This is a genomic window from Streptomyces sp. NPDC050508, from assembly GCF_040655155.1.
GTDB lineage: Bacteria > Actinomycetota > Actinomycetes > Streptomycetales > Streptomycetaceae > Streptomyces.
The window spans coordinates 1-82,697 of sequence record NZ_JBFAJJ010000031.1 but is presented as its reverse complement, the minus strand read 5'-3'; the positions used below and the strand labels follow the sequence as shown (position 1 = coordinate 82,697).

Genomic DNA, 82,697 nt, shown 5'->3' with positions numbered 1-82,697 from the left:
GGGTGTCCGCCCGCAGCGGTTGGCGCGTCAACACCGCCACATTCTTGAGTGACCGATTCCGCGCCGTTCCGAGGACGGACACCCCCCGGCGCGGCCCCGACCCACAACGAATCATCCGGCGAACCACCCACCGACCCGCACCCGCCGAACGACCGACACATGGCAGGATCGGGTGGCCATGACTGCGCCCACGAAGCCCCCACACAGCACCCCCTCCGACGCCCCCTCCACCTCTACCTCCGCCCCAGCCGGAGCCCACCTCCACACCCCGGTCATCGACTGGTTCGAGGACAACGCCCGCGACCTCCCCTGGCGCCGCCCCGACGCCGGCCCCTGGGGCGTGATGGTCAGCGAGTTCATGCTCCAGCAGACCCCGGTCAACCGAGTCCTCCCCGTATACGAACAGTGGCTCGCCCGCTGGCCCCGCCCCGCAGACCTCGCCGCGGACGCCCCCGGCGAGGCCGTCCGCGCCTGGGGCCGCCTCGGCTACCCCCGCCGCGCCCTGCGCCTGCACGGCGCCGCCACCGCCATAACGGAACGGCACGGCGGCGACGTCCCCACCGACCACGCCCAGCTTCTCGCGCTCCCCGGCATCGGCGAGTACACGGCCGCCGCGGTCGCCTCCTTCGCCTACGGCCAGCGCCACGCCGTACTGGACACCAACGTCCGCCGCGTGTTCGCGCGCGCGGTCACCGGCGTCCAGTACCCCCCGAACGCCACCACCGCCGCCGAACGCAAGCTGGCCCGCGCCCTGCTCCCCCAGGACGAGCACACCGCCGCCCGCTGGGCAGCGGCCTCCATGGAACTGGGCGCACTCGTCTGCACGGCGAAGAACGAGACGTGCCACCGCTGCCCGATCAGCGCCCAGTGCGCCTGGAACCTGGCCGGCAAGCCGGACCACGAGGGCCCGGCCCGCCGCGCCCAGACGTACGCCGGCACGGACCGCCAGGTACGCGGCAAGCTGCTCGCCGTACTCCGCGAAGCGGCAGCGGACACCCCCGTCCCCCAGTCCGCACTCGACCGGGTGTGGCACGAGCCGGTGCAGCGGGCCAGGGCATTGGACGGCCTCGTCTCCGACGGCCTCGTGGAACCACTGCCGGACGGCCTGTACCGACTGCCCTCAGCCCGCACCTGACACCCAGTCATTTCACAGCCAAGCGACCGTCACACAGCCAACTCCCCGCTCCCGCAACACTCCCGCACAGCCCAAACCGCCCCATACCCACCCCAACAACCCCGCCCCCTTACCCCCGACCTACTTCCGTTACACAACCGACGGACAGCCGAGCGCTCTCCGCAGGCTGCTCCGCACAGTGCCGTGACAACCCCTCCGTAGCTTCGTTCCTGTACCGCAGACCGGCGGGACGCAGCAGAGGAAAACCGGCAGCAGGCGGGTCGGAAACGGGGATGGAGGCGGTTGATCATGGCGCAGGGCGAGGTGCTCGAATTCGAGGAGTACGTCCGCACCCGACAGGACGCGCTGCTGCGCAGCGCCCGCCGGCTGGTGCCGGACCCGGTCGACGCCCAGGACCTGCTCCAGACGGCGCTGGTACGGACGTACGGCCGCTGGGAGACCATCGAGGACAAGCGCCTCGCGGACGCGTACCTGCGCCGCGTCATGATCAACACCCGGACCGAGTGGTGGCGGGCCCGCAAGCTCGAAGAGGTCCCCACCGAGCAGCTCCCGGACGCGAGCGTGGACGACGCGACCGAGCAGCACGCGGACAGGGCGCTTCTTATGGACATCATGAAAGTTCTCGCTCCGAAACAGCGCAGTGTTGTCGTCCTGCGACACTGGGAGCAGATGTCCACCGAAGAGACGGCCGCGGCCCTGGGCATGTCGGCCGGTACGGTCAAGAGCACGCTGCACCGGGCGCTCGCCCGGCTCCGGGAGGAGCTGGAGGCCCGCGACCTGGACGCACGCGCGCTGGAGCGTGAGGAGCGGGAGCGTTGCGCGGCCTGAGCGACGACACCCCTGGGCCCGGGCTGAGCAACTCCCCCGGGCCCAGCAGGGTGCGCGGAAGCCTGGAGGCGGCGTTCACGGCGGTGGCCGTGCTCGCCGCCCTCGCCCTTTTGGTGTCCGGCTGCGCCACCGGCGGCACCGGCGCCCGTGACGAGGGCCCGGCACACTCCGACTCGGTGGCGGGCGTCGCGGAGGCCAAGTCCCCCGCGCCCTCCGCGACCGTCGACGACCATGTGGACGCGGTCAAACTCGTCATGGACGACCCGAAGGTCTCCTCGGCGGTCAAGCACGAGCTGAAGCCGTGTGTCGCCGACGAGTACGCGGTCGACGTGTCCTACGGCGAGCTGACCGGAGGCACCGTCAACGACGTCGTCGTCAACGTGATGACCTGCGGCGACGCGGTCGGGATCGGCTCGTACGTGTATCGCGCGACGGGCGGGACGTACGAGAATGTGTTCAAGGCCGAGGAACCCCCGGTCTACGCGGAGATCGACCGCGGCGATCTGGTCGTCACCAAGCAGGTGTACGAGAAGGGCGACCCGGTGTCGAGCCCCTCCGGTGAGAACGTGATCACGTACCGCTGGACCGCGAACCGTTTCGTCCAGGAGTACAGCACCCACAACGAGTACAGCAACGCCGTCGGGGGCGACGCCTCGCCCGCCCCGAGCGGAAACTGACCGGAACCGACCGAACCGATCGGGCGAGGACAGAACCGATCGGGTGGCCCGAACCGATCCTTCAGTGAACGCGGACGCCGCTTCGGGCGTCCCATGCTTGAGAACGATCCACACGAGGACTGAGAGCAGAGGACTGAGAGCACCGGGATGGCAGACCAGACCCACGTCCTGTTCGTCGAGGACGACGACGTCATCCGCGAGGCCACCCAACTCGCCCTGGAGCGGGACGGCTTCGTGGTCACCGCCATGCCCGACGGGCTGTCGGGCCTGGAGGCGTTCCGGGCGGACCGCCCCGACATCGCGCTGCTGGACGTGATGGTCCCCGGCCTGGACGGGGTGAGCCTGTGCCGCCGGATCCGGGACGAGTCGACGGTCCCGGTGATCATGCTGTCGGCGCGCGCGGACTCGATCGACGTCGTACTCGGCCTGGAGGCGGGCGCCGACGACTACGTCACGAAGCCCTTCGACGGCGCCGTCCTGGTGGCCCGCATCCGCGCGGTACTGCGCCGCTTCGGACACGCGAGCGGCAGCGACCGTACGGCGGACTCGGAGGCGGCCCCGGTCGGCGGCGGGGTGCTGACCTTCGGCGATCTGGAGATCGACACCGAGGGCATGGAGGTGCTCCGGGCCGGACAGCCGGTGGCGCTGACGCCGACCGAGATGCGGCTGCTCCTGGAGTTCTCCTCGGCGCCGGGCACGGTCCTGTCCCGCGACAAGCTCCTGGAGCGGGTGTGGGACTACGGCTGGGGCGGTGACACCCGGGTCGTGGACGTCCATGTGCAGCGGCTGCGCACGAAGATTGGCCAGGACCGGATCGAGACGGTCCGCGGCTTCGGCTACAAGTTGAAGGCCTGAGCAGGGGTATGCGGGGGAAATCACGGCGCAGGGTCCCGTCGTTCATGGACCGGGCGGGCATTCGTACCGGCCTGAGATGGAAGCTCAGCGCGGCCATCGCGCTGGTCGGCACGCTGGTCGCCATAGCGCTCAGCCTGGTCGTGCACAACGCGGCCCGGGTCTCGATGCTGGACAACGCGCGCGACCTCGCGGACGAGCGCGTCCAGATCGCGCAGCGCAACTACGAGTTGTCGGGGCGGCCGAACTTCCCGAGCATCAAGATCGACGACCCGAGTCTGCCGTCGGCGCTGCGCGAGAAGGTCGCGGAGGGCCGCCGGGCGACGTACGTCACCGACCGGCCGCACGGCGTGCCGGACATCTGGGCGGCCGTACCCCTCAAGGACGGCCATGTCATGTCCCTGCACACGGGGTTCACCGACCGCAGCACGGACATCCTCAAGGACCTCGACCAGGCCCTGGTGATCGGCTCGATCGCGGCCGTGCTCGGCGGCAGTGCGCTCGGTGTCCTGATCGGCGGCCAGCTCTCGCGCCGGCTGCGCAAGGCGGCGGCTGCTGCGAACCAGGTCGCCAAGGGCGAGACGGACGTACGGGTGCGGGACGCGATCGGCGGGGTCGTACGGGACGAGACCGACGACCTCGCGCGCGCGGTGGACGCGATGACGGACGCGCTGCAACAGCGGCTTGAGGCCGAACGCCGAGTCACCGCGGACATCGCACACGAGCTGCGCACCCCGGTGACAGGCCTGCTGACCGCAGCCGAACTGCTCCCCCCGGGCCGCCCGACCGAGCTGGTCCTGGACCGCGCGAAGGCGATGCGCACGCTCGTCGAGGACGTCCTGGAGGTCGCCCGGCTCGACGGGGCCTCGGAGCGGGCCGAGTTGCAGGACATCCTGCTGGGCGACTTCGTGACCCGCCGGGTGGTCGCGAAGGACCCGGACGCGGTGGTGCACGTGGTGCACGAGTCGGAGGTCACCACCGACCCGCGCCGCCTGGAACGCGTCCTGTTCAACCTCCTCGCCAACGCGGCCCGCCACGGCAAACCGCCGATCGAGGTCTCCGTCGAGGGCCGGGTCATCCGGGTCCGCGACCATGGCCCCGGCTTCCCCGAGGAACTCCTCGCGGAGGGCCCGAGCCGCTTCCGCACCGGCAGCAAGGACCGCGCGGGCCACGGCCACGGCCTCGGCCTGACCATCGCGGCCGGCCAGGCCCGCGTCCTCGGCGCCCGCCTGACCTTCCGCAACGTACGCCCGGCGGGCGCGGCGGAGTACATCCCGGCGGAGGGCGCGGTCGCCGTGCTCTGGCTGCCGGAACACGCCCCGACGAGCACGGGCAGCTATCCGCTGCTGCCGTAACCCGTTCTACGGCAGCAGCGAGTCGGTCAGCCGCTTCGCGGTACGGGCGTCCAGCGAGCCGTGCCCGAGCAGGAAGCGGTACCAGAACACGCCGTAGACCTGGTCGACCATGAGGTCGAGGTCCTGCTTTTCGGACAACTCGCCGCGCCCGCAGCCCCGTTCGAGGATTTGCCGCAGTGCACTACGGCGGCGAGGCGGGGCAGTCCAACCGCCCCACGCCTCACCCCCACACCTGACACCCCATCCCCCACCCTTCACGCCTCACGTACTCGCCACCATCACCTCCTCCCCCCGAGACGGCTCCACCCCGTCTCCCCTGTCGGCGAAGTACCGCTCCGCAAGCTCCGCCGCCGACACGTGCCGCACCTCGCGGAACCCGCACTCGCGACCCAGCGCGAGCATCTGCTCCGGGGTGAAGAAGCTCAGGAACGGTGTGCCCGAGGCACGAGCCCCGCGCTGCGCCACCTGCAACTGCGCACGCTGCTCCGGCTCCACGTCGTCCGGGGGCCGTAGGAACGTGGTGACCAGGGTGGAGCCCGGGGCGAGTCCGGCGACCAGGCGGAACATGGTGGTGATCGCGTCCCGGGTGAGATACATGGTCACGCCGGTCGCGGCCACCACGGCGGGCCGCCCGGTGTCGAGACCGGCGACGGCCAGCTGCCCCCACCAGTCGCCCTCGAAGTCCACCGGCACGAACCGCAGCCAGTCCGGCAGGTCGTACCCCAGCTCGGTCAGCCGCCGTCGCTTCCAGGCCTGTGTGCCGGGCTGCTCGACCTCGAACACCGTTAGTCTCGCGCCCAGTTCGGGCCGCCGCTGGGCGAAGGTGTCCAGGCCGGCGCCGAGGACGACGTACTGGTCCACGCCCCGCCCGGCCTGCTCCGCCACCACGTCCTCGACGAAGCGGGCCCGCGCCACGATCGACGCACGCATCCGGCGCGTGGCCTCGACGTCCATGTCGGGACGCTCCCGCCAGTCGTCCCCGGGGTCCGCGAGCAGCAGCCCGATCTCGTCCTCGATGACATGCGGCGGCGGATCGGCCCGGACGTGCAGGGCCCGCCACAGGGCGACCCGCACCGCCGTGTGGTCCGGCTCGGTCTCCGCCACCGCCTCCCCGCTCATCCGAAGTCCTTGGAGAAGTCCAGTTCCTCGCTGCGCTCGGTCAGCGAGTACCAGTTGCCGCTGTCGTCGCGGAAGATCGCCTCGATGCCGTACGGCCGCTCCTTCGGCTCCTGCAGGAACTCGACCCCGCGGGCCTTGAAGGTCGCGTAGTCACCGCGGCAGTCGTCCGTACTGAACGCCCCGGCACCCAGCACTCCCTTACTGACCAGCTTCTTCAGCGCCTCGGCGGACTCGGGGTCCAGGCCCGGGCCGTCCGGGCTCATCAGCGTGAGCGCGACGCCCGGCTGGTTCTTGGCGCCCACGGTGACCCACTTCATGTCGCCCATCGAGATGTCGTCCCGGACCTCGAAGTCCAGTTTCTCGGTGAAGAAGGCCTTGGTGCGCTGTTGGTCGAAGGTCCACACGGTGGTGATGCCCAGCCCTTGGATCATGTCTCCGCGCTCCTGTCGGACGAGGTCGAGATCGAGGTGGCTTCCTGCTCATCACCGTAGGCAGGGCGGGCAGCGCGACGCTTCTCCAAAGTTGCGGTGGGAAAACCGCCGGCCCAGAGCATCGCGTAGCACCCGGGGATGAGAGCGGCCCCGCGCCCCACGTGCTTGGTCCGGTACTCGCTGGGCGTCAGCCCGGTCCGCGCCTTGAACCGGGCCGAGAAAGTACCGAGGCTGCTGAAGCCGACCAGATGGCAGATCTCCGTCACCGAGAGATCGGCGCTACGGAGCATCTCCTCGGCCCGCTCGATGCGGCGGTGCGTCAGATACTGACCGGGCGTCTCGCCGTACGCCTCCTTGAAGGCCCGGATGAAGTGGTACCGCGAATATCCGGCATGCGCGGCCACCACGCCCAGATCGAGCTCCGGCTCGGCCCAGTCGCGGTCCATGGCGTCCTTGGCGAGGCGCAACTGCCGCATTTTGTCCATGCGATCGATAGTGGCACGCCCCACTGACATCGCGACCGACCCGACCGCTCGGCTGCTCGACCGCTCCGGCGCTTGCCGACACCGGCCGTTCAATCCAATCCGTCCGGCGCTTGCCGACATCGGCCGTTCAAATCCTGCCCGTCGGACGCCTGTCGACCTCGGCCGCTGAATGTAGCCCTTCCGGCGCTCGTCAACACCGGCCCGACTAATCCGGCCGCTCCGACACCTGTCGACACCGGCCCGTTCCCTTCACCCTGTCCGGCGCCTGCCGACACCAGCCCGACCGCCGCTCGCCGACGCCAGCCCAACCAACCCGGCCACTCCGGCGCTCGCCGACACCAGCCCGGCCACTCCAGCCACTCCGGCGCCTATCGACTCGACCCCGGCCCGTTCATTTCAGCCCGTTGGGGGTCCCCCCTCTGGGGGAGTTTGAGGACGAGGCCCTTCGGGCCGATACGGGGGCCCGGGGGCGGAGCCCCCGGCAACGCACCCGCAGCCGAACACGCAGAGAAGGCCCCCCGGGGCGGACACCAACCGGGGGACCTTCAGCTCACTGTCAGCAGATCAGACGGCCTCGACCACAGACGCCGGCGCCACTGCTTCCGCTTCCGCATCCCCGCCAGGCTCAGGCGCAGCCGACCCCGCCCCCTTCAGCGGAACCTCCTTCACGAACACCGCCGCCACCAGCGCGACCACCGCCACCACAGCCCCCAGCAGGAACGCGGAGTGCGTACCGGCCGACACCGCGTGCTGGTACGCCTCACGGGCCACCGCCGGCAGCTTCGCCAGGCTCTTCGCGTCCAGCTGGGCGGACTGCTCGGTCACCTTGGAGCCCAGCGCGCCGGCCCGCTGGGCCATGACGTCCTGGACCCGGTGGTTGAACAGCGCGCCCATGATGGCGACCCCGAAGGAGGAGCCGAGGGTACGGGACAGGGTGCTCGTGGACGACGCGACGCCCATGTCCTTCATCTCGACGCTGTTCTGCGCGACCAGCATGGTGATCTGCATCAGGCAGCCCATGCCGAGACCGACGACGGCCATGAACACACCGGACATGAAGCGCGAGGTCCCGGTGTCCATGGTCGACAGCAGGTACAGCCCGGCGCCCATCAGGACGCTGCCGACGACCGGGAACACCTTGTACTTACCGGTGTTGGTGGTCACCCGCCCCGCGACCATCGAGGTCACGAGCATCGCGCCGAGCATCGGCAGGAGCAACAGCCCCGAGTTGGTCGCGGACGCGCCCTGCACGGACTGCTGGTACAGCGGCAGGAACAGGGTCGCGCCGAACATCACGAAGCCGGTGATGAAGCCGATGATCGCCATCAGGGTGAAGTTGCGGCTGCGGAAGATGTGCAACGGTACGACCGGCTCGACGGCCTTGGTCTGCCAGAACACGAACCCGACGAGCGCGGCCACACCGAGCCCGATCAGCTCCATGATCCGCACGGAGGTCCAGGCGTACTGCGAACCGCCCCACGTGGTGACGAGCACGATCGAGGTGATGCCGACGGTCAGCAGTCCGGCACCCAGGTAGTCGATCCGCGCCTGCGAGCGCTTCTTCGGCAGGTGCAGTACGGCACTGATCGCGGCGAGCGCGACGACGCCGAGCGGCAGGTTGATGTAGAAGGACCAGCGCCAGCCCCAGTTGTCGGTGATGGTGCCGCCGACCAGCGGTCCGCCGATCATCGCGAGCGCCATGACGCCGGCCATCATGCCCTGGTACTTGCCCCGCTCACGCGGCGGGATGAGGTCGCCGATGATCGCCATGACGCCGACCATCAGACCACCGGCACCGAGACCCTGGATGGCCCGGAAACCGATCAACTGCCCCATGTTCTGCGCCATACCGCTCAGCGCGGAACCGGCCAGGAAGATCACGATCGAGGTCATGAAGGCGCCCTTGCGCCCGTACAGGTCCCCGAGCTTGCCCCACAGGGGCGTGGAGCTGGCCGTAGCGAGCGTGTACGCGGTGACGACCCACGACAGGTGCTCCAGCCCGCCCAGCTCACCGACGATCGTCGGCATCGCCGTACCCACGATCATGTTGTCGAGCATTGCGAGCATCATGGTGATCATCAGCGCGAGCAGGACGACCCGCACGCTCTTCGGCTGTTTCTCGGTTTCCCCCGGCCCGGTCTCGACCGTCTGTGTGTCCGCCATCTGTCCCACTCCCCTTGATACCGCTCATACCGCCACCGTCCGGCTACTTACTTGCCGCCCGGCTAGTTGACTACACTCAGGGAAAGTAGACCCGTAACTAGCCGGGCGTCAAGTAAGTTTGCTGGAGCATGAAACGGATGGGCGGCACCATGGACGGCACCAAGCGGCAACGTCGCGGAGACACCCGCCAGCGCATCCAGGACGTGGCGCTCGAACTCTTCGCCGAGCAGGGCTACGAGAAGACCTCGCTGCGCGAGATCGCCGAGCACCTGGACGTCACGAAGGCGGCGCTCTACTACCACTTCAAGACCAAGGAAGAGATCCTCGTCAGCATCTTCGAGGACCTGACGAAGCCGATCGAGGACCTCATCGAGTGGGGCCGCGACCAGCCGCACACCCTGGCGACCAAGCAGGAGATCGTACGGCGCTACGCCGTCGCGCTCGACGGCGCGACCCCGCTGTTCCGCTTCATGCAGGAGAACCAGGCGACGGTACGGGACCTGCGCATCGGCGAGCGTTTCAAGGAGCGCATGCGCGGCCTGCGGGAGATCATGATCGACCCCGAGACGAGCCTGGTCGACCAGGTCCGCTCGCTCAGCGCGATCTTCACACTGCACGCCGGGATGTTCGCCGTACAGGACCTCGAAGGCGACCCCGAGGACAAGCGCAAGGCCGTCCTGGAGGTCGCCACCGACATGATCACGCAGGCCCACGCGGGCTCGAAGCCCGTTCAGGACGAGGCTTAGACAGACACACCCTTGCCGCGCAGGAACGCGACCGGGTCTATCGCCGAGCCGTAGTTGGCGGTCGTACGGATCTCGAAGTGCAGGTGGGGACCGCTGGAGTTGCCGGTGCTGCCGGAGAGCGCGATGTGCTGACCGGTGCTGACGACCTGCCCGACCTTCACGTCGATGCGCGAGAGGTGGGCGTACTGCGAGTACGTCCCGTTGCCGTGCTTGATGACGATGGCGTTGCCGTACGCGGCACCGTCACCGGCACCGTTGCCACCGGCCTTGACGACGGTCCCGCCGTGCGCGGCCACGACCTCGGTGCCACTGGCCACGGCGAAGTCCTGCCCACTGTGGGTGGACTGCCACATGCTGCCGGCCTGGGCGAAGCTCGCGGACAGCGTGTACTTCTTCACCGGGTCGACCCACGAGGCGGCGGTCGTCGCACTGACGGCCTTGGGCGCGACGCTCACGGTAGCGGTGGCAGCGCTCGCGACCCCGGTGCCCAGCACGGCGCCGGCTCCCAGCCCGACGACCAGGACGGCCACCCGGGTGCGGAGCGAAGACGTACGGGAAGAGCGGGACGTGGCGCGCCGGAACATCGAAACCTCACGGGGGACGGGGACAGAAAAGCCACCCGGCACACATACGGCCGCCGGATGGCACGTTCATTGGTAACCCCGGACCCCACAGACCCCCAAACCACCCTTCTACGACGGAACCTAGTACTTCAGCACAAAACTTCCGTCTTCTTGACAGAGCACCCACACGGCATAAATCGCCCCCGGACGGCAGAATCGGCCATCCGGTTCCACCAACCCCAAGAAAAAAGTCCCTTTTGCCCCGATCGGTGCGAACCACTATCTACCCTAGTAGAGCCCGAATCGCCTGTGCGGCTTGTCACCGCCCCAGACGATCACCGGTAGGGAGAATGTGACCGGGACTACCCGGGACGGGCCGTATCGGCAGACAGGAGCCGAGCCCACCGCCGCGGAACAAATACGAGGCGGGGAACTCCGTGATCACACGCCTGGCTTTCCTGAAGGACTATCGCCGCCCTCGCACCCTTTACCTCGACAACTGCCCAGAAATTTCATCCCTCGCCTCGCCGATATGCCCCCCTTGAAAACCTGCCGCGCTCTCAACGCAGACAAGTCCCCGACACAATCCAGCTCGTGTGACGCACACCTCTATACACCTACCGTCCAGTAACCTTACGGTTCCCCTCACGCCACTCTCGCCCACGAACATGCCTTCTGCACCGGCAGCGCACATCCGTGAGAGGAACCCCCACCCCCATGACGAGACGACGCCCCTGGGCTCGCCGTACCGCCATCGTCGCCGTGTCCGCGGCGGCCCTCGCCACGCTGACCGTCCCCGCCGAAGCCGCGACGACGACCAGCTCCGCCGCGGCCACCGCGACCGTCGACTACGCCACCTGGCAGCAGGACTGCCAGACGGTGATGAACCAGGCCCTGCCCTACCTGAAGCAGCGGATCGCGGCCACGAAGCCCGGTGAGAAGCAGGCGATCGTGTTCGACATCGACAACACCACCCTGGAGACCGACTTCGGCTTCAGCTGGCCGCAGCCGGCCAACAAGCCGGTGCTCGCGGTCGCCAAGTACGCCCAGGAGCACGGCGTTTCGCTGTTCTTCGTCACAGCTCGCCCGGGGATCATCTACCTGCCGACCGAGTACAACCTCGAACACGACGGCTACGACGTCGACGGCCTCTACGTCCGCGGCCTCTTCGACCTCTTCAAGGACGTCGCCGACTACAAGACGGCCCAGCGCACCGCGATCGAGAACAAGGGCTACACGATCATCGCGAACATCGGCAACAGCGCCACCGACCTGTCGGGCGGCCACGCCGAGAAGACGTTCAAACTGCCGGACTACGACGGCCAGTTGTCCTAGCCACCGGTATGGAGGTCGGGGGGCGCGGCAGCCTCGCCGACCCCCTGCCCGTCCATGCCGAAGGGGCCGCACCAGAACCGAAGTCCTGGCGCGGCCCCTTGGCCAAACGCAACCCTTACCGGGTCACGCCTCCTTGCTCAGATTGGGCCCAGCCCCACCGGCCGCCTGCTCGATCGGCGGAACGTCCGGCAGCGCCGACTTCTCCTCACCCCGGAAGGTGAAGGTCTTGGCCTCGCCCTCGCCCTCCACGTCGACGACCACGATGTGACCGGGACGCAGCTCGCCGAAGAGGATCTTCTCCGACAGCGTGTCCTCGATCTCGCGCTGGATCGTGCGACGCAGCGGACGCGCGCCCAGCACCGGGTCGTAACCCTTCTTGGAGAGGAGCTCCTTCGCGGCCGAGGAGAGCTCGATGCCCATGTCCCGGTCCTTGAGGCGCTCGTCGACCTTGCCGACCATCAGGTCGACGATCTTGAGGATGTCCTCCTGCGTGAGCTGCGGGAAGACGACCACGTCGTCGACGCGGTTGAGGAACTCGGGCCGGAAGTGCTGCTTGAGCTCGTCCGAGACCTTGTTCTTCATGCGCTCGTAGTTGGACTTCGTGTCACCCGTGGCCGCGAAGCCCAGGTTGAAGCCCTTGGAGATGTCACGGGTTCCAAGGTTGGTCGTCATGATGATGACCGTGTTCTTGAAGTCCACGACCCGGCCCTGGGAGTCGGTCAGGCGACCGTCCTCCAGGATCTGGAGAAGGCTGTTGAAGATGTCCGGGTGGGCCTTCTCGACCTCGTCGAAGAGGACCACCGAGAACGGCTTGCGCCGCACCTTCTCCGTCAGCTGGCCGCCCTCTTCGTAGCCCACGTATCCGGGGGGCGAACCGAAGAGCCGCGACACCGTGTGCTTCTCGCTGAACTCCGACATGTCGAGGGAGATCAGCGCGTCCTCGTCACCGAAGAGGAACTCCGCCAGGGCCTTCGACAGCTCGGTCTTACCGACGCCGGACGGGCCGGCGAAGATGAACGAACCACCGGGACGCTTCGGGTCCTTGAGGCCCGCACGCGTACGACGGATCGCCTTCGAGAGCGCCTTGACGGCGTCCTTCTGGCCGATGACCCGCTTGTGGAGCTCGTCCTCCATGCGGAGGAGTCGGGAGGACTCCTCCTCGGTGAGCTTGAAGACGGGAATGCCGGTGGCGGTCGCGAGGACCTCGGCGATCAGCTCGCCGTCGACCTCGGCGACGACGTCCATGTCGCCGGCCTTCCACTCCTTCTCCCGCTTGGCCTTGGCGGCCAGGAGCTGCTTCTCCTTGTCGCGGAGGGAGGCGGCCTTCTCGAAGTCCTGCGAGTCGATCGCGGACTCCTTGTCGCGGCGGACGCCGGCGATCTTCTCGTCGAACTCGCGGAGGTCCGGCGGCGCGGTCATCCGGCGGATGCGCATCCGGGAGCCGGCCTCGTCGATCAGGTCGATCGCCTTGTCCGGCAGGAAGCGGTCCGAGATGTACCGGTCGGCCAGCGTGGCGGCCTGCACCAGCGCCTCGTCCGTGATGGAGACACGGTGGTGCGCCTCGTACCGGTCGCGCAGACCCTTGAGGATCTCGATGGTGTGCGGCAGGGACGGCTCCGCGACCTGGATGGGCTGGAAGCGGCGCTCAAGAGCGGCGTCCTTCTCCAGGTGCTTGCGGTACTCGTCCAGCGTCGTCGCACCGATGGTCTGCAGCTCACCGCGGGCCAGCATCGGCTTCAGGATCGAAGCGGCGTCGATGGCGCCCTCGGCGGCACCCGCACCGACCAGCGTGTGCAGCTCGTCGATGAACAGGATGATGTCGCCGCGGGTGCGGATCTCCTTGAGGACCTTCTTCAGGCGCTCCTCGAAGTCACCGCGGTAGCGGGAGCCCGCGACCAGCGCGCCGAGGTCCAGGGTGTAGAGGTGCTTGTCCTTGAGGGTCTCGGGCACCTCGCCCTTGACGATGGCCTGGGCGAGGCCCTCGACGACGGCGGTCTTGCCGACGCCGGGCTCACCGATCAGAACCGGGTTGTTCTTCGTACGGCGGGACAGCACCTGCATGACCCGCTCGATCTCCTTCTCGCGCCCGATGACCGGGTCGAGCTTGGACTCACGAGCGGCCTGGGTGAGGTTCCGGCCGAACTGGTCGAGGACCAGGGACGTCGAGGGGGTGCCCTCCGCAGGGCCGCCGGCGGTGGCGGTCTCCTTGCCCTGGTAACCGGAGAGCAGCTGGATCACCTGCTGCCGCACACGGTTGAGATCAGCGCCCAGCTTGACCAGGACCTGGGCGGCGACGCCCTCGCCCTCACGGATCAGGCCGAGCAGGATGTGCTCCGTGCCGATGTAGTTGTGGCCCAGCTGAAGGGCCTCGCGGAGCGACAGCTCCAGGACCTTCTTGGCACGGGGAGTGAAGGGGATGTGACCGGACGGTGCCTGCTGGCCCTGTCCGATGATCTCCTCAACCTGCTGGCGGACCGCCTCAAGCGAAATGCCGAGGCTCTCCAGGGCCTTTGCGGCGACACCCTCACCCTCGTGGATGAGACCCAGGAGGATGTGCTCGGTGCCGATGTAGTTGTGGTTGAGCATCCGGGCTTCTTCCTGAGCCAGGACGACAACCCGCCGCGCGCGGTCGGTGAACCTCTCGAACATCGTTAATCGCTCCTCAGAGCGGTCAGGCAGTAAGGGGACGCTCCCCTCCCTGTCCTTCCGCAGCTTAGTCCCGCAAGCGGGGACCGCTCATTCCAACTGCCGACACCGGACCGAGAACCAACACTGCCTCCTGAACCCGAACGCCGACATCTGCTCCAACCTGATGGTGCGAGACGATGTTCCCGCAGGCCAGGCAGTTACCCTCACCATGAGTACGCCGATGGCGAACGTGAGACGCCCTTTTCTGCGTGTCGCCCCCTCCCACTAGGGATGTCTTACCCGTTCGCACTGACACTCCATGCCGAGCGCACCCGTTCCCTCCGCTACGGGCGAACAACCTTGCGCCGCTCCCCACCCCCGAACGCCCCCCTTTCCGGCACTCAAAGCAATCACCGGACCACCCAGCGTAACTCTCGGGCCGCTTCGGCGGTTGCTCTTGGCATGGTTGGCACAGTCCCCCCTCTCACCACGGTCCCGCTCCCCCGTCGCCCGCTCGATCCGGACGACCGGCAGCGGCTCTGGTACGAGAACGAACTGGGGTGGCGCACGGTGCCCGGAGAGCCGCTACGGCTCGTCACGGGCCTGCGTTTCGACGTCCTGGACGTGCCGGTCGAGGCCGGAATCGCGGCGCTGTGGCGGCTGGGGCCGCACTCTCCGGTGGCCGTACGGGGCGACCGGATGCGGCTGCTGGTGGCCGCGGGCAGCGCGGAGGAGTTGCCGGGGCTGCTGGACTGGCTGGAATGGGGCGCGCTGGCGCCGACGCTGGATCTGGTGGCGCTCGGCGCGGACGAGCACATGGAGGCGCCGTCGGTCCCTGCGGCGGGGCCTACGAAGGGGCAGCCGCTTCCCGCGGGCCGCTCGGGTCCCTTGCAGGGGGCCGCCGTATGGCTGCGACCCCCCGAGCCGGGGTGCGAGGTCGAGGCCTCGCTGCCGACAATGCCGGCCGTGGGGGGCGTTGGGGACGCCCCTGATCTCGTACGACTTGTGGACACGGTGGCCACGCAGTGCCACCGGGTACGGCTGCGGCGCTCGTGCGCTCAGCCGTTGGCCTTCTCGTAGGCCTCGCGAATGGACGCCGGAACACGGCCGCGGTCGTTGACCTCGTAGCCGTTCTCCTTGGCCCACGCGCGGATCTGCGCGGTGTCCTGGCTGCCACCGGTAGCGGCGCGTGCCTTTCCGCGACCGCCAGAAGCACGGCCACCGGTACGGCGTCCGCCCTTCACGTAAGCCTCAAGAAGACCACGGAGCTTGTCCGCATTCGCGGTGGTGAGATCGATCTCGTACGTCTTGCCGTCCAGCGCGAACGTCACCGTCTCGTCCGCCTCGCCGCCGTCGAGGTCGTCGACAAGAAGGACCTGAACCTTCTGTGCCACCGGATTTCCTTTCATCGATAACTTGCGGGCCTGGGGTCTGCGGCGTCCGCCGTTTCGCCGTCCCCTGTTATATGCAGTACTGCAGTACGTCGGAAAGCAAACCGCTTTTGCTGGAAAAACACAAACCCCCGGGAGAGACCGAGTGACCTCACCCGTCCAGAAAGATGCGCGTTTCGGACATAGGGAACCTGGGCAGGGCGTCCGGGCAGAATTGAGCGCAGCGATCACAGATGCAGAAGCATCCGACTGTTGCCCAAGGTGTTCGGTTTCACTCGTTCGAGACCGAGGAACTCCGCCACGCCCTCGTCATAGGAACGCAACAGCTCCGCGTAGACATCGGTGTCAACAGGTGTCTCGCCGATCTCCACGAAGCCGTGCTTCGAGAAGAAGTCCACTTCGAAGGTGAGACAGAAAACGCGACGAACGCCTAGCCAGCGAGCCGTGTGCAGCAACTTCTCCAGCAACTGATGACCCACACCGGCACCCTTCAAGCCCGGCTTCACCGCGAGAGTACGGACTTCCGCGAGGTCTTCCCACATGACGTGCAGTGCCCCGCAGCCGACGACCTCGGCGTTGTCGTCCCGTTCGGCGACCCAGAACTCCTGGATGTCCTCGTAAAGAGTCACCGTCGCTTTGTCGAGCAGGATGCGACCGCGGACGTAGGCGTCAAGGAGTCGGCGCACCGCCTCGACATCGCCTGTCCGGGCCCGCCGGACGGTGATGGCTTTCGCGGTGACTTCGGGGTGCTCTGCTGACATGAGCGGACGCTATCGCCCACCGCCCGAGGGCGCGGAGCCGGGGTTCTCGACGCCATCCGCGGGTTCGGGTGTTTCCGGTCCCTGGACGATCCGTACGGCGCTGCGCAGGGCCTCACGCTGTTCGTCACTCATCATGCCGAAGAAGGCGACGAGAGCGGCTGCGGGGTTGTCGCTCTGGGACCAGGCGTCGTTCATCAGGGCTGCCGAGTAGGCGGCGCGTGTGGAGACCGCCTCATATCGATAGGCCCGGCCTTCCGCCTCACGACGCACCCAGCCCTTCTGATGGAGATTGTCCAAAACGGTCATCACCGTGGTGTACGCGATGGACCGTTCCTGCTGAAGGTCTTCCAGGACTTCTCGAACAGTCACCGGGCGGTTCCACTTCCACACCCGCGTCATGACCGAGTCTTCGAGTTCTCCCAATGGGCGAGGCACAGCTCAGACCATAGTGGAAAAGGCGCAAAAAGGGCGTACGACTCGGAAAGCACGCGCACGCGTGCGGGAGTCGTACGCCCTTGAAGGCGCCGCCGAAAAAGGGAAGCTTCAGGCGTCGTTGGCCGAAGAGGCCTGGCGGGCGCTCTCCGCGCGCGCGATGGCGGCGTCGACGGCCGCGTCCTCCTTGGCCTTCATGGCCCCGCCCTGGGTCTTCACGATGACCCGGATCAGTCCGATGAAGAACACGGCCATGACGACCGGGGGTACGAGCGCGGAGACATAGTCCATGTCCTCCAGAGTAGCCACGGGCTCCAAGGAGGACGGGGCGGGGTCGGTTCAGCCGGCGGCGAGTTGCTGCGGCGGGTTCGTGGGGGGCGGTGCCGGTTTGCGCCGGGGGAAGACCTCGCCCGGCGTGGGGATGGGCCGGGACGGCTTCGGGGCCGCGGGCGCGGGTGTGGGCGCCGGCCGCTCCACGGGCTTCCTTACGGGCTCCTTGGCGTCCTCCCCGACGGGTTCCCCGGCGGCTGCGGAAAGGCCCCCGGAGAGGCCTCCAGGAAGCGCGAGGAGGCGGGTACGGGAGGCGGGGACGGTCGGGGCGGGCCGGACGGTCGTACGGCGGGCGAGGCGCGCGCGTACGTCCTGTTCGGCGAGCGTGAGGCAGCGGTCCAGGAGAGCGGCGGCGGACGGGTTGCCGCGCAGCGCCCGCAGCGCGGAGAGGTCGTCGACGTCCGGGCGGTACCCGGCGCCGAGCGCCTCCTCCAGGAGGGTGAGATAGCCGGCGGTTGTGCCGGGCAGGGCGGCGCGGTACCGGGCGAGGTCGGCGACCAGGAAGGCGCGCAGCCGGACTCCCTCGCGTACCGCCTCGTCGAGGGATTCGGCGAGCCGGAGACAGTCCTGGACGTCCTCGGCCGAGGCGGTTCGGGGCTGGAGGGCGAGGGCGAGAGCGCGACGGAGCACACGCAGCTCCTCCGCACCGAACGCCATGCCGCCGCGGGATCCGTATGGCGTGGGCATGGGGCGACGATACGCGCTAATCAGACAAATTCGACATAGGGGGCGGGTGTGGCGCGGGGTTTTCGCCCGGCGGCGGACAGCGACTGCTCCGCCGCGCGCGCGGCAGTCGCACTGCGGCCCGGTTCTACGGCTCCGTCAGGCGCGGCGGCGCCTGCTGTGGGCGGAAGCGGGGAGCTCCTTGTTGGCGCGCGCCTGAGAGATGCCCGCGGGGCGGGGTGTCGCCTCGGCGGTACTACGGCCCCTCGCACACGCGCCACCACCATCAGAGGCGGCAGCACCCTGCGGGTGGAAGCGGTGGCGGCACCCGCAGGCCCGCGTGAGCAAGGACGGCGCAGCAGGGCGTCGCCCGCCCCGCGCGACGGCTCCGTCCCGCGCCGGCAGCCGCCGTCAGACGGGACGACACCCCGTGGGCGCAAGTGGCGCCCGCGCCTAGTAGGCGCGCGCCTGAGCGACGCCGATGGGGAGTCGCCCGCCAGTACTACGGCCCCGCCGCGCCCGGCAGCCGTCGTCAGGCGCGACGGCACCCGGTGGGCCCAGGTGGTGTCGGCACCTCGTGGGGGGGCACGCGGGAGCGACACCAGCCGGAGGGAGCGGGGCGCCGCCCGGCAGCAAGCGGCCTCGTCCCGCACGCCGGCGCTACGTCACATCCGCGACACGTTCCGCTCGTACACCAGCCGCAGGCCGATCAGCGTCAGCCAGGGCTCGTGTTCGTCGATCACCGAGGCCTCGCCCAGGACCATCGGGGCGAGGCCGCCGGTCGCGATGACGGTGACGTCCTCCGGGTCGTCGGCCAGCTCCTTGGCCATGCGGGTGACGACTCCGTCGACCTGGCCGGCGAACCCGTAGACGATGCCCGACTGCATCGCCTCCACCGTGTTCTTGCCGATCACGCTGCGCGGCCGGGCCACCTCGATCTTGCGCAGCTGGGCGCCCTTGACGCCGAGCGCCTCGACCGAGATCTCGATGCCGGGGGCGATGACACCGCCGATGTACTCCCCGCGCGCGGAGACCGCGTCGAACGTGGTCGCCGTGCCGAAGTCGACGACGATCGCGGGGCCGCCGTAGAGCTCGACGGCGGCGACCGCGTTGATGATGCGGTCCGCGCCGACCTCCTTGGGGTTGTCGGTGAGGATCGGGACGCCCGTCTTGACGCCCGGTTCGACGAGGACGGCGGGCACGTCGCCGTAGTAGCGGCGGGTGACCTCGCGCAGTTCGTGCAGGACGGACGGGACGGTGGCGCAGATCGCGATGCCGTCGATGCCGTCGCCCAGCTCCTCTCCGAGGAGCGGGTGCATGCCCATCAAGCCTTGGAGGAGGACGGCGAGTTCGTCGGCGGTGCGGCGGGCGTCGGTGGAGATGCGCCAGTGCTCGATGATCTCTTCGCCGTCGAAGAGGCCCAGGACGGTATGCGTGTTGCCCACGTCGATCGTGAGGAGCATGACTACTGCGCCTCGCGGAGGTCGAGGCCGATGTCCAGGATCGGCGCGGAGTGGGTCAGGGCGCCCACGGCGAGGTAGTCCACGCCGGTGTCGGCGTACGCCTTGGCGTTCTCCAGGGTGAGCCGGCCCGAGGCCTCCAGGGCGGCGCGGCCGTGGACGATGCCGACGGCCTCCGCGCACTCCCCGGGCGTGAAGTTGTCGAGGAGGATCAGGTCGGCGCCGGCGTCCAGGACGTCGCGGAGCTGGTGCAGGGTGTCGACCTCGACCTCGATCGGTACGTCCGGGAAGGCCTCCCGCACGGCCTTGAAGGCCTGGGCGACGCCGCCTGCGGCGACCACGTGGTTGTCCTTGACGAGGGCCGCGTCCGAGAGGGACATGCGGTGGTTGACGCCACCGCCGCAACGGACCGCGTACTTCTCCAGGGAGCGCAGTCCCGGCGTCGTCTTGCGGGTGTCGCGGACCTTCGCCTTCGTGCCGTCCAGGGCGTCCGCCCACGCGCGCGTGGCGGTCGCGATGCCGGAGAGGCGGCACAGGATGTTGAGCGCGCTGCGCTCGGCGGTCAGCAAGTCACGCGTGCGCGTGGTGACCGACAGGAGCTTCTGTCCGGCCTCCACGAGGTCGCCGTCCTCCACGTGCCGCTCGACCTCGAACTCGTCGGTGCAGACCACGGAGACCACCGCTTCGGCGACCCTGAGGCCCGCCACGACACCGGCCTCGCGCGCGGTGAAGTCGGCGGTGGCGACGGCCTCTTCGGGGATGGTCGCGACGGTCGTCACGTCGATGCCTCCGGCCAGGTCCTCCTGGAGGGCGACGTTGGCGATGTCCTCGACCTCCAGGGGGTCGAGTCCGGCGTCGGCCAGGAGCTCGGCGAGCGCGGGGTCGAGGCCGCACTCCATGTACTCCGCGTCTGCGCCCGCGCCACAGGCACAGCCGTCGCCGCAACCACCGCTGTCGGCGAGGGGAAGGTCGTGGGTGCTCACGTCTGTCACTGCTCCTGGGGACGGTGCTGCCGGGTCGGGGGGAAGTCTGCGGTGTCCGTGGTGTGTACGGCCAGCGTGCGGTCCGGATTCAGCCGTACGACGATGTGGCGGCGCCATGCGGTGTCGTCACGGTCGGCGTGGTCCTCGCGCCAGTGGCAGCCCCGGGTCTCTTCGCGGAGCGCGGCGGCGGTGACCAGGACGCGGGCCACGCACAGGAGGTTGGTGGCCTCCCAGGTGTCGACGCCGGGCTCGGCGGTCTTGCCGTTCTCGTCGAGGGCGTCGCGCGCGTCGGTGTGCAGCTGCTGAAGCTGTCCGGCGGCCTTGGCGAGGGAGTCGGCGGAGCGCAGGACGCCCGCGCCCTCGGTCATGATCCGCTGGATCGCGAAGCGGGCCTCCGGGGCGAGCAGCGGGTGCGCGGGCTTGTGGGGGTGCGGGACCGGTTCGGGCACGCGCGCGTGGAGGGCGTTCTCCGCCTGGCTCTCGGTGATGTCGGCGACGATCCGCTCGGCGTAGACGAGGCCTTCGAGAAGGGAGTTGGAGGCCAGCCGGTTCGCGCCGTGCACGCCGGTGCAGGCGACCTCTCCGCACGCGTACAGGCCGGGGACGGTCGTACGGCCCCGGGAGTCGGTGCGGACGCCGCCGGAGGCGTAGTGGGCAGCAGGGGCCACCGGGACGGGCTCGGTGACCGGGTCGATGCCATGGCTGCGGCAGGCGGCGAGGATCGTCGGGAAGCGGTGCTCCCACATGTCGGCGCCGAAGTGCCGGGCGTCGAGGAACATGTGCCCGGCGTCCTGCTCCTGCATGCGCCGCATGATGCCCTTGGCGACGATGTCCCGGGGCGCCAGCTCGGCGAGTTCGTGCTGGCCCACCATGAAGCGCACGCCGTCGGCGTCGACCAGGTGGGCACCCTCACCGCGCACCGCCTCGGAGACGAGCGGCTGCTGGCCCTCCGCGTCGGCGCCGAGGAACAGCACGGTCGGGTGGAACTGCACGAACTCCAGGTCGGAGACCTCGGCACCCGCGCGGAGGGCGAGCGCGACCCCGTCGCCCGTCGACACGGACGGGTTGGTGGTGGCCGAGAAGACCTGCCCCATGCCGCCGGTCGCGAGGACCACGGCGGGCGCGTGCACCGCGCCCACACCGTCGTGCTGCCCCTCGCCCATGACGTGCAGGCTCACGCCGGCCGTACGCCCCTCGGCGTCCGTCAGGAGGTCCAGCACGAGCGCGTTCTCGATCGTGCGCAGGCCACGCGCGTGTACGGCCTCGACGAGCGCCCGGGAGACCTCCGCGCCGGTCGCGTCGCCGCCGGCGTGCGCGATGCGGCGCCGGTGGTGGCCGCCCTCGCGGGCCAGCTCCAGTCCTCCTTCGGAGGACTCGTCGAAGTGGGCGCCGGTCTCGATGAGGCGGCGTACGGCGTCGGGGCCCTCGGTGACGAGGATGCGTACGGCCTCCTCGTCACACAGGCCCGCGCCCGCCACCAGGGTGTCGTCCAGGTGCTGTTCGGGGGTGTCGCCCTCCCCGAGGGCCGCGGCGATGCCGCCCTGGGCCCAGCGGGTGGAGCCGTCGTCGAGGCGGGCCTTGGTGACGACCACCGTCCGCAGCCCGGCCGCCTCACAGCGCAGGGCAGCGGTCAGGCCGGCCACTCCGGAGCCGACGACCACCACGTCCGCGGCGATGGACCAACCCGGGGCGGGTGCGTGCAGTCGTATGCCTGTGCTGGTCACGAGGCGGCTCCGAGGGTTCCGAAAGTGAGTGGGATGTTGTCGATCAGCCGGGTCGTCCCGACCCGGGCGGCGACGGCGAGGACGGCCTCGCCGGTGAAGTCCTCGTCGACGTCCGTGAAGTCGGAGGGGTCGACCAGGGCGAGGTAGTCCAGGGCGAGCGGCGGGTCCAGGCGGGCGGCGTCGTCGAGGACCAGGCGGGCGGCGGCGCGGACGGACGCCGGGCTGCCGGGGCCGGGGGCGGCCTTGGCGACGGCGTGCGCGTCGGCCGCCGCGCGGGACTCCCCTATGGCGCTGAGCGCCTCGGCACGCGCGTGCGTGGCGGGCACCTCACGGGCTCGCGCGCGGAGCGCCTCCTGGGCGGCGTGCCTGTCACGGCCCGCGAACAGGGCCTGGGAGAGGGCGAGCGCGGTGCGCCGCTCCCGGGGGGACAGATAGCGGTTGCGGCTGGAGAGGGCCAGGCCGTCGGCCTCGCGCACGGTCGGCACGCCGACGATCTCCATGCCGAAGTTCAGGTCGCGCACCATGCGGCGGATCAGAGCGAGTTGCTGGGCGTCCTTCTGGCCGAACAGGGCGGCGTCGGGGCGGGTGAGGTGCAGCAGCTTGGCGACGACGGTGAGCATGCCGTCGAAGTGGCCGGGGCGGACCGCGCCCTCCAGACGTTCGCCCATGGGGCCCGCCGAGACGCGGACCTGGGGTTCGCCGCCCGGGTAGGCCTCGTCCACGGAGGGCGCGAACACGACGTCGGCGCCCGCCTGTTCGGCGATCTTGAGGTCGGCGTCCAGGGTGCGCGGATAGCGGTCGAGGTCCTCGCCCTTGCCGAACTGCAGCGGGTTCACGAAGACGGTGACCACGACCTCGCCGTCCGGTCCGGCGATCTCGCGGGCCGTGCGGACGAGCGTGGCGTGGCCCTCGTGCAGGGCGCCCATCGTCATCACGACGGCGCGGCGACCCGCACGCGTGCGTGCGTGCAGTTCGTCGGCGGTGCGCAGCAGGGTGGTGGTCATCCGGCATCTCCCTCGGTGCCGTTGGCGAGCACCCCGAGGAGGTCCTCGGCGAGTTCCGGCTTGAGCAACCCGTGGGCCAGGGCCCGGTCAGCGGTCGCGCGGGCCATCGCCAGATAGCCGGCGACGGTCTGCGGGGCGTGCTTGCGCAACTCGGTGACGTGCGCGGCGACGGTGCCCGCGTCCCCGCGCGCGACGGGGCCGGTGAGCGCCGCGTCGCCGGAGCGCAGGGCGTTGTCCAGGGCGGCGCCCAGCAGCGGGCCGAGCATCCGGTCGGGGGCCTCGACACCGGCCGTGCGCAGCAGCTCCATGGACTCGGCGACCAGGGTCACCAGGTGGTTGGCACCCAGTGCGAGGGCCGCGTGATATAGCGGGCGGTTCTCCTCAGCGATCCACTCGGGCTCGCCGCCCATCTCGATCACCAGGGCCTCGGCGGCCAGCCGCAGTTCCTCGGGCGCCGTGACCCCGAAGGAGCACCCGGCGAGCCGCTGGACGTCCACCGGAGTGCCCGTGAACGTCATCGCGGGGTGCAGGGCCAGCGGCAGCGCGCCGACCCGCAGGGCGGGGTCCAGGACCTTCGCGCCGTACCGCCCGGAGGTATGCACGAGGAGTTGCCCGGGGCGTACGGCCCCGGTGTCGGCGAGGCCCTCCACGAGCCCGGGCAGGGCGTCGTCCGGGACGGTCAGCAGCACCAGGTCGGAGCGCTCCAGGACCTGCGCGGGCGTGATGACCGGCACGTCGGGAAGCATCAGCGCGGCCCGTCGCCTGGACGCGTCGGACACCCCGGAGACGGCCACCGGGCGGTGCCCGGCCAGTTGGAGCGAGGCGGCCAGCGCGGGGCCCACCCGGCCGGCGCCGACGACACCGACGGCGAGCCGCGCGGGGCGGTCCTTGGGCTCTGGCTGTTGGAATGTACTCACGCGACGGCGGCCTTCCCGTTCCAGTCCGCTCCGGGTACCGGACGATTTCTCGTCATGTTAACGCGATCGGTTCGAGGGGCGTCCGGTTGTCCACAGGCTGTGGGTTGTCGCACAGCGTCGGTGTACGGGAAAGCCCGGGGAAAACCGCGTGCTCGCGCGGACCCGCGCCAGGCATCATCCGGAGCATGAGCGATGCGGCGGAACAGGGCGAGGAACAGGCGGAACCGATGACGGAGGAGGAACAGCTCCTGGAGCGCCGCAAACGGCGCCTCAGCGCGAACCGGAACGCGGAGCGCGCACTCGCCCGCCTCGGCTTCCTGGGCACCCTCCAGGAACGGCTCGCCTTCGTACAGGAGGCGGCCGAACTGTACGACCTGGACGAGACGTCGGACATGTACGGCGGCGGCATCGTCGAGACCCTGGAGAAGCGGGTCGCCGAACTGCTCGGCAAGGAGGCCGCCGCCTTCTTCCCCACGGGCACCATGGCGCAGCAGGTCGCCCTGCGCTGCTGGGCGGGCCGCACCGGCAACCCGACGGTCGCCCTGCATCCGCTCGGCCACCCCGAAGTGCACGAACGGGACGCGTTCAGCCAGGTCAGCGGCTTGCGCCCGGTCCATGTGACGAGCGAGCCCCGACTGCCGACCGCCGACGAGGTGCGCGACCTCCCGGAGCCCTTCGGGGCGCTGATGCTCGAACTGCCCCTCCGGGACGCCGGTTTCGTCCTGCCCTCCTGGGAGGAGCTCTCCGCCGTCGTCGAGGCCGCGCACGAACGCGACGCGGTGGTCCACTTCGACGGCGCCCGCCTGTGGGAGTCCGCCCCGCACTTCGGCCACCCGCTCGACGAGATCGCCGGCCTCGCGGACAGCGTCTACGTGTCGTTCTACAAGTCTCTCGACGCCCTCGGCGGTGCCGCGCTCGCCGGACCGCAGACCCTGATCGACGAGGCGAAGACCTGGCGGCACCGGTACGGCGGCGCGGTCTTCCAGCAGTTCCCCACCGCACTGACGGCACTCGCGGGCCTGGACCGGGAGCTGCCCCGGCTGCCCGCGTACGTGGCCCACGCGCGCGTGGTCGCCGAGGCGCTGCGCGAGGGGTTCGCGGCGGCCGGGGTGCCCTGGATGCGCGTACAACCGGAGCAGCCGCACACGAACGAGTTCCAGGTCTGGCTGCCGTACGACCCCGACGCCGTGTCGGAGGCCGCGATCCGGCAGGCCGAGGAGACGAAGTCCGTCCTCTTCGCCAATCCCTGGGACGCGAAGGGTCCGGGCCTGGCGATGACGGAGGTCTACGTGCGGGCCGCCGCCCTGGAGTGGACGGCCGACGACGTGAAGGCGGCGGTCGCGGACTTCGTGGTCCGGCTGACGGAGGAGACGGCCCGCTAGAAGACGGCGGCCTCGGGTGTCAGCAGGCGGAGCGGCGCGGGTGCGGGTGCAGCAGGCGGCCCAGGGCCCGCCGTAGCCGACCGTGGGCCGGGCGCTCGGCGACGACCGCGCGGAACTGCCGGTAGTCGCGCAGTTCGCGGGCGGTCCGCCAGTCGTGGGTGCCGGGTGCGGGCGGCGGGGCCTCGCCGAGCCGCTGGGCGCGGTAGGTGTCGAGGAAGTACTGCTGGGTGATGCTCATGTCTCCAGGCTGCGCCGACGCCCGGTGGCTGTCGCGTCGATTGACGGGCGCCGTCAATCGAGGGGGGCGTTGTCAGTGGCGGGGTGCACGATTGAGTGCATGAGCGTGCACATCGACATCACCGGGCTGCGGCAGGAGCAGGTCGTCTTCGCGCCCTCGCCCCTGGGCGAGCTGTGCATGGCGCTGCACGCGATGTCCGAGCCGGGGCACCATCCCGGCCTCCAGGGCTGGGTGACCGGCGTCACCACCCGGCTCGACCCGCATCTGGCCGACCGGATGTGCGAGGCGGACTTCCTGTGGCGGTCGACGTTCTCCGACCTGTTCCTGCCGTACGCGGGCATCCCGGGCCGGAGCACGCTCCCCGGGGCGACGCTCGCCGAGGAGCTGGACCTGCTGGACAAGCTGACGGACGAGCAGTTCGTGGACGCGGCGCTGGAGTTCACCACCTGCGCCATCACCTACAGCACGGGCGGACCCGGCCCGCTCACCGACGCCGAGATCCGGCGGCGCGCCCTGGAGCAGGCCGCCGCGCGCGGCCCGCATCAACTGGCGTTCACCGAGCGGCTGTTGGCCGACCCGCCGCGGACCAGGGCCTGGCTGCGACAGTTCCTGGAGGACTGCGACGAGGCGTTCTTCGCGGAGACCTGGTCCCGGATGCACCACCAACTCGCCGCCGACGCCCGCCACAAGACGGACCTCCTGCGGCACAGGGGCCTGGCGGAGGCCCTGACGTCGATGTCCACCGCGGTGACCCTCGACGAGAGCGCCACCCGCATCACGGTCGACAAACTCGGCAGCGGCCGTACGGCGACCCAGGACGGCGGCCTCCTCCTGGTGCCCACCAGCCTGGGCTGGCCGCACCTGACGGTCCTGTACCGGTACGGCTGGCAGCCCGTCGTGCACTACCCGGTGGGCACGCCCAAGCCCGCCGCACCGACCTCCCTGGAGCAGCTCACCCTGCGGATGACGGCCCTGTCCCACCCGGTCCGCATGCGCCTGTGCCGCAGCCTGGCCCGCAGCGCGTTCACCACCGGCGAGCTGACCCAGGTGCACGGCATGACCGCCCCCGAGATATCCCGCCACCTCGGTGTCCTGAAGAAGGCCGGTCTGATCACCACCCGCCGCCGTGGTCGCTACGTCCTGCACCAGCTGGACGTCACGATGGTGGCCCGCCTGGGCAGCGATTTCCTGGAGGGCATCCTCAGGTAGCCGGCCAGCCGACCCCGGCCGGCCAGGCGTCAGCCGTGCCCGCCGGCCCGCACCAGCCCCGTCTCGTACGCGAGGACCACCACCTGCACCCGGTCCCGCAGGCCGAGCTTGGTCAGGATGCGGCCCACATGGGTCTTCACGGTCGCCTCGGACAGCACCAGGTGGGCCGCGATCTCGCCGTTGGACAGCCCCTGGGCGACGAGGATCATGACCTCGCGCTCGCGCTCGGTGAGGCGCTCCAGTTCCTTGTGCCGGGGCTCCTTGCCGGTGGCGGGCAGCATCGGGGCGAAGCGGTCCAGGAGCCGGCGGGTCGTCGAGGGCGCCACCACGGCGTCCCCGCTGTGCACGGAGCGGATCGCGGTGAGGAGTTCGCCGGGCGGCACGTCCTTGAGCATGAAGCCGGAGGCGCCTGCCTTCAGCCCGGAGAAGGCGTACTCGTCGAGGTCGAAGGTGGTCAGGATCAGCACCTTGGGCGGGTTCTCGCCCTGGCAGATGCGGCGGGTGGTCTCGACCCCGTCCAGCTTCGGCATGCGGACGTCCATCAGCACCACGTCGACCGCGGTCGACGCCAGCACCTCAAGGGCCTCGACGCCGTCGCCCGCCTCCGCGACGACCTCCATGTCCGGCTGGGCGGCAAGCACCATCCGGAACCCGGTGCGCAGCAGCACCTGGTCGTCGACGAGCATCACGCGGATCGCCATCGGGTCCTCTTCCGTTCCGTCAACAGGATCGTTCAACAATTGCTTCAACCGGTCGTTCAACAATTCGTTACAGGTGTCAACACCCGGCGTACGAGAGATCAGTGCGCGGGTTTCAGCGGCAGCAGCGCGCTGATGCGGAATCCGCCGCCCGGCCGCGGACCCGCGTCCAGGGTGCCGCCGACCATGCCCACCCGTTCACGCATACCGATCAGACCATGCCCCTGGCCGTCGACGCCGCCCTCCTCGTACAGCTCGTGCGGGGCGCCCTTGCCGTCGTCCTCGACGAGCAGCCCGAGGCCGTCGTCGAAGTAGACCAGCCGCACACTGGCGCCCGTGTTGGGCCCACCGTGCTTGCGGGTGTTGGTGAGCGCCTCCTGCACGATCCGGTACGCCGTCAGCTCGACGCCGCTGGGCAGCGGGCGCGGGGTGCCCTCGACCTTGAAGTCGACGGGCAGTCCGGACGTACGGCACTGCTCGACCAGGTCGTCGATCTGCTCGACGTCCGGCTGCGGCACGTACTCGCCGACCTCCTTGTGCTCGCCGGTGCGCAGCACGCCCAGCAGGCGGCGCATCTCGGCGAGGGCCTGGCGGCCGGTGGAGGAGATCGTCTCCAGGGCCTTCTTCGCCTGGTCCGGCGAGGAGTCGAGGACGTAGGCGGCGCCGTCGGCCTGGACCACCATCACCGACACGTTGTGCGCGACCACGTCGTGCAGCTCGCGGGCGATACGGGCGCGCTCGGCGGCGACCGCGACCTTGGCCTGCGCCTCGCGCTCCTTCTCCAGCCGGGCGGCGCGCTCCTCCAGCTGCGCGAAGTACGCGCGCCGGGTGCGCATCGAGTCGCCGAGCACCCAGGCCAGCGCGAACGGCACCGTCTGGAAGATCGCCAGCGCGACCAGCCCGGCGGAACTGGTGTGCTCCTGGGGCCAGCGGATCTGCGCCAGGGTCGCCGCGGCCAGACCGGAGGCCAGGGCGAAGCGGGAGGCCCAGCGGGCACCGATCGCGGCGACGGTGTAGACGATCACCAGCATGGCGAAGTCGGCCACCACGGGCTCGATGTCGAGGACCAGCTGCACAAGACCCGTCGCCCCGGACAGGACGAGCATCTTCTCCGGCCAGCGGCGGCGCAGCGCGATCGCCACACACATCACGGCGGACACCGCCAGCGCCCCGGCTGCCGTCCCGTGACGGCCCGACGCGTAGCTGGTACTCGCGATGCTCACGCCGCTCAGCCCCAGCAGGAAGACGGCCCAGAAGGTGTCGACCCATGTCGGGTGTCTGCGGAGGAAGTCGTAGAGGCGCTGCACGTAACCCAGCGTAGGGAAGCGTGAAGTGTGCCGGGGTCAACCGGAGGATCGATCCGTATACGCCGCGCGTACTCCCCAAGGTGGAGGCCCCGTTGTCCTGTGCACTTACTCTGACCGCGTGACGGAAGACACCACGGGCCGGTGGCGCGGCTGGCGGGCGGCGGCCGAGGACGCCCTGTACGGGCCCGAGGGGTTCTACCGCAGGCCCGAGGGACCCGCCGGGCACTTCCGTACGTCCGTGCACGCGTCGGCGCTCTTCGCGGGGGCCGTGGCGCGGCTGCTGTGCCGGGTGGACGAGGCGCTGGACCGGCCGGCGACGCTGGACTTCGTGGACCTGGGCGCAGGCCGCGGTGAGCTGGTGGCCGGCGTACTCGCCGCGCTGCCCGCCGAAGTGGCCGCACGCGTGCGTGCGTACGCCGTCGAGCTCGCCGACCGCCCCGAAGGGCTCGGTCACGGGATCGAGTGGCTCGCCGAACCCCCGAAGGGGATCACCGGGCTGCTGTTCGCCAACGAGTGGCTGGACAACGTGCCGGTGGAGGTGGCCGAGGTGGACTCCGTCGGCGTACCGCGGCTCGTGCTCGTACGGGAGGACGGGACCGAGCGGCTCGGGGAGCCCCTCTCCGGTGCGGAGGCCGCGTGGCTGGCGCGCTGGTGGCCGCAGGCGCCCGAGGAGGGCCTGCGTGCCGAGATCGGCCTCCCCAGGGACACGGCCTGGGCGTCCGCCGTCGCCACGCTCGACCGGGGACTCGCAGTCGCCGTCGACTACGGGCACACCGCGGACACGCGCCCTCCGTTCGGCACGCTCACCGGTTTCCGCGAAGGGCGCGAGACGGCACCCGTACCGGACGGCTCCTGCGACCTCACGGCGCACGTCGCCCTGGACGCCTGCGCACTCCCCGGCGCACACCGGCTCACACAACGCGCCGCCCTGCACGCCCTCGGCCTCACAGGCGCGCGCCCCCCGCTCGCACTGGCCTCCACCGACCCGACGGAGTACGTCCGCGCCCTCGCGAGCGCCGGCGAGGCGGCCGAGCTCACCGCGATCGGCGGACTCGGCGACTTCGGCTGGCTCGTGCAGTCGGTTGGAATTCCGGACCCGCTCGACGAGCCGTGACCCGACGAGCCGTGACTCGACGACCGTGAACAACCCCTACTTGCCGCTTACTTGTCGATGTCCCCGACGACGAAGAACAACGACCCCAGAATCGCCACCATGTCCGCCACCAGCGTCCCCGGCAGCAGCACCGCGAGCGCCTGGATGTTGTTGTAGGACGCCGAGCGCAGCTTCAGCCGGTACGGCGTCTTCTCGCCCTTGCTGACGAGGTAGTAGCCGTTGATGCCGAGCGGGTTCTCGGTCCACGCGTACGTGTGCCCCTCGGGCGCCTTCAGGACCTTGGGGAGCCGCTGGTTGATCGGACCGGGCTCCAGCCCGGCGAGCCGGTCGAGGCAGGCGTCCGCGAGGTCGAGCGCGTTGTGCGTCTGCTCCAGGAGCACCTCGAAGCGGGCGAGACAGTCGCCCTCCTGGCGCGTGACGACCTTCAGGGTGTCCTGGAGTTCGCCGTACGCGAGGTACGGCTCGTCGCGCCGCAGGTCGAAGTCGACGCCCGAGGCGCGCGCGATGGGCCCGCTCACGCCGTACGCGTGGACGGCCTCCGGCGACAGCTCGCCGACTCCGCGCGTGCGCCCCCGGAAGATCTCGTTGCCGAGCACCAGGTCGTCGAAGCGGTCCATCCGGGAGCGCACGGCGGAGACGGCTTCACGCGCGCGGGAGGCCCATCCCGCAGGCAGGTCCTCCTTGAGGCCGCCTACGCGGTTGAACATGTAGTGCATGCGCCCGCCGGAGACCTCCTCCATGACGTTCTGGAGCACCTCGCGCTCCCGGAACGCGTAGAACACCGGGGTGATACCGCCGAGTTCCAGGGGGTACGACCCCAGGAACATCAGGTGGTTGAGCACCCGGTTCAGCTCGGCCAGCAGCGTGCGCGTCCACACCGCGCGCGGGGGCACCTCCATGCCGAGCATCCGCTCCACCGCGAGGACCACGCCCAGCTCGTTCGAGAAGGCCGACAGCCAGTCGTGGCGGTTGGCGAGCATGATGATCTGGCGGTAGTCGCGCGCCTCGAAGAGCTTCTCGGCGCCCCGGTGCATATAGCCGATCACCGGCTCCGCGTGCTGGATGCGCTCGCCGTCGAGGACGAGCCGCAGGCGCAGCACACCGTGCGTGGAGGGGTGCTGGGGGCCGATGTTGAGCACCATGTCGGTGCTCTCCGCGGCGCCGCCGATCCCGACCATGGTCTCCGTCGTGGGAGTCATGGACACAGTCTCTCGTACGTACGCTTGCGGCATGGAAACGGGGACTGCCGCGCACGACGACGCGGCGCGCGAGCCGGTGTGGACCGGGCTGCCGCCGGGGCTGCTGAAGATGCGACGGCTGTTGCTGGTGGTGTGGCTGGGGCTGCTGGCCGTGGTCCTGGGCACGCTCCTGAACCTGTTCGCGGGGCCCGCCTGGGCCGCCTTCGCGCTGCTGCCGCTCGCCCTGACGGCATGGGGCTGGGTGCTGCTGGGCCGCAACTGGCGCTCCTGGCGGTACGCCGAGCGCGCCGACGACCTGCTGATCAGCAGGGGTGTGCTGTGGCACCACGAGACGATCGTGCCGTACGGGCGGATGCAGCTCGTGGAGGTGACCTCGGGGCCCGTGGAGCGGCACTTCGGGCTCGCGAGCGTGCAGCTGCACACGGCCGCCGCGGCGACCGACGCGACGATTCCGGGGCTGGTCCCGGCCGAGGCCGAACGGCTGCGCGACCGGCTCACCGAGCTGGGCGAGGCCCGATCGGCGGGGTTGTGACGACGCCGGGCGCCGACAAGGACGTGACCGAGGTCCCCGAGGCCGTACGGGAGCAAGTGTCTGTCGTGGAGCGGCGGTTGCATCCGGTGACGCCGTTGCGCCGGGCCTGGGCGCCGGTCGCCGTCATCATCGGGTGGGCGGTGCACGACCCCAACCAGGCGCAGGAACAGCTGACGCGGCTGACCACCATCACCCTCCTGATCGCGCTGGCCGTGATCGTCCCTGCCGCCGGTCTGTACGGCTTCCTGACCTGGTGGTTCACGCACTTCGCGGTGACCGACACCGAACTGCGCATCCGTACAGGGCTGTTGTTCCGGCGCACCGCGCACATCCGGCTGGAGCGCATCCAGGCCGTCGACGTGACACAGCCCCTCCTCGCGCGCGTGGCGGGCGTCGCCAAGCTGAAGCTGGACGTCGTGGGGACGGACAAGAAGGACGAGCTCGCGTTCCTCGGCGAGGGCGAGGCGCGGGCGCTGCGGGCCGAACTCCTCGCGCGGGCGGCCGGGTTCGCGCCCGAGACCGCGCACGAGGTCGGCGAGGCGCCCTCGCAGCAACTGCTGCACGTACCGGCCGGGGTCCTCGCGGTGTCCCTGGTGCTGACCGGCGCCACCTGGGGGTCGCTGGCCGCCGCACTCGTCGTACCGCCGCTGCTCTGGTTCGCCACGCACAGCGTGTGGACGGTCCTCGCGACCGCCCTGCCGCTGCTGGGCGCGGCGGGCGCGAGCAGTGTGGGGCGGTTCGTCGGCGAGTACGACTGGACGCTGGGCGAGTCCCCGGACGGGCTGCGCATCGACCACGGGCTGCTGGACCGCACGCACGAGACGGTGCCGCCGGGGCGGGTGCAGACCGTGCGGATCGTGGAGCCGTTGCTGTGGCGGCGGCGCGGCTGGGTGCGGGTCGAGCTGGACGTGGCCGGTTCGTCCAACTCCGTGCTGGTGCCGGTCGCCCCGCGCGAGATCGCCGAGTCGGTCGTCGCCCGCGTGCTGCCCGGCGTGACCGTGCCGCCGCGCGAGGCGCTCTCCCGCCCGCCGCGACGGGCGCGCTGGTGCGTGCCGCTGTGGTGGCGGGGCTACGGCCTCGCGGTCACCGACACGGTGTTCGCGACCCGGCACGGACTGCTGCGCAGGAGCCTGGCGCTGGTTCCGCACGCGAAGGTGCAGAGCGTACGGCTGAAGCAGGGGCCCTGGGAGCGGTTCTGGCGGCTCGCCGAGGTCCATGTGGACACCGGGGCCAACGAGACCGTCACAGCCCGTCTGCGGGACGCGGAGGAGGCCGCGGAGCTGCTCCGCGAACAGGCCGAGCGGTCACGGACGGGCCGCCGGGACGCGCGGCCGGACCGCTGGATGGCCTGACGCCGGGTCAGGACCCGTTCAGGAAGCCGCGCTGCGCAGCCCGTGGAGGTTGATCTGCTCGGTCTCGTCGTGCGCCGTCAGGTCGATGACCTGGCCGACCCCGACATCGCGCGACCGCTCGTCGGCCGGCTTGAACTGCGCCTCGGCCTCCGCCTTGTGCACGGCGAGGGCCTCCTGGCCGACGACGTCCGCGAGGTCCTCGTTCTGAACGGCGTCCATCGCGGCGGACGTCGAGCCCTTCTGCATGCCGAAGAAGTCGAACCCGCCCTCGATCATGGGGCGTCGTACGGGAGACGCCGGTACGACCGCCACCGCGGTCGGCACGGTGAAGTGCCCCGACGGCTGCGCGGGCTGGGACGACTTCGCGGCCGGGGGAACGGCGGCCGCGTGCTCATGCCCGTCGACCGCCTCGGGCTTCCCCTCCGCCTCGTCCTCCTGCGCGGCCTCCGACTCGGTGGCGCCGCTCTCGGCTTCCACCACGGCGGGCTCGGCCTGCGCGGAGTCGCCGTCCTTCGGCGCGGGCGCCGGGGGCTCACCGTCGTCGTCGAGCCGGGTCAGCGCCGCCTTGGCCCGCAGGAACAGCTTGGACCCCTCCGGGGAGAACACCGTGGACACCGCGGGCTTCTCCGCGACGGCCTCGGCCCCGGGCTCCTCGGTCTCGGACTCCTCGTCCTCGGTCCGGTCCTCGATCTCGTCGCCCTCGTCCTCGGCGTCGGTGTCGTCCTCGGTCTCGACCGGGGCAGCCACAGCCTCGGTGTCGTCCTTCTTGAGATCGTCGTCCAGCGGAGCCGTTTCCGCCGAGGCGTCGGCGTCGCCCTCCACCGGAACCGGCGGCAACGCGCGCGTGGGTTCCGCGGCCTCTATCTCCAGCAGGCGGCGGCCCTCCAGGGCGCTCGCCCGCTCGGTCTCCGCGGTGGCGTACCGGCGCAGCAGCGCCGCGTGTTCGTTGCGCAGGCCCGCGAGCTCCGTGCGCTTGGCACGCAGCTTGTGCTCCAGCTTGACGCGCAGTTCGCGCGACTCGTCGAGGTCGGACTCAAGCTCGGCGAGCCGCTCCTCGTACCGCCACTCGTCGCTCGTACGCGCGCGTACCAGGTCGGCGACCTGCTTGCCCGCCTGAGTGTCCCAGCGGCGCATGACCGCCGCCCCCACGAGCGCGGTCGCGGCGGCGATCGCGGCGACTATGCGCAGCGCGGCGGCCTGCGAGAAGACCCAGGGCCCGAAGGCGCAGACGAGCGACACGCCTGCGATCGCCGAGGGCGGCAACAACCGGTGCAACGGCGGGGAATGGCGGTGACGTCCACGTGGCATGGCCAGAAACTTACCGCGCGTAGGCGAATGATGGTGCCCCGCGCGGTAAAAACACAGCCACCCCTATTCCCCCACACGGATTCAGCGGTCTCTTTCAGCGGCCGGTGAGCCGCTCGCTGATCCACTGCAGGGTCGGCGGGATCTCCCGTCGCCAGGTGTTGAAGTTGTGCCCGCCGCTGTCCAGGATGATCGACGAGATGTGGGTGAAGTTGTTGGCCCGCACGTGGTCGATGAATTTCAGGGTGTCCTTGTAGTTGTGTTCCCCGACCTTGCTGCTGCTGACGAGCAGTGAGGTGTCCGGCGCGGGCCGGTGCTTGAGGTACCACCACAGGTTCGCCTCGTTCCGCAGCGTCCCGTCGCCCTGGAAGAGGTCGCCCGTGGTCGGGTCGACCGGCGCCTTGTAGTACGGCGAGAGGCCGGCGCCCGCGGCGTACACCCCGGGGTGGTGCATGGCGAGCTTCAGGGCGCAGTAACCGCCCGTGGAATCGCCGATGATGCCCCAGCTCCCGGGCTTTTTGCCCACCCTGTAGTGGGCCAGTACGGCGTCGGGGAGGTCCTTGGCGAAGAACGACTCGGTCCGCGGTCCGCCCGGCACGTCCACGCACTCCGTGTCGCGCGGCGGCGCCACCGTCGGCCGCAGCATCACCAGGATCATCGGCTGCATACGGCCGTCCTTGGCCAGCTGCAGTGCCGTACGCGGGTAGTTCAGCTTGTCGACGAGCGCCTTTGCGGTGCCCGGGTACCCCGTGAGGACGACGGTCGCCGGGAACGTGCGCGTGCGGTACTGCGGCTGGAAGTACTCCGGCGGCAGGTAGACGTAGGCGGGGCTGGCGATGTGGGTCGTACGGCCCACTATCTCGACCTGCTGCACCTGGCCCACGGTGCTCGGCCGTGAGGCGCCGCCCGGGGCGTCCACCTGCCGGGTGCCGACCACCCGGAGCGGTCCGCCGGCGCCCTGGAGCGACGTGTGGTCGACGACCACCCCCTGGTCGGTCTCCTTGCCGAACAGGTCGGCCCAGCTGGCGTAGAACCCGAAGGCCTGGTTGGCGCCCAGGCCCACCGAGGCGAAGAGCACCAACTGCGTTGCCAGCAGCAGGCCCACGCGTCCACTGACGGCCCGCCAGTTCCGCCGGGCCAGGCGCGGCCACAGCCATACGGTGCCGACGAAAAGCAGCACGGCGCACGCGAACGCCAGTACCAGCACCTTGTTGCTCGTGAGTCCCATGAGCTGTCCCCGCCTGCGCTTTCCGCCCGGGCTGCACGCAACCTTCGCGTACCTTTGCCCCGGGCTTTCCACTGCCTTTGAACCGGCTTTCCGCTGGGGAAGGAACCTCCTTCCCCTAGACACCGTCCTAGAGGGCGCAATGTCGCCGGATGCCCGAATCGGGCCCGGGTCCAAGGTCTCTCGCAGAACTACGGGATGCGATGTCTGTCAGGATAGATGGGGAATTGTCGGGTGGGGTTCCGAGCCGGTCAGGCCGGATGCGGCGCATAGTCCGAGGTCCGCGCCCCGAGGTCGTTCCCACGCTCGTCGCGAGGGCATGTGCCCTCGTCGGCCTGCTGGACATCGCCGCGGGGGTGTTCCCGCGCTTCCGGCACAGCCGTATGCACACCATGGCGGAGGTGCTCCCGGGTGCGCTCGGCCCCTTCGCGGCGGCGCTCTCGCTCAGTGCCGGCGTGCTGTTGCTGCTCCTCGCGCACGGGCTCAGGCGGCGCAAGCGCCGGGCCTGGCGCGCCGCGGTGGCACTGCTGCCGGCGGGCGCGGTGGCGCAGTTCGCGTACCGGCACTCCCTCATAGGAGTCGTCATCTCGGCCGCGCTGCTCGCGCCCCTGCTGCTGCACCGCGACGAGTTCCGCGCACTGCCCGACCCGCGCAGCCGTTGGCGCGCACTCGCCAACTTCGTGCTCATGGGCGCCGGTTCCCTCGTCCTCGGACTGGTCATCGTCAGCGTCCACTCCAAGCGCATGGTCGGCGACCCGAGCCTGGCCGACCGGATCACCCACGTCCTGTACGGCCTGTTCGGCTTCGAGGGCCCGGTCGACTACGAGGGCAGCACCTCCTGGACGGTCGCGTTCTCGCTCGGCGCCCTGGGACTGCTCACCGCCGTGACGACGATCTACCTCGCGTTCCGGCCCGAACACCCGGCCGCACAGCTCACCCCGGAGGACGAGACGCACCTGCGCGCCCTCCTGGAGAAGCACGGCCGCCGCGACTCGCTCGGTCACTTCGCGCTCCGTCGCGACAAGGCCGTCGTCTTCTCGCCCAGCGGCAAGGCGGCGGTGACGTACCGCGTCGTGTCCGGGGTGATGCTCGCCAGCGGTGACCCCATCGGCGACGTGGAGGCCTGGCCGGGCGCCATCGAGCGGTTCATGGACGAGGCGAAGGCCCACTCCTGGACGCCGGCCGTCATGGGCTGCTCCGAGACGGGCGGCGAGGTGTGGACCCGCGAGACCGGACTCGACGCCCTCGAACTCGGCGACGAGGCGGTGGTCGACGTGGCGGATTTCTCGCTCGCCGGGCGAGCGATGCGCAACGTACGCCAAATGGTGAAGCGCATCGAGCGGGCCGGCTACGAAACCCGGGTACGGCGTGTACGTGACCTCGGCGAGGCCGAGTTGGAGCGGATCCGGCTCGCCGCGGAGGCCTGGCGGGGCACCGACACCGAGCGCGGCTTCTCCATGGCGCTCGGCCGCATCGGCGACCCCGAGGACGGTGACTGCTTCATCGCCACCGCCCACAAGACGGACGAACAGCCGGGCGAGTACGGCGACTTGAAGGCGATCCTGCACTTCGTGCCCTGGGGCACCGACGGCATGTCCCTGGACCTGATGCGCCGCGACCGCGCGGCGGACCCGGGGATGAACGAGCTGCTGATCGTCGCCGCCCTCCACGCGGCACCGAAGCTCGGCATCACGCGCGTGTCGCTCAACTTCGCGATGTTCCGCGCGGCCCTGGCCCGCGGCGAGAAGATCGGCGCCGGCCCGGTGCTGCGCGCCTGGCGCGGGCTGCTGGTCTTCCTCTCCCGCTGGTTCCAGATCGAGTCCCTGTACAAGTTCAACGCGAAGTTCCAGCCCCGCTGGGAGCCCCGCTTCGTCGTCTACCGCGCCTCCGGCGACCTGCCCCGCATCGGCTTCGCCGCCATGCAGGCAGAGGGCTTCGTCAACCTCGCCCTGCCCCTGCCCCGCTTCCTCCGCCGCCGCACGCACACGGCCCCGGCCTGCGCCCACGGGCTGGCGGAACGGGATGTACGGGCGGCCTGACCAGGACGGGCCCGAGCGAAGGCCTCCCCTCCGGCCAGGGGGCTTTCGCTCGGCCCACAGGGCCGTAGCCCCACTCTCAAGGCCTACGCTGAACGTATGAGCAAGCAGAGCGGGCGCGGGCGCGTCGCGGGCCTTCCCGAATGGGACCGATGCGCGGTCATGGGCGTGGTGAACGTCACCCCTGATTCGTTCTCCGACGGCGGCCGCTTCTTCGACACCACGGCCGCCGTCAAACGCGGCCTCGGCCTGGTCACCGAAGGCGCCGACCTCGTGGACGTCGGCGGTGAGTCCACCCGCCCCGGCGCCTCCCGCGTAGACGAGGCCGAGGAACTCAAGCGCGTCATCCCCGTCGTCCGCGGCCTCGCCTCCGAGGGCGTCACCGTCTCCGTCGACACCATGCGCGCCTCCGTCGCCGAGCAGGCCCTCGCCGCCGGCGCCGCCCTCGTGAACGACGTCAGCGGCGGCCTCGCCGACCCCGCGATGATCCCGGTCGTCGCCGCCTCGGGCGCCCCCTTCGTCGTCATGCACTGGCGCGGCTTCCTGGAGGGCGGCAACGTCAGGGGCGTCTACGACGACGTCGTCACCGAGGTCGTCGACGAACTGCACGCACGCGTGGAGGCCGTTCTCGCCGGAGGGGTCGCCCCCGACCGCGTCGTCGTCGACCCCGGCCTCGGCTTCTCCAAGGACGCCGAACACGACCTCGTCCTCCTCGCCCACATCGACCGCCTGCTCGCTCTCGGCCACCCCCTGCTCGTCGCCGCCTCCCGCAAGCGGTTCCTCGGGCATGTCCTCGCCGGTACCGAGGGCGCACCCCCGCCCGCGCGCGAGCGCGACGCCGCCACGGCCGCCGTCTCCGCACTCGCGGCACACGCCGGCGCATGGGCGGTGCGCGTCCACGAGGTGCGCGCCACGGCGGACGCGGTACGCGTGGCGCGAGCCGTCGAAGGGGCGCGCACGCCGGGCGCCCGAGCGGCTTCGCACACCAGCTCCGAGGGAGCCCTGTGACCGCCCCGCACACCGACGTCGAGCAGGTCGAACTCGCCAACACCGCGTTCTACGAGACGCTGGAACGCGGCGACTTCGACGAGTTGTCGGCACTCTGGCTCACCCCGGCCGACCTGGGCGTCGACGAGGAGTTCCACGACCCGGCGGACAGCGGCGTGATCTCCTGCGTGCACCCGGGCTGGCCGGTGCTCACCGGACGCGGCGAGGTCCTCCGGTCGTACGCGCTGATCATGGCGAACACCGAGTACATCCAGTTCTTCCTCACCGACGTGCACGTCTCGGTCACCGGCGACACCGCACTGGTCACCTGCACGGAGAACATCCTCAGCGGCGGCCCGTCCCCCGACGACAGCGACGAACTGGGCCCACTGGTGGGCCAGCTCGTGGTCGCCACGAACGTGTTCCGCCGTACTCCCGAGGGCTGGAAGCTCTGGTCGCACCACGCGTCCCCGGTTCTGGCCGAAAACGACGAGGACGACGGCGACGACTCACCCTCCTGAGTGGGTAGGCGCACCCCCACAGGACCAAGAAGTGGTTGGAATCACGAACCCGCGGGTAGGGGCGGCTACCGACCCATGAGCCGCCGGGTTCCCCGGGGGAAACGGTCGATGAAACCTGTGGGCCCGGACAGTACCCACGCCCTCGTGGCCCGGCACTGTCAGTGCCCGCAGGTAGATTCGTTCGAGGCCGGTGTACCGCCCGCACTCGGTACGAACCGGCCACCACCGACGATTGCAGGAGTGATTCGCGTGGATCGTGTCGCGCTGAGCGGCCTGAAGGCCCGCGGGCACCACGGCGTGTTCCCCAAGGAGCGCGAAGAGGGCCAGACCTTCATCGTGGACCTCGTCCTGGGCCTGGACACCCGGCCTGCCGCCGCCGACGACGACCTGGCGAAGACCGTGCACTACGGCATCGTGGCCGAGGAGGTCGTGGCCGTCGTGCAGGGCGAGCCCGTCAACCTCATCGAGACCCTGGCCGAGCGCATCGCGCAGACCTGTCTGAAGCACGAAGGGGTCGAGGAGGTCGAGGTCCGTGTCCACAAGCCGGACGCCCCGATCACCGTCCCCTTCGACGACGTGACCGTCACCATCACCCGGAGCCGAGTATGACCTTCTCGTTCACCGAGGGTCACAGCGACCCGACCGTCCAGCCGGTGCCCGCCTCCGTGGTGCAGCAGGTGGACGCCGCCGACACCACGCTCAGCAACCCGAGGCGCGCCGTGATCTCCATCGGCGCGAACCTGGGCAACCGCCTGGAGACCCTCCAGGGCGCCATCGACGCCCTGGAGGACACCCCCGGCGTCCGCATCAAAGCCGTATCGCCGGTCTACGAGACGGAGCCGTGGGGCGTCGAGCCCGGCAGCCAGCCGTCGTACTTCAACGCGGTCGTCGTCCTCAAGACCACCCTGCCCCCGTCCTCCCTGCTGGAGCGGGCGCACGCGGTCGAGGAGGCCTTCCACCGGGTCCGCGAGGAGCGCTGGGGCGCGCGCACGATCGACGTCGACATCGTCGCGTACGCCGACGTGGTCTCCGACGACCCGGTCCTGACGCTCCCCCACCCGCGCGCCCACGAGCGGGCCTTCGTGCTCGCGCCGTGGCACGACGTGGAGCCCGAGGCGCAGTTGCCCGGCCGCGGCCCGGTGGCCGATCTCCTGGACGTCGTCACACGTGACGGTGTCGCGCCCCGCAAGGATCTGGAACTCCGGCTGCCCGAGTAGTCGTTAAGGTCGAGACGACCACAACGCCCGGACAGGGCACGGGGAGCTGAAGGGACACCGTGAGAGAGCTGCGGATCAGGATGCTGGCCGGCGTGTTCGTGATCGCCGGAGTGCTGTCCTGGGCGGGCGCCCGCCTGTGGAGCGCGGTGGGGACCCTGCCGAGCGTCCCGCTGGCGGCGCCCATCGTCCTCGCCGTGATCGCCGTGGTCCTGCTGGCCACGGCGCTCTCGCTGCGCGCCCGCCTCAAGGCCCAGCGCGAGCGCCGCCCCGGCGCCAAGGGAGTCGACCCCCTGATGGCCGCCCGCGCGGTCGTCTTCGGCCAGGCCAGCGCCCTGGTGGCCGCCCTCGTCTCCGGCATGTACGGCGGCACGGGCGCCTATCTCCTGGAGTCCCTGGACATCCCGGCCCGCCGCGACCAGGCCATCTACGCCGGCTTCTCGGTCCTGGCAGGCATCGCGGTAATAGTCGCCGCAATCTTCCTGGAGCGAGTCTGCAAACTCCCGGAGGACGACGACAACAACACGGCCGGGGCAACACCGGTCACCTGAGAGCGCCCTGAAGCGAGGGCGCCCCAAAGGGGCGCGGGGCTGTGTCTAAATGCGGCTCCGCCGCGTGGGCGCGACCAGCCACAGTGCCGGGGCGACACCGGTCAGCTGAGCGCCCTGAAGGGGCGCGGGGAACTGCGCGACCAGCCACGACGGACCCGCACCCGACAGACGACCCGCCCCGGTCCATCCAGCGGAGCGCCTAGCGAGCCATGATGAGACTCATCGCCTCATTACGCGTCGCCGGATCCCGCAACTGCCCCCGCACCGCCGACGTAATGGTCTTCGCGCCGGGCTTCCGCACACCCCGCATCGACATGCACATGTGCTCGCACTCCACGACGACGATGACACCCCGCGGCTCCAGGATCTTCATCAGGGAGTCGGCGACCTGCGTGGTGAGTCGTTCCTGCACCTGCGGCCGACGGGCGTAGACGTCCACCAGCCGGGCCAGCTTCGACAGCCCCGTGATCTTGCCGTCGCTGGACGGGATGTACCCGACATGGGCGACCCCGACGAACGGCACCAGATGGTGTTCACACGAGCTGAGGACCTCGATGTCCTTCACCAGGACCATCTCGTCGTGCCCGAGGTCGAACGTCGTCGTCAGCACGTCCTCGGGCTTCTGCCACAACCCCGCGAATATCTCCCTGTACGCCCGCGCCACCCGCCCCGGCGTCTCCCTCAGCCCCTCACGGTCCGGGTCCTCACCGACCGCGATCAGCAGTTCGCGTACGGCGTTCTCAGCGCGCTTCTCGTCGAAATCACCGATCGCTCCCTCGCCGTCCAGCGTCACGGGGTCGGTCATGTCGTGCCTCGTTCCTGTGCGGGTCGCGCGTGTGCGGGACACACGCCTCAGCTGCGGGCAAAACGAAAATGCCGCGTCCCCCAGGCTAAGACCAGGGGGACGCGGCATCCATTTCGGGCCGTGTGAGGCTCGCGTCAGTTCTCGGGGCGCTCCTCCGGGGCCTTCTCCAGCGTGGGAGAGGACTCGGCGGTCGCTCCGGCGGTGATCGCGGGACCCGCGCCGTTCGATCCGTTCGTCAGTGACAGCTCCTTGGGGGAGAGCACCGGCGGGCGGGTGGACGGCGTACGACGGGAGGAGCCGGTCCACGAGGGACGGGCCGGACGCCGCACGATGGGAGCGAAGACCTCGGCGATCTGCTCCTTGTTCAGCGTCTCCTTCTCCAGCAGCTGGAGCACGAGCGCGTCGAGCACGTCACGGTTCTCGACCAGGATTTCCCAGGCCTCGTTGTGCGCGTTCTCGATGAGCTTCTTGACCTCTTCGTCGACGAGCGCGGCGACCTCTTCCGAGTAGTCGCGCGGGTGCGACATCTCCCGGCCCAGGAAGGGCTCGGTGTTGTCGCCGCCGAACTTGATCGCGCCGAGGCGCTCGGTCATGCCGTACTGCGTGACCATCGCGCGGGCCGTGGCAGTGGCCTTCTCGATGTCGTTCGCGGCGCCCGTGGTCGGGTCGTGGAAGACCAGTTCCTCGGCCGCGCGGCCACCCAGCATGTAGGCGAGCTGGTCCAGCATCTCGTTGCGCGTGGTCGAGTACTTGTCCTCTTCGGGCAGGACCATCGTGTAGCCCAGAGCACGGCCTCGGGAGAGGATCGTGATCTTGTGGACCGGGTCGGAGTTCGGGGAAGCCGCCGCGACCAGGGCGTGTCCGCCCTCGTGGTACGCGGTGATCTTCTTCTCCTTGTCCGACATGATCCGAGTCCGCTTCTGCGGGCCCGCGACCACACGGTCGATCGCCTCGTCCAGCATGAAGTTGTCGATCAGCTTGCGGTTGCCTCGGGCGGTGAGCAGAGCGGCCTCGTTGAGGACGTTGCTCAGATCCGCGCCGGTGAAGCCCGGCGTACGGCGCGCGACGGCCGACAGGTCGACGTCCGGTGCGACCGGCTTGCCCTTCTGGTGAACCTTGAGGATCTCCAGACGGCCCTGCATGTCCGGGCGGTCGACCGCGATCTGGCGGTCGAAGCGGCCGGGGCGCAGGAGGGCCGGGTCGAGGATGTCGGGCCGGTTCGTCGCGGCGATGAGGATCACGCCGCCCTTGACGTCGAAGCCGTCCATCTCGACGAGCAGCTGGTTCAGCGTCTGCTCGCGCTCGTCGTGTCCACCGCCGAGGCCGGCGCCGCGATGGCGGCCGACCGCGTCGATCTCGTCGACGAAGACGATCGCCGGGGCGTTCGCCTTGGCCTGCTCGAACAGGTCACGGACTCGGGAGGCACCGACACCGACGAACATCTCGACGAAGTCGGAACCGGAGATCGAGTAGAAGGGCACCCCGGCCTCGCCCGCGACGGCGCGCGCCAGCAGGGTCTTGCCGGTGCCGGGAGGGCCGTACAGGAGTACGCCCTTGGGGATCTTGGCGCCGACGGCCTGGAACTTCGCCGGCTCCTGGAGGAACTCCTTGATCTCGTGCAGTTCCTCGACGGCCTCGTCGGAGCCCGCGACGTCCGCGAACGTCGTCTTCGGGGTGTCCTTGGTGATGAGCTTGGCCTTGGACTTCCCGAAGTTCATGACTCGGGAGCCGCCGCCCTGCATCTGGTTCATCAGGAACAGGAAGACGACCACGATGAGGACGAAGGGGAGCAGCGACAGGAGAATCCCGACGAAAGCGTTCTGCTTCGTCGGCGAGACCGTGTAGCCGTCCGGAATCTGCTTGTCCTGGTACTTGGTCTGCAGGGTGCCCGCGAGGGTCACGCCCTGGTCGCCGATGTAGCTCGCCTGAATCTTGGAGCTGCCGTCGACCTTCACGCCGCTCTTGAGCGTGACCTTGATGGTCTGCTCGTCGCCGGTGGTGATCTTGGCCGACTCGACCTTGTTGTCATTGATCGCCTGGACGACCTGGCCGGTGTCCACCGTCTTGTAGCCGCCGGACGAGCCGACGACCTGCATCAACACGACCACGGCAAGGACGGCCAGCACGATCCACATGACCGGCCCACGGAAGTATCGCTTCACGTCCATCCATACGGAGCGAATTCGCTCCGTCCCTCCTGCCATAGTGAGTTTGATAAAGACAGTTCTTCTGACCGTACCCCAGCCATGTTGCCCGAAGTCGCACGGGACGGCTGGGAGACGCGTCTGCATGCTCCAACGGCGCGAAACCCGCTGGGGTTCCCGATCGTCTTACAGGGCTTGGGCCGAGTGGCTCTAGCCGCCGTAGACGTGCGGCGCGAGCGTACCGACGAACGGCAGGTTGCGGTACTTCTCCGCGTAGTCGAGGCCGTATCCGACGACGAACTCGTTCGGGATGTCGAAGCCGACCCACTCCACGTCGATGGCGACCTTGGCGGCCTCCGGCTTGCGCAGCAGGGTGCAGATCTTCAACGAGTCGGGCTCCCGGGAGCCGAGGTTGGAGATCAGCCAGGACAGCGTCAGACCGGAGTCGATGATGTCCTCGACGATGAGGACGTGCTTGCCCTTGATGTCGGTGTCGAGGTCCTTGAGGATCCGCACGACACCGGAGGACTGGGTGCCCGCGCCGTACGACGACACGGCCATCCAGTCCATGGTGACGGGGGTGGACAGCGCCCGGGCGAGGTCCGCCATGACCATCACCGCGCCCTTGAGGACGCCGACGAGCAGCAGGTCCTTGCCCGCGTACTCCGCGTCGATCTTCGCGGCGAGCTCCACGAGCTTCGCGTCGATCTCTTCCTTGGTGATGAGCACCGACTGGAGGTCGTCACCCATGTCTTTCGCGTCCACCCGCATCACTTTCGGTCGTCCAACCGGCTACTACCTGGCCCCGCCCCCGGAGGCCCGGAGGGGGTGTCGATTCAGCCTTGCCGAATCACCAGTCTGCCACCCTGGCGCTGGGCGACGACCTTGCCCGGGAGATTGATGACTCCCTGGCCGCGCCAGCCGGTGATCAGGCGGTCGACTTCCTCGATGTGACGGGCGAACAGCGAACCGGCCGGGGCGCCCGCCTTGATGGCGGCGCGACGCAGGATGCGACGGCGTACGGCGGGCGGCAGGGCGTAGAGCTTGGCGCACTCCAGGAGGCCCGTGGCATCGCGCACGGAGGCCTCGGCCTGGCTGGCCCAGGTGTCGAGGGCGTCGGCGTCGTCCCGGGACAGCTGTGCCGTACGGGCGAGCGCTTCTACGACGCCTTTGCCGAGCGCCTTCTCCAGGGCCGGCAGGCCTTCGTGGCGCAGGCGGGAACGTGTGTACGCGGGGTCGGCGTTGTGCGGGTCGTCCCAGACGGGCAGCGACTGGACCATGCAGGCCTTGCGGGCGGTCTGCCGGTCGAGCTGCAGGAAGGGGCGGCGGTAACGGCCGTCGGCCCCCGAGACCGCGGCCATTCCGGACAGGGAGCGGATACCGGAGCCGCGGGCGAGGCCCAGCAGGACGGTTTCGGCCTGGTCGTCGCGGGTGTGGCCGAGCAGGACGGCGGCGGCGCCATGGCGGGCGGCGCAGGCGTCGAGGGCGGCGTAACGGGCGTCCCGGGCGGCTGCCTCGGGGCCGCCCTCGCGGCCCACGGTCACGGAAGTGGCCTCGACGGGGTCCAGGCCCAGCTCGCGCAGCCGCAGGACGACTTCGTCGGCGCGGAGGTCGGAGCCGGCCTGCAGGCCGTGGTCGACGGTGATGCCGCCGGCCCGGATGCCGAGTTTGGGTGCTTCGAAGGCGAGGGCGGAGGCGAGCGCCATGGAATCGGCGCCGCCTGAGCACGCCACGAGCACGAGCGGCGAGGGCGGGCGCTCGTGCGAGGTGTGCCGGGAGGCGCCGGCGGTCTGCAGGGCCTCGTGGTCGGTGAGGATGTCGTGGAGGACGCGGCGGACCGCCAGGCGTATCGCCGCGACCGCAGGATGGGGACCCATGTCCGGTTCCCTTCATGAAGTTTTCGGGGGGTTGGCCCGAGGTTCGGTCACTCAGAGTGTGTAGATGGTGACAGAACCGGGGCGTTCCCCGAGCATTGCACGCCTATCCATCGCTCACGGTCCCTCAGACGGGTGATTACAGGGGCGTTCGCCTGCCGTAGGCCGGATTCGTTTCACCACGCCTACGGCAGGTTCACGACTCGGTCTTCCGGTGCACCCGCGCGACCCAGTCCGCCGGTTTGGCGATCTCCGTCTTCGTCGGCAACGTGTTCGGGGAGGTCCACACACGGTTGAAGCCGTCCATGCCGACCTGGTCGACGACCGCGCGCACGAAGCGCTCGCCGTCCCGGTACTGCCGGAGCTTGGCGTCGAGGCCGAGCAGCTTGCGCAGCGCCGAGTCCAGCCGGGAGGCGCCCTTCGCGCGACGCTGCTGGAACTTCTCGCGGATCTCCGCGACGCTCGGCACCACGTCCGGACCGACACCGTCCATCACGAAGTCGGCGTGCCCCTCCAGGAGGGACATCACGGCGGTGAGGCGGCCGAGGATCTCCCGCTGGGCGGGCGTCTGCACGATCTCCACGAGGGAGCGACCGCTGTCGTCGTCCTCCTCGCCCTCGGGCCGGCCACCGGCCAACGACTGGGCGGCCTCCCGGATGCGCTCCAGGACGGTCATGGGGTCGACCTCGGTCTCCCCCAAGAACGACTGGATCTCGCCCTCCAGGTGGTCACGCAGCCAGGGCACGGCTGTGAACTGCGTGCGGTGCGTCTCCTCGTGCAGGCACACCCACAGGCGGAAGTCGTGGGGCTCCACGTCGAGTTCGCGCTCCACGTGCACGATGTTCGGCGCGACCAGCAGCAGCCGCCCGCCCTTCGCCCCCGCCGGCAGCTCGCGGCTCGCCGGGGCGAACGTCTCGTACTGGCCGAGCACGCGCGAGGACAGGAACGACAGCAGCATGCCCAGCTCGACGCCGGTCACCTTGCCGCCGACCGCGCCGAAGACCGCGCCGCCCGGGGTGTTGCCGCGCCGCTCCTGCATCTTGTCGAGCAGCGGCTTGAGGATCTCCCGGAACCCGGCGACGTTCGCCCGCACCCAGCCGGGGCGGTCGACGACCAGGATCGGGGTGTCGTGGATGTCGTCCGTACCCATCCGGGTGAAGCCCCGGACGTGTTGTTCCGAGGCCTTCGCATGCCGGCGCAGCTCCGCGACGACGGCCCGGGCCTCGTCACGGCTCACCTCGGGGCCCGGCCGCACAAGTCGGGTCGCGGTCGCCACCGCGAGATTCCAGTCGACCATCTCGGCACCACCGATGCTCGTCATGCGTCAACCGTACGTGGTCGCTCCCGCTTGGGGCAGGCCGCGACGGTCGGTCAGGTGGACGTCTGTTGCGCGGGCGCCCGGTGTCGATGGCTGTGCCCACCCGTTCCGCCTTGCGGAACGCCTGCCCACAGCCAGGCCAGCCCTCTCAGGAACAGCCGCAGGCCGCCAACGCCGTTGCCGTGTGGTCCAGGGCTGCCTGGGCCTCCAGGGCGCTTGTCGTGTTGGAGGCCAGGAAGGCGAAGGCCAGGAGTTGGCCGTCCTTGTCGACGACTGTGCCCGCCAGCGTGTTTACGCCCGTCAGGGTGCCCGTCTTGGCGCGGACCACCCCCGCCGCGCTCGTCGCGTCCGTGTAGCGGGTCGTCAGGGTGCCGGTGAAGGCGGCGACGGGGAGGCCGGTGAGGACCGGGCGGAGTTCGGGGTGGGCCGGGGAACCGGCCTTGACCAGGAGGGCGGTCAGAAGGTCGGCGGTGAGGCGGTCGTCGCGGTTCAGGCCGCTGCCGTCGTTGAACACCGCGCCCTTGACCGGGAGTTGAAGCTTCGTCAGCTGGGCCTGGATCGCAGCGGCGCCGCCGTCGAAGTCGGCCCGCTTGCCCGTCGCGACGGCGGTCTGGCGGGCCAGGGCCTCCGCGATGTCGTTGTCGCTGTTGGTCAGCATCCGTTCGACGATGTCGGACAGCGGGGGCGAGGAGACCGTGGCGAGGGTGACGGCGCGGCCGGTCGCCTTGGAGGGGCCGGGCGATGTCGTCTTGATGCCGTGCTGCTGGAGGAAGCCCGCGAACTTCTTGGCCGCGTCCCCCGCCGGGTCCGTCACGCGCGTGACCGGGCCGCTGGTCGAGTCGTCCGTACGGCCCTCGTCGGCCATCAGGGCGCTGACCGGGGCCAGGTTCCCGTTGTCCCCGATCGGGTGGAGTTCGGCACCGGCGTACAGGGTCTTGTCGTACGACAGCGTCACCTCGTGCACGCCGCGCTTCTTCAGGGCGACCGCCGTGCTGTCGGCGAGCGTGCGCAGGCTCGCCCAGCCCTCGGCGTCCTGGTGGGCCGTCAGGGTCGGGTCGCCGCCGCCGACCAGGACGAGTTCCTTGGTGTCGGGCTCCAGGGCGGCGCGGGTGGTGAAGCGGTGGTCGGCGCCCATCGCGGAGAGGGCGGCCACGGCGGTGGCGATCTTCGTCGTGGAGGCCGGGGTCAACGCGTCGTCCGCGCCGACGCCGTAGAGGCGCTTGCCGGTCGAGACGTCGACCACGGCGGCCGTGTGGCGGGTGCCGAGCGCCGAGTTGCCCAGGAGGGGCGTGAGGACGTCCGCGAGGGCCGTGCCGGTCGGGGCCGACTTCACGGTGCTGGCGGAGCCCCCGAGTCCGACGAGGACGGATGCGGCGCTGGGCGCGGGGCGGGGCGCCTTGGCGGACGTATCGGAATTACGGCCGTGATCTACGCCACCTGACTGTTCCTGTGCGGCTGCGTAGTCCCGCTCGGCCGTACGCTGACCCGAGGAGTCCCAGGGACCGGCGGCGGTCACCACACCGGCTGCCAGCGCCATCCCGGCGGTGGCGGCGACGGCGGTGAACCGCCAGGTTTCGTTCGGCCGCGGCAACTTCGCGACCTGCGGTGACACGGATCGGGCGAGCCGGGCGACCTTCGGTCTCACGGCTTCGGTGAGCCGCGCGGCCTGTGGTTTCGCGGCTTCGGCGATCCGCGTGACCTGCGGCTTCACGGCTTGTGTGACCCGTGTGACCTGCGGTTTCACGGATTGCGCGGCCCGCTTGAGACGGGGCCGGACGGCTCGCGCGACCCGCGCCACATGCGGTCTCGCGGCCTGCCAAGGCCTCAGCTCCGGCACGACCACCAGCCCCTTTCGCGATCACACACCTGCGTGAGGGACACTTAACCACCAGAACTATGTGCTGATCATGGAGGAGCCACCGGTGGAGTTCGACGTCACGATCGAGATCCCGAAGGGTTCGCGGAACAAGTACGAGGTGGACCACGAGACCGGTCGGATCCGCTTGGACCGTCGACTCTTCACCTCGACCAGTTACCCGGCCGACTACGGCTTCGTCGAGAACACTCTCGGCGAGGACGGCGACCCGCTCGACGCGCTGGTCATCCTGGAGGAGCCGACCTTCCCCGGCTGCCTCATCAAGTGCCGCGCGATCGGCATGTTCCGGATGACCGACGAGGCCGGCGGCGACGACAAGCTGCTGTGCGTCCCGGCGTCCGACCCGCGTGTGGAGCACCTGCGTGACATCCACCACGTGTCGGAGTTCGACCGCCTGGAGATCCAGCACTTCTTCGAGGTCTACAAGGACCTGGAGCCCGGCAAGTCGGTCGAGGGTGCCAACTGGGTGGGCCGGACGGACGCCGAGGCGGAGATCGAGCGCTCGTACAAGCGACTCAAGGAGCAGGGCGGCCACTGAGCCCTCTGGTCTTGTGAACGGGCCGCACGCACACGCGTGCGGCCTGTTTCCATGTCTGTGCTCATACTGAGGATCACCGGAGGTGTCGTACAGGGAGTGCTACGGAGTGACGGAAGCGGAGGACCGCAAGCCGCAGTCGGACGAGGTCAGGAGTGCGTTCACCGCACCCTCGGGCGTCGCGGCGGCTGACGGGGAGTCGTCCACGACGTCCGAGTTCGCCGTTCCGCGCGGGCTCGACGTGGCGGTGCCGGCCGTCGACGAGTCGGAGGGGTCGGCGTTCAGTCCGCCCAGCACCTACAGCGCCAGAGAGGCTCCGCCCGCCTTCACGCCGCCGACCGGGATCCCCCTCGTCAGTCTGACGAAGGACGTGCCCTGGCAGGACCGGATGCGCACGATGCTGCGGATGCCGGTGGCCGAGCGGCCCGCGCCGGAGCCGGTGCAGAAGCCGGACGACAGCGGTCCCGCCGTACCGCGTGTGCTCGATCTGACGCTCCGCATCGGCGAGTTGCTGCTCGCGGGCGGGGAGGGCGCGGAGGACGTCGAGGCGGCGATGTTCGCGGTCTGCCGCTCCTACGGCCTCGACCGCTGCGAGCCGACCGTCACGTTCACCCTGCTGTCGATCTCGTACCAGCCCTCCCTGGTGGACGATCCGGTGACCGCGTCACGGACCGTGCGACGCCGGGGCACCGACTACACGCGGCTCGCGGCCGTGTTCCGGCTGGTCCAGGACCTCAGCGACCCGGAGACCGCGCTCTCCCTGGAGGACGCCTACCGGCGGCTCGCGGAGATGCGGCGCAACCGGCACCCGTACCCCGGCTGGGTGCTGACCTCCGCCAGTGGGCTGCTCGCCGGTGCCGCCTCCGTGCTCGTCGGCGGTGACGTCATCGTGTTCTTCGCCGCCGCGCTCGGCGCGATGCTCGGCGACCGGCTGGCGTGGCTGTGCGCGGGGCGCGGGCTGCCGGAGTTCTACCAGTTCACGGTCGCCGCGATGCCGCCGGCCGCGATAGGGGTCGCGCTCACGGTCGCCAACGTCGACGTGAAGGCCTCCGCGGTCATCACCGGTGGGCTGTTCGCGCTGCTGCCCGGGCGGGCGCTGGTGGCGGGCGTACAGGACGGGCTGACCGGCTTCTACATCACCGCGGCGGCGCGGCTCCTCGAAGTCATGTACCTCTTCGTCGGCATCGTGGCCGGCGTCCTGATCGTCCTGTACTTCGGTGTGAAACTCGGCGCGCAACTGAATCCGGACGTGGCGCTCGGCAACTCCGACCGGCCGTTCTGGCAGATCGGCGCGTCCGTCCTGTTGTCGTTGACCTTCGCGGTGCTCTTGCAGCAGGAACGATCCACCGTGCTGCTCGTGTCCCTCAACGGGGGTGTCGCCTGGTCTGTGTACGGGGCGATGGACTTCGTCGCGGGGATCTCGCCGGTTGCCTCTACGGCTGTTGCGGCGGGGTTGGTCGGGTTGTTCGGGCAGTTGCTGTCGCGGTACCGGTTCGCGTCGGCGTTGCCGTACACGACGGCTGCGATCGGGCCCCTGTTGCCGGGTTCCGCTACCTACTTCGGGCTGTTGGCGATCGCGCAGAACGAGGTCGACAAGGGGCTGGTGTCGTTGGCCAAGGCGGCGTCTCTCGCCATGGCCATCGCCATCGGGGTCAATCTGGGGTCGGAGATCTCGCGGTTGTTCCTGCGGGTTCCGGGGGCTTCGGCGGGGGCCCGGCGGGCTGCCAAGCGGACCAGGGGGTTCTGACCTACGCCCGAGAAGTCAGCCCTGGGGATAGCCGCCGTTCTGCGAATACCCCTGCCCCTGGCCCTGGTTGTCGTACGGGGGGTACTGCTGGTTGCCGTACTGCTCGTTTCCGTACGGCTGTTGCTGCTGCGGCTGGTACGTCTGCTGGGGGTACGGCTGCTGCTGTTGGGGCTGGGCGTAGTACTGGTCGTAGCCGTTGTTCTGCTGTTGCTGCGGCTGCTGCTGGGGCTCGTCGATGCGGCGGAGCTGCGTCGTCGAGTCGTCCATGATCACCGGGAACGGCTGGGTCGCGGCCGGGTCGGCGGGCTGGTCGCCGGGGCCCCGGGGGGCCTTCTTGGCCTTCGAGCGGGCTCGCAGGAACTCGATGATGATCGGGACGACCGAGACGAAGACGATCAGGATGAGGATCGCTTCGATGTTCTTGTGGACGAAGGCGATGTTGCCGAGCCAGGAGCCCAGCAGGGTCACGCCCGCGCCCCACAGGACGCCGCCGATGATGTTGAACGTGAGGAACGAGCGGTACTTCATGCCGCTGACGCCGGCGACGATCGGCGTGAACGTGCGGACGATCGGTACGAAGCGGGCCAGGACCAGGGACTTGGGGCCGTACTTCTCGAAGAACTCGTGCGCCTTGACCACGTTCTCCTGCTTGAAGAGGCGGGAGTCCGGGCGGTTGAAGAGCGAGGGGCCGACCTTCTTGCCGAAGACGTAGCCCGCCTGGTCGCCGAGGATCGCGGCGACGCAGATCAGCGCGACGGCCGCCCACAGCGGGAAGTCGAGGGTGCCCGCGGTGATCAGCAGGCCGCAGGTGAACAGCAGGGAGTCACCCGGCAGGAAGAACCCGATGAGCAGGCCGGACTCCGCGAAGACCACGAGCAGAAGGCCCCAGATACCGAACCGGTCGAGCATGGTGTTCGGATCGAGCCAGCTCGGGCCGAGGGCGAGCGTCATCACGGTTCCGGGCTCCTGAGGGGTGGAGGGATACGGCGTCGAGGCAAGGCCGCACAAAGCTATCAACGCCATGTGTCCGTCCCAGGTTCCACCGGTGTCTCCAGGATGCACTGTGCATCTCGTAGGACAAAGCTGTGAGCCATGGGTATCGACGAATACGGCGGCGGCCAGGGGCCGCAGGCCGATGTGCTGGTCGTGACGACGAACGACATCCCCGGGTACCGGGTCGAGCAGGTGATCGGCGAGGTCTTCGGGCTGACCGTGCGCTCACGGCATCTCGGCAGCCAGATCGGCGCCGGTCTGAAGTCGATGGTCGGCGGCGAGCTGAAGGGGCTCACCAAGACCCTCGTGCAGACCCGCAACCAGGCCATGGAGCGGCTCATCGAGCAGGCACGCGCGCGTGGGGCCAACGGCGTCCTGGCGTTCCGCTTCGACGTGACCGAGGCGGCGGACGTGGGCACCGAGGTGTGTGCCTACGGGACGGCGGTGGTCCTGGCCCGGGAGTAGCGGCACCCCGGGCCAGGTCGGGCTTCCAGGGACTTCTAGGAGGCGGTGTGCCGGGACGCGTTCGCCAGGATCGCGTCCTTGAGGTGCTCGGCCAGGCCCGGGGCCATCGCGTCGTAGAACGCCTTGAAACGCTCGTCGGAGACGTACATCTCGGCGAGGCAGGTGTGCATCTCGTAGGAGCACTCGTAGAACCAGCGGTCGATGTGCAGGCGGTGTTCCTCGGCGAGGGCCGTCGCCGCGTCGGCGGTGGGGGGTTCGCCGGTGGTCACCAGGGTGGCGTAGCGCTCGCTCCAGTCGTCGACCTCGGCCTGGAGGCGTTTCCAGTCGGCCTTGGTGTAGCGGGCGGCCCTGCGCTGTGACTCGGCGTAGGCCTCGGTGCCGCCCCAGCGTTGTTCGGCCTCCTCGGCGTACTGCTCGGGGTCCTTGTCGCCGAAGACCTCGAAGCGTTCCTCGGGGGTGAGGTTGATGCCCATCGTGCGTGCCTCCATGGCGTGCTCCACGGCCGCGGCCATCTTCTGCAGCTTCTCGATCCGGGCGGTCAGCAGGTCGTGCTGGCGGCGCAGGTGCGCGCGCGGGTCCGTCTCCGGGTCGTCGAGCAGGGCCGCGACCTCGTCGAGCGGGAAGCCGAGTTCCCGGTAGAACAGGATCTGTTGCAGCCGGTCGAGGTCGGTGTCGTTGTAGCGCCGGTGGCCTGCGTGGCTGCGCTCGCCGGGGGCCAGGAGGCCGATGTCGTCGTAGTGGTGCAGCGTGCGCACGGTGACTCCGGCGAAGCCCGCGACCTGTCCTACGGAGTAGCTCACTTTCCGCTCCCTTCTTGTGTCCGCACTCCACGCTGAGGCCTCACGTCACGTGAGGTGCAAGCCCTGCACTGCCGAGATGTTGGGTCCGTTTTGCCCGCTTATGGTGAGCCCGTGGCCCAGGACAGCGCGCAACAGGCACCCGTTGCCCCTACGACCCCGGCGCGCACCCTGCTGCCGTTGATCGTCCCCGCTCTGGTCGTGGGCGTGCTCGCGAGTCTGCTCTTCATCGGGGTCAGTGAGGCGGCCGAGCAGCTTCAGCACGTGCTGTGGAAGAACCTGCCCGACGCGCTGGGCATCGGCCGGTACTCGGTGCTGTGGATGCTCGTCATGCTGACGGCCACCGGCATCGTGGTCGGGCTGGTGGTGTGGAAGGTGCCCGGGCACGCCGGTCCTGATCCGGCGACCACGGGCCTGGAGGCCGTAGCGCTGCCCCCTGTGGTGCTGCCGGGACTCGTCCTGGCGACCGCGCTGATGCTCGCGGGCGGGCCGAGCCTGGGTCCCGAGAACCCGATCATCGCCGTGAACGTGGGGCTCGCGCTGTGGGCGGGGCGGAGGCTGGCGCCGCGGGTGCCGGGCGGGGTGTGGGGTGCGCTGGCCGAGTCGGCGACGATCGGGGCGCTGTTCGGGACGCCGGTCGCGGCGGCGCTGCTCATCTCGGAGGCACTGGCCGGGCGGAACACCAAGGGGGCCCTGTGGGACAACGTGTTCGCGCCGCTCGCCGCGGCCGGTGCGGGTGCCATGACGACCACCCTGGTGGCCCATCCGACCTTCGACCTGCATCTGCCCGCGTTCGGCAGGCCCGGCTGGGGCGACCTGCTGGCCGTCCTGGTGCTGGCACCGCTGGCCGCGCTGCTCGGGATGGCCGCCGTCTGCCTCTTCCCGTACGTCCACAGGGCGTTCTCCCGGCTCGGGCACCCCATGTTGGCGCTTCCGGCCGGTGGGCTGGTGCTGGGGCTTCTGGCGGCCGTGGGCGGCCATCTGACGCTCTTCAAGGGGCTGGACGAGGTCGGGGTGCTCGCGGCCGATCCCGAGGGCTGGTCGGCGGGGCGGTTCGCGACGATGACGGTGGTGAAGCTGGCGGCGCTGCTGGTCGCCGCGTCCTGCGGCTTCCGGGGCGGGCGGATCTTCCCGTCGGTGTTCATCGGCGTCGCCTTCGGCCTGTTCGCCCACGCGGTCGTGCCGGCGGTGGATCCGGCGCCGGCGATCGCGGCGGGCGTGCTGGGCATGCTCCTCGCGATCACCCGGCAGGGCTGGGTGAGCCTGTTCACGGCCGCGGTCCTGGTGGCCTCGCCGGCGATCCTCGCCCTGCTGTGCATCGGCTCGCTGCCGGCCTGGCTGCTGGTGACCGGGAGACCACAGATGCAGTTGCGCGCTGACGGAACTCCGGTTCGCTAGTAGCCGTTGGTTCTATTGATCCTTATCGGAGGCACGCCCATGCCGTTGCACAAAGGTCCCGAGCAGCCCGACGAGCGCCCCGTGTCCGTTAACCCCTTCTACGGGGACGCCAATCCGGTCGGCGGCATGACCGAGGCTCCGCCCAAACACCGGCTGCCGAACGGGCCGTTGGCGCCGATGACGGCCGCCCAGATCGTGCACGACGAGCTGATGCTGGACGGCAACTCCCGCCTGAACCTGGCGACTTTCGTCACCACCTGGATGGAGCCGGAAGCCGGCGTCCTGATGGCGGAGTGCCGGGACAAGAACATGATCGACAAGGACGAGTACCCGCGCACCGCCGAGCTGGAGAAGCGCTGCGTGGCGATGCTCGCGGACCTGTGGAACGCGCCGGATCCGTCGGCCGCCGTGGGCTGTTCGACGACCGGTTCCAGCGAGGCCTGCATGCTCGCCGGGATGGCCCTCAAGCGCCGCTGGACGCAGCGCAACAAGGACCGCTATCCGGCGGCCCGCCCGAACCTGGTGATGGGCGTCAACGTCCAGGTCTGCTGGGAGAAGTTCTGCAACTTCTGGGAGGTCGAGGCACGCCAAGTCCCCATGGAGGGCGACCGGTTCCACCTCGACCCGCAGGCCGCCGCCGAGCTGTGCGACGAGAACACGATCGGTGTCGTCGGCATCCTCGGCTCCACCTTCGACGGGTCCTACGAGCCGATCGCCGACCTGTGCGCCGCCCTCGACGCGCTCCAGGAGCGGACCGGTCTCGACATCCCGGTGCATGTGGACGGCGCGTCCGGCGCCATGGTCGCGCCCTTCCTGGACCAGGACCTGGTGTGGGACTTCCGCCTCCCGCGCGTGGCCTCGATCAACACCTCGGGGCACAAGTACGGCCTGGTCTACCCGGGCGTCGGCTGGGCCCTGTGGCGCGACAAGGAGTCCCTCCCCGAGGAACTCGTCTTCCGCGTCAACTACTTGGGCGGCGACATGCCGACCTTCGCCCTCAACTTCTCCCGCCCCGGCGCCCAAGTGGTCGCCCAGTACTACACGTTCCTACGGCTGGGCCGCGAGGGCTACCGCGCGGTGCAGCAGTCCACCCGGGACGTGGCCCGCGGCCTCGCCGAGCGGGTGGAGGCGCTCGGCGACTTCAAACTCCTCACCCGGGGCGACGAGTTGCCCGTCTTCGCCTTCACGACAGGGCCGGACGTCACGGCGTACGACGTGTTCGACGTCTCCCGGCGGCTGCGGGAGCGCGGCTGGCTGGTGCCCGCATACACCTTCCCGGCGAACCGGGAGGACCTGTCGGTGCTGCGGATCGTGTGCCGCAACGGGTTCTCGGCGGACCTGGCGGAGCTGTTCCTGGAGGACCTGGGGCTGCTGCTGCCGCAGTTGCGGCACCAGCCGTACCCCCTGACCCGCGACAAGGAGGCGGCCACCGGCTTCCACCACTGAGCCTGTGGCGGGGCGGGGTCAATCGGTGTCCCCGGGATGCCGCTCCCCCGTCGCGTACGGGTTCTCCGCGCCCTCCGCCAGGATGCCGACGAACGGTTCGCCCTCCCCCGCGAAGGTGTACGCCCCGCCCTCGATGCGCTCGATCAGACCCCGGGTCCACTCGGCCTCCGCGTCGGCCGCGTGGACCCACAGGTTCGTGATCTCGCCGATGTGGCCGAGCTGTTCGGGGCCGCCCTCGGGGATGTAGTGCTCGGTGACCGAGGCGCGCCACTGGGCGATGGCCACGGTGCGCTCCTTCAGCAGGGCCACCGCCTCGGCCCTCGGCAGGTCGACGACGAAGCCGATGGCGGCGGACTTGACGTCCATCTGCTGGTCGTAGGACGTCAGCGCCTCGCGCAGCAACCGGAAGTACTCCTCGGTGCCCCGGCCGGTGATCTCGTACTCGGTGCGGGGCGGGCCCCCGACGGTGGACGGCGCGACCTCGTGGGCGAGCAGCAGGCCCTGCTTGGCCAGTTGCTTGAGCGCGTGGTAGATCGAGCCGGGCTTGGCGTTGGACCACTCGTGCGCGCCCCAGTATTCGAGGTCGTTGCGCACCTGGTAGCCGTGGGCCCGCCCGTGCTGGCGCACCGCGCCGAGCACGAGGAGACGGATCGCTGACATGGGGCCAGCGTAGGACCCGGGAGGTCAGCCCCAGGTGGTGCCCCGCTCCTTCGCGACCAGCTCGAACGCGGTGGCGCCGTCGAGGGACTCGCGGACGATGTCGGCGTGACCGGCGTGCCGGGCGGTCTCGCGGATCAGGTGCAGGCAGACCCACCGCACGGAGACACTCCCCTCGGGGAACCAGGGCTGGTCCGGCAGCGGGAAGCTGTCGTCGAGGCTGGGCACCGAGCGGATGTACGCCTCGGTCTCGGCGGCGACCTTCTCCCAGTACGCGAGCTGGGACTCCACGGTCTCGCCGTCGACCAGTTGGAACGTCTCGTGCCAGTTGGTCTCGTCCCGCTGAACCGCCGGCGGCTCCTGCTTCGCCCGCGCGATCCAGCCCTGCTCGACCTCGGCGCAGTGCTTGAGCAGGCCGGAGAGGGAGAGTTCGCTCGCGCTGGGCCTGCTCGCGGCCTGTTCCTCGGTCAGTCCGAGCAGTGCCCTGCGGATGCCGCCGCGCTGCTCCTCGATGAACGCGAGCAGTGCTCCGCGCTCGTCGCCGGGCGCCTCTGCGGGTACGTGCGTGACCATGACCGTCGCCTTTCGCCGGTGCCGGCGGGGAGCCCGTCTCCCTGCCCGACATCGACGAAGCTACGGGCCATCGAGGTCAGGTTCTGTCCTCAATGGCCCGTCGGGAGTACATGTTCTAGAACGGGAACGCGCTCCGCCCGTGCTGCACCGAGATCCACTTCAGGGTGGTGAACGCGTCCAGCATCGTGTCGCCGTTCAGGCGGCCCAGGCCCGAGGCCTTCTCGCCGCCGAAGGGGACGATCGGCTCGTCGTGGACGGTGCCGTCGTTGACGTGGAACATGCCCGTGTCGATCTGCTTGGCGAAGTTGACGCCCCGCTCGATGTCACCGGTGTGGACCGCACCGCTCAGGCCGTACGGCGTGTCGTTCACGATGCTCACCGCCTCCTCCTCGCCGTCGAACGGGATGAGGAAGGCGATCGGGCCGAAGACCTCCTGGCGGAGCAGTTCCGAGTCGGCGGGGAGGCCGGTGAGGACCGAGGGCGCGACCAGGTTGTCGGTGGTCGTGCCGTGGACCAGGGCCGTCGCGCCTTCCGCGATCGCCTGCTCGACGACACCCGAAAGGGCGTCCGCCTGCGAGGAGTTGATGACCGGGCCGATGACGGTCTCCGGGTCGCGCGGGTCGCCGACCTTGAGGGACTTGACCTTGGTGACGAACTTCTCGGTGAACTCGTCGGCGATCGACCGGTCGACCAGGACACGGTTCGCGGCCATGCAGACCTGGCCCTGGTGGACGTAGCGGCTGAAGACCGCCGCGTCGACCGCGTAGTCGATGTCTGCGTCGTCGAGGACCACGAGGGCGCTGTTGCCGCCGAGTTCGAGGACCACACGCTTGAACTGCGAGGCGCAGACGGTCGCGACGTGCCGGCCGACCTTGTCGGAGCCGGTGAAGGAGATGACCTTCGGGATCGGGTGCTCGATGAACGCGTCGCCGATCTCCGCGATGTCCGTGATGACGACGTTCAGGAGACCGCCCGGCAGGCCCGCGTCCTCGAAGATCTTCGCGACCAGGGAACCGCCGACGATCGGGGTGTTCTGGTGCGGCTTGAGAACCACGCCGTTGCCCAACGCCAGTGCGGGGGCTACCGACTTGAGGGAGAGCAGGAGCGGGAAGTTGAAGGGACTGATCACGCCGACCACGCCCACCGGGAGGCTGTAGACGCGGTTCTCCTTGCCGTCGACCGGCGAGGGGAGAATCCGGCCCTGGGGACGCAGCGCGAGCTGGATCGCCTCGCGCAGGAACTCCTTGACGAGGTGCAGCTCGAAGCCGGCCTTCAGGAACGTGCCGCCGAGTTCGGCGACGATCACCTCGGCGATCTCCTGCTCGCGGTCCTCGATGATCCGCAGGGCCTTCTCGAACACGGCGCGGCGGGTATAGGGGTTGGTCGCGGCCCACGTCTTCTGGGCCCGGGCGGCGGCCTTGTACGCCTCGTCGACCTCGTCGACCGTGGCTATCGTGATCGACGCCAGCTTCTCGCCGTCGTACGGGTTGAAGTCGATGATGTCCCAGGAGCCGGTGCCCGGGCGCCACTCACCGTCGATGTACTGCTGAGCCAGGTCGGTGAAGTAGGACGACATGTGTGATCCCTCAATCGCTAGCAGACACGATCAACAGCAGACCCGATCATCGATCATCACGGTCTGATCACACGTCATCGTACTTGTGTTTCAAGAGAGTTGGAGAAGTCCCCGGAGAAGATCCCGGCTCTCGTCCGGGCCCGGACTGTCCTGCTGGAGCTCCTTCAGTGCCTTCTCGTACTGGGCGACGTCCTCGGCCTTGTCGAGGTACAGCGCGCTGGTGAGCTGCTCCAGGTAGACGACGTCCGACAGATCGGACTCCGGGAAGGACAGGACCGTGAAGGCACCGGACTCGCCGGAGTGACCGCCGAAGCCGAACGGCATGATCTGCAGCCGGACGTTGGGGTGTTCGGAGACCTCGATCAGATGCTGGAGCTGCTCGCGCATCACCTCGCGGTCGCCGTACGGGCGGCGCAGCGCGGCCTCGTCCAGGACGATGTGGAAGTCCGGTGCGTTCTCGTTCACCAGGTACTTCTGCCGCTCCAGGCGCAGCGCCACGCGCCGCTCCACGTCGGCCTCGCTCGCGCCCTTCATGCCGCGCCGGACGACCGCGCGGGCGTAGGCCTCGGTCTGCAGGAGTCCGTGCACGAACTGCACCTCGTAGGCGCGGATGAGGGAGGCGGCACCCTCAAGGCCCACATAGGTGGGGAACCAACTGGGCAGGACGTCCGAGTAACTGTGCCACCAGCCCGCGACGTTGGCCTCCTTCGCGAGGGAGAGGAGTGAGATGCGCTCCGCCTCGTCCGTGATGCCGTACAGCGTCAACAGGTCCTCGACATCCCGCGTCTTGAAGCTCACTCGCCCCAGCTCCATGCGACTGATCTTGGATTCGGAAGCACGGATCGAGTACCCCGCCGCCTCTCGGGTGATCCCACGTGCTTCCCGCAGTCGCCTGAGTTGCGAGCCGAGCAGCATCCGCCGCACCACCGATCCGGGCTCTCCCGCGCTCACGTTCGCCAGCCTCCCCAACCGTCTTCAGGGGCCGCAGTCTGCCACTAAAACACTTCGAGCAGTACTCGTTCGATTACAGAAATGGAAAGAAGGGGCGGCTGTTCACAGGAAGTTGCCAGGAAGATGTCAGAAAGAAGCAAGGCCAGGGCGTGAGAACGGCGTGAAGTTGGCGGAAAAAATGGCCAACAAGCGGTACGGGAGGGTCCAATTCGGTCAGCTGCACGTGCATCTGCCCTTGCATCTGCCCTACGCATCCGAAACCATGGTCTCGCGCCACCGCTGCATCGCAACGACCGCGAATTCCCGGGAGTGCCTCGCATGGGGACGAATGGATCGACCATGCTCGAGCCGTTACGGCAGGGCCTTCCACCACTGGACCCCTCGGCTGTGTCCAGTGCCGCCTCGTGTTCTCTGCCCGCCCGCTACGAAGCGGTGCGCGAGGCACGGCAGTTCACCCGCCGCACGCTCGACCAGTGGGACATAGGCGACCGCTTCGACGATGTCTGTCTGGTGGTCTCCGAACTGGTCACCAACGCGCTGCGGCACGCGCTGCCGGCCAACACCCCGCGCGTCCCGGAGCAGAACCCGCCCGTGCGGCTGCACTTGATGCGGTGGACCGAGCGGCTGGTGTGCGCGGTGCGCGACCCCAGTCACGACAGTCCCGTCGCCCGCGACTCGGACGACTTCTCGGCGGAGTCGGGCCGCGGCCTGTTCCTCGTCGACTCGTTCAGCGACGGCTGGGGCTGGCACCCGCTCGCGGGCACGCTCAGCGGCAAGGTGGTCTGGGCGCTGTTCCGGCTGCAGCCGGACTGTCTGCGGAACGACACGTGAGGACCGCGGCGCCTTTTGGCGCCGCGGTTCTACGCGCGTTGTCGGCACGAGGTCCTGCGGTGACCTGCTATCCCACTATCAGGTGGTCGAACTCGCCGTCCTTGATGCCCAGGAGCATCGCCTCGATCTCGGCGCGCGTGTAGACGAGCGCCGGACCGTCGGGGAAGCGCGAGTTGCGCACCGCGACGTCTCCGCCGGGCAGCCGCGCGAACTCCACGCAGGATCCCTGCGAGTTGCTGTGCCTGCTCTTCTGCCAGGCCACTCCGTCCAGCTGCGTGGCAGCCATGCCGTTGTACACGTCGAACCCCAAGTACACGCTGTCAACGCGGTGGTCCACAGGTCGCTCCCGGTTGTGCACTGGCTGGTGTGGCCATTGATGCAGTGGTCAACTGTTCCGGATCATAGCCCTGTTCATGTGCAGATGCATGGGCAGATGCACGTGCACGGGGGGTGGTCCTCCGGTTACAGCTTTGACGACTGCTTTACCGATGCCGTTCCAGCGTCTGCCCCGGTCGCTGCGGGACATGTGCTTCCTCACAGGACGTGCACTAGTGAAGACGTGTACCAGGGCGCGGGTGTTCCGGGAGCGAGCGGCTATCGGTTCGCGTACGGCAACAATGCCATCTCCCGGGCGTTCTTGATCGCAGCCGCCAACTGCCGCTGCTGCTGGGCCGATACGCCGGTGACCCGGCGGCTGCGGATCTTGCCGCGGTCGGAGACGAACTTCCGCAGCAGGTCGGTGTCCTTGTAGTCGATGTACGTCACTCCGGCCGCGTCCAGCGGATTACGGCGGGACTTGGTGGGCCTGCGCTCGGGCTTGCGGGGCACGGTCAGATCTCCAGAAAGGCGTCGAAGGCGGGCGGGAAGCGTTTCCAGGCGGTACGGCCGGCGGCGTACTCGGTGTCGGTCAACAGGCAGGACTCCAGGAGCCGTTCGAGTCCGTCGCGGTCGAGGCCGGGGGATGTGAAGACGAGGTGCTGGCAGCAGTCGCCGTGCTCCGGGTGCCAGTCGAGCGCGGCGGCGGCGCGGCGCACCGGCGGCACCAACTCCCAGGCGGCGTCCGGCAACGAGGCCAGCCAGGGCCCCGCGCTCTCCACACACAGGGCACCGCCCGCCGCGTCCCAGTGGAGCAGCGAGTCGGGCTTGTCCGCGAGCCAGAACCGCCCCCGGCTGCGGGCCGCGGCGCAGGTCAGGTCCTCCAACGCGTCGTACAGCCGCTCCGGATGGAAGGGCCGACACCGATGCCAGACGAAGGTGGTCACCCCACACGCGTCGGCCTCGACGGGAAGCAGAGCACAGGCAGGGTGCTGAGCAGCAGCCGCAGCCTCCACATCGAAACCGGCGAGAGCGGCTCGGGCTAGGGGGGAGGTGGGGGGTGGGGTGGGTGTGGGGGTGGGGGTTCTGGGCGTGGGCGTGCCGGGCACGGGCGCTCCGGGCGCTGGCGCTCCGGGCGCGGGCTCGCCAGGCACGGGCGCTCCGAGCGCGGGCGTTCCGAGCGCGGACGCACCGGGCGTGGGCGCACCGGGCGCAGGTGCTCCGGGCACGGGCTCACCAGGCACGGACGTGCCGGGCGCGGGCGTCCCGAGCGCAGGTGCTCCAGGCACGGGCGCTCCGGGCGCGGGCGTCCCAGACACGGACGCACCGGGCGTGGGTGTCCGCGGCGCACCAGATCCGGGCACGCGCTCACCAGGCGCCGGCGTTCCCGGCGCGGGCGTCCCGGGCGCCGGTACTCCGGGCACGGACGTCCCGGACGCAGGCGTCCGCGGCGCACCAGATCCGGGCACGCGCTCACCAGGCGCCGGTGTTCCGGGCACGGCCGTCCCGAACGCAGGTGTCCGAGGCACACCAGATTCAGGCACGGACTCACCAGGCGCGGGTCTCCGAGGCGCACCAGATCCAGGCACGGACTCACCGCGCGCGGGCGTCCGCTGCACACCAGATCCGAGCACGGGCGTTCCCGCCGCCCGGGCCCCGGACTCATCCGACCCCGGTGACCCCGGTCCGGGTGACCCCGACCCCGGCGACCCCGATCCGGGCGACCCCGACCCCGTTGTCCCCGACCCCGGCGACCCCGGTCCCGGCGCTCCGAACCACGACACCCCCGATCCGGACGGCTCGGATCCGCTGATTCTCCAACCGAGTTCCTCGCATCCCGGTGCTCCCGGTGCCCCCGGCGCGAGCGGCCCGGTTGCCGGGGTCCCCAGTCCGTGGGTCCATGGCGGCGACGCCCCCTCGGGGTTCGTGTTCGCCGACCGGCGTTCTCCTACGGCGACTTGTCGGGCTGTCGGGTGCAACTGGCCCAGTAGTTCCCGGTCTTCGGCGTCGGCGTACTCGGAGTCGAGGACGGCGAGGACCGGGGCGTATTCCAGCTGTCGGGCGAAGGTGTCGGCGACCGTTCGCTGGTCCGTGGCCGCTGCCGCGAGGCCGACCGCGGCGAGGTCGTCGCCGTTGCCGAGGTAGGGCAGGAGCAGCGCCGGGTCCACGGCGGTGATGACGCCGGTGACCGTGAGGCCGCCGGAGGTGACCACCTCGGCCATCGCCTTGGGTTCGACGGAGTCCCACAACTCGACGACGGCGAGCCGGACTTGGCCTGCTGCCGCGAGTCGGCGCAGTTCCGGGACCAGGTCCTCGCGCAGGGCGCAGCAGGCGCAGTCGTTGACGAGGGGGGTCTCGCCGGCGGAGACGATGCCCGTGGCGTCCCTGATCGTGCGGACGACCGCGCCCGCGGCGGCCGTGGCGAGGTCGTGGTGGAGGACGACGCTGCCGGGGACGTCGTGGAGGAGGTGGGCGACGGTCGCTCTGCGGGCGTCGGCGTGCAGGCCGCCGACGATCACGACGGAGAGGTCGGGCACGGTCAGTCCTGCTTCCCGTACCGGCGCTCGAAGCGCTCCACGCGGCCGGCCGTGTCCAGGACGCGGGCCGTGCCGGTGTAGAAGGGGTGGCTGACGTTCGAGATCTCGACGTCGACGACGGGGTACGTGCCGCCGTCCGCCCACTCGATCGTCTTCGCGCTCGTCATCGTCGAGCGGGTGAGGAAGGCGTGGCCGGCGGCGCGGTCGCGGAAGACGACCGGGCCGTAGAGCGGGTGGATCTGCTCGCGCATGGCGGTCAGCGCTCCTCTCGGAAGTCGACGTGGCGGCCGGCGGCCGGGTCGTACTTGCGCAGGGTCAGGCGGTCGGGGTCGTTGCGGCGGTTCTTGCGGGTCACGTAGGTGTAGCCGGTGCCGGCGGTGGACCGGAGTTTGATGACCGGGCGGAGTTCGTTGCGAGCCATGGCTGATACCTTACTGAAAATGAATTCCATTAGCAGCACTGGCTACGGCCCCGATCGAGGAGAGGTACGTCACTCGTGTCCGCCCACTGCATGCTGACCGGCGCACAGCCCGGCTTCGGCAACCGCATCTCCCACTCCCACCGGCGCACCTCGCGCCGCTTCGACCCGAACATCCAGTCCAAGCGCTACTGGCTGCCCGGCGAGGGCCGGTACGTACGGCTGCGGCTGAGCACCAAGGGGATCCGGACCGTCGACACGATCGGCGTCGAGGCGGCCGTGGCCCGGATCCGTGCCCGCGGGGTGAGGATCTGATGGCGAAGAAAAGCAAGATCGCGAAGAACGAGCAGCGGCAGCGGGTTGTCGCGCGGTACGCCGCGCGCCGGGCCGAGTTGAAGGAGATCATCCGGCGGCCCGCCTCCACCGAGGCCGAACGGGCCGCCGCCCAGCGGGAATTGAGGAGCCAGCCGCGCGACGCCAGTGCCACCCGTGTGCGCAACCGGGACCAGGTCGACGGGCGCCCCCGCGGCTACTTCCGTGCCTTCGGGCTGTCCCGGGTGAACCTGCGCGGACAGGCTCACAGCGGATACCTACCCGGTGTCCGCAAATCCTCCTGGTAGGCCCTGGTAGCTTGCTCCGGTCGTCCGGCCAAGGCCGACCGGGCGGCCGTCCGGCTACAGCTTGGGAGCTACCAGTGACTACGGCGATTTCGACGGTGTCGACGGTACGGATCGCGGCGGCTGTCGCCGGTCTGGCGGGCGCGCTCGTGCTGACCGCGTGCAGCGGCGGCGATTCCACGGACGACTCCTCGTCCACGCCGAGCGCGTCCGCGACCTCGACCGCCGACTCCGGAGGCTCCACCGGCAGCAGCCCGTCGGCCGCGTCCGACGGGCTGCAGGGCAGCTGGCTCGCCACGACCGACGGCAAGGCCGTGGCACTGGTGGTCACCGGCAAGCAGGCCGCGCTCTTCAGCACCGGCGGGACCGTGTGCAGCGGGACCGCCGGCAAGGAGGCGGGCATGCAGATGATCCACCTCAAGTGCACGGACGGCAGCAAGACCCGGGCGACCGGGATGGTCGGCTCCGTCACCAAGTCGGGCCTCACGGTCACCTGGTCGGGCAGTCTCGGCGAGGAGACGTACACCAAGGCGGAGGGCGGTCAGCTGCCGTCCGGCCTGGCCACGGCGAGCCTCGGGTCGTAGCCGTGTCGGCGGAGTGCCGTCACGTGCGGGATGATCCCCTCATGCGCACCACTTCCCTCACCGTCGCCGCACTCGCGTCGGCTCTGCTCCTGACCGCCTGCAACGGCAGCGGCGGCGGCTCCTCGGACGGCAAGAGCAGCTCGGCCTGCTCGTTCGACGGAGCCGGCGTCCAGGTCGGTCCCGCCAGTACCGCTCCGGCCGCCGGTGACACGGGCGAGGTCCCGGTCTCGATCACCAACCAGAGCAAGCCGTGCACCCTGGACGGCTTCGCCGCCGTCACCCTGCGGGGGAACGGCGACGACGTGACCGTCAGCCGGCTGACGGGCGCCAAGGCACAGCACCTGAAGCTCGCCAAGGGCGACGCGGCGCAGTTCACCATCACCTATGTCCGCGGCAAGGCGGCGGGCGACGACAAGAGTCTCGCCGCGACCGAGCTGGTCCTCACCCTGCCGGGCAGCAAGACCACCAAGAGCTACAAGTGGTCGTACGGACCCGTCCAGGGCAAGGGCGACGTGGGTCACCCGGACGCCTCGGTGAGCGCCTTCACCGTGTCCGGCGACTGACTCCCCTCAGGCTTCCCTTCGGTCGAGCCGCGGCCGGGCCCCGACCTGGGCCCGGTCCGCCGCCTCGGCGCCCTCCGTCCAGCCCGCCTCGTCGCTGACCCCGCGCAGGCGGGTCGTGGTCGTCTCCGGGAACATCTCGTCGACGCGGTCGGTGACGGCGACCTCGCGGGTGGCGAGCACCGGGAGCAGGTCGTCGGTCACCTGTGTCCCGGCGGCCTCGGCCAGCCGGGTCCCGATGCGGTGGGCGTAGGCCGCGAGGAAGGACTGCCGGAAGGTCTTGGTCCGCCGGCGGCCACCCGCCCGCTGGGCCGCCTCCGCCCGCGTCATCGCGGTCGTGGCCTGCACGAGGAGTGAGGTGTAGAGGAGCTCGACCACCTCCAGATCGCCCTCGAAGCCGACGACGGTCGAGAACCCGAAGGCCTCGTTCCACACGGCCCGGCAGTGGTTCGCCCCGGCGACCGCGTCCAGCAGCACCGCCTTCGCCTGCTCGTACGGCGCCTCGACCCCGATCCGGCAGGCCCCGGGCGCGTCCTTCGCCGGCGCCTGCGCGTCGAGCAGCGCCTCGTCGATGCTGTGCCGCGCCATCAGCTCCTGCGCCTTGGCGCTCAGCGCCTCCGCCTCCTCCGGGAAACCGGTCGCCTCCGCCTTGGCGAGCAGCGCGCGGATCCGGGTGAGCATGCGGGACGCGGGCCGACGGCTGTCGTGCTGCCGCTTCGGCTCGTCCAGGGGTTCGAGACTCGGCAGCCGCAGCAGCAGCCGATACAGCTCCAGCACGGTGGTGGCGTGCGTGAACCGGTCGGTGCGGGGCGGCTCGTCGGCGGTCAGCTCGTCGAGCTGGGCGGACCAGCGGGGGCCGCGCGCCCGGTCGTCGGGCGCCTGCGTGCGGATCAGCGCCGAGACGAGCCGTACGTGCACGTCGTCCAACTCCCGCCGCACCAGCCGTACGACATCGGCGGGCTGCCATCCGCGCCGCCAGGCCGCCGCCACGAACTCCCGCCCACGGCGGGCGAGTTCGGGGTCCGACGCGGGGTCGGCGGCGAGGATCGAGGCGCCCGTGTCGAGGGCGTCGTGGGTGTCGGTGTAGAGGGCTGCCTCGAAGGCGCGCTCGACGGTGCCGGTGGTGCTGCTCACCCGTCGATCGTGTCATGGGGCGGCGGGGAGGGGGACTCTGAAAAAGTGTGACACTTTCCGCTAAAGTGTCACACTTTTTCAGGGCGGGTAGGGCTGGGACCACCTCAGGGACGCCCGCTGGTGGTCGTGTTCCGGCAGGCCGGGCGCGGTGCGATGGGGGCATGACACAGACAGTCGTACGGATTCGGGGGCTTCGGCGTCACTACGGCGAGGTGCGCGCCCTCGACGGGGTGGATCTGGACTTCGGCGCCGGGACGTTCACGGCCGTGATGGGGCCGTCGGGGTCGGGGAAGTCGACCTTGTTGCAGTGCGGGGCGGGGCTGGAACGGCCGGGGGCCGGGACGGTGACCGTGGACGGGGTGGAGCTGACCGGGCTGAGTGAACGGCGGCGGACGCTGCTCCGGAGGGAACGGATCGGATTCGTCTTCCAGTCCTTCAACCTCCTCCCCTCCCTCACCGCCGCGCAGAACGTGGCCCTGCCGCTACGACTGGCCGGGCGCCGCCCCTCGCGCGGGGCCGTGCGCGAGGCGTTGGAGCGGGTGGGGCTGGCGGAGCGGGCCGGGCACCGGCCATCGCAGTTGTCCGGCGGGCAACAGCAACGGGTTGCGCTCGCACGGGCGTTGATCACCCGCCCGGCGGTGCTGTTCGCGGACGAGCCGACGGGTGCGCTGGACACGGCCACGGGCCGCCAAGTGCTCGCGCTGCTCCGGGAGTTGGTGGACCGGGAGGGGCAGACGACGGTCATGGTCACGCACGACCCGGTGGCCGCGTCGTACGCCGACCGGGTCGTGTTCCTCGTCGACGGCCGGGTGGGCGGGGAGTTGCGCGCGCCGTCCGCGGCCGAGGTGGCGGCGCGCCTGACGGGCCTGGAGGGAGTGCCGTGCTGATCCTGTCTTCGCTGCGCACGCGGTGGGCCTCGTTGCTGGGCTCCTTCGTCGCCGTGGCGCTGGGGGTCGCGGTGGTGGCGTCGACGGTCGCGGGTCTCGCCGCGGCGGTGGGCGCGCCGGTGCGGGCGCCGGAGCGGTTCGCGTCCTCGCCGGTCGTCGTCATGGGCCGGGACACGCTCACCGTGGAGGTGCGGCGCGGTCCGGCCACCGCGCGGGTGTCGAAGAAGCTCGCTCATCCACACCCTGTGGACAACCAACTCCTGGCCGACTTGCGGGCGTTGGGCCCGGTGCGGACGGACGGCGGCGGGCGGCGGGACGCGGTCGGGGTCGACGCGCCGGTCGCCGCGGTGCGGGCGGTGGTGGGCGAGCGGGCGCGCGTGCTGACGGGGAGTGCGCGGCGGCTCGCCGATCCGGCCGCGGCGCGCGACGCCCAGCAGCTGGTCTCGGTCGTCGCCCTGCTCGGCACGGCCGCGGGGGTCACCGCCTTCGTCTCCGTGTTCGTCACGGCGTCGACCTTCGCCTTCGTGATCGCCCTGCGCAGAAGGGAGTTGGGGCTGCTGCGGATGGCCGGGGCGACACCGGGCCAGGTACGGCGGACGCTGCTCGGGGAGGCAGGGACGGTCGGGATCGTGGCGTCGGCGGCGGGCTGCGCGCTGGGAGTTCGGGGAGCACCCCTGTTGGTGCGGGCGCTGGTCGACGGCGGGGTGGCGCCGTCGTGGTTCACGCTGCGGGCGGCGGCGCACTGGCCGTACGAAGTCGCCTTCGGCGTCGGGGTGTTGGTGGCGCTGGCCGGTGCAGGGACGGCTGCGCGGCGGGCCGGGCGGGTCGGGCCCGCGGAGGCGTTGCGGGAGGCGGCGGTGGACACGGGGGTGCTGCCGTGGTCGCGGAAGCTGATCGGCGGGCTGCTGCTGGCGGCCGGACTCGCCCTGCTCGCAAGGTCGTTGTGGACGGACCCGGCGGACCTGCTGAAACGCAAGACGTACACGACCCGGCCGATGCTCCTGATCACGGCGGTGGCGGCGCTGGCACCGGCGCTGGTGGGCCCTGCGATACGGCTACTGGTACGGCTGCCGGGAGCCGCTGGACTGCTGATCCGCGAGAACTCGGCAGCCTCCGTACGGCGAACTGCCGCTGTGGCGGCGCCGGTTCTGGTGACGGTCGCGCTGGCCGGGTCGCTGCTGGGCTCCGCGTGGACGGTCACGGAGGCTAAGGCGGCGGAGGCACGGGAGCGGACGCGGGCCCAATTCGTCGTCACCGGTGAGGAGTTGAAGGTTCCGGTGGTGCCGGGTGCGACGGTCTCCGCGTCCGCCTCGACCGCGGTCTTCGTACGGGAGGACGGTACGGCCCTCATCCGGTCCGACGCCCGTGCCGTAGCGGATGTGCGGGCGTTCGCCGAGGTCACGCGACTGCCCGTGGTCGCCGGTGACGTACGGAAGTTGGACGACCGGTCGATCGTCGTGAACGAGGAGTGGGAGCGGCACACGGTCGGTGCGTGGGTGCGGGTGTGGCTCGGGGACGGGCGGGCGGCACGGCTGCGGATCGTGGCGGTGCTGGCGCGCGGGACCGGGGACAACGGGGCGTATGTGACGGCGGCGAACGCGGCGGGGGCGGGGGTGGACCGGCTGGAGGTCCGGGTCGCGGGCGGGGCGGCGGAACGGGCGCGGGCAGTGCGGGAGTTGAGGGCGTCCGGGGGGACGGTGCGGAGTGCGGGGGCTTGGCTGGCGGAGGCGTATCCGCGGGTGGGGATGTGGGGTGGCGGGGGTGGTCGGGGTGGGGCACGGACGCGGCTCGGACTGTTCGTGGTGTTGGGCATCTCCCTTGTGTACGCCGGGATTTCGCTCGCCACGACACTGCTGATGGCGATGTCCGTGCGGGGCGACGAGCTGCGGTCACTGCGACTCGCGGGGGCAACTCGCGGGCAGGTGCTGGGAGTTGTGGTGGGTGAGGCCCTGGTGGCTGTGGGGGTGGGGGCCGGGCTCGGGGTGGGGGTGAGTGCGGTCGACCTCGGTGGGTTGGCGGGTGCGTTGGGGGTGTTGGGGGCGCCTGTGCGGGTGGGGGTGCCTTGGGAAGTGGTCGGCGCGTGCGTGGGGGCGTGCGCCGGGGTCGGGGTGGTGGCGGCCGGGGTCGGCGGCGTGGTCGCGATGCGGTCGCGGGTGCGCGGATGAGTACGGTCGCGCATCGCGGTCCGGCCCTCCCCCTCCCGCTCCCGCTCGCCATCTCACTCACCGAAAATCGGTCGCCCCTTCCCCCGGTCGGCTTCGAGCATGGCTCGCATGGTCGACACATCTCTGTACGCAACGTTTCTTGTCGCCGCCTTCGTGCTCTGCATCACGCCCGGTCCCGACATGATGTTCATCGTGGCGATGGGCGGGCGGGGCGGGCCCACGGTGGGCGTGACGGCTGCCTTCGGGGTGGCCTGTGCGATGTTCGTGCACTCGGTGGCCGCGGCGCTCGGGCTGTCGGCGCTGTTCCTGACGCTGCCGGTGCTCTACCACGTGCTGCGCTGGGCGGGCGCGGCCTATCTCCTGTACCTGGCCGTCAAGGCGTTCCGGGAACGGGCGGTGGCGTTCGCGGAGGAGGACCATGGGCAAGGGGTCGGGGTCGGAGTCGGTCGGCGGCGGGCCTTTCTGCAGGGGGCCGTCACCAATCTGCTCAATCCCAAGGTGATCCTCTTCGATGTCGCGTTCCTCCCGCAGTTCGTGAATCCCGAACTGGGGCACGTGGGCGAGCAGTTCCTCGCCCTCGGGTGCACGATCACGGTGATGGGCTTCGTGGTCGACGGTTCGGTCGGGCTGCTCTCCGGGAAGCTGGCGGCGCTGCTGCGGCGGAGCCGACGGGCGGCCCGGGGGCTGAACATCTTCAGCGGGACGGTGTTCACGGGGCTCGCGGTACGGCTGGTGGCTTCGCCGAAGTAAGGGGGCAGCCTGGATGTCAACCCAAGGTTGACAGTGCCCTACTGTCAACCTACGGTTGTCACATGACGACCAATCCGAACGTCACCTCGTCCGTACGTCTCGACGACCTCATCGACGCCATCAAGAAGGTCCACCCCGCGCCGCTCGACCAGCTCCAGGACGCGGTCATCGCCGCCGACCACCTGGGCGACGTGGCCGACCACCTGATCGGGCACTTCGTCGACCAGGCCCGGCGTTCCGGTGCCTCCTGGACGGACATCGGCAGGAGCATGGGCGTCACCCGGCAGGCGGCCCAGAAGCGCTTCGTGGCCAAGGAGTCGGCCGACCTCGACCCCAGCCAGGGGTTCGGCCGGTACACGCCGCGCGCCCGCAACGTGGTGATGGCCGCCCACAACGAGGCCATCGCCGCCCGCAACCCCGAGGGTCGCCCCGAGCACCTGGTTCTCGGTCTGCTCGCGGAACCGGACGCCCTCGCCGCCAAGGCGATCACCAGGCAGGACGTCCTCCTCGACGCCGTACGCCAGGCGGCCACCGCCGCGCTCCCGCCGGCCGCCGAGGAGGTCCCGGACCTCGTCCCCTACGGCCCCGACGCCAAGAAGGTCCTGGAACTCACCTTCCGCGAGGCCCTGCGCCTGGGCCACAACTACATCGGCACCGAGCACATCCTGCTCGCCCTGCTGGAGCACGAGAACGGCGAGGGCGTCCTGAACGGCCTCGGCATCGACAAGCCCACGAGCGAACGGCACATCGCCGAGATGCTGCATCAGCTGCAGGGCTGACGTGCCCCTGCCCGCCGCTCGGGTCAGAACTGGCTCGTGTCGAGGTCGAACCCCAGCGGCTCCGGCAGCGCCACGGTCTTGGAGATCTCGATCTCGGCGGCCCGGGTGTAGCGGTCCTCGGACGGCTCGCTGTACACGATGACCGTCCCGGCCTCGCGGTCGATCAGCAGATAACAGGGGATGCCCGCGCGGGCGTAACCACGGAGTTTGGGACCGCGGTCGTTGTCGGCGGTGGACTCGGACGTCACCTCGCCGACGAGCACGACGGGTGCGGGGTCGTGATAGCGCTGGTCGTCGGCGAAACTGCCCTTCGGGGCGATCACCAGATCGGGGACCACCTGGCCGGTGGCGGACGCGTCCGGAACGTGCAGGCCGATGCCGGTGTAGCGACCGTAGTCCTTTCGATGGTCCCGGACCTGCCCGGTGACCTCGGACACGATCTCCTCATGCTCACCATTCGCCGGAGGCACCACGTGGATCTTCCCTTCGATCAACTCCACGCGCCATCCCTCGGGGGCAGCAGCGTCGAACGCGTCGAAGGCGGCCTCGACCGAAGCCTCCATGCGCCTCTCCTCCGTCTGACTCGGATGAGGAGTCGGTCGACGTTCTGGGGCGGTCAGTGCCACGGCGGACCTCCTTCGTACGGAGCGACCCTGCCAGCGTAGGCGAGAGGGCCGTCCGCGATCTCGTGATGCGTCACTCGTACGAGTGTGCGCGTGACGTTTCTTCGCTCGGGGCCGCTGCGCACGCGACGCGGTTCGCGCAGGTCGGAGCCGTTGTCAGAGCTGCGTGCCACACTCGCGAACATGACCGATCGCTGGGCGCTCGCCCCGGCCGAGGGTGGTGGCGTGGAGGTCGCCGCCCTCGGTCCGGACGGGCTGCCCTCGGGGGTCGTGCGACGGGAACCCGATCTCGTCGAGGCCGTGCGCCGCCGGCCGGACGTGAGCCGGTGGGTGTGGCGGTCCACGGCCGAGGTCTATCCGGCGCTGCTCGCCGCGGGGGTGCGGGTGGAGCGGTGTTACGACGTGGAGGACGCCGAGACCCTGCTGCTCGGGCACGAGGGGCGGCACGGCGAGCCCAGGTCGGCCGCCGCCGCGCTGGCCCGGCTGCGCGGCGGGCCCGTACCGCCGGATCCGCCGCAGCGGTCCGCCGACCCCGGCGCGCAGTCACCCCTGTTCGAGCCGCAGAGCGTCCGTCTCCCGCTGGCCGACCTCCTCGCCGTGTACGCCGAGCAGCAGCAGCGGCACGACACCACCGCGTATCCCGACCGGATGCGACTGCTCACCGCCTCCGAGTCGGCGGGCATGCTGGTCGCCGCCGAGATGAACCGAGCGGGGCTGCCGTGGAGCGCCGACGTCCACCGGGAGATGCTGCACGAGTTGCTGGGCGAGCGGTACACGGGCGGCGGTGAGCCCCGGCGGCTCGCCGAGCTGGCCGACGAGGTGTCCGCGGCCTTCGGGAGACGGGTGCGGCCGGATCTGCCCGCGGACGTGGTCAAGGCCTTCGCGCAGGCCGGGATCAAGGTCAGGTCGACCCGGCGCTGGGAGATCCAGTCCCTCGACCACCCGGCGGTGGAACCGCTCCTGGAGTACAAGAAGCTCTACCGCATCTGGGTGGCCCACGGCTGGTCCTGGCTCCAGGACTGGGTACGGGACGGGCGGTTCCGGCCCGAGTTCATCGCGGGCGGGACCGTCACCGGGCGCTGGGTCACCAACGGCGGGGGCGGGCTCCAGATCCCCAAGGTCATCCGGCGTGCCGTGGTCGCCGACCCCGGCTGGCGGCTCGTCGTCGCCGACGCCGACCAGATGGAACCGCGGGTGCTCGCCGCGATCTCCCGCGACCCCGGGCTGATGGAGGTGGCCGGCCGGGCCACCGACCTCTACCAGTCCGTGTCCGACCGCGCCTTCTCCGGCGACCGCGACCAGGCCAAGATCGCCGTGCTCGGCGCGGTCTACGGCCAGACCTCCGGCGACGGCCTCAAGAACCTCGCCGCACTCAGACGCCGGTTCCCCAAGGCGGTGGCCTACGTCGACGACGCCGCGAAGGCGGGAGAGGAGGGGCGGCTCGTGCGGACCTGGCTGGGGCGGACCTGCCCACCGGTGGCCGGGGGCGAGGACGCGGCGGAGGAGGCGGGAATTCCGCAGGACGAACCCGCCTCCACCCCCACCGACCAGGGCTGGGTGCCCGGCTACGCCTCCACCAACTCCCGCGCCCGAGGCCGCTTCGCCCGCAACTTCGTCGTCCAGGGCAGCGCCGCCGACTGGGCCCTCATCATGCTCGCCGCGCTCCGGCGGTCCTGTGCGGAGCTGGCGGCCGAGCTGGTCTTCTTCCAGCACGACGAGGTGATCGTCCACTGTCCCGAGAAGGAGGCCGAGACCGTGGTCGCCGCGATACGGGAGGCGGCCGACCTCGCCGGGCGGCTGACGTTCGGGGAGACGCCGGTGCGGTTCCCGTTCACCGTCGCGGTGGTCGAGTGCTACGCCGACGCCAAATAGGGCCGGAGCTACGCCGGTCAACTGAAGCCGGGGCTACGGCGGTCAACTAAAGCCCGGGCTACGGCAGTCGACGCGCGTCACGCTGTGACAACAGCTCGCCCAGCTCCCGCACCACCGCCTTCTCGTCCGTCCCGTCCAGCGCGTCGAGAGCGGCCCGCCACTCCTCGTACGCCTCCTCGGCACGGCCCTGTTCCCGCAGCAGCAGGCCGTGTTGGTGGCGGGCGAGACCGCCCATGTAGCGGTCGGCGCGGGCCTCCGCGCGGCGCAGGAGTTCCGCGCACTCGGTGCCGGCGCGTTCGGTACGGCCGAGGGGCCGCAGGGCACGGACCAGGCCGAGCCGGGTCTGCGACTCGCCGTGCCAGTCGCCGTGGCCGCCGAGGATGCGCAGGCTCTCCTCGAAGTGCGGCAGGGCGGCGGCCGGTTCACCGAGGGCGAGGTGGGCGTAGCCGATGTTGCAGTGCGCGGAGTGCTGCACGATGACCGCGCCGATCTCGTCGCCGATGGCCAGCGAGCGGCGGTGCTGCTCGATGGCGGCCCGCGGGTCGGTGTGCTCGTACAGGTTGCCGAGATGGCTGTACGTCACGGCCTCGCCGTACGGGTCGTTCAACTGCCGTGAGTACGCCAGGCTCTGGCGCAGCGCGACCCCGGACTCGGCGTACTGGCCCAGCCCTTCGAGGAGCAGGCCCCGGTTGTTGAGGCAGCGGCGGATCCAGGAGACCGCGTCGAGCCGCCACCAGATCGCCAGCGCCTGGTCGTTGAGGCCGAGGGCCTCGCTCTGCCGGCCGGTCAGGAAGTGCAGCCCGGCGAGATCGCCCAGCGCGTACGCCTCCGCCGCCGCGTCCCCGAGCCGCCGCGCCGCGCCCAGGGCGGCCCGGCCGAGCACCTCCATCTCGGCGACCCGGCCGCTGCGCAGGACGTACGGGAAGAGGAGCCGGACGAGGGTCGAGACCTGGGCGGTCCGGTGGAGGTAGGGGGTGTCGCGGTACCGGGTCACGAGCGTGACCACGTTCTCCAGCTCCAAGTCGCCCCAGGCGAAGGCGTCTTGGGAGCCGGGGAAGGGAGCGGTGGCTGTCACCTCCGCCGCGTGTCCGGGAGGCTGGGCGGCGGTCGGGCGGCGGCGGTCGTCCTGGTCGAGGCCCGGTTCGACGATCGCGGTGAGGGCGCGCTCGGCGACGGCGGCGTACCAGCCGAGGGCGGTGTCGACGAGGTCGCCGGGCGGCTCGTTCTCCGCCAGTTCGCGGGCGAAGTCGCGGACCAGGTCGTGGGGTGCGTAGCGGCCGTACGCCGTCTCCTCCAGGAGCGCCACGTCGACGAGGCGGTCGAGGGCGGCCTCGGCCCGGCGTTCGTCGGTGCCGGTGATCCGGGCGAGCAGGGGTGCGCCGTACGCCGGGAGGTCGAGGGCGCCGATGTGGCGCAGGGCGAGGGCCGCGTCCCGGTCGGTCTCACGGTCCGCGGCGGCGAGGGCGTCGTGGGCGACGGCCAGGGAGCGGCGGACGCTGAGGTCGTCGTACTCCAGGTGGTGCAACCGGCCTTCGGTGGCGGCGAGTTGACCGGCCAGCGTGTCCGGGGTGAGGGCCCGGCGGGCGGCCAGCCGGGCGGCGACGACGCGCAGGGCGAGCGGGAGGCGGCCGGTGAGTTCGACGAGCGGGTGGCCCGCGTCGAGGCCGTCCCTGCCCGAGACCGCGCGCAGCAGTGCCGCGCTGTCCTCGCCGGACAGGGGCGCGAGCGGGAACCGGCGGGCACCGTCGAGCGCGGTCAGCGGCGAACGGCTGGTGACGAGCACCGCGCAACCGGTGCCCGCCGGCAGCAACGGCCGTACCTGGGCGGCACTCTCGGCGTCGTCCAGCACCATGAGCGTGCGGGTCGGGGCGAGCAGCGAGCGCAGCAACGTGGCTGCCGCGTCCGGGTGTTCGGGGATGTGCCGGGGTTCGGCGCCGAGGTCACGGAGCAGCGCGTGGAGCGCCTGGCCGGAGGTGAGGGGGGTCATGCCCGGGGTGGCGCCGTGCAGGTTCACGTACAACTGCCCGTCGGGGAAACGGTTCCGCAGCTCATGGGCCGTATGCAGCGCGAGGGCGCTCTTGCCGACGCCTGCCATGCCGCTGATGACGGCGAGGGGGTGGGGACGGGGAGGGGGAGGGGAGCCGGGCTCGGCGGCGGTGCGGGGCGCGAGGGTGTCGTGCAGGGCGCGGAGGGTGTCGGATCGGCCGGTGAAGTGGGCGGGTGGGGGCGGGAGTTGGGCGGGGCGGGGGGAGGTGGGCGAGTGAGGGGTGGGTCGGTCCCCGGCGTCGGGGGCGAGGGGGGCGGGGGCAGTGGGGTCGGGGGCGCCGGGGGCGTTCGCCGGCTCGCCCCCGCCGGTGGCCTCGACGGCGCCGACGTGCCCCGGAGCGTCGATGTGCCCGATGTCCGCCGCCCGTCCCGCGACCGGCACCCTCCAGGCTGCCGCCCCCCGCGGCAGATCCCACCCCTCCCGCACCTCCGTACCCTGCGGCATCTCCGCACGCGCCTCCCGGACCGAAGCCCCCGGCGCCACACCCCCGTACCCCTCCCCGTACTCCCCGTACTCCTCGTACTCCTCTCGACGCACCTCCGGCGCCGCCGCCTCCCCCCGCAAGACCTCGGCATGCGCCTCCCGTACCGCCGCCCCCGGCTCGATGCCGAGTTCCTCGATCAGGCGGTTGCGCAGGTCCCGGTGGACGGCCAGGGCTTCGGGCTGGCGGCCGGTGCGGTGGAGGGCGAGCATCAGCTGGCGGTGGTAGCCCTCCCGGAGGGGGTGGTCGGCGACCAGTGCGGCCAACTCCGGTACGAGCGCGCCGAGTCGTACGCCGCCGAGGGCCAGTTCGGCGTCGTAGCGCCATTCGAGGACGAGGAGGCGGGCCTCCGTGAGGCGTTGTGCGAAGGCGTAGCCGCCGAGTTCGGCGGGCAGGCCGCTGAGCGGGGTGCCGCGCCACAGGGCGAGCGCCGCTGTGCATTCGCGGATGGTGCGGGGCCGGTCGCGGGCGGCGTGTGCGGCGCGGGCCGCGGCGACGTGGGTCTCGAAGACGTGGACGTCGAGTTCGCCCTCGTCGACGCGGAGCACATAGCCGGGCGGGACTGCGCGCAGCCGGTCGGGGTCGTCGAGGAGGCGGCGCAGGCGGGTCACGTGGTTGTGCAGGGAGGCGTGTGCGGAGGCCGGCGGTGAGCCGCCCCACAGGGCGTCCTTGAGGGCGTCGACGGAGACCACCCGGCCCGGTTCCAGGAGCAGCGCGGCGAGCAGGACCCGCACCTTGGGGCTGGTGACGGCACGGACCGGGTCGTAGAAGACAGGCGTGCCCAGCAGTCCGAACCGCAGCTCGCGCCGCATCACGCCGACCTGTCGCCTTTCCGCGCGGCCCCGTCGGACCGTGCTCCGCGGCGGAGGTTCCGCCGTCGTTGGCGGAATTCCGCCCTGCTCACGGCGGTTTCCCGCCACCCTGTCCCGGCCGTCGAGGGCCGGGATCCGCTACCGTACCGGCCGTCTGCCGCCACCGCCCGGCGAGTTCACGCCACACGGCCCAGGAGCATCGCGGGCACCGTTGGCCACATGTTAGCGATTCGTTGGTGCAACCTGATGTGATCACATCATCGGATCTGGCCCGACGGTGCGCGCGTACGACGCGCAACTCGGGGGAGTGTCGCCGTCGTGGCCGGGTCCGGGGACGCGAGAGGGCCCCGGTCGGCGGAGGTGAACGACCGGGGCTCTCGTCCCTTATCTGTCTGCGCTGTCTGCGCGTTCCACGGATCAGATGACGGGCGGGCGGCCCAGCCGCGTCAGCCGCCACACCGTCCGCCAGCGCATGGCCCGCCGCTCGCCGGCCGGTTCGCGCACGCCCTCCACGAATCCGCCGAACCAGGCCCGCAGCCCGCCGAGCGACCGTGTCCGTACGAGGGTGAGCAGCGTCCAGACGCCCAGGTGCACCGGGATCAGCGCGAGCGGCAGCCGGCGCCGGACCAGCCAGACGCGGTTGCGGGCGGTGACCCGGTAGTAGATGGCGTGCCGGGCGGGCGAGGTCTTGGGGTGCTGGAGGAGCAGCTCGGGGGCGTAACGGATGCGCCAGCCTGCGTCGGCGGCCCGCCAGGCGAGGTCGGTCTCCTCGTGCGCGAAGAAGAACTCGGCCGGCCAGTCCCCCGTCTCGGCGAGCATCGCCATGCTCAACGCATGCCCGCCGCCGAGGAACCCGGTGACGTAGCCGCCCTCCATCGGGTCCCCCGCGCCGACCCTCGGCACATGGCGCCGCTGGGTCTCCCCGTGCTCGTCGGCGATCCGGAACCCGACGATGCCGAGGCGGGGCTCGGCCGCGTACAGATCCCGTACCCGGCGCAGCACGTCGGCGTCGACGAGGAGTCCGTCGTCGTCGAGTTCCACTACGACGTCCACGTCGCCGAACTCGCGGAGGCGGGCCAGGCCCACGTTCCGGCCGCCGGGGCAGCCGAGGTTCTCGTCGACGTCGATGGTGGTGACCTCGCCGGGCAGGGAGAGCCGGTCGGCGAACTCGGGGAGCCGGCAGCCGTTTCCGACGATCACGATGCGGGTGGGCGGGAGGTCCTGCTTGGCCACGGACTCCAGGAGCGCGTCGACCTCTGCGGGCCGGTTGCCCATGGTCACCACGGCGACGGCGATCCTCGGATCCACCATGTCCACCACGTCCCACACTCCGTCCGGCCATCCGGTGATGCCCGCGCTCCGACCGCACGGCACTCACCGTTCACCAAGATGTTGCCTCACGTCGGCCGATGGCTACGACTCAAGTTCATTTTGCGGCACCTTTGTTGTGGCTTTGCCGGTTTTCCCTCCGTCGCACGAACTTCAGCCCCGACCAGTCGTCGCCCAGCGCGGCGACCTTCACATCGACGACCCCGAGCGGGAGGAAGAGCTCGCGCAGGCCGTTCTCGGTGATGTCACTGACGTGGCCTGCGGCCTTGCGCGGCCAGGCGATCCACAGCATGGCGGTGTCGGCGAGATCGAGGACCAGGCCCGGGGCTTCGTCGCCCAGGTGCCGCCGTTCGCGGTAGAAGGCGACGGTGACGTCCGCGCCGCGCGGGCCGCCGACGGTGACTTCGCAGTCGGCGGGGAGTCCGGGGATGTCCCAGTGGTCGGGGGCGTGGCGCAGGCGGAGTTGGTGTCCGGGCTTGACGCCGATCTTCTTGGCGAGGGGGGTGCCGGAGTAACCTCCGGACGCCGTAGGGGAGTTGACCATGCCTGTCCTTCGTCCCGAGCACCGTTATGAGGAAGTGATCCGCGGTACACCCGATGATCCAGAAGCCGCTGTTAATCTCCGGTGCATCTTGCATGGGGGGACAGCCGGGGGGCTGTAGATACTGCACGGTACTCGCCGACGTGTACGTGGATGCGTACGTGAACGCGTACTTCGGCCACCGCCGTCCCGCCACGCCCTGTCCTCGTCCAGGAGGCCGCGTTGGCCCGCCGTACCGTCGCTCGCCGTATCACCGGCCGCCGTATCACCGCCCGTGGCGTCGTCGCCGCGTCGGCGGTTCTCCTCGTGGTCGCCGGGCCCGGATCGCTGTCCGTACCGGCCGGTGCGGTCGGGGACGCCTCTGTCGCGGCGGAGACGGTCTTCCAGTCGGACCGTTACGTCCCGCGCGGCGACGCGCTGTACTCCGCCGGTCCGAGCGGCTATCTGCATGCGCGGGAGGGGAGTCCGGGGTACCTCTGGACGTCGTACGACACCGGTACGACGACCGAACTCGGCAGTCTCCCCAGGATCAACACCCGCGCGTACCTCGGCTCGTCGTCCGACATCGTGTCCGATGTCGTCTCGTCCACTTCGAAGGTCGTCCTCAGGGACATGGCCGCCGGCACGAGCACGGACGTCGCCCTCACGCACGGCGCATACCGGGCGACGTTCGGCTCCCACGTGGTGACCGAGGCCCGGGTCGGCGGCAGTCGCGTGCTGTACCTGTACGGCGACGGCGCGCCCGCGGACGGCACACTGATCGACGGGTGGCCGACCGGTGTCTCCAACTACCTCTCCGTCATGGGCGGCGACAGCGGTACCGCGGTCTTCGGCTACCTCCTGGGAGACCAGTACCACCTGGCGCTGGTGGACCTCGCCGCCGCGAAGGTCACCGCCGATGTGCCGCTGTCCGCCGCCCCCGCGGGCGTCGCGCTGAGCGCGGACAAGCTGGTCTGGTACGCCTCGGGCGCCACCACCGCGCATGTCCTGGACCGCGCCGACCTGTCCGCCGCCGAGACGACCGTGACACTGCCCGGCACGACGGGCACCCCCACCCTGGGCATCGCCGGCCACTGGCTGGTGGTCGCCCGCTCCACGACGTCGGACGACTACTCCGACTCCTCCGGCAAGCCGCTCATGGCCGTCCCCCTCACGGGCGGCGACGCGGTCACCCTGCTCCGGCACGCGAACACCTCGGTCACCCCGACACCGGACGGCGGCCTGCTGGTCGCGGGCGGCGCCGACTCCGCGCACTGGGCGGTACGCAAGGTCACCGACACGGGGACGGAAGCGCCGGCGCTGACAGAGGTGACGGCCGTACCGCCGGTGGCCGCCACGATCGACCGGCTGTCGCTGCAGAACGGCACCCTGGTCACCGACGAGCACAACTCCAGCTTCCTGGGCGCCTATTACACCCGGCAGGTCTCGCCGACCGGCGGCTCCTACACGCCGAGCGCACCGACCTGGCAGACCTGGGACGGCCGCGGGACGGGTCCGTACGCCACCGGCGAGGGCCACGCGGTGACGTTCACGGCCTCCCCCGACCCCTCCATAGGGTCGTACGTCCAGTCGATCGACACCGACCCGGTGGGCTTCTATCTGCCCTCCGCCAACGGAACCGTCCTCGACATCTCCGGCCGCTACGCGATCGTCAACGGCTCCTCCCCCGCCAAGCAGTACGTCGGCGACCTCGGCGTCTACAGCGATCTCCGGCCCATCGTCACCCGCTCCGTCACCGCCGCCTCCGTCTGGGGGACAAAGCTGTGGACCCCGGGTTCCGGCAATGGCGTAGTCACTGCGAAGGACCTGAAGACCGGCAAGGCGACGGACACCGTCAGCACCGGCGCCCCGTGCGTCGCCAAGGAGTTGCAGGTCGTAGGCCGTTGGATCTACTGGTCGTGCGGCCCGACCGCCGCGGCAGGCGTCTGGGACCGTACGGCGAAGAAGAACATCACCGTGCCGTCCGGCGAGGCGCTGCTCGGCGACGGCTATCTCGTCCGGCACGACACCGCGGCCGGGGTGCTCCAGCTCACCGCCTTCGCCGACGGCACCGCGACCACCCGCACGATCGGCAGCCTCGCGGCGAGCAGCACCAACTCCAGCCTGCGCGGGGTGAGTTGGACCGTGGACAAGTTCGGCGGCCCGGCGGCCTACGTCGACGCCGACCACCTCATCCACCTGGTGCCCAGCGGAGTCGCCCCGCAGCCGCTCGCGATCACCGAGTCCGAGGCGACCGACAACACCTCGGGGCCCGGCGCGATCAGCAGCCCGTGGTGGCAGTACCGCGCGGTGCTCTCCCGGCCCGCCGCCTCCTGGACGGCCACGCTGACCAGCAAGGCCACGGGCAAGGCGGTACGCACGTTGACCGGCGGTGAGGTGGACGGGACGCTGACCGCGCGCTGGGACCTCCGCGACGCCACGGGCGCGCTCGTCCCCAACGGGGCGTACACCTTCAAGCTGACGGCCGCGCCCGCCGACGGCTCGGGGGCGGCGCTGACGATGTCGCGGACGATGAACGTGTCCACCGGGGCAGCCGTCCGCCGCGACTTCACCAACCACAGCACCTGGGGGCCCGACGGCATCGGCGACGTCCTCGCCCTCTCCTCCTCCGGGACCGTCAGCTACCGGCCGGGCGACGGGACGGGCGGTTTCTCCGGCGCCATGTCGGCCTCAGGCTGGCCCTCCACCGTGACCCTGGTCCCGTTCGGCGACCTGAACGGCGACCGCCAGAACGACGCCCTGGTCCGCTTCGCCAGCGGTGAACTGCGCGTCTACCGCACCTACCGCGGCCAGGCGTTCATCACCGACGCCCCGCACACGTCACTGGGCACCGGCTGGAACCAGTACAACGTGCTGACCTCCCCCGGCGACCTCACCGGCGACGGCCGCCCCGACCTGATCGCCCGCAAGGCATCCACCGGCGAGGTCTTCCTCTACAAGGGGACCAGCGCGGGCAAGCTGTCGGCACGGGTGCGCATCGCGACCGGCTGGTCCGGCTACAAGAAGATCGTCGGCATCGGCGACTTCAACGGCGACGGCCGCGGCGACCTCCTCGCCCAGGACAAGTCCAACACCCTCTGGCGCTACGACGGCAACGGCACCGGCGGCTTCAAGTCCCGCGTGAAGCTCGCCACCAACTGGGGCTCGTCCTACAACGTCGTCATCGGCGTCGGCGACCTCACCGGCGACGGCAGGCCGGACCTCGTCTCCCGCGACACGGCGGGCACGGTGTGGCGCAACTCCGGTGACGGGAAAGGGTCGTTCGGCCCCCGCACGAAGATCGCCACGGGCTGGCAGACGTACAAGGGCCTGTGAGGACAAGCTGGCCAACGCGGACAAGCTCGCCCCCAAGCTCAAGCGCGAGCTGGAGATCATCGCCGAGGACGGCCGCCGCGCCAAGAACCACCT

The 82,697-nt window shown here is 70.6% G+C and carries 79 protein-coding genes and 2 pseudogenes; 35 read left to right on the top strand and 46 right to left on the bottom strand.

Going from position 1 to position 82,697, the window contains the following annotated elements; translation table 11 throughout:
• Positions 1-178: 178 nt before the first annotated feature.
• The 5 genes from AB0I69_RS46245 (at position 179) to cseC (ending at position 4,847) form a co-directional block, all read left to right on the top strand.
• Positions 179-1,135, top strand: a complete 957-nt coding sequence (locus tag AB0I69_RS46245) for an A/G-specific adenine glycosylase (RefSeq protein ID WP_363101858.1) — start codon at positions 179-181, stop codon at positions 1,133-1,135.
• Between the two features lie 288 nt (positions 1,136-1,423).
• Entirely contained in the window at positions 1,424-1,963 is a 540-nt protein-coding gene (locus AB0I69_RS46240; protein ID WP_019064956.1) for a SigE family RNA polymerase sigma factor, read from the top strand.
• A gap of 23 nt (positions 1,964-1,986) precedes the next feature.
• Positions 1,987-2,640: a hypothetical protein gene (locus AB0I69_RS46235; protein WP_363101864.1), complete on the top strand. Its 654-nt coding sequence runs from the start codon at positions 1,987-1,989 to the stop codon at positions 2,638-2,640.
• 147 nt (positions 2,641-2,787) lie between these two features.
• On the top strand, positions 2,788-3,495 hold the full coding sequence (gene cseB, locus AB0I69_RS46230) for a two-component system response regulator CseB (RefSeq protein WP_363101857.1): 708 nt from the start codon (positions 2,788-2,790) through the stop codon (positions 3,493-3,495).
• Between the two features lie 8 nt (positions 3,496-3,503).
• Positions 3,504-4,847, top strand: a complete 1,344-nt coding sequence (gene cseC / locus AB0I69_RS46225) for a two-component system sensor histidine kinase CseC (protein ID WP_363101856.1) — start codon at positions 3,504-3,506, stop codon at positions 4,845-4,847.
• 6 nt (positions 4,848-4,853) lie between these two features.
• Here the strand turns inward: cseC and AB0I69_RS46220 are convergent, their stop codons facing one another.
• The 5 genes from AB0I69_RS46220 to AB0I69_RS46200 form a co-directional block, all read right to left on the bottom strand.
• Positions 4,854-4,985, bottom strand: coding sequence for a hypothetical protein (locus tag AB0I69_RS46220; protein WP_363101855.1), 132 nt, complete (start codon positions 4,983-4,985; stop codon positions 4,854-4,856).
• 123 nt (positions 4,986-5,108) lie between these two features.
• On the bottom strand, positions 5,109-5,966 hold the full coding sequence (locus AB0I69_RS46215; RefSeq protein ID WP_363101854.1) for a class I SAM-dependent methyltransferase: 858 nt from the start codon (positions 5,964-5,966) through the stop codon (positions 5,109-5,111).
• Positions 5,963-6,397 (bottom strand): VOC family protein, encoded by a 435-nt coding sequence (locus tag AB0I69_RS46210; RefSeq protein WP_363101853.1) that lies wholly within the window; start codon positions 6,395-6,397, stop codon positions 5,963-5,965. The genes AB0I69_RS46215 and AB0I69_RS46210 overlap by 4 nt, the downstream gene beginning before the upstream one ends.
• Positions 6,394-6,873 (bottom strand): helix-turn-helix transcriptional regulator, encoded by a 480-nt coding sequence (locus AB0I69_RS46205; RefSeq protein WP_363101863.1) that lies wholly within the window; start codon positions 6,871-6,873, stop codon positions 6,394-6,396. Before AB0I69_RS46205 ends, AB0I69_RS46210 begins: the two co-directional genes overlap by 4 nt.
• A gap of 573 nt (positions 6,874-7,446) precedes the next feature.
• The gene (locus AB0I69_RS46200) at positions 7,447-9,045 is read right to left on the bottom strand and encodes an MDR family MFS transporter (RefSeq protein ID WP_363101852.1); all 1,599 of its coding nucleotides are present in this window, start codon (positions 9,043-9,045) and stop codon (positions 7,447-7,449) included.
• A gap of 137 nt (positions 9,046-9,182) precedes the next feature.
• Between AB0I69_RS46200 and AB0I69_RS46195 the strand changes: the two genes are divergently transcribed.
• Positions 9,183-9,791, top strand: coding sequence for a helix-turn-helix domain-containing protein (locus AB0I69_RS46195; protein WP_363101851.1), 609 nt, complete (start codon positions 9,183-9,185; stop codon positions 9,789-9,791).
• Here the strand turns inward: AB0I69_RS46195 and AB0I69_RS46190 are convergent.
• Positions 9,788-10,375, bottom strand: a complete 588-nt coding sequence (locus AB0I69_RS46190; protein WP_363101850.1) for a M23 family metallopeptidase — start codon at positions 10,373-10,375, stop codon at positions 9,788-9,790. The genes AB0I69_RS46195 and AB0I69_RS46190 overlap by 4 nt on opposite strands.
• Before the next feature lie 696 nt (positions 10,376-11,071).
• On the opposite strand from AB0I69_RS46190, the gene AB0I69_RS46185 reads away from it, so the two are divergent.
• Positions 11,072-11,689, top strand: a complete 618-nt coding sequence (locus AB0I69_RS46185; protein WP_363101849.1) for an HAD family acid phosphatase — start codon at positions 11,072-11,074, stop codon at positions 11,687-11,689.
• Between the two features lie 123 nt (positions 11,690-11,812).
• Here the strand turns inward: AB0I69_RS46185 and AB0I69_RS46180 are convergent, their stop codons facing one another.
• Positions 11,813-14,338 (bottom strand): ATP-dependent Clp protease ATP-binding subunit, encoded by a 2,526-nt coding sequence (locus tag AB0I69_RS46180; RefSeq protein ID WP_363101848.1) that lies wholly within the window; start codon positions 14,336-14,338, stop codon positions 11,813-11,815.
• Positions 14,339-14,779: 441 nt separating this feature from the next.
• Here AB0I69_RS46180 and AB0I69_RS46175 point away from each other — a divergent pair, with 441 nt between their 5' ends.
• The gene (locus AB0I69_RS46175) at positions 14,780-15,397 is read left to right on the top strand and encodes an SCO3374 family protein (protein WP_363101847.1); all 618 of its coding nucleotides are present in this window, start codon (positions 14,780-14,782) and stop codon (positions 15,395-15,397) included.
• Here the strand turns inward: AB0I69_RS46175 and AB0I69_RS46170 are convergent.
• From AB0I69_RS46170 to AB0I69_RS46125, 10 genes are all read right to left on the bottom strand, one after another.
• Positions 15,376-15,711 (bottom strand): Lsr2 family protein, encoded by a 336-nt coding sequence (locus AB0I69_RS46170; RefSeq protein ID WP_055512928.1) that lies wholly within the window; start codon positions 15,709-15,711, stop codon positions 15,376-15,378. The genes AB0I69_RS46175 and AB0I69_RS46170 overlap by 22 nt on opposite strands.
• A 224-nt stretch (positions 15,712-15,935) precedes the next feature.
• Positions 15,936-16,469, bottom strand: a complete 534-nt coding sequence (locus tag AB0I69_RS46165) for an amino-acid N-acetyltransferase (protein WP_019064250.1) — start codon at positions 16,467-16,469, stop codon at positions 15,936-15,938.
• A gap of 9 nt (positions 16,470-16,478) precedes the next feature.
• Positions 16,479-16,892 carry a BlaI/MecI/CopY family transcriptional regulator gene (locus AB0I69_RS46160; RefSeq protein ID WP_200715431.1) on the bottom strand — a complete coding sequence of 138 codons (414 nt, stop codon included), beginning with the start codon at positions 16,890-16,892 and terminating at the stop codon, positions 16,479-16,481.
• A gap of 120 nt (positions 16,893-17,012) precedes the next feature.
• Positions 17,013-17,192 carry a hypothetical protein gene (locus AB0I69_RS46155; RefSeq protein WP_363101846.1) on the bottom strand — a complete coding sequence of 60 codons (180 nt, stop codon included), beginning with the start codon at positions 17,190-17,192 and terminating at the stop codon, positions 17,013-17,015.
• Positions 17,193-17,240: 48 nt separating this feature from the next.
• Positions 17,241-17,888 carry a hypothetical protein gene (locus AB0I69_RS46150; protein ID WP_363101862.1) on the bottom strand — a complete coding sequence of 216 codons (648 nt, stop codon included), beginning with the start codon at positions 17,886-17,888 and terminating at the stop codon, positions 17,241-17,243.
• Between the two features lie 671 nt (positions 17,889-18,559).
• Positions 18,560-19,357, bottom strand: a complete 798-nt coding sequence (locus tag AB0I69_RS46145; RefSeq protein WP_200680630.1) for a type III pantothenate kinase — start codon at positions 19,355-19,357, stop codon at positions 18,560-18,562.
• A 2-nt stretch (positions 19,358-19,359) separates the two neighbouring features.
• Positions 19,360-20,337 (bottom strand): carboxylating nicotinate-nucleotide diphosphorylase, encoded by a 978-nt coding sequence (nadC, locus tag AB0I69_RS46140; RefSeq protein WP_363101845.1) that lies wholly within the window; start codon positions 20,335-20,337, stop codon positions 19,360-19,362.
• Between the two features lie 5 nt (positions 20,338-20,342).
• Entirely contained in the window at positions 20,343-22,061 is a 1,719-nt protein-coding gene (locus tag AB0I69_RS46135; protein WP_363101844.1) for an L-aspartate oxidase, read from the bottom strand.
• Positions 22,058-23,065 carry a pantoate--beta-alanine ligase gene (gene panC / locus AB0I69_RS46130; protein ID WP_363101843.1) on the bottom strand — a complete coding sequence of 336 codons (1,008 nt, stop codon included), beginning with the start codon at positions 23,063-23,065 and terminating at the stop codon, positions 22,058-22,060. Before panC ends, AB0I69_RS46135 begins: the two co-directional genes overlap by 4 nt.
• Positions 23,062-23,982: a DUF2520 domain-containing protein gene (locus AB0I69_RS46125; RefSeq protein ID WP_363101842.1), complete on the bottom strand. Its 921-nt coding sequence runs from the start codon at positions 23,980-23,982 to the stop codon at positions 23,062-23,064. Before AB0I69_RS46125 ends, panC begins: the two co-directional genes overlap by 4 nt.
• A 185-nt stretch (positions 23,983-24,167) precedes the next feature.
• Between AB0I69_RS46125 and AB0I69_RS46120 the strand changes: the two genes are divergently transcribed.
• Entirely contained in the window at positions 24,168-25,364 is a 1,197-nt protein-coding gene (locus AB0I69_RS46120) for a beta-eliminating lyase-related protein (RefSeq protein ID WP_363101841.1), read from the top strand.
• Between the two features lie 19 nt (positions 25,365-25,383).
• Here AB0I69_RS46120 and AB0I69_RS46115 read toward each other — a convergent pair whose 3' ends face one another.
• Positions 25,384-25,602, bottom strand: a complete 219-nt coding sequence (locus tag AB0I69_RS46115) for a hypothetical protein (RefSeq protein ID WP_363101840.1) — start codon at positions 25,600-25,602, stop codon at positions 25,384-25,386.
• Between the two features lie 99 nt (positions 25,603-25,701).
• On the opposite strand from AB0I69_RS46115, the gene AB0I69_RS46110 reads away from it, so the two are divergent.
• Positions 25,702-26,811 (top strand): DUF5937 family protein, encoded by a 1,110-nt coding sequence (locus AB0I69_RS46110; RefSeq protein ID WP_363101839.1) that lies wholly within the window; start codon positions 25,702-25,704, stop codon positions 26,809-26,811.
• Between the two features lie 29 nt (positions 26,812-26,840).
• On the opposite strand, the gene AB0I69_RS46105 is transcribed toward AB0I69_RS46110, so the two are convergent.
• Both AB0I69_RS46105 and AB0I69_RS46100 read right to left on the bottom strand, forming a co-directional pair.
• Positions 26,841-27,512 (bottom strand): response regulator transcription factor, encoded by a 672-nt coding sequence (locus AB0I69_RS46105; RefSeq protein ID WP_363101838.1) that lies wholly within the window; start codon positions 27,510-27,512, stop codon positions 26,841-26,843.
• A 98-nt stretch (positions 27,513-27,610) separates the two neighbouring features.
• Complete coding sequence (locus tag AB0I69_RS46100) at positions 27,611-28,816, bottom strand: sensor histidine kinase (RefSeq protein ID WP_363101837.1); 1,206 nt, start codon at positions 28,814-28,816, stop codon at positions 27,611-27,613.
• Between the two features lie 118 nt (positions 28,817-28,934).
• Here AB0I69_RS46100 and AB0I69_RS46095 point away from each other — a divergent pair, with 118 nt between their 5' ends.
• Entirely contained in the window at positions 28,935-29,930 is a 996-nt protein-coding gene (locus tag AB0I69_RS46095) for an SAM-dependent methyltransferase (RefSeq protein WP_363101836.1), read from the top strand.
• 47 nt (positions 29,931-29,977) lie between these two features.
• Here AB0I69_RS46095 and AB0I69_RS46090 read toward each other — a convergent pair whose 3' ends face one another.
• Positions 29,978-31,129 (bottom strand): NADH-quinone oxidoreductase subunit D, encoded by a 1,152-nt coding sequence (locus AB0I69_RS46090; protein WP_363101835.1) that lies wholly within the window; start codon positions 31,127-31,129, stop codon positions 29,978-29,980.
• A 31-nt stretch (positions 31,130-31,160) separates the two neighbouring features.
• On the opposite strand from AB0I69_RS46090, the gene AB0I69_RS46085 reads away from it, so the two are divergent.
• Both AB0I69_RS46085 and AB0I69_RS46080 read left to right on the top strand, forming a co-directional pair.
• The gene (locus AB0I69_RS46085) at positions 31,161-31,661 is read left to right on the top strand and encodes a PH domain-containing protein (RefSeq protein WP_363101834.1); all 501 of its coding nucleotides are present in this window, start codon (positions 31,161-31,163) and stop codon (positions 31,659-31,661) included.
• The gene (locus AB0I69_RS46080) at positions 31,658-33,013 is read left to right on the top strand and encodes a PH domain-containing protein (protein ID WP_363101833.1); all 1,356 of its coding nucleotides are present in this window, start codon (positions 31,658-31,660) and stop codon (positions 33,011-33,013) included. The genes AB0I69_RS46085 and AB0I69_RS46080 overlap by 4 nt, the downstream gene beginning before the upstream one ends.
• Before the next feature lie 18 nt (positions 33,014-33,031).
• Here AB0I69_RS46080 and AB0I69_RS46075 read toward each other — a convergent pair whose 3' ends face one another.
• Complete coding sequence (locus AB0I69_RS46075; protein WP_363101832.1) at positions 33,032-34,321, bottom strand: hypothetical protein; 1,290 nt, start codon at positions 34,319-34,321, stop codon at positions 33,032-33,034.
• A 94-nt stretch (positions 34,322-34,415) separates the two neighbouring features.
• Entirely contained in the window at positions 34,416-35,546 is a 1,131-nt protein-coding gene (locus AB0I69_RS46070) for an alpha/beta hydrolase-fold protein (protein WP_363101831.1), read from the bottom strand.
• A 224-nt stretch (positions 35,547-35,770) separates the two neighbouring features.
• On the opposite strand from AB0I69_RS46070, the gene AB0I69_RS46065 reads away from it, so the two are divergent.
• The 6 genes from AB0I69_RS46065 (at position 35,771) to AB0I69_RS46040 (ending at position 40,852) form a co-directional block, all read left to right on the top strand.
• Entirely contained in the window at positions 35,771-37,582 is a 1,812-nt protein-coding gene (locus AB0I69_RS46065) for a phosphatidylglycerol lysyltransferase domain-containing protein (protein ID WP_363101830.1), read from the top strand.
• A 96-nt stretch (positions 37,583-37,678) separates the two neighbouring features.
• Positions 37,679-38,587, top strand: a complete 909-nt coding sequence (gene folP, locus AB0I69_RS46060) for a dihydropteroate synthase (protein ID WP_363101829.1) — start codon at positions 37,679-37,681, stop codon at positions 38,585-38,587.
• Complete coding sequence (locus AB0I69_RS46055) at positions 38,584-39,087, top strand: nuclear transport factor 2 family protein (protein WP_363101828.1); 504 nt, start codon at positions 38,584-38,586, stop codon at positions 39,085-39,087. The genes folP and AB0I69_RS46055 overlap by 4 nt, the downstream gene beginning before the upstream one ends.
• 249 nt (positions 39,088-39,336) lie before the next feature.
• A complete protein-coding gene (gene folB / locus AB0I69_RS46050; protein WP_033286136.1) occupies positions 39,337-39,696 on the top strand; it encodes a dihydroneopterin aldolase in 360 nt (119 codons plus the stop codon).
• Entirely contained in the window at positions 39,693-40,304 is a 612-nt protein-coding gene (gene folK, locus AB0I69_RS46045; protein WP_363101827.1) for a 2-amino-4-hydroxy-6-hydroxymethyldihydropteridine diphosphokinase, read from the top strand. Before folB ends, folK begins: the two co-directional genes overlap by 4 nt.
• Positions 40,305-40,363: 59 nt before the next feature.
• Complete coding sequence (locus tag AB0I69_RS46040; protein WP_363101826.1) at positions 40,364-40,852, top strand: DUF3180 domain-containing protein; 489 nt, start codon at positions 40,364-40,366, stop codon at positions 40,850-40,852.
• Between the two features lie 199 nt (positions 40,853-41,051).
• On the opposite strand, the gene folE is transcribed toward AB0I69_RS46040, so the two are convergent.
• The 6 genes from folE to dacB form a co-directional block, all read right to left on the bottom strand.
• Positions 41,052-41,657, bottom strand: coding sequence for a GTP cyclohydrolase I FolE (folE, locus tag AB0I69_RS46035; RefSeq protein ID WP_363101825.1), 606 nt, complete (start codon positions 41,655-41,657; stop codon positions 41,052-41,054).
• 134 nt (positions 41,658-41,791) lie between these two features.
• The gene (gene ftsH / locus AB0I69_RS46030; protein ID WP_363101824.1) at positions 41,792-43,825 is read right to left on the bottom strand and encodes an ATP-dependent zinc metalloprotease FtsH; all 2,034 of its coding nucleotides are present in this window, start codon (positions 43,823-43,825) and stop codon (positions 41,792-41,794) included.
• 186 nt (positions 43,826-44,011) lie between these two features.
• Entirely contained in the window at positions 44,012-44,572 is a 561-nt protein-coding gene (gene hpt / locus AB0I69_RS46025; RefSeq protein WP_019070220.1) for a hypoxanthine phosphoribosyltransferase, read from the bottom strand.
• Between the two features lie 65 nt (positions 44,573-44,637).
• A complete protein-coding gene (gene tilS, locus AB0I69_RS46020) occupies positions 44,638-45,678 on the bottom strand; it encodes a tRNA lysidine(34) synthetase TilS (RefSeq protein WP_363101823.1) in 1,041 nt (346 codons plus the stop codon).
• A gap of 193 nt (positions 45,679-45,871) precedes the next feature.
• Positions 45,872-46,996, bottom strand: a complete 1,125-nt coding sequence (locus AB0I69_RS46015; RefSeq protein ID WP_363101822.1) for a zinc-dependent metalloprotease — start codon at positions 46,994-46,996, stop codon at positions 45,872-45,874.
• Positions 46,997-47,141: 145 nt separating this feature from the next.
• Positions 47,142-48,836, bottom strand: coding sequence for a D-alanyl-D-alanine carboxypeptidase/D-alanyl-D-alanine-endopeptidase (gene dacB, locus AB0I69_RS46010; protein ID WP_363101821.1), 1,695 nt, complete (start codon positions 48,834-48,836; stop codon positions 47,142-47,144).
• 79 nt (positions 48,837-48,915) lie between these two features.
• Here dacB and AB0I69_RS46005 point away from each other — a divergent pair, with 79 nt between their 5' ends.
• Positions 48,916-49,407: an inorganic diphosphatase gene (locus AB0I69_RS46005; RefSeq protein WP_019070224.1), complete on the top strand. Its 492-nt coding sequence runs from the start codon at positions 48,916-48,918 to the stop codon at positions 49,405-49,407.
• 106 nt (positions 49,408-49,513) lie between these two features.
• On the top strand, positions 49,514-51,151 hold the full coding sequence (locus AB0I69_RS46000) for a threonine/serine exporter family protein (RefSeq protein WP_363101820.1): 1,638 nt from the start codon (positions 49,514-49,516) through the stop codon (positions 51,149-51,151).
• 15 nt (positions 51,152-51,166) lie between these two features.
• Here the strand turns inward: AB0I69_RS46000 and AB0I69_RS45995 are convergent, their stop codons facing one another.
• Positions 51,167-52,105 (bottom strand): VTT domain-containing protein, encoded by a 939-nt coding sequence (locus tag AB0I69_RS45995; RefSeq protein ID WP_363101819.1) that lies wholly within the window; start codon positions 52,103-52,105, stop codon positions 51,167-51,169.
• Positions 52,106-52,243: 138 nt separating this feature from the next.
• Here AB0I69_RS45995 and AB0I69_RS45990 point away from each other — a divergent pair, with 138 nt between their 5' ends.
• Positions 52,244-52,609: a YbjQ family protein gene (locus AB0I69_RS45990; protein ID WP_363101818.1), complete on the top strand. Its 366-nt coding sequence runs from the start codon at positions 52,244-52,246 to the stop codon at positions 52,607-52,609.
• A gap of 35 nt (positions 52,610-52,644) precedes the next feature.
• Here the strand turns inward: AB0I69_RS45990 and AB0I69_RS45985 are convergent, their stop codons facing one another.
• The gene (locus AB0I69_RS45985; protein WP_363101817.1) at positions 52,645-53,409 is read right to left on the bottom strand and encodes a MerR family transcriptional regulator; all 765 of its coding nucleotides are present in this window, start codon (positions 53,407-53,409) and stop codon (positions 52,645-52,647) included.
• 111 nt (positions 53,410-53,520) lie between these two features.
• Between AB0I69_RS45985 and AB0I69_RS45980 the strand changes: the two genes are divergently transcribed.
• Together AB0I69_RS45980 and AB0I69_RS45975 are read left to right on the top strand one after the other, a co-directional pair.
• A complete protein-coding gene (locus tag AB0I69_RS45980) occupies positions 53,521-54,804 on the top strand; it encodes an ion channel protein (RefSeq protein ID WP_363101816.1) in 1,284 nt (427 codons plus the stop codon).
• A gap of 39 nt (positions 54,805-54,843) precedes the next feature.
• Positions 54,844-56,250, top strand: a complete 1,407-nt coding sequence (locus tag AB0I69_RS45975) for a glutamate decarboxylase (protein WP_363101815.1) — start codon at positions 54,844-54,846, stop codon at positions 56,248-56,250.
• Positions 56,251-56,268: 18 nt separating this feature from the next.
• On the opposite strand, the gene AB0I69_RS45970 is transcribed toward AB0I69_RS45975, so the two are convergent.
• From AB0I69_RS45970 to AB0I69_RS45955, 4 genes are all read right to left on the bottom strand, one after another.
• A complete protein-coding gene (locus AB0I69_RS45970) occupies positions 56,269-56,910 on the bottom strand; it encodes a PadR family transcriptional regulator (protein WP_363101814.1) in 642 nt (213 codons plus the stop codon).
• Positions 56,911-56,934: 24 nt separating this feature from the next.
• Positions 56,935-57,480 carry a DinB family protein gene (locus AB0I69_RS45965; protein WP_363101813.1) on the bottom strand — a complete coding sequence of 182 codons (546 nt, stop codon included), beginning with the start codon at positions 57,478-57,480 and terminating at the stop codon, positions 56,935-56,937.
• Between the two features lie 115 nt (positions 57,481-57,595).
• Complete coding sequence (locus AB0I69_RS45960) at positions 57,596-59,056, bottom strand: aldehyde dehydrogenase family protein (RefSeq protein ID WP_363101812.1); 1,461 nt, start codon at positions 59,054-59,056, stop codon at positions 57,596-57,598.
• 90 nt (positions 59,057-59,146) lie between these two features.
• Complete coding sequence (locus AB0I69_RS45955; protein WP_363101861.1) at positions 59,147-59,971, bottom strand: helix-turn-helix transcriptional regulator; 825 nt, start codon at positions 59,969-59,971, stop codon at positions 59,147-59,149.
• A 375-nt stretch (positions 59,972-60,346) separates the two neighbouring features.
• On the opposite strand from AB0I69_RS45955, the gene AB0I69_RS45950 reads away from it, so the two are divergent.
• Positions 60,347-60,838, top strand: coding sequence for an ATP-binding protein (locus tag AB0I69_RS45950; protein ID WP_363101811.1), 492 nt, complete (start codon positions 60,347-60,349; stop codon positions 60,836-60,838).
• A 67-nt stretch (positions 60,839-60,905) separates the two neighbouring features.
• On the opposite strand, the gene AB0I69_RS45945 is transcribed toward AB0I69_RS45950, so the two are convergent.
• From AB0I69_RS45945 to rpmG, 6 genes and pseudogenes are all read right to left on the bottom strand, one after another.
• Positions 60,906-61,124 carry a DUF397 domain-containing protein gene (locus AB0I69_RS45945; protein ID WP_234478148.1) on the bottom strand — a complete coding sequence of 73 codons (219 nt, stop codon included), beginning with the start codon at positions 61,122-61,124 and terminating at the stop codon, positions 60,906-60,908.
• 308 nt (positions 61,125-61,432) lie between these two features.
• The gene (gene rpsR, locus AB0I69_RS45940) at positions 61,433-61,666 is read right to left on the bottom strand and encodes a 30S ribosomal protein S18 (RefSeq protein WP_363101810.1); all 234 of its coding nucleotides are present in this window, start codon (positions 61,664-61,666) and stop codon (positions 61,433-61,435) included.
• Between the two features lie 2 nt (positions 61,667-61,668).
• Positions 61,669-62,202: pseudogene (locus AB0I69_RS45935) on the bottom strand (GTP-binding protein); the annotation flags it as partial.
• 897 nt (positions 62,203-63,099) lie between these two features.
• Positions 63,100-63,690, bottom strand: a pseudogene (locus AB0I69_RS45930) (GTP-binding protein); the annotation flags it as partial.
• A 2-nt stretch (positions 63,691-63,692) separates the two neighbouring features.
• Positions 63,693-63,941 (bottom strand): type B 50S ribosomal protein L31, encoded by a 249-nt coding sequence (locus AB0I69_RS45925; protein ID WP_363101809.1) that lies wholly within the window; start codon positions 63,939-63,941, stop codon positions 63,693-63,695.
• A 5-nt stretch (positions 63,942-63,946) separates the two neighbouring features.
• The gene (rpmG, locus tag AB0I69_RS45920; RefSeq protein ID WP_200691314.1) at positions 63,947-64,111 is read right to left on the bottom strand and encodes a 50S ribosomal protein L33; all 165 of its coding nucleotides are present in this window, start codon (positions 64,109-64,111) and stop codon (positions 63,947-63,949) included.
• Positions 64,112-64,186: 75 nt separating this feature from the next.
• Here rpmG and rpmB point away from each other — a divergent pair, with 75 nt between their 5' ends.
• The 4 genes from rpmB to AB0I69_RS45900 all read left to right on the top strand — a co-directional run bounded on the left by rpmB (position 64,187) and on the right by AB0I69_RS45900 (position 65,872).
• Positions 64,187-64,423, top strand: a complete 237-nt coding sequence (gene rpmB, locus AB0I69_RS45915; protein ID WP_019064301.1) for a 50S ribosomal protein L28 — start codon at positions 64,187-64,189, stop codon at positions 64,421-64,423.
• Complete coding sequence (rpsN, locus tag AB0I69_RS45910) at positions 64,423-64,728, top strand: 30S ribosomal protein S14 (RefSeq protein WP_363101808.1); 306 nt, start codon at positions 64,423-64,425, stop codon at positions 64,726-64,728. Before rpmB ends, rpsN begins: the two co-directional genes overlap by 1 nt.
• Positions 64,729-64,802: 74 nt before the next feature.
• Positions 64,803-65,309 carry a hypothetical protein gene (locus tag AB0I69_RS45905; protein ID WP_363101807.1) on the top strand — a complete coding sequence of 169 codons (507 nt, stop codon included), beginning with the start codon at positions 64,803-64,805 and terminating at the stop codon, positions 65,307-65,309.
• A gap of 41 nt (positions 65,310-65,350) precedes the next feature.
• A complete protein-coding gene (locus tag AB0I69_RS45900; protein WP_363101806.1) occupies positions 65,351-65,872 on the top strand; it encodes a DUF4232 domain-containing protein in 522 nt (173 codons plus the stop codon).
• A 6-nt stretch (positions 65,873-65,878) separates the two neighbouring features.
• On the opposite strand, the gene AB0I69_RS45895 is transcribed toward AB0I69_RS45900, so the two are convergent.
• Positions 65,879-67,003 carry a DUF2786 domain-containing protein gene (locus AB0I69_RS45895; RefSeq protein WP_363101805.1) on the bottom strand — a complete coding sequence of 375 codons (1,125 nt, stop codon included), beginning with the start codon at positions 67,001-67,003 and terminating at the stop codon, positions 65,879-65,881.
• Between the two features lie 161 nt (positions 67,004-67,164).
• Here AB0I69_RS45895 and AB0I69_RS45890 point away from each other — a divergent pair, with 161 nt between their 5' ends.
• The 4 genes from AB0I69_RS45890 (at position 67,165) to AB0I69_RS45875 (ending at position 71,584) form a co-directional block, all read left to right on the top strand.
• Positions 67,165-67,890 carry an ABC transporter ATP-binding protein gene (locus AB0I69_RS45890; RefSeq protein ID WP_363101804.1) on the top strand — a complete coding sequence of 242 codons (726 nt, stop codon included), beginning with the start codon at positions 67,165-67,167 and terminating at the stop codon, positions 67,888-67,890.
• On the top strand, positions 67,884-70,055 hold the full coding sequence (locus AB0I69_RS45885) for an FtsX-like permease family protein (protein WP_363101803.1): 2,172 nt from the start codon (positions 67,884-67,886) through the stop codon (positions 70,053-70,055). The genes AB0I69_RS45890 and AB0I69_RS45885 overlap by 7 nt, the downstream gene beginning before the upstream one ends.
• Before the next feature lie 108 nt (positions 70,056-70,163).
• Positions 70,164-70,805, top strand: a complete 642-nt coding sequence (locus tag AB0I69_RS45880; protein ID WP_363101802.1) for a LysE family translocator — start codon at positions 70,164-70,166, stop codon at positions 70,803-70,805.
• A gap of 62 nt (positions 70,806-70,867) precedes the next feature.
• Complete coding sequence (locus tag AB0I69_RS45875) at positions 70,868-71,584, top strand: Clp protease N-terminal domain-containing protein (RefSeq protein ID WP_363101801.1); 717 nt, start codon at positions 70,868-70,870, stop codon at positions 71,582-71,584.
• A 23-nt stretch (positions 71,585-71,607) separates the two neighbouring features.
• On the opposite strand, the gene AB0I69_RS45870 is transcribed toward AB0I69_RS45875, so the two are convergent.
• Positions 71,608-72,147, bottom strand: a complete 540-nt coding sequence (locus tag AB0I69_RS45870; protein WP_363101800.1) for a Uma2 family endonuclease — start codon at positions 72,145-72,147, stop codon at positions 71,608-71,610.
• A 243-nt stretch (positions 72,148-72,390) separates the two neighbouring features.
• On the opposite strand from AB0I69_RS45870, the gene AB0I69_RS45865 reads away from it, so the two are divergent.
• Positions 72,391-74,079 (top strand): bifunctional 3'-5' exonuclease/DNA polymerase, encoded by a 1,689-nt coding sequence (locus AB0I69_RS45865; RefSeq protein ID WP_363101799.1) that lies wholly within the window; start codon positions 72,391-72,393, stop codon positions 74,077-74,079.
• 58 nt (positions 74,080-74,137) lie between these two features.
• Here AB0I69_RS45865 and AB0I69_RS45860 read toward each other — a convergent pair whose 3' ends face one another.
• The 3 genes from AB0I69_RS45860 to AB0I69_RS45850 form a co-directional block, all read right to left on the bottom strand.
• Positions 74,138-77,419 (bottom strand): BTAD domain-containing putative transcriptional regulator, encoded by a 3,282-nt coding sequence (locus tag AB0I69_RS45860; RefSeq protein WP_363101798.1) that lies wholly within the window; start codon positions 77,417-77,419, stop codon positions 74,138-74,140.
• Positions 77,420-77,836: 417 nt separating this feature from the next.
• Positions 77,837-78,730 (bottom strand): glycosyltransferase, encoded by an 894-nt coding sequence (locus AB0I69_RS45855; RefSeq protein ID WP_363101860.1) that lies wholly within the window; start codon positions 78,728-78,730, stop codon positions 77,837-77,839.
• A gap of 115 nt (positions 78,731-78,845) precedes the next feature.
• Entirely contained in the window at positions 78,846-79,292 is a 447-nt protein-coding gene (locus tag AB0I69_RS45850; RefSeq protein ID WP_363101797.1) for a DUF3052 domain-containing protein, read from the bottom strand.
• Between the two features lie 609 nt (positions 79,293-79,901).
• On the opposite strand from AB0I69_RS45850, the gene AB0I69_RS45845 reads away from it, so the two are divergent.
• Positions 79,902-82,604, top strand: a complete 2,703-nt coding sequence (locus tag AB0I69_RS45845; RefSeq protein WP_363101859.1) for an FG-GAP-like repeat-containing protein — start codon at positions 79,902-79,904, stop codon at positions 82,602-82,604.
• Positions 82,605-82,697: the final 93 nt, after the last annotated feature.

What these genes read in the sequence shown, in the direction of transcription:
- ftsH (WP_363101824.1), bottom strand. Translation starts at nt 43,825, where the DNA reads ATGGACGTGAAGCGATACTTCCGTGGGCCGGTCATGTGGATCGTGCTG.
- AB0I69_RS46120 (WP_363101841.1), top strand. Translation starts at nt 24,168, where the DNA reads ATGAGCGATGCGGCGGAACAGGGCGAGGAACAGGCGGAACCGATGACG.
- AB0I69_RS46105 (WP_363101838.1), bottom strand. Translation starts at nt 27,512, where the DNA reads ATGGCGATCCGCGTGATGCTCGTCGACGACCAGGTGCTGCTGCGCACC.
- AB0I69_RS45865 (WP_363101799.1), top strand. Translation starts at nt 72,391, where the DNA reads ATGACCGATCGCTGGGCGCTCGCCCCGGCCGAGGGTGGTGGCGTGGAG.
- cseC (WP_363101856.1), top strand. Translation starts at nt 3,504, where the DNA reads ATGCGGGGGAAATCACGGCGCAGGGTCCCGTCGTTCATGGACCGGGCG.
- AB0I69_RS46205 (WP_363101863.1), bottom strand. Translation starts at nt 6,873, where the DNA reads ATGCGGCAGTTGCGCCTCGCCAAGGACGCCATGGACCGCGACTGGGCC.
- AB0I69_RS45990 (WP_363101818.1), top strand. Translation starts at nt 52,244, where the DNA reads ATGGGTATCGACGAATACGGCGGCGGCCAGGGGCCGCAGGCCGATGTG.
- AB0I69_RS46215 (WP_363101854.1), bottom strand. Translation starts at nt 5,966, where the DNA reads ATGAGCGGGGAGGCGGTGGCGGAGACCGAGCCGGACCACACGGCGGTG.
- AB0I69_RS45950 (WP_363101811.1), top strand. Translation starts at nt 60,347, where the DNA reads ATGCTCGAGCCGTTACGGCAGGGCCTTCCACCACTGGACCCCTCGGCT.
- AB0I69_RS45870 (WP_363101800.1), bottom strand. Translation starts at nt 72,147, where the DNA reads ATGGAGGCTTCGGTCGAGGCCGCCTTCGACGCGTTCGACGCTGCTGCC.
- AB0I69_RS46180 (WP_363101848.1), bottom strand. Translation starts at nt 14,338, where the DNA reads ATGTTCGAGAGGTTCACCGACCGCGCGCGGCGGGTTGTCGTCCTGGCT.
- AB0I69_RS46155 (WP_363101846.1), bottom strand. Translation starts at nt 17,192, where the DNA reads ATGGACTATGTCTCCGCGCTCGTACCCCCGGTCGTCATGGCCGTGTTC.
- AB0I69_RS46075 (WP_363101832.1), bottom strand. Translation starts at nt 34,321, where the DNA reads ATGCCACGTGGACGTCACCGCCATTCCCCGCCGTTGCACCGGTTGTTG.
- AB0I69_RS45880 (WP_363101802.1), top strand. Translation starts at nt 70,164, where the DNA reads ATGGTCGACACATCTCTGTACGCAACGTTTCTTGTCGCCGCCTTCGTG.
- AB0I69_RS45855 (WP_363101860.1), bottom strand. Translation starts at nt 78,730, where the DNA reads ATGGTGGATCCGAGGATCGCCGTCGCCGTGGTGACCATGGGCAACCGG.
- AB0I69_RS46070 (WP_363101831.1), bottom strand. Translation starts at nt 35,546, where the DNA reads ATGGGACTCACGAGCAACAAGGTGCTGGTACTGGCGTTCGCGTGCGCC.
- AB0I69_RS45970 (WP_363101814.1), bottom strand. Translation starts at nt 56,910, where the DNA reads ATGTCAGCGATCCGTCTCCTCGTGCTCGGCGCGGTGCGCCAGCACGGG.
- panC (WP_363101843.1), bottom strand. Translation starts at nt 23,065, where the DNA reads ATGACCACCACCCTGCTGCGCACCGCCGACGAACTGCACGCACGCACG.
- folP (WP_363101829.1), top strand. Translation starts at nt 37,679, where the DNA reads ATGAGCAAGCAGAGCGGGCGCGGGCGCGTCGCGGGCCTTCCCGAATGG.
- folK (WP_363101827.1), top strand. Translation starts at nt 39,693, where the DNA reads ATGACCTTCTCGTTCACCGAGGGTCACAGCGACCCGACCGTCCAGCCG.
- AB0I69_RS45860 (WP_363101798.1), bottom strand. Translation starts at nt 77,419, where the DNA reads ATGCGGCGCGAGCTGCGGTTCGGACTGCTGGGCACGCCTGTCTTCTAC.
- AB0I69_RS45960 (WP_363101812.1), bottom strand. Translation starts at nt 59,056, where the DNA reads ATGTCGTCCTACTTCACCGACCTGGCTCAGCAGTACATCGACGGTGAG.
- AB0I69_RS46165 (WP_019064250.1), bottom strand. Translation starts at nt 16,469, where the DNA reads ATGTCAGCAGAGCACCCCGAAGTCACCGCGAAAGCCATCACCGTCCGG.
- AB0I69_RS45875 (WP_363101801.1), top strand. Translation starts at nt 70,868, where the DNA reads ATGACGACCAATCCGAACGTCACCTCGTCCGTACGTCTCGACGACCTC.
- AB0I69_RS46195 (WP_363101851.1), top strand. Translation starts at nt 9,183, where the DNA reads ATGGGCGGCACCATGGACGGCACCAAGCGGCAACGTCGCGGAGACACC.
- AB0I69_RS46175 (WP_363101847.1), top strand. Translation starts at nt 14,780, where the DNA reads ATGGTTGGCACAGTCCCCCCTCTCACCACGGTCCCGCTCCCCCGTCGC.
- AB0I69_RS46245 (WP_363101858.1), top strand. Translation starts at nt 179, where the DNA reads ATGACTGCGCCCACGAAGCCCCCACACAGCACCCCCTCCGACGCCCCC.
- AB0I69_RS46145 (WP_200680630.1), bottom strand. Translation starts at nt 19,357, where the DNA reads ATGCTCCTCACGATCGACGTGGGCAACACGCATACCGTCCTGGGCCTC.
- AB0I69_RS45845 (WP_363101859.1), top strand. Translation starts at nt 79,902, where the DNA reads ATGGCCGCCGGCACGAGCACGGACGTCGCCCTCACGCACGGCGCATAC.
- AB0I69_RS45955 (WP_363101861.1), bottom strand. Translation starts at nt 59,971, where the DNA reads ATGCTGCTCGGCTCGCAACTCAGGCGACTGCGGGAAGCACGTGGGATC.
- AB0I69_RS46185 (WP_363101849.1), top strand. Translation starts at nt 11,072, where the DNA reads ATGACGAGACGACGCCCCTGGGCTCGCCGTACCGCCATCGTCGCCGTG.
- AB0I69_RS46110 (WP_363101839.1), top strand. Translation starts at nt 25,702, where the DNA reads ATGAGCGTGCACATCGACATCACCGGGCTGCGGCAGGAGCAGGTCGTC.
- AB0I69_RS46190 (WP_363101850.1), bottom strand. Translation starts at nt 10,375, where the DNA reads ATGTTCCGGCGCGCCACGTCCCGCTCTTCCCGTACGTCTTCGCTCCGC.
- AB0I69_RS46085 (WP_363101834.1), top strand. Translation starts at nt 31,161, where the DNA reads ATGGAAACGGGGACTGCCGCGCACGACGACGCGGCGCGCGAGCCGGTG.
- AB0I69_RS45925 (WP_363101809.1), bottom strand. Translation starts at nt 63,941, where the DNA reads ATGCGCGAGCAGATCCACCCGCTCTACGGCCCGGTCGTCTTCCGCGAC.
- folE (WP_363101825.1), bottom strand. Translation starts at nt 41,657, where the DNA reads ATGACCGACCCCGTGACGCTGGACGGCGAGGGAGCGATCGGTGATTTC.
- AB0I69_RS45850 (WP_363101797.1), bottom strand. Translation starts at nt 79,292, where the DNA reads ATGGTCAACTCCCCTACGGCGTCCGGAGGTTACTCCGGCACCCCCCTC.
- AB0I69_RS46240 (WP_019064956.1), top strand. Translation starts at nt 1,424, where the DNA reads ATGGCGCAGGGCGAGGTGCTCGAATTCGAGGAGTACGTCCGCACCCGA.
- AB0I69_RS45900 (WP_363101806.1), top strand. Translation starts at nt 65,351, where the DNA reads ATGCGCACCACTTCCCTCACCGTCGCCGCACTCGCGTCGGCTCTGCTC.
- AB0I69_RS46115 (WP_363101840.1), bottom strand. Translation starts at nt 25,602, where the DNA reads ATGAGCATCACCCAGCAGTACTTCCTCGACACCTACCGCGCCCAGCGG.
- hpt (WP_019070220.1), bottom strand. Translation starts at nt 44,572, where the DNA reads ATGCGGGTGGACGCGAAAGACATGGGTGACGACCTCCAGTCGGTGCTC.
- AB0I69_RS46210 (WP_363101853.1), bottom strand. Translation starts at nt 6,397, where the DNA reads ATGATCCAAGGGCTGGGCATCACCACCGTGTGGACCTTCGACCAACAG.
- AB0I69_RS46015 (WP_363101822.1), bottom strand. Translation starts at nt 46,996, where the DNA reads ATGACGAGCATCGGTGGTGCCGAGATGGTCGACTGGAATCTCGCGGTG.
- AB0I69_RS46200 (WP_363101852.1), bottom strand. Translation starts at nt 9,045, where the DNA reads ATGGCGGACACACAGACGGTCGAGACCGGGCCGGGGGAAACCGAGAAA.
- AB0I69_RS46090 (WP_363101835.1), bottom strand. Translation starts at nt 31,129, where the DNA reads ATGACTCCCACGACGGAGACCATGGTCGGGATCGGCGGCGCCGCGGAG.
- tilS (WP_363101823.1), bottom strand. Translation starts at nt 45,678, where the DNA reads ATGGGTCCCCATCCTGCGGTCGCGGCGATACGCCTGGCGGTCCGCCGC.
- AB0I69_RS45975 (WP_363101815.1), top strand. Translation starts at nt 54,844, where the DNA reads ATGCCGTTGCACAAAGGTCCCGAGCAGCCCGACGAGCGCCCCGTGTCC.
- cseB (WP_363101857.1), top strand. Translation starts at nt 2,788, where the DNA reads ATGGCAGACCAGACCCACGTCCTGTTCGTCGAGGACGACGACGTCATC.
- AB0I69_RS46150 (WP_363101862.1), bottom strand. Translation starts at nt 17,888, where the DNA reads ATGGCGTTCGGTGCGGAGGAGCTGCGTGTGCTCCGTCGCGCTCTCGCC.
- rpsN (WP_363101808.1), top strand. Translation starts at nt 64,423, where the DNA reads ATGGCGAAGAAAAGCAAGATCGCGAAGAACGAGCAGCGGCAGCGGGTT.
- AB0I69_RS45965 (WP_363101813.1), bottom strand. Translation starts at nt 57,480, where the DNA reads ATGGTCACGCACGTACCCGCAGAGGCGCCCGGCGACGAGCGCGGAGCA.
- AB0I69_RS45945 (WP_234478148.1), bottom strand. Translation starts at nt 61,124, where the DNA reads ATGGCTGCCACGCAGCTGGACGGAGTGGCCTGGCAGAAGAGCAGGCAC.
- AB0I69_RS45890 (WP_363101804.1), top strand. Translation starts at nt 67,165, where the DNA reads ATGACACAGACAGTCGTACGGATTCGGGGGCTTCGGCGTCACTACGGC.
- rpmG (WP_200691314.1), bottom strand. Translation starts at nt 64,111, where the DNA reads ATGGCTCGCAACGAACTCCGCCCGGTCATCAAACTCCGGTCCACCGCC.